Annotated in this window: 94 protein-coding genes and 4 pseudogenes (2 of these 98 cut by a window edge); 44 read left to right on the top strand and 54 right to left on the bottom strand. The window is 72.6% G+C overall.

Annotated elements, in window-relative coordinates; genetic code table 11:
- On the bottom strand, positions 1-1,525 hold the 5' portion of the coding sequence (gene tkt, locus OHA30_RS06285; protein ID WP_328912793.1) for a transketolase. Its footprint begins 563 nt before the window's first position; the window shows 1,525 of its 2,088 coding nt (coding positions 1-1,525); its start codon is at positions 1,523-1,525; its stop codon lies off the left edge, out of view.
- 458 nt (positions 1,526-1,983) lie between these two features.
- On the opposite strand from tkt, the gene OHA30_RS06280 reads away from it, so the two are divergent.
- Both OHA30_RS06280 and OHA30_RS06275 read left to right on the top strand, forming a co-directional pair.
- Complete coding sequence (locus OHA30_RS06280; protein ID WP_328917759.1) at positions 1,984-2,934, top strand: heme o synthase; 951 nt, start codon at positions 1,984-1,986, stop codon at positions 2,932-2,934.
- 308 nt (positions 2,935-3,242) lie between these two features.
- Positions 3,243-4,634: an IS4 family transposase gene (locus OHA30_RS06275; RefSeq protein ID WP_328912530.1), complete on the top strand. Its 1,392-nt coding sequence runs from the start codon at positions 3,243-3,245 to the stop codon at positions 4,632-4,634.
- 447 nt (positions 4,635-5,081) lie between these two features.
- Here the strand turns inward: OHA30_RS06275 and treY are convergent, their stop codons facing one another.
- The gene (gene treY / locus OHA30_RS06270; protein ID WP_328912792.1) at positions 5,082-7,544 is read right to left on the bottom strand and encodes a malto-oligosyltrehalose synthase; all 2,463 of its coding nucleotides are present in this window, start codon (positions 7,542-7,544) and stop codon (positions 5,082-5,084) included.
- A gap of 64 nt (positions 7,545-7,608) precedes the next feature.
- Complete coding sequence (gene glgX, locus OHA30_RS06265; RefSeq protein ID WP_328912791.1) at positions 7,609-9,747, bottom strand: glycogen debranching protein GlgX; 2,139 nt, start codon at positions 9,745-9,747, stop codon at positions 7,609-7,611.
- Between the two features lie 293 nt (positions 9,748-10,040).
- On the opposite strand from glgX, the gene OHA30_RS06260 reads away from it, so the two are divergent.
- Both OHA30_RS06260 and OHA30_RS06255 read left to right on the top strand, forming a co-directional pair.
- Complete coding sequence (locus tag OHA30_RS06260) at positions 10,041-11,261, top strand: SAV2148 family HEPN domain-containing protein (protein WP_328917758.1); 1,221 nt, start codon at positions 10,041-10,043, stop codon at positions 11,259-11,261.
- 192 nt (positions 11,262-11,453) lie between these two features.
- Complete coding sequence (locus OHA30_RS06255) at positions 11,454-12,152, top strand: 3'-5' exonuclease (protein WP_328912790.1); 699 nt, start codon at positions 11,454-11,456, stop codon at positions 12,150-12,152.
- Positions 12,153-12,387: 235 nt separating this feature from the next.
- Here the strand turns inward: OHA30_RS06255 and OHA30_RS06250 are convergent, their stop codons facing one another.
- Positions 12,388-13,284 (bottom strand): aminoglycoside phosphotransferase family protein, encoded by an 897-nt coding sequence (locus OHA30_RS06250; RefSeq protein WP_328912789.1) that lies wholly within the window; start codon positions 13,282-13,284, stop codon positions 12,388-12,390.
- A 203-nt stretch (positions 13,285-13,487) separates the two neighbouring features.
- On the opposite strand from OHA30_RS06250, the gene OHA30_RS06245 reads away from it, so the two are divergent.
- Complete coding sequence (locus tag OHA30_RS06245) at positions 13,488-13,754, top strand: STAS domain-containing protein (protein ID WP_328912788.1); 267 nt, start codon at positions 13,488-13,490, stop codon at positions 13,752-13,754.
- On the opposite strand, the gene OHA30_RS06240 is transcribed toward OHA30_RS06245, so the two are convergent.
- The 16 genes from OHA30_RS06240 to OHA30_RS06165 form a co-directional block, all read right to left on the bottom strand.
- On the bottom strand, positions 13,638-14,693 hold the full coding sequence (locus tag OHA30_RS06240) for a sigma-70 family RNA polymerase sigma factor (protein ID WP_328912787.1): 1,056 nt from the start codon (positions 14,691-14,693) through the stop codon (positions 13,638-13,640). The two genes, OHA30_RS06245 and OHA30_RS06240, sit on opposite strands and share 117 nt — an antisense overlap.
- A 79-nt stretch (positions 14,694-14,772) precedes the next feature.
- Complete coding sequence (locus OHA30_RS06235) at positions 14,773-17,013, bottom strand: MMPL family transporter (protein ID WP_328917757.1); 2,241 nt, start codon at positions 17,011-17,013, stop codon at positions 14,773-14,775.
- A gap of 222 nt (positions 17,014-17,235) precedes the next feature.
- The gene (locus OHA30_RS06230; RefSeq protein WP_328917756.1) at positions 17,236-18,015 is read right to left on the bottom strand and encodes a sirohydrochlorin chelatase; all 780 of its coding nucleotides are present in this window, start codon (positions 18,013-18,015) and stop codon (positions 17,236-17,238) included.
- Positions 18,016-18,020: 5 nt separating this feature from the next.
- The gene (locus OHA30_RS06225) at positions 18,021-18,974 is read right to left on the bottom strand and encodes an ABC transporter permease (RefSeq protein WP_328912786.1); all 954 of its coding nucleotides are present in this window, start codon (positions 18,972-18,974) and stop codon (positions 18,021-18,023) included.
- Positions 18,961-19,755: an ABC transporter ATP-binding protein gene (locus tag OHA30_RS06220; RefSeq protein ID WP_328912785.1), complete on the bottom strand. Its 795-nt coding sequence runs from the start codon at positions 19,753-19,755 to the stop codon at positions 18,961-18,963. The genes OHA30_RS06225 and OHA30_RS06220 overlap by 14 nt, the downstream gene beginning before the upstream one ends.
- Positions 19,756-19,839: 84 nt before the next feature.
- Positions 19,840-20,976, bottom strand: coding sequence for an aliphatic sulfonate ABC transporter substrate-binding protein (locus tag OHA30_RS06215; protein ID WP_328912784.1), 1,137 nt, complete (start codon positions 20,974-20,976; stop codon positions 19,840-19,842).
- A 246-nt stretch (positions 20,977-21,222) separates the two neighbouring features.
- A complete protein-coding gene (locus tag OHA30_RS06210; protein ID WP_328912783.1) occupies positions 21,223-22,575 on the bottom strand; it encodes a sulfate adenylyltransferase subunit 1 in 1,353 nt (450 codons plus the stop codon).
- Positions 22,576-22,577: 2 nt separating this feature from the next.
- On the bottom strand, positions 22,578-23,513 hold the full coding sequence (gene cysD, locus OHA30_RS06205; RefSeq protein ID WP_328912782.1) for a sulfate adenylyltransferase subunit CysD: 936 nt from the start codon (positions 23,511-23,513) through the stop codon (positions 22,578-22,580).
- Complete coding sequence (cysC, locus tag OHA30_RS06200) at positions 23,510-24,136, bottom strand: adenylyl-sulfate kinase (RefSeq protein ID WP_405785759.1); 627 nt, start codon at positions 24,134-24,136, stop codon at positions 23,510-23,512. The genes cysD and cysC overlap by 4 nt, the downstream gene beginning before the upstream one ends.
- Positions 24,118-24,822: a phosphoadenylyl-sulfate reductase gene (locus OHA30_RS06195; RefSeq protein ID WP_328912780.1), complete on the bottom strand. Its 705-nt coding sequence runs from the start codon at positions 24,820-24,822 to the stop codon at positions 24,118-24,120. The genes cysC and OHA30_RS06195 overlap by 19 nt, the downstream gene beginning before the upstream one ends.
- On the bottom strand, positions 24,819-24,998 hold the full coding sequence (locus OHA30_RS06190; RefSeq protein WP_328912779.1) for a hypothetical protein: 180 nt from the start codon (positions 24,996-24,998) through the stop codon (positions 24,819-24,821). Before OHA30_RS06190 ends, OHA30_RS06195 begins: the two co-directional genes overlap by 4 nt.
- Positions 24,995-26,719 carry a nitrite/sulfite reductase gene (locus OHA30_RS06185; protein WP_328912778.1) on the bottom strand — a complete coding sequence of 575 codons (1,725 nt, stop codon included), beginning with the start codon at positions 26,717-26,719 and terminating at the stop codon, positions 24,995-24,997. The genes OHA30_RS06190 and OHA30_RS06185 overlap by 4 nt, the downstream gene beginning before the upstream one ends.
- 157 nt (positions 26,720-26,876) lie before the next feature.
- The gene (locus OHA30_RS06180) at positions 26,877-26,960 is read right to left on the bottom strand and encodes a putative leader peptide (RefSeq protein WP_328917755.1); all 84 of its coding nucleotides are present in this window, start codon (positions 26,958-26,960) and stop codon (positions 26,877-26,879) included.
- Positions 26,961-27,099: 139 nt separating this feature from the next.
- Positions 27,100-27,660 carry a GNAT family N-acetyltransferase gene (locus OHA30_RS06175; protein ID WP_328912777.1) on the bottom strand — a complete coding sequence of 187 codons (561 nt, stop codon included), beginning with the start codon at positions 27,658-27,660 and terminating at the stop codon, positions 27,100-27,102.
- A gap of 54 nt (positions 27,661-27,714) precedes the next feature.
- Positions 27,715-28,989, bottom strand: coding sequence for a GAF domain-containing protein (locus OHA30_RS06170; protein ID WP_328912776.1), 1,275 nt, complete (start codon positions 28,987-28,989; stop codon positions 27,715-27,717).
- A gap of 511 nt (positions 28,990-29,500) precedes the next feature.
- Positions 29,501-31,150: an acyl-CoA dehydrogenase family protein gene (locus tag OHA30_RS06165; protein ID WP_328912775.1), complete on the bottom strand. Its 1,650-nt coding sequence runs from the start codon at positions 31,148-31,150 to the stop codon at positions 29,501-29,503.
- Positions 31,151-31,168: 18 nt separating this feature from the next.
- Between OHA30_RS06165 and OHA30_RS06160 the strand changes: the two genes are divergently transcribed.
- Together OHA30_RS06160 and OHA30_RS06155 are read left to right on the top strand one after the other, a co-directional pair.
- Complete coding sequence (locus OHA30_RS06160) at positions 31,169-32,434, top strand: YihY/virulence factor BrkB family protein (RefSeq protein WP_328912774.1); 1,266 nt, start codon at positions 31,169-31,171, stop codon at positions 32,432-32,434.
- 185 nt (positions 32,435-32,619) lie between these two features.
- Positions 32,620-33,306, top strand: a complete 687-nt coding sequence (locus OHA30_RS06155; RefSeq protein ID WP_328912773.1) for a helix-turn-helix transcriptional regulator — start codon at positions 32,620-32,622, stop codon at positions 33,304-33,306.
- Positions 33,307-33,391: 85 nt separating this feature from the next.
- Here the strand turns inward: OHA30_RS06155 and OHA30_RS06150 are convergent, their stop codons facing one another.
- The 3 genes and pseudogenes from OHA30_RS06150 to OHA30_RS06140 form a co-directional block, all read right to left on the bottom strand.
- Positions 33,392-33,796 (bottom strand): VOC family protein, encoded by a 405-nt coding sequence (locus OHA30_RS06150; RefSeq protein WP_328912772.1) that lies wholly within the window; start codon positions 33,794-33,796, stop codon positions 33,392-33,394.
- Between the two features lie 140 nt (positions 33,797-33,936).
- Positions 33,937-34,308, bottom strand: coding sequence for a ricin-type beta-trefoil lectin domain protein (locus OHA30_RS06145; protein ID WP_328917754.1), 372 nt, complete (start codon positions 34,306-34,308; stop codon positions 33,937-33,939).
- Positions 34,309-34,374: 66 nt separating this feature from the next.
- Positions 34,375-35,649: pseudogene (locus OHA30_RS06140) on the bottom strand (alginate lyase family protein); the annotation flags it as partial.
- Positions 35,650-35,977: 328 nt separating this feature from the next.
- Here OHA30_RS06140 and OHA30_RS06135 point away from each other — a divergent pair.
- Positions 35,978-37,228 carry a ThuA domain-containing protein gene (locus OHA30_RS06135; protein WP_328912771.1) on the top strand — a complete coding sequence of 417 codons (1,251 nt, stop codon included), beginning with the start codon at positions 35,978-35,980 and terminating at the stop codon, positions 37,226-37,228.
- 164 nt (positions 37,229-37,392) lie between these two features.
- Here OHA30_RS06135 and OHA30_RS06130 read toward each other — a convergent pair whose 3' ends face one another.
- Genes OHA30_RS06130 through OHA30_RS06115 form a run of 4 tightly spaced genes read right to left on the bottom strand, consistent with a single transcriptional unit; the run spans position 37,393 to position 40,702 of the window.
- Positions 37,393-38,502, bottom strand: a complete 1,110-nt coding sequence (locus OHA30_RS06130; RefSeq protein WP_328912770.1) for an ABC transporter ATP-binding protein — start codon at positions 38,500-38,502, stop codon at positions 37,393-37,395.
- Complete coding sequence (locus tag OHA30_RS06125) at positions 38,499-39,431, bottom strand: ABC transporter permease (RefSeq protein WP_405785762.1); 933 nt, start codon at positions 39,429-39,431, stop codon at positions 38,499-38,501. The genes OHA30_RS06130 and OHA30_RS06125 overlap by 4 nt, the downstream gene beginning before the upstream one ends.
- Before the next feature lie 16 nt (positions 39,432-39,447).
- Positions 39,448-40,275, bottom strand: a complete 828-nt coding sequence (gene modA / locus OHA30_RS06120) for a molybdate ABC transporter substrate-binding protein (protein ID WP_328912769.1) — start codon at positions 40,273-40,275, stop codon at positions 39,448-39,450.
- Positions 40,276-40,315: 40 nt separating this feature from the next.
- Positions 40,316-40,702 (bottom strand): TOBE domain-containing protein, encoded by a 387-nt coding sequence (locus OHA30_RS06115; protein ID WP_328912768.1) that lies wholly within the window; start codon positions 40,700-40,702, stop codon positions 40,316-40,318.
- Positions 40,703-40,983: 281 nt separating this feature from the next.
- Here OHA30_RS06115 and OHA30_RS06110 point away from each other — a divergent pair, with 281 nt between their 5' ends.
- Complete coding sequence (locus tag OHA30_RS06110; protein WP_328912767.1) at positions 40,984-41,805, top strand: alpha/beta fold hydrolase; 822 nt, start codon at positions 40,984-40,986, stop codon at positions 41,803-41,805.
- Here OHA30_RS06110 and OHA30_RS06105 read toward each other — a convergent pair.
- Positions 41,792-42,304, bottom strand: a complete 513-nt coding sequence (locus tag OHA30_RS06105) for a GNAT family N-acetyltransferase (protein ID WP_328912766.1) — start codon at positions 42,302-42,304, stop codon at positions 41,792-41,794. The two genes, OHA30_RS06110 and OHA30_RS06105, sit on opposite strands and share 14 nt — an antisense overlap.
- A 296-nt stretch (positions 42,305-42,600) precedes the next feature.
- On the opposite strand from OHA30_RS06105, the gene OHA30_RS06100 reads away from it, so the two are divergent.
- The 3 genes from OHA30_RS06100 (at position 42,601) to rsgA (ending at position 45,558) form a co-directional block, all read left to right on the top strand.
- Positions 42,601-42,798, top strand: coding sequence for a hypothetical protein (locus OHA30_RS06100; RefSeq protein ID WP_328912765.1), 198 nt, complete (start codon positions 42,601-42,603; stop codon positions 42,796-42,798).
- Positions 42,799-43,001: 203 nt separating this feature from the next.
- Positions 43,002-44,111 (top strand): PP2C family protein-serine/threonine phosphatase, encoded by a 1,110-nt coding sequence (locus OHA30_RS06095; RefSeq protein ID WP_328912764.1) that lies wholly within the window; start codon positions 43,002-43,004, stop codon positions 44,109-44,111.
- A gap of 322 nt (positions 44,112-44,433) precedes the next feature.
- Positions 44,434-45,558 carry a ribosome small subunit-dependent GTPase A gene (gene rsgA / locus OHA30_RS06090; protein WP_328912763.1) on the top strand — a complete coding sequence of 375 codons (1,125 nt, stop codon included), beginning with the start codon at positions 44,434-44,436 and terminating at the stop codon, positions 45,556-45,558.
- An 87-nt stretch (positions 45,559-45,645) separates the two neighbouring features.
- On the opposite strand, the gene OHA30_RS06085 is transcribed toward rsgA, so the two are convergent.
- Positions 45,646-45,777, bottom strand: a complete 132-nt coding sequence (locus tag OHA30_RS06085) for a hypothetical protein (protein WP_328912762.1) — start codon at positions 45,775-45,777, stop codon at positions 45,646-45,648.
- 302 nt (positions 45,778-46,079) lie between these two features.
- On the bottom strand, positions 46,080-47,114 hold the full coding sequence (locus OHA30_RS06080; protein WP_328912761.1) for a LacI family DNA-binding transcriptional regulator: 1,035 nt from the start codon (positions 47,112-47,114) through the stop codon (positions 46,080-46,082).
- A 234-nt stretch (positions 47,115-47,348) separates the two neighbouring features.
- On the opposite strand from OHA30_RS06080, the gene OHA30_RS06075 reads away from it, so the two are divergent.
- The gene (locus tag OHA30_RS06075) at positions 47,349-47,735 is read left to right on the top strand and encodes a PPOX class F420-dependent oxidoreductase (RefSeq protein WP_328912760.1); all 387 of its coding nucleotides are present in this window, start codon (positions 47,349-47,351) and stop codon (positions 47,733-47,735) included.
- 123 nt (positions 47,736-47,858) lie between these two features.
- Here OHA30_RS06075 and OHA30_RS06070 read toward each other — a convergent pair whose 3' ends face one another.
- Together OHA30_RS06070 and OHA30_RS06065 are read right to left on the bottom strand one after the other, a co-directional pair.
- The gene (locus tag OHA30_RS06070) at positions 47,859-48,344 is read right to left on the bottom strand and encodes a DUF456 domain-containing protein (protein ID WP_328912759.1); all 486 of its coding nucleotides are present in this window, start codon (positions 48,342-48,344) and stop codon (positions 47,859-47,861) included.
- Positions 48,345-48,550: 206 nt separating this feature from the next.
- Complete coding sequence (locus tag OHA30_RS06065) at positions 48,551-49,390, bottom strand: hypothetical protein (protein WP_328912758.1); 840 nt, start codon at positions 49,388-49,390, stop codon at positions 48,551-48,553.
- Positions 49,391-50,762: 1,372 nt separating this feature from the next.
- Here OHA30_RS06065 and OHA30_RS06060 point away from each other — a divergent pair.
- Together OHA30_RS06060 and OHA30_RS06055 are read left to right on the top strand one after the other, a co-directional pair.
- A complete protein-coding gene (locus tag OHA30_RS06060) occupies positions 50,763-51,665 on the top strand; it encodes a protein phosphatase 2C domain-containing protein (RefSeq protein WP_328912757.1) in 903 nt (300 codons plus the stop codon).
- A gap of 79 nt (positions 51,666-51,744) precedes the next feature.
- Positions 51,745-53,487, top strand: a complete 1,743-nt coding sequence (locus tag OHA30_RS06055) for a pyruvate dehydrogenase (protein ID WP_328912756.1) — start codon at positions 51,745-51,747, stop codon at positions 53,485-53,487.
- Positions 53,488-53,609: 122 nt separating this feature from the next.
- On the opposite strand, the gene OHA30_RS06050 is transcribed toward OHA30_RS06055, so the two are convergent.
- Complete coding sequence (locus tag OHA30_RS06050) at positions 53,610-56,435, bottom strand: fascin domain-containing protein (protein ID WP_328912755.1); 2,826 nt, start codon at positions 56,433-56,435, stop codon at positions 53,610-53,612.
- 241 nt (positions 56,436-56,676) lie between these two features.
- Between OHA30_RS06050 and OHA30_RS06045 the strand changes: the two genes are divergently transcribed.
- Positions 56,677-57,114, top strand: coding sequence for an ATP-binding protein (locus OHA30_RS06045; protein ID WP_328912754.1), 438 nt, complete (start codon positions 56,677-56,679; stop codon positions 57,112-57,114).
- A 118-nt stretch (positions 57,115-57,232) separates the two neighbouring features.
- On the opposite strand, the gene OHA30_RS06040 is transcribed toward OHA30_RS06045, so the two are convergent.
- Both OHA30_RS06040 and OHA30_RS06035 read right to left on the bottom strand, forming a co-directional pair.
- A complete protein-coding gene (locus OHA30_RS06040) occupies positions 57,233-58,333 on the bottom strand; it encodes a DUF2637 domain-containing protein (RefSeq protein ID WP_328912753.1) in 1,101 nt (366 codons plus the stop codon).
- 177 nt (positions 58,334-58,510) lie between these two features.
- Positions 58,511-59,323, bottom strand: a complete 813-nt coding sequence (locus OHA30_RS06035) for a (2Fe-2S)-binding protein (RefSeq protein ID WP_328912752.1) — start codon at positions 59,321-59,323, stop codon at positions 58,511-58,513.
- Between the two features lie 94 nt (positions 59,324-59,417).
- On the opposite strand from OHA30_RS06035, the gene OHA30_RS06030 reads away from it, so the two are divergent.
- Positions 59,418-60,074, top strand: a complete 657-nt coding sequence (locus OHA30_RS06030; protein ID WP_328912751.1) for a GntR family transcriptional regulator — start codon at positions 59,418-59,420, stop codon at positions 60,072-60,074.
- A gap of 816 nt (positions 60,075-60,890) precedes the next feature.
- On the opposite strand, the gene OHA30_RS06025 is transcribed toward OHA30_RS06030, so the two are convergent.
- The 3 genes and pseudogenes from OHA30_RS06025 to OHA30_RS06015 all read right to left on the bottom strand — a co-directional run bounded on the left by OHA30_RS06025 (position 60,891) and on the right by OHA30_RS06015 (position 64,853).
- Positions 60,891-61,640: a hypothetical protein gene (locus OHA30_RS06025; protein WP_328912750.1), complete on the bottom strand. Its 750-nt coding sequence runs from the start codon at positions 61,638-61,640 to the stop codon at positions 60,891-60,893.
- A gap of 247 nt (positions 61,641-61,887) precedes the next feature.
- Positions 61,888-62,328: pseudogene (locus tag OHA30_RS06020) on the bottom strand (aminotransferase class V-fold PLP-dependent enzyme); the annotation flags it as partial.
- 839 nt (positions 62,329-63,167) lie between these two features.
- Complete coding sequence (locus tag OHA30_RS06015; protein ID WP_328912749.1) at positions 63,168-64,853, bottom strand: PucR family transcriptional regulator ligand-binding domain-containing protein; 1,686 nt, start codon at positions 64,851-64,853, stop codon at positions 63,168-63,170.
- A 285-nt stretch (positions 64,854-65,138) separates the two neighbouring features.
- Here OHA30_RS06015 and OHA30_RS06010 point away from each other — a divergent pair, with 285 nt between their 5' ends.
- The 5 genes from OHA30_RS06010 (at position 65,139) to OHA30_RS05990 (ending at position 71,408) form a co-directional block, all read left to right on the top strand.
- Positions 65,139-66,026 carry an FAD binding domain-containing protein gene (locus OHA30_RS06010; RefSeq protein WP_328912748.1) on the top strand — a complete coding sequence of 296 codons (888 nt, stop codon included), beginning with the start codon at positions 65,139-65,141 and terminating at the stop codon, positions 66,024-66,026.
- The gene (locus OHA30_RS06005; RefSeq protein ID WP_328912747.1) at positions 66,017-66,493 is read left to right on the top strand and encodes a (2Fe-2S)-binding protein; all 477 of its coding nucleotides are present in this window, start codon (positions 66,017-66,019) and stop codon (positions 66,491-66,493) included. Before OHA30_RS06010 ends, OHA30_RS06005 begins: the two co-directional genes overlap by 10 nt.
- Positions 66,494-66,495: 2 nt before the next feature.
- Positions 66,496-68,898 (top strand): xanthine dehydrogenase family protein molybdopterin-binding subunit, encoded by a 2,403-nt coding sequence (locus tag OHA30_RS06000; protein ID WP_328912746.1) that lies wholly within the window; start codon positions 66,496-66,498, stop codon positions 68,896-68,898.
- A gap of 54 nt (positions 68,899-68,952) precedes the next feature.
- Positions 68,953-70,149, top strand: a complete 1,197-nt coding sequence (locus OHA30_RS05995) for an XdhC family protein (RefSeq protein WP_328912745.1) — start codon at positions 68,953-68,955, stop codon at positions 70,147-70,149.
- A 119-nt stretch (positions 70,150-70,268) separates the two neighbouring features.
- Entirely contained in the window at positions 70,269-71,408 is a 1,140-nt protein-coding gene (locus OHA30_RS05990; protein WP_328912744.1) for a winged helix DNA-binding domain-containing protein, read from the top strand.
- A gap of 57 nt (positions 71,409-71,465) precedes the next feature.
- Here the strand turns inward: OHA30_RS05990 and OHA30_RS05985 are convergent, their stop codons facing one another.
- The 3 genes from OHA30_RS05985 to OHA30_RS05975 form a co-directional block, all read right to left on the bottom strand.
- The gene (locus OHA30_RS05985) at positions 71,466-73,424 is read right to left on the bottom strand and encodes a sigma-70 family RNA polymerase sigma factor (RefSeq protein WP_328912743.1); all 1,959 of its coding nucleotides are present in this window, start codon (positions 73,422-73,424) and stop codon (positions 71,466-71,468) included.
- A 223-nt stretch (positions 73,425-73,647) separates the two neighbouring features.
- Entirely contained in the window at positions 73,648-74,106 is a 459-nt protein-coding gene (locus tag OHA30_RS05980; RefSeq protein ID WP_328912742.1) for an SAV_915 family protein, read from the bottom strand.
- Between the two features lie 214 nt (positions 74,107-74,320).
- Complete coding sequence (locus OHA30_RS05975; protein WP_328912741.1) at positions 74,321-74,998, bottom strand: PASTA domain-containing protein; 678 nt, start codon at positions 74,996-74,998, stop codon at positions 74,321-74,323.
- A 321-nt stretch (positions 74,999-75,319) separates the two neighbouring features.
- Between OHA30_RS05975 and OHA30_RS05970 the strand changes: the two genes are divergently transcribed.
- Complete coding sequence (locus OHA30_RS05970; RefSeq protein ID WP_328912740.1) at positions 75,320-76,087, top strand: DUF4365 domain-containing protein; 768 nt, start codon at positions 75,320-75,322, stop codon at positions 76,085-76,087.
- Between the two features lie 276 nt (positions 76,088-76,363).
- Here OHA30_RS05970 and OHA30_RS05965 read toward each other — a convergent pair whose 3' ends face one another.
- The 3 genes from OHA30_RS05965 to OHA30_RS05955 all read right to left on the bottom strand — a co-directional run bounded on the left by OHA30_RS05965 (position 76,364) and on the right by OHA30_RS05955 (position 79,746).
- On the bottom strand, positions 76,364-77,077 hold the full coding sequence (locus OHA30_RS05965) for a hypothetical protein (protein ID WP_328912739.1): 714 nt from the start codon (positions 77,075-77,077) through the stop codon (positions 76,364-76,366).
- A 63-nt stretch (positions 77,078-77,140) separates the two neighbouring features.
- Positions 77,141-79,231, bottom strand: a complete 2,091-nt coding sequence (locus tag OHA30_RS05960) for a hypothetical protein (RefSeq protein ID WP_328912738.1) — start codon at positions 79,229-79,231, stop codon at positions 77,141-77,143.
- A complete protein-coding gene (locus OHA30_RS05955) occupies positions 79,228-79,746 on the bottom strand; it encodes a hypothetical protein (protein WP_328912737.1) in 519 nt (172 codons plus the stop codon). Before OHA30_RS05955 ends, OHA30_RS05960 begins: the two co-directional genes overlap by 4 nt.
- 570 nt (positions 79,747-80,316) lie before the next feature.
- Here OHA30_RS05955 and OHA30_RS05950 point away from each other — a divergent pair.
- The 3 genes from OHA30_RS05950 to OHA30_RS05940 are packed head-to-tail and all read left to right on the top strand — an operon-like array spanning position 80,317 to position 81,196.
- The gene (locus tag OHA30_RS05950; protein ID WP_328912736.1) at positions 80,317-80,817 is read left to right on the top strand and encodes a hypothetical protein; all 501 of its coding nucleotides are present in this window, start codon (positions 80,317-80,319) and stop codon (positions 80,815-80,817) included.
- Positions 80,814-81,002 carry a hypothetical protein gene (locus OHA30_RS05945; protein ID WP_328912735.1) on the top strand — a complete coding sequence of 63 codons (189 nt, stop codon included), beginning with the start codon at positions 80,814-80,816 and terminating at the stop codon, positions 81,000-81,002. The genes OHA30_RS05950 and OHA30_RS05945 overlap by 4 nt, the downstream gene beginning before the upstream one ends.
- Positions 81,003-81,004: 2 nt before the next feature.
- Complete coding sequence (locus tag OHA30_RS05940; protein ID WP_328912734.1) at positions 81,005-81,196, top strand: hypothetical protein; 192 nt, start codon at positions 81,005-81,007, stop codon at positions 81,194-81,196.
- 321 nt (positions 81,197-81,517) lie between these two features.
- On the opposite strand, the gene OHA30_RS05935 is transcribed toward OHA30_RS05940, so the two are convergent.
- On the bottom strand, positions 81,518-82,231 hold the full coding sequence (locus OHA30_RS05935; protein WP_328917752.1) for a creatininase family protein: 714 nt from the start codon (positions 82,229-82,231) through the stop codon (positions 81,518-81,520).
- A 191-nt stretch (positions 82,232-82,422) separates the two neighbouring features.
- Here OHA30_RS05935 and OHA30_RS05930 point away from each other — a divergent pair, with 191 nt between their 5' ends.
- The gene (locus OHA30_RS05930) at positions 82,423-82,956 is read left to right on the top strand and encodes an NUDIX domain-containing protein (RefSeq protein ID WP_328917751.1); all 534 of its coding nucleotides are present in this window, start codon (positions 82,423-82,425) and stop codon (positions 82,954-82,956) included.
- Between the two features lie 23 nt (positions 82,957-82,979).
- On the opposite strand, the gene OHA30_RS05925 is transcribed toward OHA30_RS05930, so the two are convergent.
- The 3 genes from OHA30_RS05925 to OHA30_RS05915 form a co-directional block, all read right to left on the bottom strand.
- Entirely contained in the window at positions 82,980-84,167 is a 1,188-nt protein-coding gene (locus OHA30_RS05925; protein WP_328912733.1) for a hypothetical protein, read from the bottom strand.
- Between the two features lie 18 nt (positions 84,168-84,185).
- Entirely contained in the window at positions 84,186-84,695 is a 510-nt protein-coding gene (locus OHA30_RS05920; protein WP_328912732.1) for an NUDIX hydrolase, read from the bottom strand.
- A gap of 81 nt (positions 84,696-84,776) precedes the next feature.
- A complete protein-coding gene (locus tag OHA30_RS05915) occupies positions 84,777-85,775 on the bottom strand; it encodes a transcriptional regulator (RefSeq protein ID WP_328912731.1) in 999 nt (332 codons plus the stop codon).
- A gap of 768 nt (positions 85,776-86,543) precedes the next feature.
- On the opposite strand from OHA30_RS05915, the gene OHA30_RS05910 reads away from it, so the two are divergent.
- The 5 genes from OHA30_RS05910 to OHA30_RS05890 all read left to right on the top strand — a co-directional run bounded on the left by OHA30_RS05910 (position 86,544) and on the right by OHA30_RS05890 (position 90,617).
- On the top strand, positions 86,544-87,011 hold the full coding sequence (locus OHA30_RS05910; protein WP_328912730.1) for a hypothetical protein: 468 nt from the start codon (positions 86,544-86,546) through the stop codon (positions 87,009-87,011).
- Between the two features lie 23 nt (positions 87,012-87,034).
- Positions 87,035-87,514 (top strand): DUF6907 domain-containing protein, encoded by a 480-nt coding sequence (locus tag OHA30_RS05905; protein WP_328912729.1) that lies wholly within the window; start codon positions 87,035-87,037, stop codon positions 87,512-87,514.
- 342 nt (positions 87,515-87,856) lie between these two features.
- Positions 87,857-88,027: a hypothetical protein gene (locus OHA30_RS05900; RefSeq protein ID WP_328912728.1), complete on the top strand. Its 171-nt coding sequence runs from the start codon at positions 87,857-87,859 to the stop codon at positions 88,025-88,027.
- Positions 88,024-89,076, top strand: a complete 1,053-nt coding sequence (locus tag OHA30_RS05895) for a serine hydrolase domain-containing protein (protein ID WP_328912727.1) — start codon at positions 88,024-88,026, stop codon at positions 89,074-89,076. Before OHA30_RS05900 ends, OHA30_RS05895 begins: the two co-directional genes overlap by 4 nt.
- Before the next feature lie 374 nt (positions 89,077-89,450).
- The gene (locus OHA30_RS05890) at positions 89,451-90,617 is read left to right on the top strand and encodes a damage-control phosphatase ARMT1 family protein (RefSeq protein WP_328912726.1); all 1,167 of its coding nucleotides are present in this window, start codon (positions 89,451-89,453) and stop codon (positions 90,615-90,617) included.
- An 83-nt stretch (positions 90,618-90,700) separates the two neighbouring features.
- Here the strand turns inward: OHA30_RS05890 and OHA30_RS05885 are convergent, their stop codons facing one another.
- From OHA30_RS05885 to OHA30_RS05865, 5 genes are all read right to left on the bottom strand, one after another.
- On the bottom strand, positions 90,701-91,123 hold the full coding sequence (locus OHA30_RS05885) for a PIN domain nuclease (RefSeq protein WP_328912725.1): 423 nt from the start codon (positions 91,121-91,123) through the stop codon (positions 90,701-90,703).
- The gene (locus tag OHA30_RS05880; protein ID WP_328912724.1) at positions 91,120-91,335 is read right to left on the bottom strand and encodes a type II toxin-antitoxin system VapB family antitoxin; all 216 of its coding nucleotides are present in this window, start codon (positions 91,333-91,335) and stop codon (positions 91,120-91,122) included. Before OHA30_RS05880 ends, OHA30_RS05885 begins: the two co-directional genes overlap by 4 nt.
- 286 nt (positions 91,336-91,621) lie before the next feature.
- Positions 91,622-93,157 (bottom strand): MFS transporter, encoded by a 1,536-nt coding sequence (locus tag OHA30_RS05875; protein ID WP_328912723.1) that lies wholly within the window; start codon positions 93,155-93,157, stop codon positions 91,622-91,624.
- A 314-nt stretch (positions 93,158-93,471) separates the two neighbouring features.
- Entirely contained in the window at positions 93,472-94,128 is a 657-nt protein-coding gene (locus OHA30_RS05870; protein ID WP_328912722.1) for a LysE family translocator, read from the bottom strand.
- A 168-nt stretch (positions 94,129-94,296) separates the two neighbouring features.
- Complete coding sequence (locus tag OHA30_RS05865; protein ID WP_328917750.1) at positions 94,297-95,115, bottom strand: LuxR C-terminal-related transcriptional regulator; 819 nt, start codon at positions 95,113-95,115, stop codon at positions 94,297-94,299.
- A 137-nt stretch (positions 95,116-95,252) separates the two neighbouring features.
- On the opposite strand from OHA30_RS05865, the gene OHA30_RS05860 reads away from it, so the two are divergent.
- Positions 95,253-96,926, top strand: a complete 1,674-nt coding sequence (locus tag OHA30_RS05860; protein WP_328912721.1) for an AMP-binding protein — start codon at positions 95,253-95,255, stop codon at positions 96,924-96,926.
- A gap of 50 nt (positions 96,927-96,976) precedes the next feature.
- Complete coding sequence (locus OHA30_RS05855; protein ID WP_328917749.1) at positions 96,977-98,686, top strand: AMP-binding protein; 1,710 nt, start codon at positions 96,977-96,979, stop codon at positions 98,684-98,686.
- Here OHA30_RS05855 and OHA30_RS05850 read toward each other — a convergent pair.
- Positions 98,589-99,413 carry a hypothetical protein gene (locus tag OHA30_RS05850; RefSeq protein ID WP_328912720.1) on the bottom strand — a complete coding sequence of 275 codons (825 nt, stop codon included), beginning with the start codon at positions 99,411-99,413 and terminating at the stop codon, positions 98,589-98,591. The two genes, OHA30_RS05855 and OHA30_RS05850, sit on opposite strands and share 98 nt — an antisense overlap.
- A 636-nt stretch (positions 99,414-100,049) precedes the next feature.
- Here OHA30_RS05850 and OHA30_RS05845 point away from each other — a divergent pair.
- The 10 genes and pseudogenes from OHA30_RS05845 to OHA30_RS05800 all read left to right on the top strand — a co-directional run.
- Positions 100,050-101,225, top strand: a complete 1,176-nt coding sequence (locus OHA30_RS05845; RefSeq protein ID WP_405785777.1) for an AfsR/SARP family transcriptional regulator — start codon at positions 100,050-100,052, stop codon at positions 101,223-101,225.
- A gap of 5 nt (positions 101,226-101,230) precedes the next feature.
- On the top strand, positions 101,231-103,585 hold the full coding sequence (locus OHA30_RS05840) for a TOMM precursor leader peptide-binding protein (RefSeq protein ID WP_328917748.1): 2,355 nt from the start codon (positions 101,231-101,233) through the stop codon (positions 103,583-103,585).
- Positions 103,575-103,982 (top strand): annotated as a pseudogene (locus tag OHA30_RS05835) (TOMM precursor leader peptide-binding protein); the annotation flags it as partial. The gene OHA30_RS05840 and the pseudogene OHA30_RS05835, both read left to right, overlap by 11 nt.
- An 801-nt stretch (positions 103,983-104,783) precedes the next feature.
- A pseudogene (locus OHA30_RS05830) lies at positions 104,784-106,361 on the top strand (TOMM precursor leader peptide-binding protein); the annotation flags it as partial.
- Positions 106,362-106,505: 144 nt separating this feature from the next.
- On the top strand, positions 106,506-108,173 hold the full coding sequence (locus OHA30_RS05825; RefSeq protein WP_328912719.1) for a nitroreductase family protein: 1,668 nt from the start codon (positions 106,506-106,508) through the stop codon (positions 108,171-108,173).
- A gap of 15 nt (positions 108,174-108,188) precedes the next feature.
- The gene (locus OHA30_RS05820) at positions 108,189-111,068 is read left to right on the top strand and encodes a lantibiotic dehydratase (protein WP_328912718.1); all 2,880 of its coding nucleotides are present in this window, start codon (positions 108,189-108,191) and stop codon (positions 111,066-111,068) included.
- Positions 111,065-112,129, top strand: coding sequence for a lantibiotic dehydratase C-terminal domain-containing protein (locus tag OHA30_RS05815; RefSeq protein ID WP_328912717.1), 1,065 nt, complete (start codon positions 111,065-111,067; stop codon positions 112,127-112,129). The genes OHA30_RS05820 and OHA30_RS05815 overlap by 4 nt, the downstream gene beginning before the upstream one ends.
- A gap of 1,367 nt (positions 112,130-113,496) precedes the next feature.
- Entirely contained in the window at positions 113,497-114,420 is a 924-nt protein-coding gene (locus tag OHA30_RS05810) for an ABC transporter ATP-binding protein (RefSeq protein ID WP_328917747.1), read from the top strand.
- Positions 114,417-115,172 carry an ABC transporter permease gene (locus OHA30_RS05805; RefSeq protein WP_328912716.1) on the top strand — a complete coding sequence of 252 codons (756 nt, stop codon included), beginning with the start codon at positions 114,417-114,419 and terminating at the stop codon, positions 115,170-115,172. The genes OHA30_RS05810 and OHA30_RS05805 overlap by 4 nt, the downstream gene beginning before the upstream one ends.
- Positions 115,169-115,343 carry the 5' portion of a TOMM precursor leader peptide-binding protein gene (locus OHA30_RS05800; protein ID WP_328912715.1) on the top strand. Its footprint extends 1,757 nt past the window's final position, so only the first 175 of its 1,932 coding nucleotides appear in the window; its start codon is at positions 115,169-115,171; the stop codon falls past the right edge of the window. The genes OHA30_RS05805 and OHA30_RS05800 overlap by 4 nt, the downstream gene beginning before the upstream one ends.

Genomic DNA, 115,343 nt, shown 5'->3' with positions numbered 1-115,343 from the left:
TCGCCCGCAGCGACGCCAGGTGCTCGACCGGCTGGTGGGTCGGACCGTCCTCACCCAGGCCGATCGAGTCGTGCGTCCACACGTACGTCACCGGCAGGTGCATCAGCGCGGACAGCCGTACCGCGTTGCGCATGTAGTCGGAGAAGACCAGGAAAGTGCCGCCGTACGCACGGGTGTTGCCGTGCAGCGTGATGCCGTTCAGCTCCGCGGCCATCGAGTGCTCGCGGATGCCGAAGTGCACGGTCCGGCCGTAACGCCTGGCCTCCGGCAGCGGGTTGCCGTCCGGGAGGAAGGAGGAGTTCTTGTCGATCGTGGTGTTGTTGGACCCGGCCAGGTCCGCCGAGCCGCCCCACAGCTCGGGCACGACCGCGCCCACCGCTTCGAGGAACTTGCCCGACGCGGCCCGGGTGGCGATCGAGGTGCCCGGCTCGAAGGACGGTACGTGCTGCTCCCAGCCCTCGGGCAGCTCGGCGGCCTCGATCCGGTCGAAGGTCGCGGCCCGCTCGGGGCTGGACGTGCGCCACGCGGCGAAGGACTTCTCCCACTCCACCCGCGCCTCGCGCCCGCGCTCGCCCACCGCGCGGGTGTGCGCCAGCACCTCGTCGGACACCTGGAAGGACTTCTCCGGGTCGAAGCCGAGCACCCGCTTGGTGGCGGCGACCTCGTCCACGCCGAGCGCCGAGCCGTGCGCGGCCTCGGTGTTCTGCGCGTGCGGGGCCGGCCAGGCGATGATCGAGCGGGCCGCGATGAAGGACGGGCGCTCGGTCTCGGCCTGCGCGGCCCGCAGCGCCGCGTACAGGGCGTGCGGGTCGAGGTCGCCGTCGGCCTGCTGCTCGACGCGCTGCACGTGCCAGCCGTACGCCTCGTAACGCTTGAGGGTGTCCTCGGAGACCGCGGTCTCGGTGTCGCCCTCGATGGAGATGTGGTTGTCGTCCCACAGCAGGACCAGGTTGCCGAGCTTCTGGTGCCCGGCCAGCGAGGACGCCTCGGCGGAGATGCCCTCCTGGAGGCAGCCGTCACCGGCGATCACCCAGATGGTGTGGTCGAACGGGGAGGTGCCCGGCGCCGCGTCCGGGTCGAAGAGTCCGCGCTCGTAACGGGCGGCCATCGCCATGCCGACCGCGTTGGCGATGCCCTGGCCGAGCGGTCCCGTGGTGGTCTCGACACCGGTCGTGTGACCGTACTCCGGGTGGCCGGGAGTCTTCGAGCCCCAGGTGCGGAACGCCTCCAGGTCGCTCAGCTCCAGGCCGTAACCCGCGAGGAACAGCTGGGTGTAGAGGGTCAGGCTGGTGTGCCCGGCCGACAGCACGAAACGGTCGCGGCCGGTCCAGTCGGCGTTCGCGGGGTCGTGCCGCATGACTTTCTGGAACAGCAGGTAGGCGGCCGGGGCCAGGCTCATCGCCGTGCCGGGATGGCCGTTGCCGACCTTCTGCACGGAATCCATGGCCAGGACGCGGGCGGTGTCCACGGCCCGCTTGTCCAGATCGGTCCACTCAAGGTCTGTGGTGGTCGGCTGCTTGCTCACCCTGGGTCAGGGCTCCTCTCCACATGTTGAAAAGCGCCGGTGACTGGTGCCTATCCGACGTGGTCGAGCCTACCCGCCGCAGGGGCGCTCACCTTTTCGATCCTGCCCCGGTGAGGGCGGGTACGCCTCTCGAAATCGGTCAACGGCGTGGGGCGCGTGGCGCACCGGTGAGGGCGCGCGGGGCGCGCGGGTGAGGGGGCGGGCCCGGTCCGGGCGGCGGACGCGGGTCGCCGGGGCGGTGGGCGCGGGTGGCCCGGGTGGCGGGTGCGGGTGGCGCGGGCGACGGACGCGGGTCGTCCGGGTGGTGGGGCGGGGGTCGCCGGGCCGTGGGCCAACACGGTCCACCCCCCGCGCAAGCCGGGTATTCCGTCCGTCTAGAGTGGCGTGGTACGCGCAAGCCTCACTGGGCCCCGCTGTTCAGCAGGCGGCCGGTGCTTGCAGAACTCATCTCTCTTGGGGTGTTCGTGACGGCCGTCGAAGCCCGACCCGCAGGGGTCCTCGGGACAGGCTCAGGTCACCGGCCGTTCGGGGCCCGTGTCATGGGGTTCGTGGCGCTGACCAAACCACGCATCATCGAACTGCTGCTCATCACGACGGTTCCGGTGATGTTCCTGGCGCAGGGCGGCGTTCCCGACCTCTGGCTGGTGCTGGCGACGGTCACCGGCGGCTATCTGTCCGCAGGCGGCGCGAACGCGCTCAACATGTACATCGACCGGGACATCGACGCGCTGATGCACCGCACGGAGCAGCGTCCGCTGGTCACCGGGCTGGTCTCGCCGCGCGAGGGCCTGGTCTTCGGCGTCACGCTCTCGGTGGTCTCGACCGTCTGGTTCGCGCTGCTGGTCAATCCGCTGTCGGCGGCGCTGTCCCTGACGGCCATCCTCTACTACGTCTTCGTCTACACGCTGGGGCTGAAGCGGCGTACCGCGCAGAACATCGTGTGGGGCGGGGTGGCCGGGTGCCTCCAGGTCTTCATCGGCTGGTCCGCGGTGCGCAACGAGCTGGCGTGGGCGCCGTTCGTGCTCTTCCTCGTCCTCTTCTTCTGGACGCCGCCGCACTACTGGCCGCTGTCGATGAAGGTCAAGGACGACTACGCGCGGGTCGGCGTGCCGATGCTGCCGGTCGTGGCCGGCAATCAGGTGGTGGCCCGGCAGATCGTCCTCTACAGCTGGGTCATGGTGCTGACGTCGATGGCGCTGTGGTGGCCGCTCGGGGTGACCTCGTGGTTCTACCCGGTGGTGGCCGCGGTGCTCGGCGCGTTCTGGCTCAAGGAGGCCCACGGGTTGCACGCGCGGGCGAAGGCGGGGGTCACGGGGGCGAAGCTCAAGGAGATGCGGCTCTTCCACTGGTCGATCACGTACGCCACGCTGCTGTTCGTCGCGGTGGCGATCGACCCCTTCCTCCACTGAACGCCTGCCGCTGCGGCCTTCGCCCCCCATACTTGCGGGTCCCCACACTTGCGGGGGGCCCCGCCCGCCAGGCTTCGCCCGGGGGTGCTCCCAGCGCCCCTGCGGGGTGGCCCTTGCGTCCGGTGGGTGCGGTGGGCCGCCGTTGTGGCTGGTCGCGCAGTTCCGCCCCCAGGCTTCGCCCGGGGGTGCCCCCAATGCCGTCAAGTTTGGGGGTTGGGTTGTTGGGGTTGGGGTGTTTGTGGGACAGCGGGGGCAGGGCCCCGCTACGGATATGGGTGTCGAGTCCGGATCCGTGGAGGGGCCCTGCTGTGTCTGAGTCTGTCATTACTCGTTCGGTGGCCGCAGGTGCCGGGTGTTTCGCGCCGGGGCATCTGGGGCCGTTGACGTGGCTGCTGCCGTTCTCCGTGGTCGATGAGGTTTTGGCGCGGACGGGCCGGGTGCAGCGGCGGGTGCGTGATCTGCCGGCCCGGGTGGTGGTCTATCTGCTGGTCGCGCAGGGGTTGTGCGGGTCGGTGTCCCTGGGGGCGGTGTACCGGATGGCGGGTGCCGCGCTCGGTGGCGCGGGGTTGCCGGACCCGACCCGGCAGGGCCTGCACGCGGCGCGGGTGCGGCTGGGGTCGCGTCCGCTGCAGTTGCTGTTGCGCGAGTTGTGCCGTCACCCGGCCGCGGTGCCGCAGCCGTGGCGGGGCCTTGAGGTCTGCGCGGTCGACGGCACGGTCCTGGCCGTCCCGGACAGTGCGGCCACCCGGGCCTGGCTGGGCAAGCACAAGCACCGCTACGGCACGGCGGGCTATCCGCTGGTGCAGGTGATCGCCTTGGTCTACTGCTCCACCCGCACCCTGGCCGATGCGGTCTTCGGCCCGGTCTCAGGCCGGGAGTTCGTTCCGGCCCGGCGGCTGCTGCGCAGCCTGCACACGGGAATGCTGGTCCTGCTCGACGCGGGGTTCGACGCGGCCGGGTTCCTGTCGGATCTGGTCGCCACCGGGGCCGACTTCACGGTGCGGCTGCCCCGCACCGCCCGCCTGCCGGCCCTTCAGCGCTACCCCGACGGCTCATGGCTGACGCTGCGGGCCGGCCGCGAAGTCCGCGCGATCGCCGTCACCGTCCAGGTCACCACCGACCAGGGCACCCGCACCAGCACATGGCTGCTGGCCACCAGCCTGCTCAACTGGCGCACCCATCCCGCCGACGCGATCGCCGCCTGTTACCACGACCGGTGGGAAGTCGAGGAGACGTTCTGCTCGGTCAAGTCCACGATGCTCGGCGGCCGGGTCCTGCACTGCACTACCCCAGCCGGCCTGGCCCAGGAGATCCATGCCCTGCTGATCAGCTACCAGCTCCTGCGCCTGGTCATGGCCCGCGCCGGGACCGCCGCAGGGCTGCCCTGCACCGCGATGGGCTTCGCCCTGGCCCTGCGTGAAACCGTCAACGGCATCACCACCGCCACCGAGATCGACGGTCCCCCAGACGCCCGACTGCTCGGCGCGGTCGGCACCTACCTCCGCGACCACCCACTACCCCCACGCCGCCTGCGGATATACAACCGCCTCGTCAAACGATCCCTGTCCAAATACGCCGCCGGCAAGATCGGCAACGGCAAGAAACGCCAGACCGTCCCCACCGGCACCGCCCACATCACCGCAACCATCAACCACAACAGCCCAAACTCCCACCCCCACCAGCCCAAACGCCAAACTTGACGGCATTGGGGGTACCCCCATCTCGCTTCGCTCGCCCGTGCGGGTGCGTCTTCGTCTGCGGGTGCAACCCGTGGGCGGTTCCGGGGCCAGTCCGGAGGTGACTCTCCCCCAGCTACCGCTGGGAGGTGCCCCCACGAACTGCGAACGTTTCCGTTTCGTTTTCGGCTTCACCGCCGGTGTTGCGTTCGCAGTTCTGCGGGGACACCTCCTCCCCGTCCCCTCCGACCGGTTGGCGGCGAACGGTCGCGGGGTGGTGGGGGAAAGACAGGGTCCGGCTGGGTGACCGTCTACGGGTCCGCAGACGCCGGTGGTGGGGCGGCCCCACAAGAAGGCACGCAGACGGAGTCGATGGTGCACGGGTGGTGCGGGTGGGAAACACCCCCATCACGGGCGTGGACGTTGTGGGGGGCGTCGGGGTAGGTGGACGTGGGCGCGCGCCGCAGGGGGTCAGCGGGGGGTCAGGAGGGCGACCGGGGAGGACGCCAGGAGGACCGACAGTGGGACGCGGCCTGAGTGGACGTTGGCGCCGAGCGAGTCGACCCAGTGGCCGGGCGGCAGCGTCAGCGACGTCTCGCGCCAGCCTCCCGCTTCCTCCAGGCGCCGGGAGAGCCGGGTGACGACGGTGAGGGCCCCGCCCCCGCGGAGGAAGGCGACACAGTGTTCGGCGGCAGGCCCCGAAGCGGGCAGTGGCTCGTAACGGCCGTTGGGCCCGTACCACTCGGGGTGGGCACGCCGCAGCCGCAGCGCCACCGCGGTGACCCGGAGCTTCGCCTCGTCGAGGTCGGCCGGCGGGACGCCGCCCAGCAGGCCGCGCAGTGTCCGCCCGACGCCGAAGCGGACCGTACCGGGCTCCGGCGCGTTCATCGTGCCGCGGTTGTCCGGGTCGACCAGGGTCCGCACCGGGAACTCCGTGCCCTGGTAGACGTCCGGCACGCCCGGCATCGTCAGGTGCAGCAGCGCCGCGCCCAGCGTGTTCACCGCGGCGTACGGCTCCAGCCGCGCGGAGAACTCGTCGATGTCGTGGACCTGCGCCCCGCAGGGCCCCTCGTCCGCGAAGTCGGCCACCGCCTCCTCGTACGCCTCGTCCTGTTCGGTCCAGGTCGTGTGCAGGCCGGCCTCGCGGACCGCCTTGAGAGTGGCCGGTATCAGCCGGTCGGGGTGGCAGAAGCCGAGGCCGACGGCGGTCTGGAAGACGGTGTACGCGGTGTGCTTGTCGGGCGCGGGCGGGGCGCCGAGGCGTTCGGCGCGCTCCGGGCGGGCGCCCATCCACTCCCGCCAGGCGTCCGGCATCTCGGAGAGCACGGCCAGCCGCAGCCGCAGGTCGGCGCTGTGCTTGGTGTCGTGGGTGGACAGCACCGTGCCGGTGGACGGCCGCTCGCCCAGGACGCGGGCGCAGTGCGCGTGGAACTCCTCCGGCGTGGTCGCCGGACACGCCGGGTCGCGGCCGACCTCGCACAGCGACAGCAGGGGGCCGTAGCGGTAGAAGGACATGTCCTCGACGGACTTGGCGTGCAGCGCGGAGGCGACCTGCGCGAACCGTACGGCGAAGTCGGCCGCGTCCTGCCCGGCCGCCCGGCCGAGCGCCAGGTCCCGTACGAAGTCCAGGACCGGGCCCAGCTCCGGCGGGCACGCGCGGCCGGCCTCCTCGGCGGCCTGGGACAGCAGCGCGGTGTCGGTGGCCGTGGCCGGGGCGCCCGGGCGTACATAGGGGCGGTAGACCGGGACGCGGACCAGGAGTTCGCGGATCGCGTCCTCCAGGAGGTCCGCGCGCACGGCGGAATCGGGCTCGTAAGGAGTGTCCTCCGGGAGGGCGGCCCTTACCCGGCGGGCGCCGCGGGCCAGCCGGGAGACCTCCGCGGCCAGGTCGTGGGTGACCACGCGGTACGCCGCCCGCCGGACGGTCGGCGCCCACCGGCCGCCGCGGTCGTCGGGAACACCGGTGAACTCCCGGTAGAAGTCGGCCAGCTCCGCGGCCCCGGCCGGGTCGGTGAACAGGCCGTCGATCCGGTCCAGCGAGTCGTACCCGGTGGTCCCCGCGCACGCCCAGTCCGCCGGCAGCGGCTCGTCGCGCTGGAGGATCTTCTCCACCACCGTCCAGCGCCCGCCGCTCGCCTCCGCCAGCCGCCGCAGATAGCCCGCCGGGTCCGCGAGGCCGTCCGGGTGGTCGATCCGCAGACCGTCCGCGACGCCCTCGCGCAGCAGCCGCAGCACCGTGGCGTGGGTGGCCTCGAAGACCTCGGGCCGCTCCACCCGGACCGCGATCAGCTCGGAGATGGTGAAGAAGCGGCGGTAGTTCAGCTCGGTGCGCGCCTGCCGCCAGTAGGCCGGCCGGTACCACTGCGCCGCCAGCAGCTCCGGCAGCGGCAGCTCCTCGGTGCCCGCCCGCAGCGGGAACCGGTGCTCGTAGTAGCGCAGCACCTTCCCGCCGGCCCGCTTGTCGTCGACGACCGCCAGCTCGCCCAGCGCGTCGGGCAGCGGCTCGCCGAGCACCGGCAGCAGCACCTTCCCGTCCGCCGCCGTCCAGTCGATGTCGAACCAGCCCGCGTACTCCGACGAGGGGCCGTCCCGCAGCACCGCCCACAGGGGGCCGTTCAGATACTCAGGGCAGGGCACCGCCATGTGGTTCGGCACGAAGTCCAGGATCAGCCCGAGGCCGTGCTCCCGGGCCGTACGGGACAGCTCGCGCAGCCCCTCCTCGCCGCCCAGCTCCGCGCGGACCCGGGTGTGGTCCACCACGTCGTACCCGTGGGTGGACCCCGGGACCGACTCCAGCACCGGCGACAGATGCAGATGGGTGACGCCCAGCTCGGCCAGGTACGGCACCGCCGCGGCCGTGTCGGCGAAGGTGAAGGCGGGCTGCACCTGCACCCGGTAGGTCGAGCCCGGCGGCGTCGAGGCGTCTTCGGTCATGGGGTCTTCTCTACCCCGCATCGGGCCTCCGGGCGCGCGGAAGGGGTCCGAACGGGCGCCGCCGTCAGTCCGCCGGCCGCTGGAGCACCACCATGCTGCGGTCGGCGAGCAGCAGCCGGTCGCCGGCCCGTACCCGCTCGCCCGTGCCCGGCGGCACCCCGTCGGGCCGCTCGGTGTCCACCACCAGCCGCCACTCCTTGCCGTGGTGCACCGGCACCACGAACTCCTGGGCGCGCTGAGCGGCGTTGAACATCAGCAGGAAGGAGTCGTCGGTGACCGGCTCGCCGCGCGGGCCCGGCTCGGAGATCGCGTTGCCGTTGAGGAAGACCACCAGCGACCGGGCGGACGCCGCCTGCCAGTCGCGCTGCGTCATCGCCTGGCCCTCTGAGGTGAACCAGGCGATGTCCGACAGCTCGTCGTGGGTGCCCTCCACCGGGCGGCCGTGGAAGAAGCGGCGGCGCCGGAAGACCGCGTGGTCGCGCCGCAGCCACACCATCGTCCGGACGAACTCGTGCAGCCGGTGCGCCTCGTCGTCCTCGGCGCCGGTGCCCGGCTTGCCCGGCCAGGACACCCACGCCACCTCGTTGTCCTGGCAGTAGGCGTTGTTGTTGCCGCCCTGGGTGCGGCCGAACTCGTCACCGTGGCTGAGCATCGGCACGCCCTGCGAGAGCATCAGGGTGGCCAGGAAGTTCCGCATCTGCCGCAGCCGCAGCGCCCGTACCTGCGGGTCCTCCGTCGGCCCCTCGGCCCCGCAGTTCCACGACCGGTTGAAGCTCTCGCCGTCCCGGTTGTTCTCGCCGTTGGCCTCGTTGTGCTTCTCGTTGTACGACACCAGGTCGCGCAGTGTGAAGCCGTCGTGGCAGGTGACGAAGTTGATGGACGCCAGCGGGCGCCGGCCGTCGTCCTGGTACAGGTCCGAGGAGCCGGTCAGCCGCGAGCCGAACTCCGCGAGCGTGGCGCTCTCCCCGCGCCACAGGTCCCGCACGGTGTCGCGGAACTTGCCGTTCCACTCCGTCCACAGCGGCGGGAAGTTGCCCACCTGGTAGCCGCCCTCGCCGACGTCCCAGGGCTCCGCGATCAGCTTCACCTGCGAGACCACCGGGTCCTGCTGCACCAGGTCGAAGAAGGACGACAGCCGGTCCACCTCGTGGAACTGCCGGGCCAAGGTGGCCGCCAGGTCGAAGCGGAAGCCGTCCACATGCATCTCGGTCACCCAGTAGCGCAGACTGTCCATGATCATCTGAAGGACGTGCGGGCTGCGCATCAGCAGCGAGTTGCCGGTGCCGGTGGTGTCCGTGTAGTAGCGCCTGTCACCGCCGAGCCGGTAGTACGAGGCGTTGTCCAGGCCGCGCAGCGACAGCGTCGGGCCCAGATGGCTGCCCTCGGCCGTGTGGTTGTAGACCACGTCGAGGATCACCTCGATACCGGCCCGGTGCAGCGCCCGTACCGCCGTCTTGAACTCCAGCACCTGCTGGCCCCGGTCGCCCAGCGAGCAGTAGTCGTGGTGCGGCGCGAAGAATCCGATCGTGTTGTAACCCCAGTAGTTCGCCAGCCCCGCGTCCGCCAGCCGGTGGTCCTGGATGAACTGGTGCACCGGCATCAGCTCCAGGGTGGTGACCCCGAGTTCCACCAGATGGCTGATCACGGACGGGTGGGCCAGGGCCGCGTAGGTGCCGCGGATCTCCTCGGGCAGCCCCGGATGGGTCATCGTCAGACCCTTCACATGGGCCTCGTAGATGACCGTCCGGTGGTAGTCGATCCGCGGCGCGCGGTCGTCCGCCCAGTCGAAGTACGGGTTGACCACCACCGAGGTCATCGTGTGCGGGGCGGAGTCCAGGTCGTTGCGCGAGTCGGGCTGGCCGAACCGGTAGCCGTAGACCGCCTCGTCCCAGTCGATGCCGCCGCTCATCGCCTTGGCGTAGGGGTCGAGCAGTAACTTGGCCGCGTTGCAGCGGTGGCCGCGGGCCGGTTCGTACGGTCCGTGCACCCGGAATCCGTACCGCTGGCCCGGCATCACCCCGGGCAGATAGGCATGGCGGACGAAGGCGTCCGCCTCGCGCAGCTCCACGGCCGTCTCCGAGCCGTCGTCGTGCAGCAGACACAGCTCGATCCGCGACGCCACCTCGGAGAAGACGGCGAAGTTGGTGCCCGCGCCGTCGAAGGTGGCGCCCAGGGGATAGGAATGACCCGGCCAGACTTGCATGTAGTGACTCTTCCCGTTCCGGACCGGTGTGTGCGGCGTGTGCCGCGTGTTCCGGCCAGATTCATTGCCGACGCTGCGTCAAATATGGATCAAAGGTGTAGCAATGGTGCATCCTCCCATCTGCCCACCCCTGGGTGACGTAGCCACAACAGACGGCTGTCGCAGGGGTGATGAGCTGATCCGTTAGTAGTCAAGTAAGGTCAACAGGGCTGCGACGCCCCCCGCACCGCAGTACCCTTCCTTGATCGTGGACGGGGGTGGGAGGCGGTGACGTGGAGACGTCCGGAGGTCTGATGCTCCCGGGTGGCGGTGAGCAGCGCGACCCGCACGAACCCACGCCCGAAGGGCTGCCCGGCGCGGTCACCCTCGCGGCCCCGCTGGAGATCGGCGCGGAGCTGGACTGGGGCGCCGAGGAATGGGCCGAGGTGCGCACCCGCGCCACCCGGGCCGGACGCGCCTATGTCTGGCTGAACCTTGTCGAGCAGCGGCTGCGCGCGGTCGTCAACGCCGTACTGCGCCCGATCTACGGGCCCGTGCACGGCGAGGAGTGGGTGGTCGCCGCCGCCGGCCCGGCCGGACACGAATGGGTGCAGCGGGCCGTCGCCGTACGGGAGGTCAGCCGCCGCAAGGGCTTTCTGCTCGACCCCGCCGACGACAATGTGCTCAGCTTTCTGACCCTGCCCCAGCTGCGGGAACTCGTCGTCCAGCACTGGCCCTGCTTCGAGCCCTACTTCGACGACCGGCGCGACCTCGAACTCGCCCTGGACGAGCTGGAGGTGGCCCGGCATGTCGTCTCCCGCAACCGGGCGCTGTCCAGGACCGTGCTGGACCAGGCCGAGCGGGCCTGCGCGAAGCTGCTCGAACTCCTCGGCTCGGGCCCGTCCCGTACGGTCGCGCAGCGGCTGCCGGTGGACGCCGTCGAGGAACTGGTCGCCGATCGCTACGCCGATGTGATCGGCGTGTACCCCGATCGGGTGAGGTTGCAGCGCCAACTGCCCGTCGAGGACCTCTTCTCCGACGCCCGCAGGCTCGACGCCATAGGCATCGGCCTCAATCTGCTGGTGCAGAACTTCTCCGGGCGCAGGCTGGTCCGGCTGGCCGAGTCCGGCTGCCGGGTGCGGCTGCTCTTCCTCAACCCCGCGAGCAGCGCGGTACGCCGCCGGGAGCGCGAACTCGGCCTCGGCCGCGGTGAGCTGAGCCGGTCGGTGGAGATGAACATCATGCACATGCGCCGGGTACGGGCGCGGCTGCGCGACCCGGGCGCCTTCGAGATCCAGGTCTACGACGAGACCCCCCGGTTCACCGGCTACCTCGTCGACGGCGACAGCGGCGACGGACTCGGGGTCGTCCAGACGTATCTGCGCCGGGCCCGCGGCATGGAGGTGCCGGTGATCCTGCTGCGCGGCGGCTCCCGCCGGGTGGTGGAGAGCGACAGGCCCGCGGAGAGCGGCCTGTTCGAGGTCTACCGCGAGGAGTTCGACGGCATCTGGGCGGATTCGCGGCCGGTGTCCTGAACGTCCGCCGGCCGGACACCCCGGACACCCCGGACACCCCGGACACCCCGGACACCCCGGACACCCCGGACACCCCGGACACCCCGGCCGGCGCCCCGGGCCCGGCCGCCGCTGCCGGCTGCCCGTGGACTGTCAGTGGGGCACGCGATGATGACAGGGCACACAGGGGGAATCGGGTGGGAAGGACTCGCCATGGCATGGCACGAGGATCTGCTGGTCGGCTTCGATCTGGAGACCACGGGGACGGACCCGCGTGAGGCGCGGATCGTGACGGCGGCGGTCACCGAGGTGAAGGGCGGCGAGCCGGTGCGGCACCGGGCGTGGCTCGCCGATCCGGGGGTGCCGATTCCCGCGGAGACCACGGCGATACACGGGGTCAGCACCGAGCGGGCCGCCGCGCAGGGGCGCCCGGCGCCGGAGGTTGTCGCCGAGGTCGGCGACGCGCTGCGGGAGTACTGGGCGGCCGGGGTGCCGGTCGTCGTCTACAACGCGCCCTTCGACCTCACCCTCCTGGACGAGGAGTTGCGGCGGTACGCGCTGCCCCCGCTGTCCCTGGGCGGAGCCCGGACAGGGCCCGTGATCGACCCGCTGGTCATCGACCGGGCGCTGGACAAGTACCGGCGCGGCAAGCGCACCCTGGAGGCGGCCTGCGGGGTGTACGGGGTGGTGCTGGACGGGGCGCACGAGGCGGGGGCGGACGCGCTGGCGGCGGTACGGGTCGCCCGGGCGCTGGCGGCGCGGTTCCCCGCGGCGGGGGAGGTCGGGGCGTGGGAGCTGCACGCGGCGCAGCGTGACTGGTACGCGGCGTGGGCGGCGGATTTCCAGGCGTGGCTGCGGAAGAAGGGGTCGGCCGACGCCGGGATAGACGGCGGGTGGCCCCTGCGGGGCTGACGCGGGGTGCACCCTGCCCGCGCCGGCAGGCGCGGGCAACGCCCCCCAGGGGGTTGGCTAGAAGCTCAGGGGGCTAGTGCCGTGACCGGAAAGGTTCACCGCTTCGCGACGCCCTGCACGGCACCTCGCTGCGTTGTCGAAGTCGCCCGAGTACGCCCAGTACGAGGGCGATTCTCCGCCTTGCGATGCACCGCACCGGACGCCGCGAACCAGGCAAACCTTTCCGGCCACGGCACTAGAAGGAGTACCAGCGGACCGTGGGGTCCGCCGCGCGCAGCGACGCGACACGGCGGCGGAACTCCGTACGGGCCGCCGGATTGGCGGGCGCGTGCTGCGCGACCCACGCGCAACTCGCCGTCTCCCGCGCCCCCCGCAGGACTTCGTGCCCGTCCCACGCCGTCACATCCCACCCGTACGCCGCGGTGAACGCGTCGTACGCCGCCGGATCGACCCCGTACCGGTCCCGGCTCAGCGCCTGCACGACCAGATCGTGCTCCCGCAGGTCCGAGGAGAAGGTCTCCAGGTCGACCAGGACCGGCCCGTCCGGCCCGATGTGCACATTGCGCGGCAGCGCGTCCCCGTGGATCGGCCCCCGCGGCAGCTGCGGCACCAACTCGGCCGCCGACTGCGCGAATCCGTCCCTGCGCCGGCGCAGGAACGCCGCGTCGGACGGGTCGATCGCGTCGCCCGCGATCCGCAGCCAGCGCTCCACCCCGCCGAGCAGGTCACGCGGCGGCAGCCCGAAGTCCGGCTCGGGCAGGGCGTGCACGAGCCGCAGCAGCGGTGCCACGTCGGCCGGCTCGGCGGGCCGCAGCGACTCGGGCAGCCGCTGCCAGTAGGTGATCGGGTGTCCGTCCACCAGCCGCACCTCGGACTCCGCCGAACGCACCGCGGGCACATCGTGCTTGGCCAGCCAGTCCGCGGTACGCACTTCACGGCGGGCGCGGTCGAGCAGATCGGCGCCGCGGCCCACCTTGATCACCAGCCGGCCGGCGGCGAAGACCGCGTTCTCCCCGAAGGAGAGCAGATCGGCCTCCGGATGCCCGGCGGCCTCCAGCACCGCCCGCGCCCGCTCCTGCGTGAACACCGCGTCCGCCATGCCCAGCCTCTCGATTCGCCGCCTGCCTGCCATGAGTCCCACCCGCATATGCCCGTGTCAACGGCCGTTCGGTCGGACATGGCAAGTCTCGCATCCACGGCTCCCGGAATCGCTCCGGGTTTCCTGGTAATCCGCCGAAATCCGTTGCGCATACGTACCCGTGCGGACGATGAGTTACGACCCTACGGCCGGTCGGTATCCCTGTGGGCCCTCTTGGCGGGACCTGAGAGCCGGAGATGGAGGCAACAGTGACGGCGACGGCCTCCAGGTCGTACGAAGGCGCGGGGCGGCCCGTGGTGGTCGTGGACGCGGGCGGCCTCGAAGGACTCGGCGCGGTCGCCGCGCTGGCCAGGCTGCGGCTGGCCGCGCGCAGGAACGGCCGCCGGCTACGGCTGCGCGGCGCCTCGCCCGGGCTGCGCGCCCTCCTCGAACTGACCGGCCTCGCCGGGGAGTTCGAGTGGGAGCCCGAAGAGGGGACAGAGCCGCTCGACGTCGAGGAATGAATTGAGCCCGGTGATCCGGCCGTCGCTGATCTCCAGCACCTGGAGCGCCCAGGCCCGGTGCCCGCCGTCGGGCCCGCCGGGGCGGTACTGGGCGAAGCCGGGACAGCCGTTGGCCGACACCGGCAGCAGCCGCGAGCCCCGGCAGCCGATGCCGGGACCCAGCAACCACGCGCGTATGTCCTCGTGCCCGCGCAGCCACATGGGGAAGGGCGGCATGGAGAGGGTCGCGTCCTCGTGCAGCAGACTGGTGAGCGCGTCCAGGTCGTACCGCTCGAAGGCGTCGACATAGCGGTCGAGCAGCGCCTGCCGCTCCTCGTCCATCTCCTGCGCGGATGCGTCCGCGGAGGAACCGACCCCCGCCGCGGCCAGGGTGGCGCGGGCCCGCTGGAGGGCGCTGTTGACCGAGGCGACCGTGGTGTCCAGCAGCTCCGCGGTCTCGGCGGCCTTCCAGGCCAGCACCTCGCGCAGTATCAGCACCGCCCGCTGCCGGGGCGGCAGATGCTGGAGGGCGGCGACGAAGGCCAGCCGGACGCTCTCGCGCGAGACCACCACGTCGGCCGGGTCGCCGGAGGACGGCAGCACCCGTACGTCCGGCACCGGCTCGATCCAGACCGACTCCGCGGTCATGGCGGGCAGCGTCGCGTCCGCGTGCGAGGCGGGGGACAGGTCCATCGGCCGGGCCCGCCGCTTGCCCGCGTGCAGGCTGTCCAGGCAGACGTTCGTCGCGATCCGGTACAGCCACGACCGCAGGCTGGCGCGGCCCTCGAACCGGTCCGCGGCCCGCCAGGCCCGGATCAGCGTCTCCTGCACCGCGTCCTCGGCCTCGAAGGCGGAGCCGAGCATCCGGTAGCAGTACCCGGTCAGCTCGGCCCGGTGCTCCTCCAGACGCGGCTCGATCCCGTCGGCCGCAGTGCCGCTGGTGCTCTCCCGTACGGTCATGGTTTCACCGTACCCGGGGCCACTGACAGTGCCCCCGCACCGGACGGCGCGGGGGCACTGCTGAGGAAGTAAGGCCAGGTCAGACATGCTGCCCGGCCGGTTGGGCGGTGTCGGGGACCGCGGCCGGGGGCTGCGGCAGGGCCGACTCGTCGTGCGTGAGGTCCGGCATCCGCCGCAGCCAGCGCGGCAGGTACCAGTTGCGCTCGCCGAGCAGGGTCATGACCGCCGGGAGGAGCACCCCGCGGATGATCGTGGCGTCGATCAGCACCGCGAAGGCCAGGCCGACACCCATCTGCTTCATGCTCTGCATCGACAGCGTCCCGAAGATCGCGAAGACCGCGACCATGATGACGGCGGCGCTGGTGACCACGCCCGCGGTGGTGGTGATGCCGTGCTCGATGGCGCCGCGGGTGGTCAGCCCCCGTTGGCGGGCCTCACGGATCCGGGAGACCACGAACACGTGGTAGTCCATGCTCAGCCCGAACAGGATCACGAAGAGGAACAGCGGCAGCCAGGCCACCACCGTGCCGGTGCCGCTCGCGCCGACCAGCGAGGCGCCCCAGCCGTGCTGGAAGACCATGGTCAGCACACCGTAGGCCGCGCCCACCGACAGCAGGTTGAGCGCGATCGAGGTCAGCGCGATGGTCAGCGACCGGAAGGACAGCAGCATCAGCAGGAAGGCGAAGACCGTCACGAAGGCGAACACCGGCGGCACACTGCTGGTGATCTTGTGGGTGAAGTCCATCGACCCGGCTGTCTCACCGGTGATCGGCGCCCGGAGCCCGGCGACCTTGCCGAGCGTGTCGGGCCGTACGTGGTCGCGCAGCAGGTGGACGTCGGCCTCGGCCTTGGTGTGGTCGGTGCCGCCGGCCAGCGGTACGTCGATCACCGCGACGTTCTCCCGGGCGTGCACGGTCACGGTCACCGGGCCCTTGCTGGCGCCGGAGGAGACCGCCCGGTCGCGGAAGCCGGCGATGGCCTTCCTGACCTCGGGCGCGTCGATCGCGTCGGCCTTGACCACCACATGGGCCGGGTCGGGCCCGCCGGGGAAGGCGGTGTTGATGTGGTCGTACGTCTTGATGATCGGCAGACTGTCGCCCAGTTCCTGGTCCATGGACAGGTTCGCGGTGTGCATACCGAAGGCGGGCAGGGCGATGGCCACCAGGGCGCCGCCCGCGACCAGCACCGCGATCTTCGGGCTGCGCAGCACCGGGCGCAGCACGGTCCGCCAGAAGCGGCTGCTGCCGGTGCCCCCGGTACGGCGGCCGCGGGACCTGCCGATCCGGCCCAGGAACGGGATACGGCCCTTCTCGACCCTCGCGCCGAGCAGTGAGAGCAGCGCGGGCAGCACCGTCACCGAACCGAACATCGCGATGGCGACGACGATCATCGTGGCCACGCCCATCGCCTTGAAGTCCCCGATGCCGGTGAAGAGCATGCCGGCCATGGCCACGATCACGGTGATGCCGGAGATCAGGATCGCCCGCCCCGAGGTCGCGGCGGCGATCCGCAGCGCGGTCTCGGCGTCGTGCCCGGCCGCCCGCTCCTCGCGTTCGCGGCGCAGGTAGAACAGGCAGTAGTCGACGCCGACGGCCAGACCCACCAGCAGCATCACCGAGTTGGCGGTGTCGCTCATCGGCACGGCGTGGCTGACCATCGCCACCACGCCGCCCGCGGCCAGGAAGGCCGTCAGCGCCAGCGCCACCGGCAGCAGCGCGGCGACCAGCGCCCCGAAGGCGACCAGCAGGATGGCCAGCGCCACCGGCACCGCGGAGTACTCGGCGGTCTTGAAGTCGTCACCGAAGGCGTTGTTGAGCGCCTTGTCGGCGCTGGCGTCGCCGAACTCCTCGATCCGCAGGTCCGGATGGCGTCCCTGGACCTTCTCCACCGCGTCCAGCACCGGCTGCACGCGGTCGGCCGCGGTGTCCGGGTCGCCCCGCAGATCGAACCGCACCAGGGCGGAACGCTGATCGGCCGAGATCGACTTGGTGGTGTACGGCGAGGTCACCGCCGTGACCAGCCCGGTGCCCCGGACCGTGTCGACCACGTCGCCGACGGCGGTGCGGAAGGCCGGGTCGGTGGCCTTTCCGGCCTTGGACTGCACGAGGACCATCTCGCCCGCCGCGGACTTGAGCCCGGCGTCGTCCTGGATCGTGGCGGCCTGGGAGACCTCGCCGGGCATCGACCGGTCCTGGTCGAGGTCGACCCGGCCGGCCGACTGGCCGATGAACATCGCGAGCATGACGAAGAGCAGCCATCCGCCCACCGCCGCCCAGCGGTGGCGGGCGCTCCAACTGGCCATCGCCGCCGCGATTCCCATCCTGCTGCCGTGTGCGCGTACGCGACTCACGGGAATGCCCCCTTGAAGGTTCGTCCTGGGTGGCGGCCGGACGCCGCTCTTTCCACCCATGACGCTATGGGGCCCGGGGGCATCCACCCATCCGGCCAACCGGTGACTTCAGGGAGGGCGTTCTCCCCCTCAGGGGTGGGGACAACCCCACCTCTGACCTGGGAGATGGCCCCTACACGTATCCCGTCCGGCTCAGGCCGCGACGGCCTGCCGGGCGGGCAGCAGCGCCTGGTCGTAGCGCCGCAGCAGCAGCCTGGCCACCTCGGGGGCGGCGCCCAGCACCGGCGCCAGCAGATCGGCCCCGGCCTCCCGGGCGCCGCGCGCGATCCGGTCCGGCAGGAAGCCGGGCGCGATGACGTACGGCGCCACCGCGATCCGGCGGACGCCCTCGGCGCGCAGGGCGCGTACCGCGTCCTCGGTGCGCGGCAGGGACGCGGAGGCGAACGCGGGCCGCACGGCGCACCAACCGGTACGCCGCCACTCCCGCGCGATTTCAGCGATCACCGCGCTCGCCTCCGGATCGGTGGAGCCCGCCGAGGCCAGCACGACGCCGGTCGACGGGCGGTCGCCGGGCCGCAGCCCGGCCTCGTACAGCCGCCGTTCCAGGGCGGCCGTCAGCAGCGGGGACGGGCCGAGCACATCGGCGGTACGCAGCCGCAGTCCCGGCAGACCCGCCGTGGACTCCCGCAGGACGGCCGGGATGTCGGTCTTGGCGTGGAAGGCCCGGGTCAGCAGCAGCGGCAGCGCCACCGCGTCCCGTACGCCGTCGGCCGCCAGCCGGCGCACGGCCAGCGGCACCGAGGGCGCGCGGAAGTCCAGGAACGCGGTCTCCACGCGCAGGCCCGGCCGGGCCGCCCCGACCCGCTCCGTCAGCGCGCGTACGGTCGCGGCGTGCCGCGGGTCGCGGGAGCCGTGCGCGATGACGAGCAGCGGGGGAAGGGCGCCCTGGCCGGGCCGGTGGTACAGGTGCACGGTGGTCACTGGCTCCTGGCGGACAGTCCGCGGGTGCGCAGGACCCAGCGCTCCAGCGGGCTGAAGATGATCTGGTCGATGGCGATACCGACGAAGAGGATCAGCAGGATGCCCAGGAAGACGCCCGCCATGTCGGAGCCCTCGCGCATGTTCTCCAGATAACGGCCCAGGCCCACGCCCAGGTCGGGCGAGGAGGCGATCAGCTCGGCGGCCATCAGCGACCGCCAGGAGAACGCCCAGCCCTGCTTGAGGCCCGCCACGTACCCCGGCAGCGCGGCCGGCAGCAGGATGTACCAGGCGCCGCGCAGCCCGGTCGCGCCGATGGTCCGGCCGGCCCGCAGATACAGCGGCGGGACCTGGTCGATGCCGGAGACCAGGCCGTTGGCGATCGAGGGCACCGCGCCCAGCAGGATCACCGCGTACATCGACGAGTCGTTGATGCCCAGCCAGATCACCGCGGCCGGCACCCACGCCACCGACGGCAGCGACTGGAGTCCGGACAGGATCGGACCGATCGCGGCCCGGACGAACGACACCCGGGCCACCAGCAGACCCAGCGGGGTGCCGATCACCAGCGCGGCGAGGAAGCCCAGCAGGCCGCGCTCCACGCTGGTCCAGATGATGGTGAGCAGGTCGCCCGAGTTCCAGCGGTCGCTGAGCGCCTGGCCCACCGCGGAGGGGCTGGGCAGCTTGGTCGGGTCGGCGACCTTGCCCCAGGAGGCCAGCTGCCACACCACCAGGACCAGCGCGATCGCGCTGAGCGGCGGCAGTACCTTCTTCAGCAGCAGCTGCCCGACCGGGGCCCGGCCGACCGTGACGGTCTCCAGCGCGTCCAGGCCCGCCTCCAGGCCGGACAGATCCCGTTCGCCCGCCGCCTTCTCCAGGGCGACGGCCTCTTCCGCGGCGGCGGGGGCGGAACCGCCGCCCGCCTCTTCCGTGCCCGTCTCAGTGCTGGCCATGGCGGCGGATCTCCCCACGCAGTTCTTCGGTGATCTCGACGGACAGATCCGCCACGGCCGCGTCCTCGATCCGGCGCGGCTGCGGGATGCCGATCGTCCACTCACGGGCGATCCGCCCCGGCCGGGAGGACAGCAGCACGACCCGCTGGGCGAGCCGTACCGCCTCCCGGACGTTGTGCGTCACGAACAGCACCGACAGGTCGGTCTCCGACCAGATCCGGGTCAGCTCGTCGTGCAGCACATCCCTGGTGATCGCGTCCAGAGCCGCGAACGGCTCGTCCATCAGCAGCAGCTGGCTGTCCTGCGCCAGCGCCCTGGCCAGCGCCACCCGCTGCCGCATCCCGCCGGACAGCTCGTGCACCCGCTTGCCGTACGCACCCGTGAGCCGGACCAGTTCGAGCAGCCGCTCGGCCTCCGGGCGGCGCTCCTCGCGCGGCACCCCGCGCAGCCGCAGGGTCAGTTCGATGTTCTTGCCCGCGGTCAGCCACGGGAAAAGGGCGTGCTCCTGGAACATCAGGGCCGGCCGGCCGCCGGGGGTGGCGATGGTCCCGACGGACGGCTTGTCCAGGCCCGCCACCAGATTGAGCAGCGTCGACTTTCCGCACCCCGAGGCCCCCAGCAGGCAGACGAACTCACCGGGTCGTACGTCGAGCGTGATGTCGTCCAGCACGAGCTGCTGGGCGCCGGGCCTGCCGAATGCCTTCGACACATGGTCCAGCCGTGCCGCGTGGGCGGTCGGCTCCGCGGTGGGCGCGGCGGCACTGGTCAGAGTGTCGGCCATGGGTGTCACCTCCTGGGGTCCTCGGGTGCGGATGCGGATGCGGACTGCTACGGACTGCTATGGACTGTTACGGATGTCCGGCCGTCACTGCTTGCCGAGCCCCGCGGCGTCGACGGTGGGCTGTCCCGCTTCCTTGAGGACCTTGTTGAGCAGCGTGAGGTCGTACAGGCCGTTCAGGTTCGGCGACTTGAGCAGACCGGCCGACACCGCGTGCGCGGCCTCCTCCTGGGCGGTCTTGGCCAGCGGGTCGTCGGTCACCTCGATGGACTGCCAGGCCGGGTCCAGGACGTCCGCCGGCAGCGCCTTCTGCGTCAGCTGCTCCAGTTCGGCGTTCGCGTCCGCCTTGGCCTGGTCGGAGTTGGCCTTGATCCACGCGTTGGTCTTCACCGAACCGCGCAGCACCGCCTCCACCACGTCCGGGTGCGCGTTCAGGAACTTCTGGGACACGATCACATTGGTGATCACGAACTTGTTGTCCGGCCACAGCGTGCTCTCGTCCAGCAGCACCTTCGCGCCCTCGGCCACCAGCTTGGACGCGGTCGGCTCCGGCACCCACGCGCCGTCGATCGAGCCGCTCTTGTACGCGTCCGGGGTGATCTTGTTGTCGGTGCGGACGACCGAGACATCGCCCTTGCCGCTCTGCGCGTCGACCTTCCAGCCCTTGGAGGCGATCCAGTTCAGCAGCGCCACGTCCTGGGTGTTGCCGAGCTGGGGGGTGGCGATCTTCTTGCCCTTGATGTCGTCCAGGGTCTTGATCTTCTTGGGGTTGACAACGAGCTTGACGCCGCCGGAGGCCGAGCCGGAGATGATCCGCAGGTTGGTCCCGTTGGACTTGGTGAAGCCGTTGATCGACGGGGAGGGGCCGATCCAGCCGATGTCGATCGAACCGGCGTTCAGCGCCTCGATCTCGGCCGGGCCCGCGTTGAAGGTCAGTTCCTTGATGGACGTGCCGCCCAGTTCCTTCTGGAAGATGCCTTCCTTCAGGCCCACCAGCGCGGTGGCGTGGGTCAGGTTCGGGAAGTAGCCGATCTTCACCTCGTCGGCGGAGAGCTTCTTGGTACCGGCGGTGGTCGGGGCGACCGTCGGGTCGCTCTCGGCCTTGTCGGAGCCGTAGCCGCAGGCGGCCAGTGCGCCGACGAGTATCGGCAGGGTGGCGGCCGCGGCGACAAGTCTGCGGCGGCGGGCGGAGGAGCGGGACGCGGAGCGGTCAAGGGCAGACACGGAGGTGTCCTCTCGTAAGGCCCGGCGTGTCGCGCGCTGGATCAGAGCCAGCGCACGGCCGGAAGTTCGTCAGGTCTTCGGAAGCGGTGCGACAGGGGTACGGCGGCGGGCACGGTCGGACCGTGTCCCGCGGCCGGGGGAGTCAGCGCGCACATCGCGCGACCCCGCCCGTACCCGAGCCGAGCGAGCCGCTGCCGACGCGCCCGCCCTCCTTCGCGAAACCGGAGAAGGCTTCCTGAGCCATCGTCAGAAGTCCCATCCTTCGTCGTCGGCCGCGGCGTCCGCGGCCGGAATCTTTTCGGCGAACGCCTCGCCCGCCATCCCGGCGGTCAGCGTGGTGCCGTCCGCGGGGTCGATCAGCAGGAAGGACCCGGTCAGCCGGGAGTCGGCGTAGGCGTCCATCGGCAGCGGCTCCGCGGTCCGCAGCACCACCGCGCCGATGTCGTTGACCTCAAGCGCGGCCGGGGCGTTCTCGTGCGCGAGGCCGGCCGACAGGTCGATCCGGTACGGCAGCGCCTTGACGATCGCCTTCACCGTCCGCGTCGCGTGCTTGAGCAGCACCCGCTCGCCGACCCGCAGCGGCCGCTCGTGCAGGTGGCACACCGTGGCCGTGACGTCCTGGGTGACGGCCGGGGCGGTCGCGGTCGGCGCGATCAGGTCGCCGCGCGAGACATCCAGGTCGTCGGCGAGCAGCACGGTCACCGACTGCGGCGCCCACGCGGTGTCCACACTCTGCCCGAGCAGGTCGATCCCGGAGATCGTGGTGGTACGGCCGGACGGCAGTACGGTCACCGGCTCGCCGACCCGCAGCAGCCCGGAGGCGATCTGGCCCGCGTAGCCGCGGTAGTCGGGGTGCTCGGCGGTCTGCGGGCGGATCACGTACTGCACGGGGAAGCGCGGCGGGCAGCCGGCCAGGTCGTGGCTGACCGGGACCGTCTCCAGGTGTTCGAGCACGGTCGGGCCGCCGTACCAGTCCATGTTGGCGGACGGCTCGACCACGTTGTCCCCGGCCAGCGCGGAGATCGGGATCGCCGTGATGTCGGGCACGCCCAGCGAGGCCGCGTAGGCGGTGAACTCCTCGGCGATGGCGGCGAAGACCGGCTCCGCGTAGTCGACCAGGTCCATCTTGTTGACGGCCAGCACCACGTGCGGGACGCGCAGCAGCGCGGCGACGGCGGCGTGCCTGCGGGTCTGCTCGACCACGCCGTTGCGCGCGTCGACCAGCACCACGGCCAGTTCTGCGGTCGAGGCGCCGGTCACCATGTTGCGGGTGTACTGCACATGGCCGGGCGTGTCGGCCAGGATGAACCGGCGGCGCGCGGTGGCGAAGTAGCGGTAGGCGACGTCGATGGTGATGCCCTGCTCGCGCTCGGCCCGCAGGCCGTCGGTGAGCAGCGCGAGGTCGGGCGCCTCCTGGCCGCGGCCCAGGGAGGCCCGCTCGACGGCTTCGAGCTGGTCGGTGAGGACCGACTTGGAGTCGTGCAGCAGCCGGCCCACCAGGGTGGACTTGCCGTCGTCCACGGAACCGGCGGTGGCGAAACGCAGCAGGGTGGTCGCCGACAGCTGCTCGGCGGTGAGCGGACTCGTGGTGCTCGTCATGGCTAGAAGTACCCCTCGCGCTTGCGGTCTTCCATCGCGGCCTCGGACAGCTTGTCGTCCGCGCGGGTCGCTCCCCGCTCGGTCAGCCGGGACGCGGCGATCTCGGTGATCACCGCTTCGAGCGTGGTGGCGTCGGAGTCGACCGCGCCCGTGCAGGACATGTCGCCGACCGTGCGGTAGCGGACCGTCCGGGTCTCCACCGGCTCACCGTCCTTCGGGCCGCCCCACTCGCCGGGGGTCAGCCACATGCCGGACCGGCTGAACACCTCGCGCTCGTGGGCGAAGTAGATGTCCGGCAGCGCGATCCGCTCCCGGGCGATGTACTGCCACACGTCCAGCTCGGTCCAGTTGGACAGCGGGAAGACCCGGACGTGCTCGCCGGGCGCGTGCCGGCCGTTGTAGAGCTGCCACAGCTCGGGGCGCTGGCGGCGCGGGTCCCACTGGGAGAACTCGTCGCGCAGCGAGAAGACCCGCTCCTTGGCCCTGGCCTTCTCCTCGTCGCGACGCCCGCCGCCGAAGACCGCGTCGAAGCGCAGCTGCTGGATCGCGTCGGTCAGCGGCACGGTCTGGAGCGGGTTGCGGGTGCCGTCCGGGCGCTCGCGCAGCCGGCCGTCGTCGATGTAGTCCTGCACATGCGCCACGTGCAGCCGCAAGCTGTGCTCGGCGACCGTACGGTCCCGGAACTCCAGCACCTCGGGGAAGTTGTGCCCGGTGTCCACGTGCAGCAGCGAGAACGGCACGGCGGCGGGCGCGAACGCCTTCAGCGCGAGGTGCAGCATCAGGATCGAGTCCTTGCCGCCGGAGAAGAGGATCACCGGCCGCTCGAACTCGCCCGCGACCTCGCGGAAGATGTGCACGGCCTCCGACTCCAGCGCGTCCAGGTGGGAGAGCGCGTACGGGCTGTCCGTCGTACCGCTGTGCGCGACGGTCCTCGTCATTTGGCAGTCTCGCCTTCGCTCGCCGCTTCGGATCCCGCATCAGATCCGCTGACCAGTCCCCGTTCCACCAGCAGCCCGTGCACGGCCGCCGCCGACTGCGCCACCGTGCTGTCCTGCGTGTGAATGCGCAGGTCCGGCGTCTCGGGGGCCTCGTACGGGTCGTCCACGCCGGTCAGGCCGGTGAGTTCGCCCGCGGCCTGCTTGGCGTACAGCCCCTTGACGTCCCGCTCGGAGCAGACGTCGACGGGGGTGGCCACGTGCACCTCGACATAGCCGGTGCCCTGCGTCTGGTGGCGCTTGCGCACCGCCTCGCGGCTGTCGGCGTAGGGCGCGATCACCGGGACCAGCACCAGCACGCCGTGGGAGGCCAGGAGTTCGGCGACGAAGCCGATCCGCTGCACATTGGTGTGCCGGTCCTCGCGGGTGAAGCCCAGCCCCGCGGACAGGAACTCACGGATCTCGTCGCCGTCGAGCACCTCGACCCGGTGTCCCTCGCCGCGCAGCCGCTCCGCCAGCGCGTACGCGATGGTGGTCTTGCCGGCACTCGGCAGACCGGTGAGCCAGACGGTGGCCCCGGTGCTCATCTCGAACTCCTGACGTGTCGTCACAGGTGTATCCCGCACTCGGTCTTGCCGAGCCCGGCCCAGCGTCCGGCGCGGACGTCCTCGCCCTCCAGCACCCGGCGGGTGCAGGGCGCGCAGCCGACCGAGGCGTAGCCGTCCATCAGCAGCGGGTTGGTCAGCACGCCGTGCTCGGCGACGTAACGCTCCACGTCGTCCTGGGTCCAGCGCGCGATCGGGGCGATCTTGACCTTCTGCCGCTTGGCGTCCCAGCCCACCACCGGGGTGCCGGCCCGGGTCGGGGACTCGTCGCGGCGCAGCCCGGTGGCCCAGGCGTCGTAGCCGCTCAGGCCCTCTTCGAGCGGGGCGACCTTGCGCAGCGCGCAGCACAGGTCGGGGTCGCGGTCGTGCAGCTCCGGGCCGTACTGGGCGTCCTGCTCGGCGACGGTCTGCTTCGGGGTGATGGTCAGCACGTTGACGTCCATGACGGCGGCGACCGCGTCCCGGGTGCCGATGGTCTCCGGGAAGTGGTAGCCGGTGTCGAGGAAGACGACGTCCACGCCGGGCAGCGCGCGCGAGGCGAGGTGCGAGACGACCGCGTCCTCCATCGACGAGGTCACGCAGAAGCGGCGGCCGAAGGTGTCGGCGGCCCAGCGCAGCACGTCGAGCGCGGGGGCGTCCTCAAGATCGCGCCCGGCGCGCTCGGCGAGCTGCCGAAGGTCGTCGGCCGTGTGCTGTGCGGTGGTCACGAAGCGCCTCCATGGGGGGAGTCGGCCTTGTGCTCCCTGGACAGCAGGCCCAGGAACTTCAGCTGGAACGCCCGGCTGCACGCCCGGCACTCCCAGGAACCGTGGCCCTCCTCCGACGGCCGGAGGTCCTCGTCCCCGCAGTACGGGCAGTAGAACGGCGCCGCCCTCTCGCTCACGACAGAGCCTCGTCCGGGGCGTGCGCGGCCCACTGGGAGAAGCTCTCGCCCTCGGCGCGGTCGGACTGGTAGCGGCGCAGGACGCGCTCGACGTAGTCCTCCACGCCCTCGGAGGTGACCTTGAGGCCGCGGACTTTGCGGCCGAAGGCGGAGCCGAGGCCGAGCGTGCCGCCCAGGTGCACCTGGTAGCCGCCGACCTGCCGGCCGTCGTCGTCCACGATCAGCTGGCCCTTGAGGCCGATGTCGGCGGTCTGGATGCGGGCGCAGGCGTTCGGGCAGCCGTTGATGTTGATGGTGATCGGCTCGTCGAAGTCCGGCAGGCGCCGCTCCAGTTCGTCGATCAGTACGCTGCCGCGCGCCTTGGTCTCCACGATGGCGAGCTTGCAGAACTCGATACCGGTGCAGGCCATGGTGCCGCGGCGGAAGGGAGAGGGGTTGACCCGCAGGTCCATCGACTCCAGGCCGGACACCAGGGACGCCACCCGGTCCTCGGGCACGTCCAGGACGATCATCTTCTGCTCGACCGTGGTCGACACCCGGCCGGAGCCGTGCGACTCGGCGAGTTCGGCGATCTTGGTCAGCTGGGAGCCGTCCAGCCGGCCGACCCGGGGGGCGAAGCCGACGTAGAAGCGGCCGTCCTTCTGCCGGTGCACCCCGATGTGGTCGCGCCACTTCTGGGCGGGCTGCTCGGGCGCCGGGCCGTCGGTCAGCTCGCGCTTGAGGTACTCCTGCTCCAGCACCTCGCGGAAGCGCTCGGCGCCCCAGTCGGCGACCAGGAACTTCAAACGGGCGCGGTGCCGCAGCCGGCGGTAGCCGTAGTCGCGGAAGATCGAGGTGACCCCGGCCCAGACGTCGGGCACGTCCTCGATCGGCACCCAGGCGCCCAGCCGGACGCCGAACATCGGGTTGGTGGACAGACCGCCGCCGACCCACAGGTCGAAGCCCGGGCCGTGCTCGGGGTGGACCACGCCGACGAACGAGATGTCGTTGATCTCGTGCGCGGTGTCCAGCAGCGGCGAACCCGACACCGACGTCTTGAACTTGCGCGGCAGGTTGGAGAACTCGGGGTTGTCGATGTACCGGCGGACGATCTCGTCCAGCGCGGGGGTGCCGTCGATGATCTCGTCCTCGGCGACCCCGGCCACCGGCGAACCGAGCATGCCGCGCGGGCAGTCGCCGCACGCCTCGGTCGTGCTCAGACCGACGGCCTCCAGCTTCTCCCAGATGTCCTTGACGTCCTCGATACGGACCCAGTGCAGCTGGATGTTCTGCCGGTCGGTGATGTCCGCGGTGCCCCGGGCGTAGGTCTGCGAGACCTCGCCGATGACCCTCAGCTGCTCGGTGGTGAGCCGGCCGCCGGTGACCCGGATCCGGAGCATGAAGAACTTGTCCTCCAGCTCCTCCGGCTCCAGCGAGCCGGTGCGCCCGCCTTCGATCCCGGGGCGGCGCTGGGTGTACAGACCCCACCAACGGAAGCGCCCGCGCAGGTCGTTGGGGTCGATCGCGTCGAAGCCGCCGTGGTGGTAGATCGTCTCGATGCGCGCCCGCACATTGAGGCCGTCGTCGTCCCGCTTGAACTGCTCGGCGCCGTTGAGCGGGGTGAAGTGGCCCTTGGCCCACTGGCCCTCACCGCGGTGCCGCGTGTTCTTGCGGCGGTTCGCGGCGGCTGCCGGGCGGGCACCTCCGGCCGGAGGCTGGGGGCGGTCAGGGCTGGAACCCATGGCGATGCGTCCTTCGGGCAGGCTCGAATACGGTCGGTACGGCGCGGGAGAGGCCCATGGCCTGGGCGGGCGCAGGCTGCGATACGCGGCCGGGCGGGCGGCTGATCCCGCGCATCCACGACGACGGGGATGGCGGAGCGGTGGTGCCGGAGTGCGGTCAGCCCGCCGGACAGATGGCGCTGGACACGCGGCAGAAGTCGACGTGCGGCCGACCTACCAAGGTGATTCCAGTGCGTGACATGACGAAAGCGTGGCATGCGGGTCTCCGGGGAGTCCACCGACGTCCGCTATGTGGACCAGATAATCTCATCAATCGAGACGGTGTGGTGTGTGTCACGTCAGCCGTCACACAGGTCACGGCCCGGCGGGCCGCCACCGGTTCAGACGCCGAGCCCGGCGGCCGCCTGTTCGGCGGCCGGGGCCGTCACCGTGTCGAACACCCGGAAGCCGCGCCGCCGGTAGTTCTCCAGCGCGTAGGGCCCGTCCAGCGAGCAGGTGTGCACCCACACCCGGCCGGTGGCCGGCCGCCCGGGCCACCGGCCGGCCAGGTCCCAGGCCCGCGCGGTCCCGTACGACAGCAGATGGCCGCCGAGACCGCGGCCGCGGAAGGCGGGCAGCAGCCCGAAGTACGCGATCTCCACGACGCCGCCGTCCTGCGCGTCCAGCTCCACATAGCCGGCCGGGGTGCCGCGCTCGTAGGCCACCCACACCTCGCAGCCGGGCCGTTCCAGATGTGTCCGCCACCGCTCGGGCGGCCACGGCAGCCGGTCGGTCCACTGGCAGTCGCCGCCCACCGCCGTATACAGGAAGCGCCCGAATTCCGCTGAGGGGACTTCGGCCCGCGCGATCCGGACGTCGGTCTCCGCCGCGGGCGCGGCCGCCGGGCGCAGCTCGCCCGGCGCGGTCAGTTCGAGGGACCAGGTGGTCACGGCGGTGCTCATGCGGTCACCCTAAACGGCGCTCGTACGGTCGCCCTAAACGGCCGAACGCCGTGGTCAGCGCCGGGCCGCGAGCACCGCAGGCGCCACCGAGTGCGGCAGCGGGTCCAACGGAGGGCGCGGGCGGACGACTTCGACCTCGACCCCGTCGGCGAACCGGTACGGGCGGTGCGCCAGCACCCCGGACAGGGTGCGCCGCAGCCGGGACATCTCCGCCCGTACCGTCACCGCGCGGCTCGGGTCGCCGAAGAGGTCGGCGGCCAGCTCGGCCGCCGTGCGGCCGGCCCGGCGCACCGCCAGCACGAACAGCACCTCGGCGTGCCGGGGGCTGAGCCGCTGCGTCCAGCTGCCCGCGGCGCCGGAGACGGTCACCGACGCGCCGGACGCGCGGCTCACGTCGAGCAGCACCGAGGTGGCCGCGGGCGGGCGTTCGCGGCCGTCCACCCGGATCAGCCAGCCGCCGGGCAGCGGTTCGAACGCGCACATCCCGAGCGCGGGCACCCACACCTGACCGGCCCCGACGGCGGTGGGCAGGGCGATCCGGCCGGTGGGCGCCATGCCGGTCACGGCCGCCGTCCAGCCGTTGCGGTCCACGGCCAGCGCCTGGCCCCCGATCCCGGCCAGCAGTGGCGCCGCGACCGACCGCAGCCGCTCCACCGCCGCCCAGTGCCGGGTCCGCAGCTCGCCCTCGGCCACCCGCGCCACCGCCGAGACCAGCGAGAGCGTGGCGGGGTGCACGGTGGCGGCCGGCCCGCTGACGTTCACCACGCCCAGCAGCCGGCCGTCGCGCGGGTCGTGCAGCGGCGCCGCCGCGCAGGTCCAGCCGTGGTGGGTACGGACGAAGTGCTCGGCCGAGTGCACCTGGAGCGGGGTGCGGAGGATCAGCGCGGTGCCGATCGCGTTGGTGCCGACCGAGTCCTCGGCCCAGGAGGCGCCCTCGGCGAAGCCCAGCCGGTCGGCGCTCCTGCGGACCGCGAGGCTGCCGTCGCGCCACAGCACCCGGCCCTCGGTGTCGGTGACCACCATGATGTGCCCGGCCGCGTCCGCCGCCGGGACCAGCCCCTCGCGCAGCGCCGGCAGCATCTCGGCGAGCGCGGTGGACCGCCTGCGGTGCTCGATCTCGTCGGTGCCCAGGACGCCGTGCCGCCGGCCGACGTCCGGGTCGACGCCCAGCCGCAGCGCCCGGGTCCACGACTCGCCGATCACGGCGCGTGGCGGCTGCGGCGGTGTGCGGCCCGCGAGCGCGGCCTCGCGGACCGAGGCCAGCAGCTGCCGTGACGCGCGTAGGTCACGGGCGTAGGGTCGTCCCGGCCTGATCGGTAGGTGTGCCACGCCGCCCCCGCTTCGGATGCCGTCCGGTGCCGCCGACCTCGGTGCGGCCGCGCGTGACCGGCTCGTCCGGGGTCGCCGGAGACCGCGCACAAACGGGCTGCAACGGGCTGCAACGGTTGCGAGCCTACGCGACTTCGACGGACAGTGACCGCGCGTCACCGCGCCCGCGGGTCGGGGGGTCCGACGGGTCGTCGGGTACGGCGCGCGGGGCCGGGGGTGGTGCCGAGTCGGCGCGGCGCCACCCCCTGACGGCGCGGCGGCGGAAACGTTTCTCCCGCCTCGAAGGGGCGGGTGCTCGCCGCCGCGTCGTCCCTGGGACGGCCTGCGGCCGCGCTCCCTGGGGCCCACGGCCCGGCGCCGCGCGAGGTGGGGGGCTTCGCGGCCCGGCGCCACGCGCGGTGGGGGCTTTCGCGGCCCGGCGCCGCGCGCCCGGGCGGGCGGGAGCGCGGGCCTTGGTCCGGGCCTTGCGGTCCTTCTGCCGGCGCCGCGCGCCCCGGGGCGGGAGCGGGGGTCAGGGCGCGACCGGCCGGGCCCGCTCCACGATCGCCGCCGGATCCGCCGCGGTCGGCAGCGTCCCGAAGGTGGCACCCCAGTCCCCGCCCAGCCGTGAGGCGCAGAAGGCGTCCGCGACCGGGGACGGCGCGAACCGCACCAGCAGCGAGCCCTGGAAGACCAGTGCCATCCGCTCGACGATCCGCCGGGCCCGGGTCTCCACGCCCTCCTGATCGGCGAGTTCGGCCCGCAGATCCTTGACCGCCGCGTCCAGCCGGTGGTCGGCGCCCCGCGCGAGCCCGACCTCGGCGAGGAAGGCGTCCACCGCCTGCGGCTCGCGCCGGAGCACCCGCAGCACATCGAGCGCCTGGACGTTGCCCGACCCCTCCCACACCGAGTTGAGCGGCGACTCACGGAAGATCCGCGGCATCCCGGACTCCTCCACGTACCCGTTGCCGCCCAGGCACTCCAGCGCCTCGGCCGCCACCACCGGGCAGCGCTTGGTCACCCAGAACTTGGTGACCGCCACGGCCAGCCGGCGCAGCGCCCGCTCCTGCTCGGTGTCCGCGTCGTAGGCGGCGGCCAGCCGCAGCGCGGCCGTCGTCGCCGCCTCGGACTCCAGGGCCAGGTCCGCCAGCACATTGCGCATCAGCGGCTTGTCGATCAGCGGCCCGCCGAAGGCGTCGCGGTACGCGGCGTGGTGGATCGCCTGCGCCACCGCCTGCCGCATCAGCGCCGCCGACCCCAGCGCGCAGTCCAGCCGGGTGGCCGCCACCATCTCGATGATGGTCGCCACCCCGCGGCCCTCCTCGCCGACCCGCCGCGCCCACGTACCGCTGAACTCCACCTCGGCCGAGGCGTTCGAGCGGTTGCCGAGCTTGTCCTTGAGGCGCTGGATCGCGAAGACGTTCCGGGTGCCGTCCGCGAGCACCCGCGGCAGCAGGAAACAGGTCAGCGCGTCCTTGCCGGAGGGGGATGCTTGGGCGAGCACCAGGAACCCGTCCGACATCGGCGCCGAGCAGAACCACTTGTGGCCGGTCAGCGCGTACGTCCCCGGCTCCGCCAGCGGTTCGGCCCGCGTGGTGTTGGCCCGTACGTCCGAGCCGCCCTGCTTCTCCGTCATGCCCATCCCGAACAGCGCCCCCGGCTTGCCGCCCGGCGCCGTCAGCTGCCGCTCGTACGCCCGCGATCCCAGCCGGGGCTCCCACTCGGCCGCCAGCGCCGGGTCGGTGCGCAGCGCGGGGACGGCCGCGTGCGTCATCGACACCGGACAGCCGTGGCCCGCCTCGACCTGCGACCACACCACGAAGCCCGCGGCGCGCCGCAGATGCCCGTCCGGGCGGGACCAGGCGTCGGTCAGCCCGGAGGAGACCGCGTGGCCGAGCAGCCGGTGCCAGGACGGGTGGAAGTCGACCTCGTCGATCCTGTTGCCGTAGCGGTCGTGGGTGCGCAGCACCGGGGTGTACGTGTTCGCCTCCTCCGCCCACCGCTGCGCCTGGGCGGAACCCGCGGCCCGGCCGAGCCCGGTCAGCTCGTCGGTGATCTCCGCCAGCAGGCCGGGGTCCGCGTGCCGGGCCACCGCCTCCGTGAGCGCGGCGTCCGTGCCGTAGACGTCATGGCCCACCAGCGGTGGAGGCTGGTTCGTGACGGTGTGAGTGAGGGCTGTCATGCCAGCTAACGTAAGGGGGTGCAAGCAGCAGAAGGAAGAAGCCACCGGCGGCCGAACCGGTGGCGCAGGGCCCGCGCTCTGTACCGGAACGTCTCGAAGCGCAAGGTCGGCTGGCTGCTGCTGAAGGACACCGTCAACTCCTGCGTGGAGTACCGGGTCACCGGTCTGGCCGCGGAGGCGGCCTTCTTCGTCCTGCTGTCCCTGCCGCCGCTGCTGCTCGGCCTGGTCGGCGCGCTCGGCTACGTGGACACCGTCGTCGGTCTCGACACCATCGACCACATCCGTACCAACATCCTCACGGCGTCCTCCACGGTGCTCTCCGACAACGGCGTCAACCAGCTGGTCAAACCCCTGGTGGACGACGTCTTCCACGGACGCCGGCCGGACCTGATATCCCTGGGCTTCCTCATCGCCCTGTGGTCCGGCTCCCGCGCGGTGAACGTCTTCGTGGACACCATCACCATCATGTACGGCCTCGAAGGCCGCCGAGGCATCGTCAAGACCCGGCTGATGTCCCTGATGCTCTACGTGATCGCGCTCGTCCTCGGCGCGGCCGTGCTCCCGCTGGTGGTGGCGGGCCCCGGCGCGGTCACCGATGTCCTGCCCGGCAGCACCGGCACCGTCCACGTCCTGTACTGGCCCGGCGTGCTGCTCGCCTCGGTCGCCTTCCTCACCACGCTCTACCACGTCTCGGTGCCGGTGCGGTCGGCCTGGTACGAGGACGTGCCCGGCGCGCTGATCGCGCTGCTGATGTGGGTGGTCGGCAGCTTCGTCCTGCGGATCTACCTCACCCACACCGTCGAGGGCCCGACGATCTACGGCTCGCTGGCCGCACCCGTGGCCGTACTGCTGTGGATCGGCGTGTCCGCCTTCGCGGTGCTGGTCGGCGCCGCCGTCAACGCGGCCACCGACCGGGTCTGGCCGTCGCTGGCCACCGCCGCCGCCCGCGAGGAGAACGCGCGGCGCCGGGAGGCCGTGGCCGCGGAGGTGGTCGCCGCGGCCGTCGCCCGCCGGGCGGCCCGCGCCGACGAGGAGGACGAGTACGGCGCCGACCCGCCCGCCGAGTACCCCGAGCGCTGGGCCGACTTCATCCCGCACCGCGATGTCCGCGCCCGGCTGCGCCCGCGCCGCCCCGGGGCACCTATACCCGCGCCTCCGCCTCCACCGCCCACTCCGCCTCCGCCACATGCGGCGCCCCCACATGCGGCGCCCCCGCCCTTCCCCCGGCAGCCCCCGCACCTGCCGATGCCCTCGCCCCGGCGCGGCGACGACTTCGACCGCTGAGGAGCGCTGAGGAGCGCTGAGGAGCGCTGAGGAGCGCGGAAGGGTGCTGAGGGCGACCGCTGAGGACGGCTGAGGGCGACCGTCGGGGGCCTTGCCCCGCCCGCGCGCGTGTCACGGCGTCCGACCCGGCGTATACATCCGCCCCCTGTCCCGTGCCCGCGCGCGCCGCACGGCACCATGGAGGGGTGGACGGCGACTACCGGGAACGGGCCGCCCGGGTGCCGGGCGTCACCGTGTGGACCCGCCGCGACGGCGGCGGGGTGTACCGCGTGCTGCCCGACGGCTGTATGGACCTGATCTGGTACGAGGGCACGCTGCTGGTCGCCGGGCCCGACACGGTGGCCCACCTCGCCGAGGACCGGCCGGGCACCGACTACGCGGGGCTGCGCTTCGCCCCGGGCGCCGGACCCGCGCTGCTGGGCGCGCCCGCCCGGGAGGTACGGGACCTGCGGGTGCCGCTGGACGCGCTGTGGCCCGGCGCGGACGCCCGGCGGCTCGCCGAACGAGTGGCGGCGGGGCCCGCGGCGGGCCTGGAGGGCTGGGCGGTGGACCGGGTCCGCGCGACGGGGGCCGCCGATCCGCTGCCGGGCGCGGTCGCCGGGGCGCTCGCGCGTGGCCGCCCGGTCGCCGAGGTCGCCGCCGGGACCGGCCTGGGGGAGCGGCAGTTGCGCCGCCGCTGCGAGGCCGCCTTCGGATACGGCCCCAAGACGCTGGCTCGGGTGCTGCGGTTGCAGCGCGCCCTGGCGCTGGCCCGCCGCGGCACGTCCTTCGCCGAGGTGGCCGTCGCGGCGGGCTACGCGGACCAGCCGCACCTGGCCCGCGAGGTCAGGGCTCTGACGGGGGTGCCGCTCGGCCGGCTGCTGGGCCCGTAGCGGCCGGTGAGGGGTTCGCCTCCGCGCGGCCGCACGGGGTCTGGCGACGCCGTACGGCCGCCGGCGCCCTGTGCCTGACGACCGGTCAGGACGCCGCCGGAGCGAAGAGGTCCACGGCGTTGCCGTCCGGGTCGTGCACGACCGCGTACCGCTGGCCCCAGAAGGCGTCCCAGGGCTGGAGCCTGCCCACGTAACCGGCCTCCGTCAGCTCCGCGTACACCGTGTCCACGCCCTGCGGGCTGCCGCAGTCGAAGGCCAGCGAGACCCGGGAGCCGGTGGCCGGAATCCACGCGGGGTCGAAGGAGCGGACGGTCTCGACGGTGTCCCAGGCGATCCGCAGCCCGCCGGGCAGGGTGGCCTCGGCGTGCGGCTGGGTGTCCGCCTCGGCGGGCAGGTCGATGCCCAGCCGGCGGTAGAAGGCGAGCGAGACGGCGATGTCGCTGACGACGAGGCCGATCATGTCGATACGGGGAGTGATACGTGCTGTCATGGCGCCCACGCTAGGCGCGCCGGACGTCCGGAGTCTTGAACGAATCGGACGTCCGGCGCGCCGTACCCCTGCCCGGGGGTGGGCGCCGCCGCGCAGGCGCACCCTTTCGCGGCGGCGCCGTCCATGGGGGCCCGCCGGGGTCAGCCGGGCAGGGCCCAGTTCTGGTTGGCGGAGCCGGTGCAGGACCAGATCTGGAGCCGGGTGCCGTTGGCGGAGCTGTTGCCCGTGGCGTCCAGGCACTTGCCGGACTGCGGGTTGACCAGCGAGCCGCCGGCGCCGGGCTGCCAGACCTGGGAGCCGGTGCCGTTGCAGTCGTAGAGCTGCACGGTTGTGCCGTTGGCGGTGCCGGCGGAGGTGACGTCCATGCACTTGCCGAGCGCCTGGAGCGAGCCGTTGGACGCGACCGTCCAGGACTGGGCCGCCGTGCCGTTGCAGTCGTAGAGCTGCACCGCCGTGCCGTTGGCCGAACTCGCCGCCGCGATGTCCACGCACTTGCCGCCGTACCCGACGATCGGGCCGGTGCGGTTGCCGGGCGGCGGGGTGGTGGGCGGCGGGGTGGTGCTGCCGCCCGGGACGACATTCGGATTGTTGGCGTTGGTCAGCGTCTCCCAGGCCACGAAGAGATCGTTGGTGCCCGCCGGGCGGCGCGACTCGGTGAGCGTCTGGGTGTTGGTCATCGCGTAGCCGAGCCGGTTGTGCAGCGCGTTGAAGCCGACCTCGGTGACCGGACCGAGGCCCTTGGTCAGCGAACCGCCGCACAGCCAGGACGGCACGGCCGCGCCCAGCTCGTACGTCGACTGGAAGCCGAGCGCCTGCCGCAGCCGCTCGCCGACCTGCGGATAGAGGTCCTGGCCCTGGATCGCGGCGGTCTCGGCGATGTCGGAGATCGACGCGATGCCGTAGCCGGTGTGGGTGAAGTCGCGGCAGGTCTCCTGGGTCAGGCCGTCGACGAAGGTGGACTGCCCCTGCCAGTAGCCGATGATCTGCGACGAGCTGGTCAGCCCGCTGCCCGCCACGGTCTTGGGCAGGGCGCCGTCCGAGGTCAGGTAGATGTAGGCCGGGACCCGGTTGAGGTAGCGGGTGATGGCCTTGTCGTAGTCGGAGGTGTCGTTGAGGAAGACGGAGATGCCGACGGCGGCCTCCATCATCGACAGCTCCCAGTTGCCGTTGCTGTTGGAGCCGTTGATCACCTCGGGCAGATACACGTTGCGCAGCATGGTCGAGAAGCGGGTGATGTCCGCGGCCGCCCAGCCGGAGTAGGTGTAGCGGATGATCTCGGCGGCGCGCGGCCACACCGAGCCCGCCCAGCCGGTCTGGAGCGGGGCGTTGCTGTTGGTGTGCGTGGTGATCACGCCGGCCCAGGCGTTCATCAGCTGGATCGACTTCTGCGCGTAGGCGCTGTTGCCGGTGATGTACCAGGCCAGCGCGTCGGTGTACGCGGCGATGGCGTCCTGGCGCTCGTCCGTACAGCCGTTGTTGGGGTTGGAGTACGAGCCGCACTCGACATTGGCGCGCGGCGCCGCGACGCGGGACAGCGAGGCGTACGAACTGCCGATCATCTGGTTGTACGCGCTCTTCCACGGCTCGGCGTTCGCCTGCACCTTGGAACGGATGAAGTCGAGCTGCGACTGGCTGACGAGCACGCCGGGGTGGGCGAACGAGGTCGGGGCGGCGGCCGCGGTGGCCTGGACGGAGACGGGTGCCGCGGCCGGGATGGCGGCGGTCGCGGCACCCGTACCGGACACAAGAGCGACGACGGTGCCGAGCGCGGCGGCGACGGCGACCACTACGGGGGCCCGCCGGAAGCGTTTCCGGACGGCCGAGGGGGGTCTGCTGCGGAGGAAGCTGCGCATGTGGGGGCTCCTGGGAAAGCGGGGGGCGCGGGGGAGAAGCGCGGGGTGCGCCCATGGGGCACACCGGAGTACGGGGGAGAACGGGGGAGTACGGGGGGACAAGGGAGTACAGGAAACCTTCCTGTCCGTGGTTGGGAGGATCGCGGCGCCACCGCCGCGCAGTCAAGTGGGTGAACGGAGATCAATTACCTGACCGGCACGCGCTGTTGACCGGTCATGGACCTGACCTGGGATCATTGACATGAACATCGTCTAGACCTTTGAATCCTGGCACAGGCGCACCTCCCCCCACCTCCCCCACCCGTCGCGCACAGGAGGTCCCCCACCCATGAGCAGATCCCGCACCGCGCCATCCCTGTCCCGCACCCTGCTACGGCTGTTCGCCCTCCTCGCCGTGGTGCTCGGGGTGCAGACGGCACCCGCGCACAGCGCCCAGGCGGCGCCCGCCTTCAAGGTGCTCGCCTTCTACGACGGCACCTACGACGCCGCCCACATCAGCTTCGTCCACGAGGCCAACGCCTGGTTCCCGCAGCAGGCGGCGGCGAACGGCTTCTCGTACACCGCCACCACCGACTGGAACCAGCTCAACACCGCGAACCTGGCCAACTACCAGGTCGTGCTCTTCCTCGACGACTACCCGCAGACCGCCGCCCAGCAGAGCGCGTTCAAGACCTACATGGACAACGGCGGCGGCTGGCTGGGCTTCCATGTCTCGGCGTACAACGACGCCGTGCCCAGCGACTGGTCCTGGTACCACAACACCTTCCTGGGCACCGGCACGTTCCGCAGCAACAGCTGGGGGCCGACCTCCGAGACGCTGAAGATCGAGGACCGGGGCCACCCGGCGACCGCCGGCCTGCCCTCGACCATCACGTCCTCGGTCAGCGAGTGGTACAGCTGGCAGAACGACCTGCGGCAGAACCCGAACATCGACATCCTGGCCTCGATCGACCCGTCCAGCTTCCCGGTCGGCACCGACCCGAACCAGACCTGGTACAGCGGCTACTACCCGATCGTCTGGACCAACCGCAACTACAAGATGCTCTACGCCAACTTCGGCCACAACGCGATGGACTACGCGACCAACACCACCCTGTCGTCCACCTTCGCCAGCGCCCAGCAGAACCAACTGCTCCTCAACGGCCTGCGCTGGCTCGGCGGGGCCTCCGGCCCGGTCACCCCGCCGCCCGGGAACCACACGGGTCCGATCGTCGGGTACGGCGGCAAGTGCGTGGACATCGCGGCGGCGAGTTCGGCCAACGGCGCGGCGGTGCAGCTCTACGACTGCAACGGCACGTCGGCCCAGTCGTGGACGGTCGCGTCCAACGGCTCGCTCCAGGCGCTCGGCAAGTGCATGGACGTCACGTCGGCCGGCACGGCGAACGGCACCAAGGTGCAGCTGTACGACTGCAACGGCACCGGCTCGCAGGTCTGGCAGCCCGGTGCCAACGGCTCGCTGGTCAATCCGCAGTCCGGGAAGTGCCTGGACGCGACCGGACCGAGTTCGGCCAACGGCACCCGGCTCCAGATCTGGTCCTGCACCGGCTCGGCGAACCAGAGCTGGACCCTGCCGAGCTGATCCCCGAACGAGCCCGGGACCGGGGCCTGTTCGGCCCGGTCCGGGGCATTCGGACCGCGTCGCCGCGAAGTCCGGGGTGCGCCTTCGCGGCGGCGCGCGTCCGGAGGGGGCTCAGGCCCGCCCCCGTACGGGACGTGGCGGACGTCAGGCCGGATACGCGGCCGTCAGGCCGGATACGCGTGCGTCTGGGCGGCCTTCACCGACGCCCACACCTCCGAGCCGGTACGCAGATCGAGTTCCGCGACGGCCACCGTCGTCAGATCGGCCGCCAGCGGCAGCCCGTCGGCCGACCCGGTCAGGGCGACCCGGATCTGGTCGCCGTGCGACTCCATGCCGCTGATCCGGGCCCGCCAGGCGTTGCGCGCGCTGGACTCGGGCCGGTCCCGGTGCAGGGCGACCGCGCTCGGCGGGAAGGCGACGAACACCGGGCCGTACAGCTTCTCCGTGGTGGTCAGGGCGAGTTCGGGCCCGAGCCGCACGGTGTGACCGTCGGCCGCGCCCTGGTAGAGGTTGAGGCCGACCAGCCGGGCGATGTAGTCGGTACGGGGGCGGCGGGCGATCTCCGCCGGGGTGCCCTCCTGGACGACCTCGCCGTGCTCGACGACGACCAGCCGGTCGGCGAGCACCATCGCGTCCAGCGGATCGTGGGTGACCAGCACCGCCACCGCCTCGAACTCGGCCAGATGGCGGCGCAGTTCGGCCCGTACGTCCAGCCGGGCCCGGGCGTCCAGCGCGGCCAGCGGCTCGTCGAGCAGCAGCAGCCGCGGCCCGGTGGCCAACGCCCGCGCCAAAGCGACCCGTTGGGCCTGCCCACCGGACAACCGCCGCGGTTTGACGGCCGCGTGGTCGGTCAGGCCCATCCGCTCCAGCAGATCCGCGGCCAGCGCCCGCGCCTCGCCCCTGGGCATCCCCTGGCAGCGCGGCCCGAAGGCCACGTTCTCCAGGGCGGTCAAGTGCGGGAAGAGCAGATAGTCCTGGAAGATCACGCCGACCGGCCGCCGCTCGGGCGCGGTCCGCAGCCGCCGCGCGGGGTCCTCCAGGGCGACGCCGTCGAGCCGCAGCCGGCCGCCGGTCAGCGGGGCCAGCCCGGCCAGGGCGCGCAGCGCGGTGGTCTTCCCCGCGCCGTTCGGCCCGAGCAGCGCCAGCACCTCGCCGGGCGCGGCCGTCAGTCGCACGTCGAGGCGGAACGTACCGCGGTCCAGCACGAGATGGGCGTCGAGTCCGTCGGCCGTCGGTTCCGGCGTCCCGTCCGCGGGCTTTCCCTCGGCGCTCACACCGCCCCCGTCCAGCGGTCGCGCAGCCCCGCCAGCACCGCGACGGACACCGCGAGCAGCACCAGACTCAGCGCGATCGCGGCCTCCGGGTCGTCCTGGAGCGCGAGATAGACGGCCAGCGGCATCGTCTGCGTACGGCCGGGGAAATTGCCCGCGAAGGTGATCGTGGCCCCGAACTCGCCGAGCGCCCGCGCCCAGGCCAGCACCGCGCCGGCCGCCACGCCCGGCGCGATCATCGGCAGCGTCACCCGACGGAAGGCCGTGAACCGCGAGGCGCCCAGCGTCGCGGCGGCCTCCTCGTACCGCACATCGGCGGCCCGCAGTGTCCCCTCCACGCTGATCACCAGGAAGGGCATCGCCACGAACGCCTCGGCGACCACCACCCCCGCGGTGGTGAACGGCAGGGTGACGCCGAACGCCGAGTCGAGCCACCGGCCGACGATCCCGTTGCGGCCGAGCGCGAGCAGCAGCGCCACGCCGCCCACCACCGGCGGCAGCACCAGCGGCAGCGTCACCAGGGCCCGTACGATCCGCCGCCCGGGGAAGGCGGTCCTGGCCAGTAGCCAGGCCAGCGGCACACCGAGCACCAGCGTCACGGCGGTCGCCGAGGTCGCGGTCTCCAGCGAGAGCCGCAGCGCCTGCCAGACCTCCGTACTGGTCAGCTGGTGCGGAAGGCCGCGCCAGGGCGCCCGTACCAGCAGGGCCAGCAGCGGCAGCAGCAGGAACACCAGGCCGAACAGGGCGGGCACCAGCAGGGGCAGCGGCACCCCGCCGCCTCTGCTCCGGAAGCCACCGGTACGGGGGGCGCGGGGTCCGCGGGGTCCGCTTGGACCGCTCGGGCGACGGGGGACGCGCGGGCCGCTCAGGACGCGCGGGCGCCACCGCCGGTCGTCGACGACCGGCGGTTCGGCGCCCGCGCGCTTCCCCATGGGACTCACGGGTGGCTCACGGGTTGAGGAAGCCCGCCTGGCTGAGCACCTTCTGGCCCTCGGCGGACTTCACCAGGGCGATGAAGGCCTGCGCCGCGTTCGGGTTCGGGGCCTTGGTGAGCTGGACGATCGGGTAGTCGTTGATGGCGTTCGCCGACTCCGGGAAGTCCACGCCGGTCACCTTGCCGCCCGCCGCCTTCACATCGGTCTTGTAGACGACGGAGGCGTCGACCTCCTTCAACTCCACCTTCGTCAGCGCCGACTTGACGTCCTGCTCGTACGACACCGGGGTCAGCTTGATACCGCTCCCGGTCAGCGCGGTCTCGGCCGCGGAGCCGCACGGCACGGTCTTCGCGCAGAGCGCCACCTTCAGACCGGACTTCGTCAGGTCCTTGAGCGACGCGATGTGCTTCGGGTTGCCCGGAAGCGTCGCGATCTCCAGCTGGTTGCGGACGAAGGTGGTGGGCGTGCCCTGCCCGTCACCGGCGTCCGTGACGATCTTCATCGTCTTGGGGCTCGCCGCGGCGAAGACGTCGGCCGGGGCGCCGTTGGTCAGGCTCGCCGCCAGCGCGTCGCTGCCGGCGAAGCTGAACACCACGTTGGTGCCGGGGTACGCGGCCTTGAACTGGTCGCCCAGGGTCGTGAAGCTCTCCTTCAGCGAAGCCGCCGCGAAGACGACAAGCGTCCCCGACACCTCCTTCGACGCCGAGTCGGAACTCGACCCGGATGTCGCAGTGGCGTCGGACGACTTGTCCGAGGAGGAGCAGGCGGTGAGCGCCAGCAGCAAAGCGGTGCCGCCGGCGGCCAGACACAGGGTGCCGCGCCGTATGGAACGGACTGTCACAGGAATCTCCCTCTCTGCCGCGCTGTGGGGTTGCGCGGGGTCACGGTCTTTCCACCACCACGTTGGTCGACTTGATCACGGCGGTCGCCGGAACACCTGGCTCCAGCTGCAATTCCTCCGCCGACTCCCGGCTGATCATCGACACCACCCGGAACGGCCCGGCCTGGATCTCGACCTGGGCCGAGACGTCCCCGAGAATCACGTCGGTGACGATCCCGGCGAACCGATTGCGCGCGGACGAGCCCGAGCGGGCCTTCTCCTCCCGCTTGAGCTCCCGCGCGAAGGACGCGAGCGCGGGGCCGGGGATGATCCGACGGCCCTGTTCGTCACGCTCGGCCTGCAACCGCCCGCCGTCGACCCACCGACGCAGGGTGTCGGGACTGACACCCATCAGGGCCGCGGCCTCACCGATCCGGTACGTGTGCATGCGCCGATTCTAGTGGCGCAAGTGCGAGCGAGAAGGCACTTGGCACATTGCAGAACACCGACATTTCGCGGCTTTGCCATCGCTTGTGCGAACCCGGTGTTACGTGCTCCGCACCGCGCCGAGGGGCGCACCGTGAGGTCGGCCGATCATGTGGTCCATCCCGGCGAAGGGACGTTCACCTGTGAGTGTTCACACCGTGCACACGACAGGCGCGGGCTAGCGTCCGTGGCGAGTACATCGGGAAACGCCCCAGCGGGGCAAGCAAGGCAAGGGAGTCCGCAATGCCCTTCATCACGGCCCAGGACGGCACGAAGATCTTCCACAAGGACTGGGGAAGCGGGCAGCCGGTCGTCTTCAGTCACGGCTGGCCGCTGAGCGCCGACATCTGGGACGAGCAGGCCGCCCTCGTCGCCACCCACGGTTTCCGGGCCGTCGCGCACGACCGCCGCGGCCATGGACGCTCCGACCAGCCGTGGGACGGCAACGACATGGACACGTACGCCGACGACCTCGCCGAGCTGATCGAGCAGCTCGACCTGCGGGACGTGGTCCTGGTCGGGCACTCGACCGGCGGCGGCGAGGTGGCGCGCTACATCGGCCGGCACGGTACCGGGCGGGTCGCCAAGGCGGTGCTGATCGGCGCCGTCCCGCCGGTCATGGTGAAGAGCGGGACCAATCCCGAGGGCACCCCGCTGGAGGCGTTCGACGCCATCCGGGAGGGGGTGCGGGCCGACCGCTCACAGTTCTACTGGGACCTGAGCGAGAGCTTCTACGGCTTCAACCGCCCCGGCGCCGAGACCTCCGAGGGGGTCCGGCGCGCTTTCTGGCGGCTGAGTATGCAGGTCGGCTACCGGGGCGCGTACGAGTGCGTCCGGCAGTTCTCGGAGACCGATTTCACGGCCGACCTGGGGAAGTTCGACGTTCCCACGCTGGTCGTCCACGGCGAGGACGACCAGATCGTGCCCTTCCGCGCGGCCGGACCGAAGTCCGCGGAACTCATCGACGGTGCCGTACTCAAGGCGCACCCCGGCGCCCCGCACGGGCTGGTCGGCGGGTACCGGGCGGCCGTCGAGGCGGATCTGCTGGAGTTCATCCGGCACTGAGGCGGCTCCCGGGCGCGCATGGGCGCCCGGAAGCGGTCGGCGGGCGGGTCATGAGGACGTCGATCGGGTCCTGGGCCTCGACGGTGAAACCGTGGCGCGCGTACAGCCGCTGTGCGGCGCTGCCCTGGAGGACCTTCAGCCGGACGGTCGCGCCCTGCGCGTCGGCCCGCGCCAGCACCGTACGCAGCACCGCGGAGCCGAGTCCGCGGCCCTGGTGGTGCGGGGCGAGATAGAAGTGTTCGAGCAGCAGGCCGTCGTCCACCGGCCGGAGGGTGACGCAGCCGGCGAATTCGCCGCCGACCGTGACGATCGAGGTGTGGCGGGTGGAGAAGGAGTCGCGCAGCCGCTGGCGCACCCGGTGGTCGTCGTAGCGGCCGAGCCGTTCCAGGTCCGCGCGCATCACGGCGGCACGCAGCTCCGCGACGGCCTCCACGTCGGCGGTCCGCCCGGCCCGCAGCTCCCAGGGCGCGACGGCCCCCGCCCTCACCTCGGTGTCCATCCGGACATCCTCCCAAACCCCTCCACCTGCCCCCTCCGCCCCCCTTGGTTCCCCGCCGCCAAGGCCCCGCGGCCGCACCCTCCCGTCGCCCCCCGGACTCGTCGTCGCCCCGGTGCGGGTGGGCGGTGAGGTGGGGTGCATGGCCTACGCCGGCCGGGTGTGCCGGGCCGCGGCGGGCAACTCCGCGGTGGAGAGCGTCACTTCGGCACTGAGCGGGCAGACCGGCGGGGAGGGGCTGTCCGATGAGCGCCGAGAACGAACCGCGGGGCGCGGAGCCCGTGCCCGACCCTCTTCCCATGGGTGATTACAGCCCTGTCGCCTGGGTGTGGGGGAGGAGCTTCCTCATCGGCGCCGTGCTGTTCCTCGTCGTCTTCGAATCCCTTGTGGTCTGGCTCGTGCCGGACGCCTGGTGCATCGTCGTCGAGCCGCTCGCCGTCGTCCCGGTGTTCGGGTTCGCGCAGCGGATGAACGCCAGGAGAAGGCGCGCGAAGTGAGAGCCCGCGTCCGGCGTCCGGGCTCGGCCCTGTAGAGGCCGGCCCGGACGCGGAGTGCGGCGCGGGAGCCGGACCCCGGCGCGGCGAGCTGATCGTGGGGGCGGTGGGCGGTCGTCGGTCGGCCGCCGAGGGGACCCTGTAGGGAAGGGAACACGCCGTCGCGCCGCGTCGTATGAGCGGATTGTGCGGATACGCTCGCTTATATGACGACGGATCACCGGCCCTGGCACCGGCGGCTGCGGCCCCGGCGGTGGAATTCCGTGCAGGCGGCGCCGCTGCTGCTGACCCTGGTGATCGGCGCGCTGGCCGCGTCCACGCCGAAGAACTTCGCCGTCAGCCGGCTGCTGCCCGCCGCGCCCGCGCTGGCCGCGTCCATGTGGTCGGTGGCGGCCACCATCGGCCTGGGCGCGGTCACGGTGGTCCTGGTGATCGCCATCGAACTCATTCTCAAGCAACAGGCCCCCGTCTTCACGCTGGGCGCCATCGCCGCGGTCACCGCCGCGGCCGCCTACGCCTCCCATGTACGGCTCCAGCGCGAACGCACCCTCTCCCAGGTCCGCTCGGTCGCCGACGCCGCCCAGGCCGTCGTACTGCATCCGCTGCCGCACTCCCTGCCGAACATCCGGATCGAGTCGCTCTACCTCGCCGCCGCCGAGGAAGCCCGCATCGGCGGGGACTTCTTCGAGGTCATCGAGACCCGGCACGGGGTCCGGATGCTCATCGGCGACGTCCGCGGGAAGGGCCTGTCCGCCGTGGGGGTGGCCAGCGCCATCATGCACTCCTTCCGCGAGGCGGCGTACGACGAGCCGGATCTCGAACGGCTGGCCCGCCGGCTGGACACCAGCCTGGCCCGCTACAGCGACACCCTGCCCTCGCCTGATGCCGGGGAACGGTTCGCCACCGCCGTACTCGCCGAGATCCCGCACCAGGGCGGGTCCGCCGTGTTCGTCAACTGCGGGCACCCGCCACCGCTGCTGCTGTGCGCCACGGGAGACGTCAGGTCGGTGGATCCGACCGAACCCTCGCCGCCCATCAACATGGCCAGGCTGATCGGCGCCGAGTACACCATGGACACGGTCCCGCTCTCCCCCGGCGACCAGCTGCTGCTGTACACCGACGGCGTCACCGAGACCAGGAACCGCGCCGGGGTGTTCTTCCCGCTGCTCCAGTGGGCCCGCCAGCAGGGACCGATGCCGTCCCGCACACTGCTCGACCTGCTCCACCAGCGGCTGCTGCGCTACAGCGGCGCCGGACTCGACGACGACATCGCCGTCCTCCTGGTGCGCTACGACGGCCCGCCGTCCGGCCGGTGACGGCCGGGAGCGGTCGGCGCGCGGCTGTGGCCGGCCCCCGCGCGGGTGGTCTCCGAGCCGGTGGCCCCGGGGTGGGGATCGCGGAAATCGGTCGCCGATAAAACAAGTGGCGGGGCGCCAATGCCGGGCGCTACGGTGCTCGGGTTCGTCGCGGAGCCGCAAGAAGCTCCGCGTCAGCCGTGAGCGTTGACCGGGAGGTGTGAACGATGGCTGTTTTTGCGATGGGCCGTGCCCAGAACCAGAAGCTCATCAATTCCACCTTCGTGGTCGCCGGCTGACCTCTCTCCTTCCGCGCGCCAGGCGCGCCGCCGGGGCCACCCTTGTGAAGGGTTTCCCGTTGTCTTTCTCTTTCTCCTCTGCTTCTTCGCATGCTCTCGTCCCCTTCGGGTGGGATGACGTGTGGGAGGCGGAGTTCGTCCCGTATGCCGCGCTGGGGCTGCTGCCCGGGCGGGTCGTACGGGTGGACCGGAACATGTGCGACGTGTTCACCGCGGACGGCATCGTCCGCGCGGACACCTCGCCGGTCACGCCGGCCGACCCGATGCGCATCGTGTGCACGGGTGACTGGGCGGCCCTCGACGCGCAGGGCGATCCGCGGGTCGTACGCAAGCTGCTGCCGCGGCGCACCGCGTTCGTACGGTCGACGTCGTCCAAGCGGTCGGAGGGTCAGGTGCTCGCCACCAACCTCGATCATGTGGTCATCTGCATGTCGCTCGCGGCCGAACTGGACCTCGGGCGGCTGGAACGGTTCCTTTCACTGGCGTGGGAGTCCGGGGCGCAGCCGGTGGTCGTACTGACCAAGGCCGACCTCGTGCCCGACACCACGCATCTGCTGGCGGACGCGGAGGCCGCGGCCCCCGGGGTGCTGGTGGTCGCCGCGAGCGCCGCGACCGGGGACGGCCTTGATGTGCTCACGGCGGCGCTGGGCGGCGGGACCGCCGTGCTGCTCGGGCAGTCGGGCGCGGGCAAGTCCACGCTGACCAACGCGCTGTTGGGCAGCGAGGTGCAGGAGGTCCAGGCCACCCGGGACGCGGACGGGAAGGGGCGGCACACCACGACCACCCGCGACCTGCTGCCGCTGCCCGGCGGCGGAGTGCTGATCGACACCCCGGGACTGCGCGGGGTCGGCCTGTGGGACGTACAGACCGGCCTCACCCAGGTGTTCTCTGAGATCGAACGACTCGCCGAGGACTGCCGCTTCCAGGACTGCTCCCACCTGTCGGAACCCGGCTGCGCGGTGCTCGCCGCCCTGGAGGACGGCACGCTGCCGCACCGCAGGCTGGACAGCTACCGCAAGCTGCTGCGCGAGAACGCCTGGATCGCCTCACGCACCGACCAGCGGCTGCGCTCCGAGATGCGGCGCGAGTGGAAGCAACGCTCGGCCGCCGGACGGGAGATGTACGAGCGCAAGCGCGGGGGAGGCGGGGGCCACCGCCGGGTCTACTGACCCGGGTGACGGCGGGTCAGCCCCGGACGACGGGCCGCTGACCCGCCCGACCGCCCACGACAGCACGGCCTGTTCGGCTCATCCGGCTCATCCGGCGCCGCCGTCACGCCCGTGGCGGCGCCGGACCGCTATCGGACTGCCCGCGCTCCAGAAGGACCCGATGACACAGACGACCACAAGTGCGACGATCACGATCCCAAGGATCACGCTGTACGCCATGCCGAGACCTCCCTCACTTGCGCGCGGCCTTCACCGCACCATCACGTTCGCTGCCTGATCGTTATATTCCCGTCGTCGAACCTCCCAACCCACGGTTCACCGATACGTGTTCGACCGCCCGCGCCGCACGGGTCCGCGCCCTCGCGCCAGGCCGTCACCGCGCCGGGGCATGCCTAAGCCGGCCCACGCGGGGCCGGTTCACGTCGGGTCAGGCCGGGTACGCCGGTCCGCGCCCACGCCACATCAGGCCGTACGCATGCCGTACGCCCGCCCTTGATCAGGCCGTACGCCCCGCGCCGCGCTCACGCCGACCCGCGGACCACCAGATGAGTCGGCGTCACTATCGACGACAGCGCCGGAACTCCCGGCGCCACCGCCGAGGGCTCGATCCTGCGCAGCAGCAGCCGGGCCATCATGCGGCCCATTTCCTCGATGTCCTGACGGATCGTCGTCAACGGCGGGTCCGCCCACTGCGCGAACGAGACGATGTCGTCGAAGCCGACCACCGCCACGTCCTCCGGCACCCGGCGGCCCCGCGTCCGCAGCACCCGCAGGGCGCCCGACGCCATGGCGTCGGAGGCGGCGAACACCGCGTCGACCTCCGGGCAGCGGTCGAGCAGTTCGGTCATCGCCCGGGCGCCGCCGTCCGGGGTGAAGTCGCCCTCGGCGATCAGGCGCGGGTCGGTGTCGGGGAGCACGTCGCGGAAGCCGTCGAGCCGGTCGACGGACGCGGTCTGGTCCAGCGGCCCCGCGATATGGGCGATCTGCCGACGGCCCAGGCCCAGCAGATGGTGCACGGCGTCGCGCGCGCCGCCCCGGTTGTCGCAGTCGACGTACAGCGTCTCGCCGTCCGACCAGCCGGGACGTCCGCCGATCACGGTCGGTACCCCGGCCTTGCGGGCGAGTACGGGCAGCGTGTCGTCGTCGTGCAGCGAGAAGAGCAGCGCGCCGTCCACATGGCCGCCCGCGAGATAGCGGCCCACCCGGGCGTAGTCGGCCGCGCCCTCGGTGAGCAGCAGCACCAACTGGTTGTCGTACGCGGTGAGTTCCTTGCTGATGCCGCGGATCTGCTGGGCGAAGAAGGGGTCGGCGAAGAAACGTGTCTCCGGCTCGGCGACGACCACCGCGATGGCGTCGTTGCGCCGGGTGACCAGGGTGCGGGCGGCCTGGTTGGGCACGTAGCCCAGCTCCTCGACGGCCTCCCTGACCCGTTCCGCCAGCGGGGCGCGTACGCCGTTGCTGCCGTTGACGACCCGCGAGGCGGTCGCCCGTGACACTCCGGCCCGCGCCGCGACGGCCTCCAGCGTGGGACGGGGCGCGAAGCTCGGGTCGGACAACGGAGGGCTCCTTCACGCGCGGATAACAGAAATTCGGCGACCAATATGTTTCAGGACAGCGTATCTGTTCCAAGGGCATGGTGAGAGCGCTCTCCGACTCGGATTCGCCCCGCGCCGCGCGGCCGTACGCGCCCGGGTCCGTGGACCTACGTCCGGCGGCCCGGTCCCCGGGACGCGGCCCCTTCGGCCCAACGCCCGATGCCGGGTCGGCGCCCATGGTGTGAGGCTGGTCCCATGACGACAAGCGACGCACGGACCCAACTGAACGACGTCGAGCTGGCCTATCTGCGCACCCAGCGGCTCGGCCGCCTGGCCACGGTCGACGGCCGGGGCCGCCCGCAGGCCAACCCGGTGGGCTTCTTCCTCCGTGAGGACGGCACGGTCGACATCGGGGGATGGACGATGGCCAAGACCAAGAAATGGCGCAATGTCGCCGACAACGCGTTCGTCTCCCTGGTCGTGGACGACGTGGCGAGCGTGAATCCGTGGAAGGTGCGCGGGGTGGAGATCCGCGGGGTCGCCGAGCAGGTCGTGGGGCCGCACGAACACGGCGACTTCCTCAGCGAAGAGCTGATCAGGATTCGACCGTACAAGATCATCGCGTGGGGGCTGGAGGACTGAGCGGGCCGGTCGTACGGGGGTCGCGGGCCGCTCGGGCGGCTCGGCCCCGGCCCGGTCGGCGCGGGCGTACGGCTCGGCGTCGGCGTACGGCTCGGCTCCCTCGTACGGCTCGGATCGTTCGGCTCAGCCCGCGACCACCGCGCCGATCCACGCGCCCGTCACCATCAGGCAGGCCAGCAGTTCGACCAGCACCGAGCCGCCTACCGTACGCATCGCCCGCCGGGTCGCCGTCCACGCCGTACGGTGGCCGCCGCCCAGCCGCACCCGCTCGCGCACATAGATCGTGCCGATGAAACCGAGCACCGAGCCCAGCACCGGCAGGACGAAGAAACAGCCGATCGCCACGCCGGTGGCGGTCAGCACGGTCCGCCAGGTCACCCCCGAGTCGCGGATCCGCCGGGACGGCATCAGCCACACCAGGACCTGCGCCACGGCCAGCAGACCGGTCGCCGCGGCCAGCACGCCCCAGGTCAGGCTGGTGTGCTCCAGCGTCGCCCACCACAGCACGGCCGCCCAGCACAGCAGCGTCCCCGGTACGCCGGGGGCCGCCACGCCGACGAGTCCGAGCAGTATCACCGCGCCGATCAGGCACACCTGTGCGGTCCCCATGAGGCCCACCCTGCCCGAAACCGGCGGCGTCCGCTGCCCGACCGGGCGGTTCGGTGCGCTTCGTCGCGGTGCGGGCGCGCGGAACGGGGTATACGGCCGGCTTGGCGCCGCGTGGGGCCCGCGGTCGTCCCCGGCGATTCGCGTTTCCCGGCGGCCCGGGCGGTGGACAATAAGGGCATGAGCCAGCAGGGCGACGCGCACCCCGGTCAAGAGGACGACTGGTGGGGGCAGTTGTACGGGGGAGATGCCTCGGCCGGGTCGGACGCGGGTGCGCGGCCGCGGGGCGGGGGCGGGGGTGCCGCCGGGCCGGACACGGGTGGGGGCGCCGCGCCCCGGGCCGACGGTGGGGCCGGCGCGGGGCCGGGTGGTGCCGGGTCGAGTGCTGCCGGTGGGCGGGCGGAGGCCGATTCGATCGACGCGCACTTCGACTCGGCGCTCAGCGCGATGTCGCCGCCGCCTCCGCCGCGTGCGGAGACGATGCGGTTGCGGCGGCCGACGCCGCCTCCCGCGCCCGCCTCCTGGTCAGGGCCGGCGCGGGCCGTCCCGGGGGAGCCCGCGCGTACGGTGCCGGCGCGGGCGGCCGAGCCTGTCGTATCCGAGAAGGCGCCTCTGACGGGGGCCTGGTCGCGGTCGGGGGCCGCCGGTCCGGGGGTGGCGGAGGAGCCGGAGGGGGCGCCTGAATCCGAGGCCGAATCCGAGGCCCAGGCCGTCTGGGACCCGTGGTCGGCGCCGCCCACCTTCGCTGCTCCTCGTACCCCGCCGGACGCGGCTGTCACGTCGCCGAGCCCGATCCCGCAGCAGGGCGTACGCCCTGAGGCCGCGGACCCCGTGGAGGAGGCGGCCGCACCGGACGTACCGGCGGAGGACGCGGAGGAGGAGTCTCCGCAGGACGCCGTGCCGGGGTTCGGGTCCGCGACGTGGGACGCCTGGGCGGCGGAGCCGACCTTCCCGTCGGGCGTACCGGGTGAGCCGCCTCCGGCGCGGTCCTGGGACGACTGGGTGGCGCCACGGGTCGCCGCGCCCGCCGCGCCCGGGGCGGCCCCCACGGCGCCGTCCTCCGCGGAGGAGTGGGGCACGCCGCCCCCGGCCCCGGCCCCGGAGCGGTCCGACCCCCGTCTCACGCCCGACCCGGCCCCAGGCCGCGCGTCGGCCTCCGCGCCCGTACCCGACGTCGATCGCACCCAGGACGCGACTGCCGGCGGAACATCTGACGGTGCCGCCGAGTTCGGCGTCGGCCGCGTCCGGGACGTGACTGTGGACGGTACGTCTGACCGCGCCCCCGAGGCGGGCGTCGACCCTGCTCAGGACGCGGCTGCGGACGGTACGTCCGGCTTGGCCTCCGACCGTGCGTCCGATCCGGCCGCCGGCCGAGCGTCGGCCTTCGCCTCCGAGCCAGCCGTTGACCGGGCTGCCGAGCCTGGCGTCGATGCTGCTCGGGAAGTGGCCGCTGACCGGACGTCTGATGGTGCTTCTGATCTGGCCGCCGGATTTGCGCCTGAGCATGTTGAGTCCGCTGCCGGCGGTGTGCCCGGCTTCGTCTCCGGCCGTGCGCCCGATTCGCGCGCTGAGCGTACGCCGGGTAGCGCCCCCGAGCCCGGCGCCGATCGCGCCCAGGAGGCGGCCTCCGGACGTGCGCCTGACGGCGCGTCCGATCCGGCCGCCGGATCTGCGTCTGACCGTGCCGAGTCCGCCTCCGGTGGTGTGCCCGGCTTGGCCTCCGACCGTGCGTCCGATCCCGCCTCCGGCCGTACGTCGGGCTTGGCCTTCGAGTCGGCGGTTGACCGTGCCGCCGAGCCCGGCGTCGATGCTGCTCAGGGCGCGGCCGCTGACCGTACGTCTGACGGTGCTTCCAATCCCGCTGCCGGTTATGCGCCTGACCGCGCCGAGTCCGCCGTCGGCGGTGTGCCCGGCTTCGCACCCGACCGTGCGTCCGATCCGGCCGCCGGATCTGCGCCTGAGCGTGCTGAGTCCGCCGCCGACGGTGTGCCCGGCTTCGTTTCTGGCCGGGTGTCCGATTCGGGCGCTGACCGTATGCCGGGCAGCGACCCCGAGCCCGGCGCCGATCGCGCTCAGGACCTGGTTGTCGGCCGTGTGCCTGGCCCTGACTCCGAGTCCGCCGGTGACCGTACGTCCGCCGTTGCGCCTGAGTCGGCCGGTGACCGGGCCCAGTACCCGGCCGCTGACCCTGAGCCCGGCCTCGCGCCCGCGCGCGTTTCCGATCGCGTCGAGGACGCCGCCGCCGACCGTACGCCGGGCAGTGTCCCCGAGCCCGGTGCCAACCGCCCGTCCGATCGGGCGCCCGGGCCCGCGTCCCGCGCTGGGATCGACGCTGGGCGCGGCCGGAGTCGGTCCGTGGATCCGCGGGTCGGGGGTGGGGGCCTGGGGGTGCCGGGGGAGACTGTGTTCGGGGAGGGGGACGTGCGGTGGGCGCCGGAGTTGCCGCCCGGGTGGATCGCCGCGGGCGAGGACGTGGGGGAGCCCGGGGTGGTGGGCGGAGGGCCGCCGACGTACGGGGCCGAGCCGACCGCCTGGCCCGAGGCCGACCCCGACGGGCTGGACGGCCTCGTACCGGACACCGTGCTGGACGGCGCGGCGTACGGTCCGCTGACGCTGCGGGCAGCCGCCGTACGCGGCGACTCCGCCCGCTACCGCGGCCAGCCCCGCAGGGACGCGCTGCTCACGGCCCGTTTCGGCACGGGTGACGACGCCCTGCTGCTCGTGGCCATGGCGAGCGGCGCCCGCGCCGCCGACGACGCGCACAAGGCCGCGCAGGACGCCGTGGGGTGGATCGCCGGGGCCGTCGGCCGCAGCCGGGCCCGGCTCGCCGACGATCTGCGCCACGCCCGCCGCGGCTCGTTGAAGTCCGGGCTGCACCGGCTGACCGACCGCTGCTACGGCAGGCTCCGCGCCCGAGGCGAGGACCTGGGCCTCGACGAGGGTTCGTACACCGCCTCCCTGCGCTGCCTGCTGCTGCCCGTCGACCCCGAATGCCGTATCCGGCTCTTCTTCGGTGTCGGCGACGGCGGGCTCTTCCGGATCAGGGACGGCGAGTGGCAGGACCTGGACCTGGGCATCGCGGCGGAGGAGGCGACCGTGCCGTTCCGTTTCCGGGCCACCGTCGCTCAACCGGGTGACGCCCTGCTGATGTGCAGCGCGGGCCTGGCCGAGCCGCTGCGCGGCGAACCGGCGCTGGCCGCGCACCTGGCCGGGCGTTGGGGCGGCGGCAGAGTCCCGGGCCTGGCCGCCTACCTCGCCGACGCCCAGACCCGCGTCAAGGGCTACGCCGACGACCGTACGGCGGTGACCGTCTGGGACGCGTGACGGCCCCGCGCCACTCGCGGGCCCCACGGCCCGCCCCCACCGGGATGCGGGACCGCGGCCGCCGTGGCGAGATGGACTCATGGCGAAGCAGACCGTGGCCGAGCAGTTCATCGACGTCCTCGTGCGCGCGGGCGTCCAGCGCGTGTACGGAGTGGTGGGCGACAGCCTCAACCCCGTCGTGGACGCCGTGCGCCGCAATCCTTCCGTCGAATGGGTGCACGTACGGCACGAGGAGACCGCCGCCTTCGCGGCCGGCGCCGAGGCCCAGCTCACCGGGCGGCTCGCCGCCTGCGCGGGCTCGTGCGGCCCCGGAAATCTGCACCTGATCAACGGTCTGTACGACGCCCACCGCTCGATGGCCCCGGTGCTCGCGCTGGCCTCGCACATCCCCAGCAGCGAGATCGGCACGACGTACTTCCAGGAGACACACCCCGACCGGCTCTTCCAGGAGTGCAGCCACTACAGCGAGCTGATCTCCAACGCCCAGCAGATGCCCCGGGTGCTCCAGACCGCGATCCAGCACGCGGTCGGCCGCGGCGGTGTGTCCGTGATCAGCCTGCCCGGCGACATCGCCGCCCAGCCCGCGCCGCAGCGCAGCATCGAGCACGCGCTGGTCACCCGCCGTCCGGCCGTACGCCCGGGTGACGCCGAGATCGCCGAACTGGCCCGGCTGGTGGACGGGGCCGAGCGCGTCACCCTGTTCTGCGGCAGCGGCACCGCGGGCTCGCACGAAGAGGTGATGACCTTCGCCGAACGCGTCAAGTCCCCGGTCGGGCACGCGCTGCGCGGCAAGGAATGGATTCAGTTCGACAACCCGTTCGACGTCGGCATGAGCGGACTGCTCGGCTACGGCGCCGCCTACGAGGCCATGCACGAGTGCGATCTGCTGATCCTGCTGGGCACCGACTTCCCGTACAACGCCTTCCTGCCGGACGACGTGACGATCGTTCAGGTCGATGTGCGGCCCGAACACCTCGGGCGGCGCTCGAAGTTGGACCTCGCGGTGTGGGGCGACGTGGGCGAGACACTGCGCAGCCTGACGCCGAAGGTGCGGGTCAAGTCCGACCGGCGGTTCCTCGACCGGATGCTGCGCAAGCACAGCGACGCGCTGGAGGGCGTCGTGAAGGCGTACACCCGCAAGGTCGACAAGCACGTGCCGATCCACCCGGAGTACGTGGCCGCGGTGCTGGACGACATTGCCGACGACGACGCCGTGTTCACGGTCGACACCGGGATGTGCAATGTGTGGGCGGCGCGCTATCTGACGCCGAACGGCAAGCGCCGGGTGATCGGTTCCTTCTCGCACGGCTCGATGGCCAACGCGCTGCCGCAGGCGATCGGCGCCCAGTTCCTCGACCGGCGGCGGCAGGTCGTGGCGATGGCCGGCGACGGCGGCTTCACCATGCTGATGGGCGACTTCCTCACCCTTGTGCAGTACGAACTCCCGGTGAAAATCGTGCTGTTCAACAACTCCTCGCTCGGCATGGTCGAGCTGGAGATGATGGTCGAGGGCCTGCCCGCCCACGGCACGACGCTGCGCAACCCGGACTTCGCCGCCGTCGCCACCGCGGCGGGCGCCTACGGCGTACGGGTGGAGAAGCCCAAACACCTGGCGGGCGCGCTGCGGGACGCCTTCCGGCACAAGGGCCCGGCGCTGGTCGACGTGGTGACCGACCCGCACGCCCTGTCCATCCCGCCGAAGATCACCGGTGAGCAGATCGGCGGGTTCGCGCTGTCGATGGGCAAGATGGTGCTGGACGGCGGTGTCGGCAAGATGGTGCAGCTGGCCCGCTCCAATCTGCGCAACGTGCCGCGCCCGTGAAGGAGTTCACCGGCGCGGCACCCTGCTCGCGGACGGACGACCGGGTCGTCGCTCGCCGGTCGGTCATGACCGGGCGCTGCCCGGTCGGTCGTCGACCGGACCGCTCGTCGGTCAGTCGTCGGTCAGTCGTTGATCAGGTCGAACTCCTCCCAGGGGCCGATCGCGGTCCGGTTGGCGATCAGGGCGGCCGCGCCCGCGTTCTCGGCGGTCACATAGTCGCCGTTGATCCGGGACTTGAAGCTGACGCTGCCGTCGCCGTTGTGGATCAGCTGGAACTGCTCCCAGGTGCCCACCGCGTCCACCTTGGCGAGCAGCGGTGAGGCGCCGGCGTCGTCGGCGGTGACGTACTTGTTGTTGGCGTGCGCCTTGAGGGCGATGTAGCCGCCGCCCTGGTCGATCAGGTCGAACTGCTCCCACTGCCCGATGGCCGTGCGGTTGGCGATCAGCGGCGCTGCGCCCGCGTTCTCGGCCGTCACGTAGTCGCCGTTGGCGTGGGCCCTGAGCGAGATCACCGAGCCGCCGGCGGGCGGGGTGCCGCCGCCGCCGTCGAGGCCGATCTGCACATTGCCCAGGTGCCGCGCGGCGGTCGCCGGGGAGCCGGAGACCTGTGCGTACGGCAGCGAGGTGGTGAGCGCGTTGACCGGCTCTACCAGGTACGAAGTGCCCGAGACGACGGGTACGTTGAGGGTGCCGGCGGTGGTCGGCGAGACCACGACCGCGTTGCTCGACCCGTTCACCACCTGCACCGACTGGCCGGGCCAGGGGTTGCGGACCTTCATGGTGCGCGACGACCCGGCCTGGATGGCGACCGTGACCGGGGTGCCGTTCTGCACCTGGACGTCGACCTTGGTGTTGCCCTGCACCGAGACCGTGCCGCTGACGTCCCAGCCGCTCGGCCAGGCCGGGGCGATCCGCAGCAGGCCGTCGTAGTCCTGCACCAGCGCCTCGTTCAGCGCGGTGGCGACGCCGGAGATCTGCTCGATGTAGCCCTCGGTGCCGACCGTGTTGCCCAGGTCGGCCAGGCCGTTGATGTAGACCTGATGGCTCTGGGTGATGGACACCAGCTTGGCCGCGACCTGGTCGGCGAGCCCGAGCCTGGCCGCGTCGATCGCGTCCATGCTCCAGTCGTTCCCGCCGGTCACCGCGCGGTGGTTGTACGTGCGCACGGCCAGGTCCTTGAGCGCCCCGGGGTCATCGGTGATCAGGTTGTACGGCCACACCGGCTCCAGGTCGATGTTCTCGCTGTTCCTGATCGTCGCGGTCGGCTGGTAGGAGTAGGCGATGATGTCGTTGTTGGAGGCGTCCGCGGACGGCGCGAGCACCTGGGTGCGGTTGTAGTCGGTACGCGCCCACGGCGGTATCTGGCCCAGCGCGGTGGTCAGTTGGGACTGGAGGGCGCTGTCGGTGCCCAGCAGCTGCGCGGCGCTGATCACGGCCGGGAAGAGCGCGGAGTCGGCGGCCAGGTCGGTCGTCGGGTCCTGGACGGCCCACTGCGTCTCGTGCGCGTTGGCGACGGCGTGCAACTTACCGTCCGAGCCGACCTTCTGATAGGCCAGCAGGAAGACCGCCGAGTCCTTCATCAGCGGGTAGTAGGTGCGCAGGAAGTTGAGATCGCCGGTGTCCTGGTACTGCTGCCAGATGTAGAGGCTGATCTCGGCGCCCGAAGTGATGTTCAGGGCGTTCCAGTTGGGGCTGCCGGGCTGGCTGCACGCGGCGTTGGCGCCGTTGCCCGGGTCACCGCCGTTGCCGTTGAAGCGCATCACCTCGGGGACACAGGCCCCGGGCAGGCCGCCCATCTGCTGTTTGGTCCACGCCTCGATGCCCGACAGACTGTTCTGGTAGAGGTTGAAGATCGGGATGTTGAGGGCGAAGTTGCCGGTGCTCATATTGGCCGAGATCTGGGTGCGCAGATTCCACAGCCAGGTCGCCGACGGCGTCCACGCCTGCTTGTCCTGGCCGAAGTTGAACATGTCGGCGACCCCGGCCTGACTGCCCGGGATGGTGCCGCGCATCGAGGCGGCCTCCATGAACAGGTAGATCGTGCGCAGCGTCTCCATGTACTGCGCCGTGCCGTCGGAGGAATTGGCCTCCAGCACACCGGTGTTGGCCCAGTAGTTGGCCCACCAGGACTGCTGCGAGGACAGCAGCGAGGACTCCGCGGCGCTCGCGTCGGAGCCCAGCAGGTTGGACGCGGTGGTGGCCGCGTTGCCGCCGGTCCAGGTGGGGGCGCCGACGACCACCCGGTAGGAGCCGTCGGTGTTCGGGGTGAAGTTCACCTTCACCTGGGTGGAGTTGACCACCTGGGCGGACACATTGCGGCCGCCCGCCGAGAGCGCGGCCAGCGAGCCGAAGGTACGGCCGGACCAGCCCGCCTCCTGGTTGTCCACCCAGGTCTCGGCGAGGGTGCCGACCGAACCGGAGGCGGCCGCCTGCGGGTTGCGGCCGGACCACAGGCTGACGGTCGCCGACTGCTGGGCGTTGGGGTCCGCCCCGGTGACATCCACGACCAACTCGTCCTTGGTCGCGGACACCCACGCCTTGAGCGTCATACCGCCGCCGGACTCGGTGAGCACCCCGGTGTAGAGGTCCAGGGTGCCCTTGAAGTCGGCGGCGTTGGTGAGCGTGGACAGGCCCGGGATCTGCACCTGTCCGGGGGACTTGCGGCCGGGCAGCGTGTCGGCCCGGTTGAGCTGCGCGGTGAATCCGCCCGCGGCCCAGGCGGCCACGCCCAGCGAACCGTTGCCGAGCGGCAGCGACTGGGCGGCGGCGGTGTTCGCCTTGCCGAGCACGATGTCGGAGCGGCGGATCACATTGGGGGTGTCCACCGCGAAACTCCCGTTGTGCCAGGCGGTGGTGGCGGTGGCCGCGGCGGCGGGCGGTGCCGCGGCGGGTACGAGGAGGCCGGCTGCCAGAACTGCGGTGGCAACCAGGGCTGGTGGTCGGATCATTCGTCGAAGTGCGAATGTGCGGTGCTGTGAGTACACGGCCCCTCCCGAGGCGACGGGATGTACGTAACAGGCGACGTAACACCCGAGAAACACGGGGATGAACGCGCCACAGAGTGGCTGCCGGGACCGTTCATGTCAAGAGATCCATCCGCGATACATCGGACGTATAAAGAGTTTAAGTAGGTAGTTCGGCCAGTCATGACTGGACGCATCGCGGCTGGGAATGCCTACTCGCAGAGGTGTGTACTGGACCGAACGGGGGATTGACACGAACATCACGGGGAATCGATTACGGCAGGCGATACGTCCGGCCGACCTCGCCGCGGTGGCCGAAACGCGCAGGCTGCTGCGCGACCGACTGCGGCTGTGGGGCGCTCCCGCGCTGGTGGATCCGGCGGCCCTGCTGGCCACCGAACTCCTCACCAACGCGCTGCAGCACACCTGCGGCGGCGCCGTACTCACCGCGACGCTCACCCCGGGGCCGGTGTCCCGGCTGCGGGTCGAGGTGCAGGACTCGCTGGCCCGGCGGCCGCGGCCGCGCCCGCGGGAGGCCGACGGCGAGCACGGCACGTCGGGGCGGGGGCTGCTGCTGGTGGAGGCGCTGGCCGACGCGTGGGGCGCGTCCGCCCGGGAGCCCGGGAAGGTGGTGTGGTTCGAGCTGGACGCGCGAACGGCGTGACCGCCGGGGGACACGGATCGTCCCCCGGCGGCCACGCCGCCAAGTCCGCCCCGAGGGGCGGGATCGAGCTGCTGTGCTGGGGCCCGCTCAGCCGGTACGAACCCGGCTCGGCGTCCGCTCAGCCGTACTGCCGCTCCAGGTCCTCCAACTTGCGCTCCAGGGAGTCCAGTCGGGGGAGCGTGAGCGTGTCGTCCTCGGCCGTCAGGTCGATGGGCTTCGACGCCGAAGCCGACGCCTGCGCGGAGGCCGAGCCGGAGACCGGGATGTCCTCGCGCACCGGCTGGAGCGCCGGGCGCGAGCGTACCGGCAGTTCACCGGACGGCAGTTCGGCCATAGGTCCTATAGCAGGCTCCGATGCGGGCTGGCCGCCGCCGGCGGCGCTCGCCGCCGGCAGCTCCACCTGACGTCCGCCCCGGCCGCCGCCACGCGGCCAGTTGCGGTGCGAACGGTTGATCGCCTTCACCTTGGCGCGTTCCAGACGGTCGTGCTCGCGGCGGCGCATCGAGTTGGCCTCGCGCTGCCGCTTGTCCTCACGGACCTCCTCGACCGCCTCGTCCAGCGAACGCACGCCCTCAAGGAGCATCATCGACCAGGCGCCGTACGTCTCGCGCGGCGCCCGCAGCCAGCGGACCATACGGATCTGCGGCAGCGGACGCGGCACGAGACCCTGCTCGCGCAGCGCGGCCCGGCGGGTCTGCTTCAGCGCGCGGTCGAAGAGCACCGCGGCGGACAGCGACATGCCGGCGAAGAACTGCGGGGCGCCCGCGTGGTCCACGCCGCGCGGGGCGTGCACCCAGTTGAACCAGGCCGCCGCGCCCGCGAACAGCCACACCAGCAGGCGCGAGCCGAGCGCCGCGTCGCCGTGGCTGGCCTCACGCACGGCCAGCACGGAGCAGAACATGGCCGCGCCGTCCAGGCCGAACGGGACCAGGTACTCCCAGCCGTTGGTCAGTCCCAGGTTCTCCCGGCCGAAGCCGACCAGACCGTGGAACGACAGCGCGGCGGCCACCGCGGCGCAGCAGAACAGCAGAACGTACGAGGCGCTTCCGTAGATCGCCTCCTTCTTGCGGCGGCGATCCTCGCTGCGCTCCCATGAATCGGCCTGCCCGTTGCTCGCGGCCGCACGGCGGTTGCGAACGACGAAGACGCAAGCCACGAGGACGACCAGGCCGACGGCGCCCGAGATCGTCCAGTCCAGCGATATGTCGGTAAGTCTCATGTACGAATCCTCGTGTCGCTTCCGTCGCGCTCGTGCCGCGGGGCGGCCCACGACCGACATCATCGCGAAGAGCGCGGATAGGTGCAGACGTTACGGTACAAGAGCACGCGTACGGTTCCCGGTGCTCGAACTCTCGTGCCAGAGCATTTGAGTTGACGGCGATCGTAGCGCGATCCGTCAAGCCGCAGACGCCCGGCGGCCGATTCGGTCAGTATCGCAGGTGCGCGGACACGTACCGCAGGCGTCTGTGGGGCTGATGGTATAGAACAGACAGCAGGTGAGACGATTCCGTGACGCCTCGACGGGTACTGACGGATCGTCGGTCCTGATCCCCGCGCGGAAATGCGCGCCGGCCGCGAACGGCGCGGTGCCGCCCGGCAGCAGCGCGGTCAGCTCCGCGATCGCGCGGTCCTCCTCGCCGAGCAACTCCCCGATGTACCAGAGCCCTTCGATGATCTCGTCGGTCGCCATGCCCCACAGTGCCCGCGGTCCGCGCCGCAGCAGTGGCCTGAACCCGTCGAGCACCGGGCCGAGATGCTCCGCGAGCGCGGCCCGCAGCTCGTCGCGCAGCGCGGCCTGCGTCGGTACGGGCCTGGCGCCCGGCCGGCGGGCCGCCGGATCGCCCGGCAGGCAGGCGAACGACGTGCCGCGTACGGTCATCCGGCCGTCCGCGCGGTGGAAGGACACATCGCCGACGGGCAGCCGCGGCACCCTGCGGTGCAGGAACCACGGCACCGTGAAGAGCAGACAGGCCGGCCACAGATAGCGGTGCAGCGCCAGTGTCGCGGCCACGTCCGGGCGGGGCGGGCGGCCGTGATCCCGGGTCACCTGCGCGGTGTCCTCGGCCACGAAGGCGTCCAGGGCGGCGCCGCCGGCCAGCAGTTCGCTGACGGTCACCCAGCCCGCGCCTGAGCGCGGCGGTTCGGCGGTCACCCGCAGGCCGGGGAAAACGGCGTGCAGGCGGGCGTAGGAGGCGGCGGTTTCTGGCATGGTAAGGCTTACCTTACCGGTTCGGAGTGGGGTTTAACCTAACGGCAGTGCGCCACCCGGGTGACGGGCGGCCGAGGTGTCGGGGGGACAGGGGGTGGAGGCGGTGGAACCGCTGGGACCGAACGGGCCATTACGGCTGCCCGAGCGGCTGTCCGTACGGGATCAGGTGCTGGCCGCGCTGCGGGGCGCGATCGCCGGTGGGGAGCTGGCGCCGGGGTCGGTCCACTCGGCGCCCGCGCTGGCCGCCCGGCACGGGGTGTCGGCGACGCCGGTGCGCGAGGCCATGCAGGTGCTCGCGCGCGAGGGCGCGGTCGAGGTGCTGCCCAACCGCGGGTTCCGGATCGCCGAGCGCAGCGCGCGGGATCTCGCGGAGCTGGCGGAGATACGGGCGCTGCTCGAAGTGCCGGTGCTGCTGGCCTCGGCGCGGGCGGTGCCGGCGCAGCGCTGGGAGGCGCTGCGGCCGCTGGCCGAGGCGACCGTCGCGGCGGCGGCGCTCGGGGACGGCGGGGCGTACGCGGAGGCGGACCGGGCGTTCCACCGGGCGCTGCTGGAGCTGTCGGGGAACCTTCAACTGGTCGCTGTCGCGGACGATTTGCTGCGACGGGCGCAGGTGCCGCGTTCTCGTTCCGCGGCCAGGCCAGCGGAGTTGGCCGCGGACGCGGCGGAACACGGCGCGCTGCTCGACGCGGTGGCCGCAGGCGAACTCGCCGCGGTCGAGTCCCTCGCCCGCGGCCACCTCACCCACCCCTGACGCCACCGATCACACAACCCGCGTGCCGGTACCCGACCCCTTGCGTCCACGTCGCCGCCGCGCCTCGGCGCGGCGGGAAAGCTCCGGCCCCGCGCCTCGGCGCACCCGCGTGCCGCGAAGCCCATCGCACACGCGCGGTCGGCCGCACGCGTACGCGCCGGGGCCGCCCGGGGCTCGCGGAATCCCTTACCCGCTGGCGCCGGGCCCGCGCGGCCCTGTACCCGTATGCGTCGGGTCTCTGGGTCCGCCACCTCGTCGCCGCCGCGCCGAAATGTTCGGCCCGGCGGCCTCAGTCCGTCCGCGTGTTGCCAAGCCCACCACGCACGCGCGGTCGGCCGCACGCGAAGCGCCGTGCCGGGGCTGTTGGGGCTCGCCGAAGCCCGTCCCGCTGGCGCCGGGCCCACGCCGCCCCGCGCCGGGTCTCTGGGTCCGCTGCTTCGCAGCCGCCGCGCCTCCGTGAGGCCGGAAAGGTTCGGCCCGCGCCTCGGCGCACCCGCGTGCCGCTGAGCCCATCGCGCACGCACTGCCGCGCCCGGCCGACGGCAGCGCCCACCGCTGAGCGCGCTGCTCTCAGCGGTGGGAGGTGTGATCCTCCGGCGGCCGGTGCCGGACGTCCCTTCCGGCGGGCCGGCCCCCGGGTGGGGGCGGACCTGCCGGGGCTGCGGGAACTCCAGAGGGCGGGTCGGCCCCCGGGTAGGGGCGGGCTCGCCGGGGCTGCGGGAACCTCGCGGAGTGGCTGTCGCGGCCCACCGGCGGCCGGTGACGGAGACAGGCCGCCCGGCGCGCAGCCGGGGTGCGGGGGCCTCCGCGGAGCGGTTATGTCGGGAAGGCCGGGGCCAGCCAGCGGGGGACGCGGTCGAGGAGTTCGTAGAGCCGCGCGGCCTCTTCCCGCAGGCGCTCCGCCTCCGGGTCCGGCTCGACGTCCGCGAGAGCGAGCAGCGCCGGCGCCGTCCCCACGAGATGCCCGAGCGAGACCCGGATCCGCAGCGACTCCGCGAACCCGTGCCGCGCCTCCGCCAGATCCCCGTCCGCCGCCGCGAGCCCGGCCAGGTGCCGCCAGGTGAACGACGTGAGGAAGGTGTCCCCGTGCGCCACGGCCCCCGCGTGCGCCCGCCGGTACGCCGCCCGCGCGGCCGTCGGATTCCGCGCGATGTTCTCCGCGACCAGCCCCCGCCGGAAGTCCAGCAGGGGCCGCCCCGGCGACCCCGGGGCCAGCAGCGCGGCGCTGCGCCCGAACGCGGACCGCGCCTCGTCCGCCCGGTCCCGTACGGAGAACAGCGTCGCCCCGTACGCGAGATACCCCCGCTCCGAGGCCGCGGCCCCGCGCTCCTCGTCGGTGGCGGCCAGCGCCTCCGCCGTACGCAGCGCGTCCTCCGCCTCCGCCCACCCGGCGACGTGGTAGAAACACCCCTCGACCAGCAACTCCGCCCTGCGCAGCGCGGCACCGGCGTCGTCGTCGCAGAAGGGCGCGAGCAGTGCCGCCGCCTCTGCCCAACAGCCGCGTGCGCGCAGCCGCCAGACGTCCGGTACCCCCACCACAGATTCCGACAGGGCGGTGTCCGCCACAGCATCTCCCCCAAGCGCGTCGTCGAGCCAGTGCGAGCAAGTGCATGCGTATGCAGTTGTGTGCCAGTGGCGGAAGTCCAGCACGTGCGGGGGCCCCTCGCCAAGGGGTTGGAGATCACTTCTTGTGAACGGAATCACTAATGGCCGTTCCGGTCACCCCCGTGGTGCGGTCCACAGGCCCGCCGACCAGCGGCGGAGCCCCGCGGCGGCGCCACGGCCGCGGGTACGGCCCGCGCGGTTGCGGCGTTCACGGCGTGTCGTCCTCCGGTGTGGAGTAGCGGCGCGTGTACCGGCCCGCGCCGATCGACTCGGCGACCGCCGCGGCGACCTGGTCCACCTCCTCGGCGGTGTTGTAGTAGTGCGGCGACAGCCGCAGGCACCAGTCGACGCCCTTGTCGCCGAAGTCGAACTGCGCGAACTCCCGATAGCTGAGCGCCGAGTTGATGCCCCACGCGTCCATGTCCGCCTTGAACGGCAGCGGTTCCCGGCCCTCGACCGCGAAGGTCACCAGCGCGCCGAGCCGTTCCCCGCGGTCGAGCACCCGTATGCCGGGAATCGTCCGCAGCGCGTCGCGCAGATGGGCGGCGAGCGCGCCCGAGCGCCGGGCGGCGGCGTGCGTACCGACCCGGCGGGCGTACCGCGCGGCCTCCGCGCAGCCCAGCACCGTGGCGTACGGGAACTCCCACTCCTCGAACCTGGCCTGCGCGTCGCCTTAGCGGCGGTGGCCGACCGCGCCGAACTGATCGAAGGAGCCCGCCGCCTCGCCGCCGCGGGAACATGACCGCCGGACTTGTCCGGTCCGACGGGCCCAGTGCGGGTGCGCACGGCCGCGCGTGGGGCCCGAGGCCCCGCCGGACCGCGACCCGGATCTGCCGTGTCGCCCCGGGCTGTTCGTACGGCCGGGCCCCGCGGGCGCGGGTCGGCGTGCGGTCCGGGCGCGGGAGTCGGCTCCAGCCCCTGCCAGGACCTGCGCGTGGGGCTGTTCGTACGGCCGGGCCCCACGGGCGCACGTCGGTGGGCGGCCCGGGTGCCGGGGTCGGCCTCCAGCCACTGTCGGGACGTGCGCGTGCGCGCCGGGCTGTTCGCACGGGCCGGGCCCCACGGGCGCACGTCGGCGGGCGGCCCGGGTGCGGGAGTCGGCCTCCAGCCCCTGCCCTGATCTGCCGGGTCGCGCCGGGCTGTTCGGTACGGCCGACCCGCGCGGGCGCATGCCGCCGGGCGCGAGGGGCGCCCGGCCCCGGCCCGGCGGTGACCCGGATCTGCGCGCGGTACGCGGGGGAGGACAGGCCCGTACGGTTCTGCCCGCGCCTGGGGACGGCGTACGCCGGGCGGCCTGCCCGCGCCTGCCCGCGCCTGCCCGCGCCTGGGGTGCCGGGCCGGGCAACGGGCGGCCCGGGCGCCGAGGTGGCGCCCTCGGCGCGGGTGCGCGGGTGCGCGGGTGCGCGGCCGTCGCGGTGACCGTTCGGGGGGCCGCGTGCCCGGAACGCGGGTGCGCGCGGCGGCGGGTCGGGGGACCCGCCCGGAGGGTCAGGTCAGGCGGAGGGCCAGGAAGAAGTCGAGTTTGTCCTCCAGCCGGGACAGATCCCGCGCGGTGAGCTGCTCGATCCGCCCGATCCGGTAGCGCAGCGTATTGACGTGCAGATGGAGCCGGGACGCGCACCGCGTCCAGGAGCCGTCGCACTCCAGGAACGCCTCAAGCGTCGGGATCAGCTCCGCCCGGTGCTTGCGGTCGTACGCCCGCAGCGGGTCGAGCAGCCGCGCGGTGAAGGCCCGACGTACGTCGTCGGGCACGAACGGCAGCAGCAGGACGTGCGAGGCCAGCTCCTCGTGCCCGGCCGCGCACACCCGCCCCTGGCGGGCCGCCGCCACCCGCCGGGCGTGCCGCGCCTCCTCCAGCGCCCCGCGCAGCGCCTCCGGCGAGTGCACGGCCGCGCTGACGCCGATCGTCAGCCGCCCGTCCTCGCCCAGCCCTCGCGCCAACGGCCCCCGCAGCGCCCCCAGCAGCCGCTGAGCGGCCAGCGGCTCCGGCCCGCCACTCTCGCCGCCCTCACCGTCCCCGCCGCCTTCGCCGTTCCCCGTGCCGACCACCGGCACCAGCGCGAGCGCCCGCCCCTCCGCGTGCGCGACCGCCACCCGGTCCGCCGCGTCGGGCCCCTGCTCGGACGGATCGGCCAGCGCCTCCTCAAGGACCGCCTGCGCGACCGGCCCCGAAGGCGGCTCGCCGCCCGCCCAGTCCACCCGGGCCACCACGATCTGCCACCGCGGCGCCCCCTCCGCGCCCGGGACCAGCACCGGCGCCGCCGCCCGCAGCCGCGCCCCGACCTCGGCCGGCGCGGCCCCGCTCCGCACCAGCTCGAAGACCTCCGTGGCCAGCCGCCGCCGTACCGCGCGGGCGGCGTCCCTGCGGTCGCGTTCGACCGCGACCAACTGGGTGACGCCGTGCAGCAGGTCCAGGCGTTCGGCCGGCCACTCCCCGGCGTCGGCCTCCACCGCGAGGAACCAGTCGGAGAGCACCCCGGCCCGTACCTCCGCCCCCGGCTGGCCCGCGCGGACCGGGAAGAGCGAGTACGTACGGCCGCCGGGCACCGCCACCCGGTAGGGCGCGGGCCGCCCGGTGCGGCGCGCGGCCTGCTCCGCGCCCGCCAGCTCCGCGCGGACCGCCGCGGGCAGCGGGTGCCCGGCGGCGCCGCCGATCTCCCGCCCGGTCGCGGACAGCACCCACGCCCGCAGGTCCAGATCGCTGCCGAGCAGATCGAGCACCGCCTCGGGGCCGCCGCCGCCGGGACCGGGCGAGATCAGCCGCCGGTGCCGGTCCACGACCGCCGCCAGGTCGCCGGCCCGCTCGCCGGAGACCTGCCGGGACACGTACTCGGTGATCGTCGCGAAGGCGACCCGCACATCGACCGCGAGGAGCGGCAGCCGGTGGCGCAGGCACGCGGCCGTCAGATCGTCGGGCACCGCGCCCAGCTCCGCCTCGCCCACCGCGAGCCCGGCCACCCCCGCGCCGGCCAGGATGCGGACGAACGGCTCGGAGTCCGCCGGCCCGTGCCGCCACGCCAGCCCGGTCAGCACCAGCTCGCCGCCGGTCAGATAGCGGCCGGGGTCGCGCAGGTCCGTGGTCATGACCCCGCGCACGGTACGGTCCAGCTCCGCCTCGCCGCCCAGCAGCCGCAGGCCGAGAGCTTCGGTGTCCAGCAGTGCGCGCAGCCGCATCGTCGTCGCCCTGTTCGGTGTCGGAGTCGTCCCCGGGTGCCCCTTCGGAGGAATCTACAAGACCCGCGAGCCGGCCGGTCGGACGCTTCATGGTTTCGGTGACTGCACCCGGACGGCCGTACAGCCGTGTACTGGGCGGACAACGCGTGTTCTGCTCATCAGGAGCAGCTTTTCCTCCCCCTCGCCCCCCTCCTCCCCTCCTCCCCTCCTCCCCTCCTCCCCTTCGTCCCCCTCCTCACCCTCGAAGCGATCATCGGCACCGGGAATTCGAGAAGAGGACCCCGCATGGAGTTCCTGCGCCCGGCCGACTGGCAGGAGGCGCTGGCCGCCAAGGCCGCGCACCCCACCGCCGTGCCCCTGGCGGGCGGCACGGACGTGATGGTCGAGATCAACTTCGACCACCGCAGGCCGGACCATCTGCTGGACCTCAACCGCGTCGCCGAACTCCAGGAGTGGGAGGCCGGCCCGGACACCGTACGGCTCGGCGCGGGCGTCCCGTACACCCGGATCATGGCCGAGCTGGGAGACCAGCTGCCGGCCCTCGCGCTCGCCGCCCGTACGGTCGCCTCTCCGCAGATCCGCAACCGCGGCGGCGTCGGCGGCAACCTGGGCACCGCCTCCCCGGCCGGGGACGCCCACCCGGCGCTGCTCGCGGGCGGCGGCGAGGTCGAGGCGGTGTCGGTGCGCGGCACCCGGATGATCCCCGTCGACGACTTCTACACCGGTGTGAAGCGCAACGCGCTGGCGCCCGACGAGCTGATCCGGGCGGTGCACCTGAAGAAGGCCACCGGGCCGCAGCAGTTCTCCAAGGTCGGCACCCGCAACGCGATGGTCATCGCGGTGTGCGCCTTCGCCGTCGCCCTGCACCCCGACACCCGTACGGTCCGCACCGGCATCGGCTCGGCCGCGCCGACCCCGATCCGGGCCACGGCCGCCGAGGAGTTCCTGACGGCGGCGCTGGACGAGGCCGGTCTGTGGGAGGGCGGCGGACCCGTACCGCCGTCGGTGGCACGGCAGTTCGCGCTCCTGGTAGCCGCGTCCGCCCGCCCGATCGACGACGTGCGCGGCACCGCCGCGTACCGCAGACACGCACTCGGCGTGATGGCCCGCCGCACCCTGGACTGGGCCTGGGAGCAGTACCGGGGCCAGGGAAGGACGGCGTCATGCGCGTGAACTTCACCGTCAACGGCCGCCCGCAGCACGCCGATGACGTGTGGGAGGGCGAGAGCCTGCTGTACGTGCTGCGTGAGCGGATGGGCCTGCCGGGCTCCAAGAACGCCTGCGAGCAGGGCGAATGCGGCTCCTGTACGGTCCGGCTCGACGGTGTGCCGGTCTGCTCGTGCCTGGTGGCCGCCGGACAGGCCGAGGGCCGCGAGGTCGTCACCGTCGAGGGCCTGGCCGGGCCCGACGGCGAACTGTCCACCGTCCAGCAGGCGTTCGTCGAGGCCGGCGCCGTGCAGTGCGGCTTCTGCACCCCCGGACTGCTGGTCACCGCCGACGAGTTGCTGGAACGCAACCCCGAACCGACCGACGGCGACATCCGCGAGGCGCTGTCCGGCAACCTCTGCCGCTGCACCGGCTACGAGAAGATCCTCGACGCCGTACGCCTGGCCGCGGCCCGCACCGGACGGGAGATGTGACCATGGCCGTACCGACACCCGGCGTCCCCGGCCGCCTTCCCACCGGACTGACCCAGAACCCGGCCACCGGCGGCGGCATCGGCGAGTCCACCGCCCGCCCGGACGGCATCCTCAAGGTGACCGGCGAGTTCGCGTACGCCTCCGACCTGTGGCACGAGGACATGCTGTGGGGCCACACCCTGCGCAGCACCCTCGCGCACGCCCGGATCGTGTCGGTCGACACCGCCGAGGCGCTGGCCGTCCCCGGGGTGCGCGCCGTGCTCACCTACGACGACCTGCCCACCCCCGTACGCACCTACGGCCTGGAGATCCAGGACACCCCCGTCCTCGCCCACGGCAAGGTGCGCCACCACGGCGAGCCGGTCGCGCTGGTCGCCGCCGACCACCCGGAGACCGCCCGCCGGGCCGCCGCCAAGATCCGCGTCACGTATGAGGAGTTGCCCGTCGTCACCGACGAGGCGTCCGCCACCGGCCCCGGCGCGGTGCTGGTGCACGAGGGCCGCGAGGACGAGTACAGCCGGCACGTCCCGCACCCCAACGTCGTGCACCGGCAGCCGATTCGGCGCGGCGACGCCGGCGCGGCCGCCCGGCGCGCGGACGTGATCGTCACCGGCGACTATGTCTTCGGCATGCAGGACCAGGCGTTCCTCGGCCCCGAGTCCGGGCTCGCGGTCCCGGCCGAGGACGGCGGCGTCGACCTGTACGTGGCCACCCAGTGGCTCCACAACGACCTGCGGCAGATGGCGCCCGTGCTCGGCCTGCCCGAGAAGAAGATCCGGATGACGCTCTCCGGCGTCGGCGGCGCGTTCGGCGGCCGCGAGGATCTTTCGATGCAGATCCACGGCTGTCTGCTCGCGCTGCGCACCGGCCGGCCCGTGAAGATGGTCTACAACCGCTTCGAGTCCTTCTTCGGCCATGTCCACCGCCACCCCGCCAGACTCCGGTACGAGCACGGCGCCACCCGCGACGGCAGGCTCACCCACGTCAAGTGCCGCATCGTGCTGGACGGCGGCGCCTACGCCTCCTCCTCCCCGGCCGTCGTCGGCAACGCCGCCTCCCTGTCGGTGGGCCCGTACGTCGTGGAGGACGTCGACATCGAGGCGCTCGCCCTTTACACCAACAACCCGCCCTGCGGCGCGATGCGCGGCTTCGGCGCGGTCCAGGCGTGCTTCGCCTACGAGGCCCAGATGGACCAGGTCGCCGCCGAACTCGGCCTGGACCCGGTGGAGTTCCGGCAGATCAACGCCATGGAACAGGGCTCGCTCATGCCCACGGGCCAGCGCGTGGACTCCCCGGCGCCGGTCGCCGAACTGCTGCGCCGGGTCAAGTCCCGCCCGCTGCCGCCGGAACGGCAGTGGGAGGTCGCCGGCGGCCCCGCCGACGTACGGGCCCTGCCCGGCGGCCTGTCCAACACCACGCACGGCGAAGGCGTGGTCCGGGGGGTCGGCTACGCGGTCGGCATCAAGAACGTCGGCTTCTCCGAGGGCTTCGACGACTACTCCACCGCCCGGGTCCGGCTGGAGGCCGTGGGCGGCGAGCCCGTGGCCACCGTGCACACCGCGATGGCCGAGGTCGGGCAGGGCGGCGTCACCGTGCACGCGCAGATCGCCCGCTCCGAACTCGGCGTCACCCAGGTCACGATCCTGCCCGCCGACACCCGGGTCGGCTCGGCCGGCTCCACCTCGGCCTCCCGGCAGACGTACATGACCGGCGGCGCGGTCAAGCAGGCCTGCGAGGCCGTACGGGCGAAGGTGCTCGAACTCGGCCGCCGCCGGTTCGGCAGCTACCACCCGGCCTGGGCGACGGCCGAACTCCTGCTGGAGAGCGGCAGGGTGGTCACCGACGGCGGCGAGGCGCTGGCCGGCATCGCCGACGTGCTGGAGGACGAAGTCGTCGAGCTGGAGATGGAGTTCAGACACCGGCCGACCCAGGCGTTCGACCGGCGCACCGGGCAGGGCAACGGCCATGTGCAGTACTCCTTCGCCGCGCACCGGGCCGTGGTCGAGGTCGACACCGAACTCGGCCTGGTCAAGGTGGTGGAGCTGGCCTGCGCGCAGGACGTCGGCCGGGCGCTCAATCCGCTGTCGGTCGCCGGGCAGATCCAGGGCGGCAGCACACAGGGCCTCGGCGTGGCCGTGATGGAGGAGATCCTGGTGGACCCGAAGACCGCGAAGGTGCGCAACCCGTCCTTCACCGACTACCTCATCCCGACCATCCTCGACACCCCGGCCATTCCGATCGACGTGCTCGAACTCGCCGACGACCACGCCCCGTACGGGCTGCGCGGCGTGGGCGAGGCGCCCACTTTGTCGTCCACCCCGGCCGTGCTCGCCGCCATCCGGCAGGCGACCGGACTCGCGCTCCACCGGACGCCGATCCGGCCCGAGCATCTGACGGGGGCCTGAGCGGGGCCCGCTGTCTCGCGTACCGGAGTCCGCGGCCCGAGGAGGTGAGCGACCGTGCTGGAGATCGCCGAGCAGCTGTACGGCTGGTGCGGGCGCGGGCTGCCGTTCGCCGTAGCGACGGTGGCCGCGACCGGCGGGAGCGCGCCGCGGCAGCCGGGGGCGGCGCTCGCCGTGGACGGCTCGGGGCAGGCGGTCGGCAGCGTGTCGGGCGGGTGCGTCGAGGGGGCGGTGTACGAGCTGTGCCGGGAGGCGCTGGCGGGGGAGGGGCCGGGTGCGCGGGTCGAGCGCTTCGGCAGTTCTGACGGCTTCGGTGGCTTCGGCGGCTCGGGCGGCTCGGGCGGCGGCTTTGACGGTGACCTCTTCGCGGTCGGGCTGACCTGCGGCGGCGAGATCGACGTCCTGGTCCAGCGGATCGACCCCACTGAGCGGCCCGAGGTCGTCCGCGCGCTGGCCGCCGCCGTCGCGGGGGAGCCGGTGGCGCTGGCCCGGGTGACGGCGGGGCCCGCCGACCTGCTCGGCCGCGCGCTGCTGGTCGACACCGGCGGCATCGCGGCGGGCTCGCTGGGCGACGGACGGCGGGACCGTACGGCCGCGGCCGCCGCGCGGTCCGCCCTGGCGGCCGGGCGGACCGGCACGGTGGTGATCGGCGCGGACGGCAGCTGCTGCGGGGAGCCGCTGACGCTGCTGGTCGAGTCCCGGGTGCCGCCGCCCCGGCTGCTGGTCTTCGGCGCCGTCGACTTCGCGGCCGCGCTGGTACAGGCGGGCCGGTTCCTCGGCTACCGGGTGACGGTCTGCGACGCGCGGCCGGTGTTCGCGACCACCGCGCGCTTCCCCGACGCCGCGGAGGTCGTCGTGGACTGGCCGCACCGCTATCTCGACGCCGAGGCGCGGGCCGGACGGCTGGACGGGCGTACGGCGGTGTGTGTGCTCACCCACGACCCGAAGTTCGATCTCCCCTTGCTGGAACGGGCGTTGCGGCTTCCGGTCGGCTATGTCGGCGCGATGGGCTCACGCCGTACCCACGTCGAACGGCTCGACCGGCTGCGGGCGGCGGGGGTCACCGGGCCCGAACTGGCCCGGCTGCACTCGCCGATCGGCCTCGACCTGGGCGCGCGCACTCCGGAGGAGACGGCGCTGTCCATCGCCGCGGAGATCGTCGCCGCCCGCCACGGCGGCACCGGCGACCCCCTGACCACCACCCGCACGCCGATCCACCACGACGCCCCCCACCTCGGCACGCCCACTCCGTGACGCCCGGGCGGCCGCCGTGACGCGGGCGCGGCCCGGCGTCACCTGTCCGGACGCGTGCCGTCCCCATGGGCGGGCATCGCGGAACGGAACTGTCCGCGATCCGGCCTACCGTGGACACCATGCACGTCACGCCGTCACCGCGCCGCACACCCGTACCGTTGGACCGCCGGACGCTCAACCGGACCCTGCTGGCCCGCCAACTCCTGCTGGAGCGGACCGGCATGGGCGCCGAGAAGGTCGTCGCCCACCTGCTGGGGCTTCAGTCGCAGGTGCCCACCTCGCCGTATCCGGGGCTGTGGAGCCGGCTGGACCGGTTCGACTTCGCGGAGCTGGGCGCGCTGCTCACCGAACGCCGGGTGGTCCGGCTGACGCTGATGCGCGGCACCGTCCATCTCGTGACGGCCGAGGACGCGCTGCTGCTGCGGCCGTGGATGCGGCCGATGTTCGAGCGGACGCTGGCCGTCTCGCAGTGGGCGGCCGGGATCAAGGGCGTCGACCGGGCCGAGGCCGTCGCCCACGGGCGCGCGCTGCTGACCGAACAGCCCCTGACTCCGGCCGAGTTGCGGACCGCGCTCGGCCGGCGCTTCCCGGCCGCCGACCCGGCCTCGCTCGTCAACGCGCTGCGGATGTGGACCCCGCTGGTCCAACTGCCGCCGCGCGGAGTGTGGGGAGCGGGCGGCGGCCCCCGGTACGCGCTCCTGGACGACTGGCTGGGCGCGCCGCCCGAGCCTGCCGCCCTGCCCGGCCCCTCGCCGACGCCCGCCTCCCTCGTCCGCCGCTATCTCGCCGCCTTCGGCCCGGCCACGCCCGCCGACATGCAGAAGTGGAGCGGACTGACCGGCCTGAAACCCGCCTTCACCGCCCTGGACCTGCGCACGTACACCGACGGCGAGGGCCGGGTGCTCTACGACCTGCCGGAGGCCGAACTCACCGACCCCGATGTGCCCGTCCCCGCCCGCCTGGTCGCCGACTTCGACAACCTCGTGCTCTCCCACGCCGACCGCACCCGGGTACTGGCGACCGAGCACAAGACCCGGGTGATCTCCGTCAACGGCCTGGTCCGCGGCATGATCCTGGTCGACGGATTCGTGGGCGGCACCTGGGTGTTCGCGCGGACGAAGGGCACGGCGGCGGTCGTCGTGACGCCCTTCGCGCCCCTGTCGCCCGCCGACCGCGACACCCTCGCCGAGGAGGGCGCGCGGCTGCTGGCGGCCGCGGACCCGGGCGTGGCGCACGACGTACGCTTCATGGCGCCGTGAACGCGCGCCCCGGGACCGGCAGGTGAGCGCTCCGGGACCGGCCGGTGAACCCACCGCTCAGCGAGCCGCCTCGAACGCCCGTCCCGCCGCCGTCTCCACCGGCCCGTCGTGGAAGAGCCCGCTGCTGGCCTCGCCGTCCTTCGCGGGCAGCCCGAACCAGGCGTACCGCTGCAACCACGGCAGCCCGTCCAGCATCTTCGTCGCCGACGTGACGAACGCGGCCTGCTGCGCGTCGGTCGGGAAGCGCGTACCGTTCGAGAAGTCGATCAGCGCGAACTCGGTGAGCCAGATCGGCTTGTGGTAGCGGTTGTACACCGCCTGGAGATACGACTTGAGCTGCGCGACGGCGTTCGGCGTCGTGAAGTCGCCGCCGTACCAGTGCAGGGCGATGAAGTCGACGCGGTAGCCCTTCTGCTGGGCGCCGCTCATGAAGCGGTCCAGCCAACCGCCCGCCGTGTCACCGCCGTACGCCACCGCCGGACTGCCCAGCACCTTCCCCGTCGTCATCAACTTCGGCCACAGCGACAGCGCCTGATCGACAGTCATGTTCGACTGCCCCGCCATGTCCGGCTCGTTGAAGCCCAGCAGATACGGTCCGGCCTGCGCGGCCCGCGCCAGCGACGACGCGTCCGCGCTGTCGGCGCCCCAGATCATCGGCACGAACCCGGGCCCGCTGATGCCGTCGTGGGTCGGCGCCCAGGTGTAGTACCAGCCCGCGCCCGACCGTTCCAGGGCCGTGTTCACACCGGGGAACGACCAGACGCCCACGCCCTTGCGGACCGAGGACACGGCCGGCGCGGGCGGCGGCGCCTTCGGCGGCGGCACGGCCTTGGTGGTGTGCGGGCTCGCGGTGCGGGCCGGGGTCTTCTTCGGCGTGGCCGAGGGCGTCGCGGTGGTCGGGGGCGTCGTGGTCGGGACCGCCGCCGTGGTCGTGGCCGTCGCGGTGACGGCCGGGCGCGGCGAGACCCGCGCCGCGGCGGGCGCCGACGGGTCCGCCGTCAGATGGACGGCGAACAGCGCGCCGGCCGCGACCGCCGCGACGGCGGCCACGGCGGCGGCCGGGATCGCGAACGGCCCGTGCGGCAGCCTGGGCCTGGCGTGGCTCCCCCGAGGCGCACCGCTCCGCTGCCGTGGGGGGCGGGGGTGCGGAGCGGTGCGCGGGGCCGCGGTGGGGGAAGCGGCCTGGGTGGGGGGTGTGTGGGCGGGCGCCGAGGCGAGGCCCGCGTGCGGAACGACGAAGGGCAGCGGCGCGGGCAGCAGCGGCAGCCCGCTGAGCAGGCGGTCCATCGGCAGCAGAACGGCGCCGCGCCGCCCGCACTCCTCGCAGCCGCGGATGTGCCGGGCGAAGCGCTTGCGCCACAGCGGGTTCGGCACGCCGTCCCAGCCGGCCGTCAGCGCGCGCAGCTCGGCGCACCCGTCGGCGGCCCCGAGCGCCCGCACCACGGTCCGCGAGGTCTCCAGCTGCTCCTTCATCCGCTGGACCTTCACCGCGGCGTGCTGCCGGGTCAGCCCCAGCGCCCCGGCCAGTTCGGAGCGGCCGATGTCGCCGGTCTCCTCCAGCCACCACAGCGCCAGCAGCGTACGGTCGTCCGGGTCCAGCCAGCGGGTCGCCTCCGCGATCTCCCGGCGCTGGTCGGTCAGTCCGAGCCGCAGGATGGTCAGCGCGGCGAAGTCGGAGGCGGGGTCGGGGATCAGCTCGGCCGCGTCCAGCGCGGTGCGGTGGTGCCAGGACGCCTTGCGGGCCTCCTCCCGGTCACGGACCTGCCGTACGGCGATCGCGACCAGCCAGGACCGGAAGGCCTCCGGGTCGCGCAGCTCGCCGAGGCCGCGGACGACCCGCAGCAGCGTCTCCTGCACGACGTCGTCCACATCGTCGTGGCCGTCCAGGGCGCGCCCGACGATGTTGTAGACCAGCGGCAGGCACTCCGCGATCAGCAGGTCGAGGGCCCGCTGATCGCCCGCCCGCGCCGCGACGACCATGGCGGGGTCGGGACCGACCCGATCGCCTGCACGCATGTACCGCTCCGCTCTCCGCTCCGGACCTCTGCCCCCGAACAGGAGACGGTGCCACGCGGGGGCGATAACAGAAACCCGCGGTCGTGAGATTTTCTTTTCGCGCGGGCGGTTCGTGGCGGGCGGGGGCGTATGGGTGGACCGGCGTGCGGGCGTGCGGAAGCGTGTGGGCGTGCGGAAGCGTACGGGCGGGCGGGGGCGTGTGGCTGGGGGCGGTGGCCCGGCGTCAGGGGGTCGTGCCGGCGGCCTGCGGCTTCGCGGGCTTCGGGGATTTCGCGGCCTGCGGGGGCTTGGGGGGCTTCGGGGCCTGCGGGGGCTTCACGGTCTGGGGCGCCTGCGGCGGGCGGAACTCGCACGGTTCGGCCGGCGCCGGGTCCGACCAGGCGGCGGGCGGCCGGGCGGTCAGCACGGGGTCGATGGTGAGGCGCGTCGCGCCCAGCGGTTCGGCCATCCGGCGCAGCGCGTGCTCCGAGAGGCGGATCCACGGCTGGCAGGGCCCGAGCACGGACCGCAGCCGCCGGTCGCTGGTGAACGCCACGGCGGTGCGGGTGCCGAACGGGGTGCGCCACAGTCGGACCACCGCGCCCGCGGGCCCCTGCTTGACCGGTACGTACAGCGAGCGCTGTCCGCCGCCGGCCGGCCCGGGCGCGGGGTCGCCGGGCGGCTGCTCCTCGCTTACGTGCATGCCACAACCGTAACCCGCCCGCTCCGCCCCGTATGCGCCGAGGTCCCCCCGGCGGCCCTCGCCCCCGCGATCCGGCACCCGTCGGGCCCCCTCCGGGGACCGCTCCCAGGTCGGGCGGCCCCCTCGCCCCCCGTTCGAGTGAGTCACCCTCACCCGATGGACACCCCTCACCCCCGCGGGCCGAACGGGGACGAGGCCGGGGGCGTACGTCCCTTCAGGGGCAGGTCTCGCCGAACTTCACTGCCGTGAACGTCACCGGCTGCCCGGACAGCGCTGCCCCCGCGGACGGCTCCTGGGCGCACACCTTCCAGTTCGATTCCACGAGGATGAAGCGGTCCTGGCCACTGGCGTCCGTCGACGTGATCGACGTGTCGGACGGCAGCGCTTCCCTGGCGGTGTTGAGCGCCTTGCCCACGAAGCCCGGCATCGTGTGGCCCGCCTTGGCGGGCGGCTTCTGGTCGGTTTCGGGACAGCTCTCGGTGAGTTTCACCGCGCCCAGGTCGATCTTCGTGTCCGTGGACACCGTGGCGCCTGCCTTCGGGGTCTGGGAGCAGACCTTCCAGTCGCGGTCGAGGATCTGCATACGGTCCCGCCCGGCGGAGTCATGGCTGGTCAGTCTGTAGAACCCGTCGGCCTGGGCGGCGTCCTGGGCGGCTTGGAGGCCCTTGCCGACAAGGTCGGGCACGGGCTTGCCCTCCGTGGTGGTGGCCGTCGCGGCCGTCCCTGCGGGGGTGCTCGCGGACGCGGTGGCCGTGGCGGTCGACGCGACCGCCGTCGTCGTGGAGGCCGGGTCCCCAGGTGCGGGGGCCGAGGTCGGGTCGTCGTTGCAGCCGGCGAGCAACAGAGCGGCGGCGGCTAAACCTATGGCGGCCGTTGTGGCGCGGTTGTGCATGGTTCCCCCAAGTGCGGTTGTGCCAAGGAGCGTTCCCGCCCAGCCCACGACAACCCGTCACCGTAACCCACCTGCAACCACCCCCACCCGCCCCGGCCATGGGCCCACCGCACCTGATGCGGTGCGAATGCGGCCAGATGATGCGCCGCTACGGGCGGAGCGCAGCTTTGCAGCGCAACAAGTGCCGATTCGCTTCAACCTGCGGTCGCCACTGCCGCGACCGTGACCTCGCGACGCCGAGGAAACGCAGGCACCGTTCGACCGCGCGGCGCCGAGCGACTGGTCGTAATCTGGTCCCCGCACATCGTGAGGGGGGCTTGGATGCCGAAGGTACCCGAAAGCCGGCGCATCGGACGTACGGCGGTGAATGAGGTACGTGCGCTGCTTGAGCGGCACGGCCATATTGTGCAGGAGATCGACGGCGGTAACGATCACGGTGAGGATCTGCACGTCACCTTCGTCCATGATGGGCAGCGGACGGAGGATTCCGTGTTCATGCAGGTGAAGGGCGGGATCTCGACCCGGACCAGACGCGGGCACCGGGTAAAGGTCGGTGATCACGGGGACAACTGGCGCGATGGCAGCCTACCCGTCCTCTGCGTGGTCCATGATCCGGAGCGTGGTGGCCTTTTCTGGGCGAATGCCACCCGTCAACTCCGGCGGGCCAGAGCATTGCGCAAGGCGGTGAGGTCGATCGTCGTCTCGCGTGAGTCGGTGTTGGACGACGCGAGTCTTGACTCATTCGTGCAGGGCATGCGGCGCTACCTGGCCCGCGAACGCGAGGGAGTCGGCAGGTGGGCGGACATGGCGGACGTCGAGTTCGCCCCGGACGACATCGTCAAACCCTTCGAGAACGAGGTCTTCGAACCCATGGTCTTCTGGCAGCGCCGCGCCGAGCCGTACGCGGTCCTGCTCCATCACGACCTGGACTGGGAGCCCGTGCACATCCAGGAACGGATGCTCCGCTTCGAGCCGATCCCGTCTGTCGGCCACATCATCCTCGACGTGGCGGAAGCCCACTGGCTGATGGGCTGCTTCAAATCCACCGAGTGGTGGCGGCGGCCGATCGAGCAGCCTGACCCTGCCTGACCCTGACGGGCACACAGAGGTCAGCTCCAGGGCAAACGGTCCTTGTCGTCCGGGGTGTTTGTTGCCACGTGGCCGTGGTACCGGTAGGGCATTTCGTCGGGGTGCAGGTCGATCCGGATACGCCGCCAAGCTGTGTCGAACGAAAAGTCTCCTTCGCCGGAACGTATGAGGCGCCAGGCGCGCCAGCTTGTGCGCGGGGCGAGAAGCCACCGCAATGCCGCAGTGCTCATCTGCGGCTCGGGTTCTTGGTCGGCGGACGTATGTCCCCTTTTTCGCTCACTCGTCACCCACCGGATGCGTGAGCGTGAGCCTGCGGAGCAGAGCGTGTGCCTTCTCGGCGTGCTGTGGACGCTTGGCGCCGTCCATACCGGCAGCAAAGAGCGTGTAGAGCATCCGTTTTTGGGCGGGGTCCGGGAAGCTGCTCAGGAACTCCCGCAGGATTTCCAGGGCCTCGTGCTCGATTGTCCGCTGGTGTTCGGGTCGATATTGGGCAAACCGTTGTGCGATCTGCTCCGCTTGGCCGAAAGCCACGGAAAATGTGGACCAGTCGGCGTTCTCGCGCTCGACCCAACGCACCAACAGAGCATCGGGATTCGCCAGTTCCGCAGCGACCGCGTCGGCATTCTGGCGTCGCAGGATGTCGGCCATGGCCTGCTCGCGCTGCGCGGCGAGCAGGGCGTCCACCGCTGCCCGATCGTCCAGCAGGAGATCGAGGGTGACCTCGGCCCGGAAGTCGACCGGTGGCTCGGTGGGCAAAGCGCGCGGACGCCGGAGGTGCTGCCCGACACCGTCGCGTGCCGAGGCCAGGTCTGCCGGATGACACGTTGCGGAGACATCGGCCGCCGCTTTTCTCAGCACGCCTCGAACAGCTCCGACAATCTCGTCGTCCGTGCCCGGATAAGGCGGCCCGGTGAGCACAGTGGCCGTGATCCGGGCAGTGAAAGCGATGCCCGGGCAGGTGCTGGGCAAACGGGCCTCGAAACGGGACAAGCCGCGTCGGACCGTTCTGCGCGTGCGGCGGAGGGTGGGCGACCACAGGGGGAGAGCCACGGATCAGGACTCCGCCGGCACGGGCGCGTGGCCGGGGCGGACCGCCGACAACGCTGGAGGCAGCCTCAGGTTCCTGCGCAGTTCAATGATGGCCGCGTCGTTGGCCACCCCCGGCTCACCGAAGATGAGGGCCGAGATCGGTGTGGAGTACAGATGCTGCCTGACGACGTCGTCGAGGATCTCCGTCACGACTTCCTTCGGTACCTGTCCCGATTGCCGCGCCCGCGCCCAGGCGGAGAGGAGATCCCGGCATTCGGCGTCCACGCGCGTGTCCGCCAGGGCCACGTTCCAGCCCTCCACAAGAGCCTCTTTGACGTCCGGCTTCTGTTCGGCGGCGGTCAGCATGACCTGTAGAACGTAGGGATCGACGCGAGGGTCGAGGAGCGAGAGGAATGCCCGGTGACCTGCCAGGTGCTTCTTCTCGGTCGCCCACTTGATGACGGTGCTCCACACCCGCGGCAACTGTCCCTCACGGGAGGCGATCTCCCGGAGCGCTTCCTGAGCCGTACGCACGGCCTCGTCGGGCTCGGGCCGATCCAGGATGTGCCGCAGACGCACAAGGACCTGGCGCGGATAGTGCTCCGCGAAGGCGCCTTGGCAGACCAGAGCGACGACGGTTGCCACGGTCTCCGAAGGAGCCTGCGCCGAGTCCAGCAGGAGGGCGCGGACCTTCGAGCCCAGCGTCTCCGACTCGGCCGCGATCGTGAGGACCCGTGCGATCAGCTTGCGGTGGCCGACACTGTCATCGCCGTTGTCGATCCAGGCGTGGATCTGTTCGATGACTCGGATGTCGTCTTCCGCGACGGCCAGTTCGACCAAGAGGTCGCTGATTGAGGCCAGCCGGTCGGCACCGGGCTGCTTGGGCGAGGTGATGGTGTCGAGCCAGCTCAGGAGCAGCGGATGGATATCGGGGCGCTGCCGCCAGAGGTGCAGCAGTACCGCGCCCGCGTATCCGGGCTTGTGGTCGAGTGTCACAGTGCGCCCGGTGACGTGCGCGCCCAGGTCCGTGAGCCTGGTGGTGAGATCCGGTCCGGTGAGGATCTTCCGTACGCTCGTCGGGTGGGACTCTCCCAGCAGGGTCCGGGCCGCTTCCTTGACGGTCGGCGCGTCCTTGCCGTTGAGGAACAGCGCCGAGACGAGCAGTGCGCGGTCGTCCGGGTTGTCCTCTGTGGCTTTGAAAACCCCCTGAACGTCCGAGCGCCACTGTTGGAATGCGCCAAGGGCGGTCTTCAGGCTCTGGGCGGAGCCGTCGACTTGGGCAAGGGCTGTGGCCAGCCGTGCCGCGTCCGCGGGGCTGCTGCTGTCGGTCAGTAGATGCGCCGCCTCGCCCGCGCTTTCCGTTTCCGAGGAAGCTGTGCTCAGCCAGCGAACACGCTCCGGCCGGCGGTGTACGTACTGAAGGTGTGCCTTCGCCACTCGGTGGGCGGAGGGCCGCGTGGTGGCGTGGAAGACGACTTTGGCCAAGGTCCCGGAGGCGGCATCGGGCCACCCGTGCTCGTCGGCGATCAGAACGAGATACGACCCCACGTAGAGCAGGGCTTCGGAGTAGCTCAACAACTGCTCCGCTACGTTGCCGGAGTTGCGCCATGAGCTGATCTCCGCGGCCACATCCAGCAGGTATCCGGTACCGGGCTCGTCGGGCAGCACGGTGATGTCGGGGAAACCAGGCTTCTCCCAGTCGGGTTTGATTTCCTGAAGCGCCAGCGGCCTGCCGTGATCGGCCTGTGCCTTCTGGGAGATCTCCCACAGAGCCCTGATCCCGGCAGTGCGCTTGCCGTACCCGGCGGGTCCGCTGACGACCGCCAGACGGGGACCGCCCCCAGTGAGACGATCAACGATCTCGGCCGAGGTGCGTACCGTCTCGTTGCGCGCGCTCAGGTCCACCCATGCGAGATGCACGACATCGAGGTCGGCCTGAGGAATGTCGGCCACGGGAAGTTGTGGCTTGCTCGTCATGGTGACGTTGCCAGCGGCCACGACAACCTTCGAGTTGTGGTTGCCGGTCACCTCCACCCGCAGACCGGACGTCGACACCGTGGCGGGAGGGGCAGACGGTTGAGGCGGTACGGCGCCGGGAGGGGTCAGCTCGTTCACTGACCGTTCTCCGTCCTGCCGTAGTGGAAGCCCCCAGAGTTACTGATGGGACCATTGGCAATGACGACCTGACTGTTGACGTTGTGGTGCACGTTCGCCCGTGCGCCGGAACCCTCTCCCGCCTTTTGGAACCGGGCCGCCAACTCCCGCAGCTCATCGGCCGCGTCCGGATGCTTCTGCAGAAACGCCGCCAACTGGATCACCAACTCGGTCCGCAACCGGGCCTCGACCGCCTCCCGCTCGCTTTCGGCGCTGCCGATGAGCCGCTGCCGAGCCGCGTCGAGCACGCGCAGGTCTTGCTCGGCGCTCTCCTCGCCACCTCGCCGGAACAACCTGCTCACCTTGTCGCGTACGGATTCCCAGGTGTTCTTGACCATCTCGCTGACGAGGGTGGCGGCTCCCGCTTCAGCAACCTGCATGGCGTTCAAGGTGTCCCCAAGGCTTTCCCGGGCTCGCAGGGCGTGCGAAGCCATCGGCATATTCAGCACATCACGGTGGAGGACGCTACTGATCATGGCAATCGAACGCATTTACTGCATACGGGAATCAGCCCTTGTTAAGCTGTCAGAATCTGACATTCCATGACGTGATTTGGCTCTTGAGGAGCGGTCGATACAGAACTCGCATACGGACCCATGGCGACGGTGTCTGATCACAAGCGAGCCGTCCAGGATGAGGACTTGGGGAAGTGTCCGAAACCGGGCGTGACGCGGACAGGGGACGCCGACTTTCCGCTAGAGCAGACCAGGACGTCGGACGGTCGGGTGTGGTCTGCCGATCGGCACGGCCTGACTCCGCTGTTTTGGTCACACCGTGAGCGCTCGGTCGGGTCTCGTTGATGCGGATGCCGGCGGGGGCGGGCCTTGGCAGAATCGGCCGGATGTTCGAGATGGGGGGAGTCGGCCCCGGGGTCGGGGCGGTTCATACGCGCGCGGCTGCTGCCGCCGCTGCTGGTCGTGGGGGCGGTCGCGGGGGCCGCCTGGTTCGCCGTGGTTGGGGTGTCGCCCGAGGAACGGCGGGCTCAGGAGTGGCGGGCGGCCTCGCCGTGCCCGGCCGCGGCACCGGTCGACGTACGTGCCGACTGCGTGACCATGCTGCCCGCGGTGATCGAGCGCACCAAGGCCAGGCTGAACAGGAGCGGCAGCGACGACTGGCTGTACTTCCGGGACGGCGATCCCGCGAACCGACTGAACCTCTCGTACGACACAGCCGTCGCCTTCGGGCCCGGTGACCACGTCACTTTGACGTGGTGGCGCGGCGACCTGATGAAGGTCGCAGGCAAGGAGCACACCGCGAACAAGGGCGTGCCGCATCCCGGCCGGATCGCCGGCGGCGTCGTCTTCTGTGTTCTCGCGGTCGGCTCCCTCGCCGTCTTCACACTGGTACGCCACCCCCGCGACGGGCTCCCCGTCACCGCGGGCGAACCGAGGCAGCCGAGCGTGTTCGCGTTCCTGATCCCCCTGGCCGTCGCACCCTGTGGGCGCTGCCACTTGCCGGAAGCCGCCCGGACCGGGCCGTCGCGGTGCCGGTGGCGAGCGCGGGCGTGCTCGTGGTGCTCGTCCTCCTGGCACGGGCCTGGCGGGTGAGTGGCCGGTCGCCGCCGGTCGAGCCGCGCTCGCTGCCCGAGGGCGAGGACGTCTTCCTGCCGGCCCGCTTCCTGCGGGACACGCCGGACGACACGGATCTCCAGGGCACCCACATCCTCCTCGGCGCCGGGCCGATGGAGGTGCTCGCCCACGGCGGGCTGGGCCGCTTCGGGGCAAGAAGATAGCCGTGGGGCCTTTCACCGTACGAGGGCTGCGGCGACCGGCCCGAGCCAAGGAGCGGAGCGCGTCGGCGAACTGGTACGTCGCAGAACTCCTCGACTCCGGAACCCACGTCCGCCTCGCCGCCGCCCCCGCCGACCTGCTCCTGCTCGTAAAGGAGTTGGAGCGCACGGGGCCGCCGCCGGACCGCACGGCGTGACTTGGCGCGGGGCTCTCTCCGCGCCGCACCCTGCCCGAACGCCCGTATCCACGTACCGGACCTTGCCGCGTTCGCGGCGCTACGCGGCCAGGGCGGTGATGCGTTCGGACGCTTCCCTGACGCGGGGTTCGGTGCGGTGGGGAGCGAAACCGCGACGGACTTCCTGGAGACGTTCCACGCCGCGTCGAGTGTGGATGCCCTGGTCGATGAGGTCGGCGGCGTGCTGTGGGTCACTGGTCCGTTCTCCCCGATCAGCCGGCGTCGTACGCCTCGTCGGTCACCCACCAGGGAGACAGGTCGAGTTGAGCGATGCGGGCACGTCTACTGCTCGCCGAGGGCGTGGAGGTGGGCGGCGAAGTCGGCGGTCAGGCTGGCCAATACGGCCTTGCCCTTCGCTGCCGTGGCGTACGACGGGAAGCCGATGACGCCAGTGTTGGTGTAGGCGCGTATGCCGTGGGTGAGGAGGAAGGGGCGGTCGGAGGCAGCGTGGTCGGCGGTGGCATAGCCGGGGCCGACAAGGTCGGGTTCGGCGTGCAGAAGGATGGACGTCTCGATCTCGCCCGCGTGCATGTCGTCGTGTGAGTCGGTGGCCAGGCCGGCGCGTTCGCGGGCCCTGGTCCACTCCGCGCCCAGCGGAAACAGGCTCATGCGTGGCTCGGTGACGTTGGCCTCCTGAACGACGTTGGACAGCACGTAGTTGCCGCCGTGGGCGTTGACCAGGACGAGTTTGCGGATGCCGGAGGTCTCCAGGGACTGGGCGATGTCGGTGATGAGGGCGTGGAGGGTCCGGGCGCTGATGCTGACGGTGCCGGGCCAGGTGCCGTGTTCGTGGCTGCACGCGATGGCCAGCGGCGGCAGGGGCAGGATGGGGTGCGCGGCGGCGAGTTCGCGGACGATGACGCAGGCGACGGCGGTGTCGGTGATGAGCGGCAGATGGCTGCCGTGCTGCTCGTAGGAGCCGACGGGCAGCACGGCGACGCGTGGCGCCCGTTGCTGGACGTCGGTGGTCGTGAGGGTGGGAAGCAGGTTCACGATTCTCCTCGAGTGCGGCTCAACTGCCTTTCATACTGCCCAACAGGCGGTTGAGTGCGGCGATCTCCACCAACTTGCTCCCGCCGGTGAAGGGCCACGGCCGCTGTATTCGTCAATTTGACGTGAAACAGTGTGAACAGGCAGATCACCGGCCGTGGTCCGGCGTGCTGAGGCCATAGAGAGGGGCCGTGGCGATGCGGTGGAAGGTCCACGGGGAACGTCCGATCTACGAGAACCCCTGGGTGAACGTGTGGTTGGTGGATGTCGAGCAGCCGGACGGGCAGCGGTGGGAGCACCATGTGCTCAAGCTGCGACATCTCGCGGTGGCGGCTGTGATGAACAGCGAGAAGCAGGTGCTGATGATGTGGCGGCACCGTTTCATCACGGACTCCTGGGCGTGGGAGCTGCCGATGGGGCTGATCGAGCCGGGTGAGACGGCGGCAGAGGCCGCTGCCCGTGAGGTGCTGGAGGAGACCGGCTGGCGTACGGGCGAGATGACGCCGATGATCTACGCCCAGCCGGCCAATGGGGCCACGGACTCCGAGCACTTCGTCTTCCGCGCCGACGCGATGGAGTGCGCCGGTCCGCCGACCGAACTCAACGAGTCCGATCGCCTGGAGTGGATTCCGCTGTCCGCACTGCGCGGCATGATCGACCGCCGCGAGATCGTCAGCAGCGGTTCGCTCGTCGGCGTGCTCTACCTTCTGCTGGACGAGGCGGGCCTGTAGGTCAGCCTGCCGCGTTCCTCGTCCTAGGCCGCTATTCCCTTGCGGGTCGCGACCTCCCGTGCGCGCTGTTCGAGGGTGCGGACCGTGGGGGATTTGCGGTGGGTGCGGATGCGTGTGCGCATGGTGTCGAAGTGCTCGTCTCCGCGTGAGGACGAGACCTGTTCGTAGTCGTCCAGGAAGCGGTCCCAGGTCGCGCAGGCGGCGTCGAGGTGGCCGAGTTCGAGCTGACGTTGGGCCAGGAGGCCGTTGGCGTGGACGCGGCCCTGGCGTTCCTGCGGGGGCTGGGTGCGGAGGCAGTCCTGCATGGCCTTGACCGAGCCGGGGAGATCGCCGAGGTGGTAGAGGACGGCGCTGGTGTGGAAGAGGAAGGCGGAGGTGTCGTAGCCGCCGACGGCGTCTTTGCGGGAGTCGGCCTTCGACAGGGCCGCTTCGGTCTCCGTGAGGCGGGAGAACGCCTGGGTCCGGTCGCCGGTCATGGCCGCTGCGGCGGCCTGCTGGCCGGCGAGGAAGGCATGGAGCCGGGGCCCCGCCTGGGGTGAGGCTTCGGCTGCGGCGTCGGCGAGTTGGAGCGCTTTGGCGCCGTAGCCGAGGTTGCCCGCTTGCAGGCTCATTCCCCGCAGGGTCCGGCAGTACGTGAGGTGGTCGTCGGCGGCCCCGGCGAGTTTCAACGCCTTGACGTAGTAGCGCTGTCCGAGGCCGTGTTCCCGCTCGTACATCGCCATCCAGCCGGTGAGGTAGACGAGGTCGGAGGCGGCGGACAGCATCGCGGCACGGTGGGCTTCGCTTGCGTCGGCGCGCAGGTACGGGGAGACGGTGTTCACCAGGAAGGCCGCTGCCATGGGCCGGGCGTGGCCGCCGCCGAAGGTGTCAAGAATGTCCGCGATGCGCTCGGTCATGGACCGTACGGTCTCGACCTCCCCGTCCCCGATCCGCGAGGTCGGCCGCGCGGACGCGCCCCGGTCCGTACCGGCGAGGTCCGGGAAGCCGGGGACGGCAAGTGCCGCTGAGTAGAGGGCCGTGGTGAGAACGCCCCTGCGGGAAGGATCCATGTCCGCCTTTCCGAGTTCGAGGAGATCATCAACAGTCTCCCCGGGCTCGGCGGCGGTGACAGCGTCGGTACGCGCCAATCCCGCTTCCTCAAGGGTCACCGGGCGCTTCAGCCGCCGCGCGAACACCTCGGCGACAACCGGCCGTACCCGCGCCCGCGGCATCGTCCCGCTCAGCCGCTGTCAGTTGGTGCTGTTGCGCATGTACACGGGGAAGCCGTCTTCCAGTGATCCCAGCGCGGCGTGAAGTCGGTGGCGCAGGCGTTCGCCGAGTTTGGGCAGGGCCTGGTCGCTGGGCATGAAGGCGAGTTCGGTGAGTTCGTGGTGGTCGGGGTGCAGCGACGCGGTTTGCTCCGGGTCGAGGGTGCCGCCGTTGAAGATGAAGGCGAGTTGGTCGTCCCAGGGGCCGTGGGGTGGGACCCAGTCGATGACGAGGAGGCCGTGGAGAACGGTGTCGAGGCCGAGTTCTTCGCGCAGTTCGCGGCGGGCGGCGTCGTCGGGGGCTTCGTTGGCTTCGGCCATGCCGCCGGGCAGATCCCAGCCCGGCTTGTAGGTGGGCTTCACCAGCAGCACGCGCCCGGCCTCATCGCGCAGGAGCACATCGGCGGAGACGCGTTTGCGGGCCTGGGTGGCGTTGCCTTCGGCGAGGTAGGCGTTCCACGCCTCAGGATCATCAGGAGAAGGCGGTCCCACGCAACATCTCCCCTCTGCCCGGAAGGCTATTGTCCCCACACCCAATGCCTGTGTCCTCAAGACCTTGCCGCGTTCGCGGCGCTACGCGGCCAGGGCGGTGATGCGTTCGGACGCTTCCCTGACGCGGGGTTCGGTGCGGTGGGGACCGAAGCCGCGGCGGACTTCCTGGAGACGTTCGACGCCGCGTCGGGTGTGGATGCCCCGGTCGATGAGGTCGGCGGCTTTGTGGGTGGCGTCGAGTGCGCCGTCGAGGTTGCCGGTCTGCTGGTGGGCGAGGGCGAGGGTGCCGTAGCGGACGGCCCGGTCGCGCGGGGCGGCTTCGGTCACGGAGCGTTCGAGTGCGTCGGTGGCCTTGGCGGCCTGGCCGGTGATCAGCAGGAAACGGCCTTCGGTGGAACGGAGTTGGGCCTCACCGAACCACTGGAGGTAGGCGGGGGCGTTGTCGGCTCGGCCGCCGCGTTCCAGGGCGGCGAAGGCCCGGTTGAGGGCCCCGGCGGCCCGCCGCCTGTCACCGGTCTTGCTGTGCACGGTGGCCTGATGGGCGGCAAGGGACGCGCGCATGATGGCCGGGACCCGGCTGCGGACGGCGTCGGCGGCGTCCATCAGGCTCAGCGCGGCCCGCTGTTCGCGCTGGTTGACGGCCTGGGTGGCCATGAAGCAGAGGGTGTGCGCGCCGAGCGTGTTGTCGCCCGCGGTCTTGGCCGCGCGAAGCGCCGCTGTGTAGTGCTGCTGGGCGGCGGTGTGCAGTCCGGCGTCGTAACTCATCCAGCCCAGCAGGCAGCAGACCTCGGCGGCCAGGGTGTAGAGCCGTTGGGCGGTCTGCTCGGTGTAACGGCCGTTGTCGAGCAGCCGGGTGACCAGACGCAGGTCGGCGCGGGCGGAGTCCAGGAAGTCGACGCCTCCGGTCTCCTGCTCCAACGCGCGCAGCGACTCCACGCGTTCGGCCATACGGTCGACCGTGGCCGGAGTGACGACATCACCTGTCGCGGCTGCGGCGATGGCCGGATCGGCGGCGGCCCACTGGGCGGCGACACCCATGAGCGCCGCGCCGCCGACTCCGAGGAACCCTCTGCGATCCATTGGTTCACTCCCCGAAAGTGAGGTCAGGACTTCCAGCGTAGCCTTCTGATTCCACGGCCCGCCGAGCGGTGAAGGGTCCCAGGCAGGGAGCCAGCGCGGCCACGGCACCGCACGCCGGGCGGATTCCGGCACCTGGAACAAGTGAGCGAGAACCGCCTGGGTGGCCTCGTCGGGCGCGTGGTCACCGCGTTCCCACTTGAAGACGGTGCTACGGGTCGTCCCTAGGTTGTAGCCCAACTCCCGTCCGCTGACCCGGATTGCTTCCGCGAGCTTCGCCTTGCCCAGACCGCGAGCGACTCGGGCGTACGTCAACGGGTGGAGCAGCAACGGTTCCGTCGGCTGAGTGGTCATCAGGTTCCCCCTGGGTTCGCCGCCTGCTCGCTCACAGTAGCGCGACAGATACGCCTTGCGCCGAGCGGCCCGCCGGGGTTGAAACCCGGGTGAAACCTTCCCCAGCCGGTGAGTTCGGATGGATGGTCGTCTCCCGGACCGGGTGCCGGCCGTTGCGGGAAGCCGGGCCATCAGCCTTCTCGCGCCCGCACTTCGGGCCACGTTCTACAAGGGAGCGACGACGCCATGACGAAAAGGGACGTACGGACTCCGGACCACGGACGCAGGGCGGCAGGGTCTGCCGACCGGCGGGACCTCGTGCCGTTTGTTGTGCGGTGGAGTGGGGAGCGGGATGCGCCTATGCCGATGGTGGTGCGGAGGGGCGGGCGGGGGATCGGATACGCCGATGAGCGGTCGTTTGACCGGGATGGGGAGGGGGTGTTGTGGACGCGGGTGCCGTCGCAGCCGGGGAAGGGGACCCCGGAGTTCGGGAAGGTGCACACGCTGCGGCAGCGGTTGTGCATGGCCGAGTTGCGGTGCCAGATCTGCGGCGGGCCCGCCGACCGCACCACCGACGGCGTGCTGTGGCTCATCGACGCCGACCCCAGTGAGCTGCGGCCCGGAGACGAGCGGACCGCTCACCCGCCGGTGTGCCGGCCGTGCGCGATCCGGTCCACCACCGCGTGTCCGCATCTGCGGCCGGCGTTCACGGCCCTGCGGGTAAGGGCCTTCACCCGCTACGGCGTCACCGGCGCCCTCTACGTACCCGGCCGTCCCGCACCCCTTGCGGTCGACGCCTCGAAGTTCCGCCTCGGCGACCCCTACCTGCCCTGGGTCCGCGCCACCCAACTCCTCATGACTCTCACTGACTTCACCGTCATCGACCTCAACAACCCCACCGCGTAACACCCCGAGAAGGAGACACCACCATGACCGACACCGCCACGCACACCACCGCGCCCCCGGCCCCCGTACCGGCCGCCCGGACCTGGACCCTGACCACCACCGGCGGCCACACCCTCACCGGCCACCTCCCGGCCTGGGCCGACGACGACCCCAGCGAGAGCGGCATCCCCCTGGAACTCCTCGGCACCCGCCTCGCCGACATCAGCCACCGCACCACCTTCCCCGGCCAGACCACCCACGTCGTCCTCGGCTCCGCCCCCGCCCAGGAAGCCAAAATCTTGTGGGCCACCATCGACTGCCACCCCTACGCCGACGACCCCGACCCCCGCACCCCCGTCGCCAGCATCGCCCTCGTCGACGACTACTGGCTCACCCACCTCACCCCCGACGACCTCACCCACATCGCCACCCAACTCCGCACCCAAGCCGACCGCCTCGACCACGACGTAAAGCCCCGCCTCATCGCCGCACGCGAAGACTGGGCCGCACACCACGCCGGGTGAGCTGCCCCGGCACTTGGACAGCCGCCGTCGGCCAGGCTCGTGTGGTTTCCGACGGCGGCCTTGGCTTCGGACCCGGCCCAGCCCGGCAGCCGTTGCGGTTGCACGGCAGCGACCGGATGTGGCCGCGTGCGACCAGGCCCTCGTCGTGTTCGACGATGCGGGCGGCCAGTTCTCGGTCTCGGCCGTCGGAAAGGTCGACGTCGTGCGGGGTTGAGGGGCAGCCAGGGTGCTCGTGGGCGGTCGTCTCGCCGTGGCGGGGTGCCATGGGGTCACGGGCGGATCAGGCGGCTGGTGAAGCCGGCCTGGGCGAGGGCCGTGTAGGCGCCGCTGACCGCCGCCCGCGTGGCGGGCGACGACATCCGGGCCGTCACCGCGCTGCTGATCGCCGCCCTCGCGGCCGAAGGCACCTCTACGATCCGGGGCATGTACCACCTGCGGCGCGGCTACAGCGGTCTGCCGGCCAAACTCGCGTCCTTGGGTGCCCGGCTGACGATCGACCAGGAGACGCCTTGACCACCACCGCTTCCGCCCCCGCGTGGGACGCCGCCGCGCTCGATCGACTGCGCGATACCTTGGACCTGCTCACCGCCGACGGCACTGTGCCCGGCGGCGTCATCGCCTGCGGTGACCTCGACGGCCAGCCCTCCTACCTGGCTTCCGGCATCGTCGCCTCCGAGTGCGGCACTGCTCGACCCGGCCCGCACACGCGCTACGACGTGGCGTCGTTGAGCAAGGTCGTCGGCACGTGGCCGTTGGTCGGCACCGCCCTGACCGACCGCCTCGCACTGGACGCCCCGGTCGGTGACCTGCTGCCCACCGTGCCGGAGGGTGCTCCTGGCGGGCAGGTCACCGTACGGCAGATCCTCGCTCACACGTCCGGCCTGCGCGCGGACACCCGCCTGGACCAGTACCGCAACACGGGCATTGACCTCGCCGAGCTGATCTGCGGTGAGGAACTGATCAGCGAGCCCGGCGCCCGACACCGTTACATCAACCGCGGCTTCATCCTGCTCGGCCTCCTCCTGGCGGCCGCCACCGGTCGGCGTCTGGACGAACTGGCCGCCGACCTGTGGCACGGACTGGGCATGACTGCCACCACGTACGGACCGCTGGCCCGGGCAGCCGACGTGGCGCCCACCGAACAGCGCTTCCCTGGCGCCCCGAGGCTGTGGGGGATGCCGCACGACGACAACGCCGCCCTGCTCGGCGGCGTCGCCGGACACGCCGGGGTCTTCTCCACTCCCGCCGACCTCGCCGCCTACGCCGCCGCTCTGCTACGCGCGCATCGGGACGGTACGCCGCTGGGCCACTGGCTGGCCGACAGCATGGCGCCGCAGGCCGAGATCGAGCCCGGCCTGCACCGGGGCCTGGCCTGGATTCTCGCGGACGGCGGCCGGATCGCCTACCACCACGGCTTCACCGGCACCAGCCTCTACCTCGCCCCGCACACCGGCCGTTACCTCGTCCTGTGCACCAACGCCGTCTACCACCACCAGGACAACCGCACCCGTCTCACACCGCTGCGCACCCTGGCGCTCAAGACGATCACCGACGCACCCTAGGAGGAGCGTTCCGTGGCTTCACGCACGCTGGCCTCGCTGACCACACCCTGCGGCCCAGCCGATAGCGTCATCCCGGTCTCCGACCCGGCCGCATGGCCGGAGACCGTGAACGCCCTCACGTCGCGAGGAGAGCAGGTCCCGGTCGTCCTCGGCCACGGCAGCAACGCCATCGCCGCCGACGCCGGACGCCCGCCCTCCACAGGACGAGGTGATGAACGCCGTCCTCGCCGACCGCGACAGCAGGGGTCTCCTGCTGGACCGCCACGGCCCCGACGCCCGGCCGGTCGGCTCCATGGTGGCTTTGTCCGGGGATCTCGATCACCTAGTCTCGGCAGCGGCAGCAGCAGCCGACGAGGAGAAGGACGAGTCCGGACGTGCCGACCGCAGCCACGATTCTGAGCGGTACCCCCGGGTCCTTCGCCTGGGGTGTCTTCCACGAGCGGCACCCGAAGCTGGTTCAGCAGGTGCTCGACGCTCTGCCGTACGGGCCGGCCGAGCGGGCGGCGGTCGAGGAGCTGCTCGCGGAGAGCACCGGCGGCGTCATGAAGCCGCTCGGCGAGAGCGCCCACGATCACCGGCAGTGGCTGGCGTGGGGTGAGGGCTTGTTCGGGCGGCCGTGGGGTGAGGCGCCGTTCCTGTGGGCCGAGAGCTACTTCTACCGCAGGCTGCTCGAAGCCACCGGCTACTTCCGGCCCGGGACATGGCAGGGCATCGACCCGTTCGCACCGTTCAAGAGCGCCGAGCTGGCCGGCCCGGCCGTCGACGAGGAGCTGGCGGCTCTCCGTGAGCTGCCGTCCCTGTCGGCGGAGAAGCGAGCCGAGGTGCTGCTCTCGTCCGCGCTGTGGGGCAACCGCGCGGACCTCAGCTTCCACCTCACCGCCTCGGCCGGGGACGCCCGGCGCACCGCCCTGATCGCGGACGACAGCCCGCTCCTGTGGTCCACGCTCGCCGCCGCGAGCAATCCGAGGGTCGGCCTCATCGCGGACAACGCCGGGCGGGAGCTGCTGCCCGACCTCGTCCTGATCGACCACCTCCTCACCGGCGGGTCGGCCGCCGAGGCCGTCCTGTACGTCAAGCCCGCCCCCTACTACGTGTCGGACGCGACCACCGCCGATGTCCTCGCGAGCATCGACCGGCTTCGCGCCGGGCCGTGGCAGGAGGCGCAACTGATCGGCCGTCGGCTCTGGCGGGCGATGAACAGCGGCACTCTCACCGTCCGCACGCACCCGTTCTTCTGCGCGCCGCTGCCGTTCCACGACATGCCCGACGACCTCAGGTCCGAGCTCTCCGGCCTCACGGTGGCGATCATCAAGGGCGATCTCAACTACCGCCGCCTCGTCGGGGACCGACTCTGGGACGCCACGGCCTCGTTCGCCGAGAGGGTCGACCACTTCCCGTCCCCGGTCGCGGCCCTGCGTACGTTGAAGTCGGACGTCGTCGTCGGCCTCGACGGAGCGGTGGTCGCCGGGCTGGACGCCACGGAGGAGCCCTGGCGTACCAACGGCAAGTACGGCCTCATCCAGGTCAACGCCGGCTCGTAGCACCGGATACGGAACCGCGGGGACCGCCATCGGTACGCACCGTCCCGCGATACGTGCTTCCGGGGCTCCGGCGGGCCGCCGACCTATTTTCCGGCGTCAGGGCCGTACCACTGAAGGGGCTGTCCCGTGACGGCGGCGATGCATGCGAAGTCCCGGTCACGGTGCAGGAGAGTCAGTCCTTGGAGTTCCGCGGTCGCCGCGACCACCAGGTCCACGGCACCCGCGCTGCGGTGCTGCCCCTTCCGGGTGAGCAGTTCCTGCACCTGCCAGGCCCGGTCGTAGGCACGGTCGTCCACCGGTACCCAGCCGAAGAGCAGCCGAATGTCCGCGATGCCCAGGGCCCGGTCCTCGGCGGAACGTGCGCTGTAGAAGAATTCCAGTTCCGTGATGGGACAGGTCGCGATGAGTCCTGCCGACGCCGCCCGGTCCCAGCCGTACTGCTCGGCGTCGCCCCGCAGAAAGCGGGCCAGGGCGCTCGTGTCGATCAGGAATTGCGCCGCGCTCACCGACGGTAGTTCCGTTTGTCCTCGAAGAGGTCCAGGTCGAAGCCGCCCTCGTCCGCCGAGGCGCGCAGCCGGGTCAGGGCCAGGGCGCGCCGCCGGGTGTCCAGCACCTCGCGCAGGGCGGTGTTGACCGTGTCCTTCTTGGTGCTCGTCCCCAGGGCCTGGGCCACGTCGGCCAGCAACGCGTCGTCGAGGTCGATCACGGTTCGGCTCATGGGACCACCTCCTTTGATATCAATGATGGAACTCATGATACATCGAGGAATACACGGCGGGTCCGTGACGTCGGACCTTCTCCGTACGATCAGAAACAGCGGGACGGCCGGGCCGGCGGTGCGTGCCCGAGGGGCGTGCATCGCCGGCCCGGCCGTCACGAGGGGGCCGGTGGCGGCCGGGTGTCCCGTCCCCACGATGACCCGGCGCCCGGCCCCCCGACCCCGGTCGCTCTCCGCTCGTACGCGGCCGGGGAGTTGAAGGGGAGGGGGACTTGGCTGCGGCGGCTCACATGTGGACGGCCGCCGCCTGGACCCCGTCCGCGGCCGGCTGTGAGCGGCCGGGCCGGTACATCACCAGGGCCAGTACCGCGCCGACCGCGAACAGCCCGGCCGACCACCAGTACGCGGTCGAGTAGCTGTGCAGCTGTGCCTGCGCGGTGGCCGCCGCGGTCTTCCCGTGGCTCGCCACGTACGTGGCGGCGGCGCTCGCGGCCAGTGTGTTCAGCAGCGCGGTGCCGATCGAACCGCCCACCTGCTGCATGGTGTTGACGGCCGCCGAGGCGACGCCCGCGTCGTTCGCGCCCACCCGTTCGGTGGCCACGCTCATCGCGCTCGGCATGACCAGACCGAGGCCGAAGCCCATCACCAGCAGCGGCGGCAGCACATTGGCCGCGTAGGTGCTGTGCAGGTCCAGGGTGGTCAGCCAGGCCATGCCGATGCCCGCGAGAGCCATGCCGAGCGGCACGATGGGCTTCGGGCCGAGACGCGGCAGCAGGTTGTTCGTGGCCAGCTGCGCGGAGACCATCAGCGCGCCGATCATCGGCAGGAAGCCAAGACCGGTCTTGACGGGGTCGTAGTGCAGCGACAGCTGGAGGTAGTAGGTCAGGAAGAGGAAGACGCCGAACATGCCCGCGCCGGAGATCGCCAGCACCACGAAGGAGGCGCCGCGGTTGCGGTCGAGCAGCACCCGCAGGGGGAGCAGCGGGTGCTCGGCCCGGGTCTGCCACCAGCTGAACGCGGCGAGCAGCAGACCGCCGGCCAGCAGGAAGCCCCAGGTCAGCGGGGAGCCCCAGTCGTGCGTCTCGGCGTTCGAGAAGCCGTAGACCAGGCCGAAGAGACCGGTGGTGACCAGGATCGTGCCGGGGATGTCCAGCTTCGGCCGGTCGGCGGCGAGACCCTTGCGGAGGAAGGCCATACCGCCGACGAAGGCGATCACGGCGAAGACCAGGTTGACGTAGAGCGTCCAGCGCCAGCTGAGGTGCTCGGTGAGCAGACCGCCGAGCAGCAGGCCGATGCCGCCGCCCGCGCCCGCGATGGCGCCGTAGATACCGAACGCCTTGGCGCGTTCCTTGGCGTCGGTGAAGGTCGTGTTGAGCAGGGAGAGCGCGGCCGGGGCGAGCAGCGCGCCGAACACGCCCTGCAGGGCGCGGCCGGTGACCAGCACGTCGAAGTTCTGCGCGGCGCCGGCCAGCGCGGAGGCGCCGGCGAAGCCCACGACGCCTATCAGGAAGACGATCTTGCGGCCGATCAGGTCGGCGAGCCGGCCGCCGAGCAGCAGCAGGCTGCCGAAGGCCAGCGAGTAGGCGGTGACGATCCACTGCCGGTTGCCGTCGCTGAAACCGAGGTCGTGCTGCGCGGAGGGGAGCGCGATGTTCACCACGGTCGCGTCGAGTACGACCATGAGCTGGGCGAGGGCGATGACGCCCAGCACCCACCAGCGGTGACCGGGCCGCTCGGCGCGGGGGGCCGGTCCGGCCTTCCGCGCCGGGGCGCCCGGTACGGGTTCGCCGACGTGCGCGTCGGCGGTGGACTGAGTCGACATGGGACGGACTCCTGGGGTGGGACGGAGTGCGGAGGACCGCAGGAAGAACGAAACGGTTTCGTACTCCAACGACGGTACGACCCGACCTATCGAAACGCAAACGTTTCGCTCCCCGCCGGTGTGTGCGCCTCCTCACACCGCCCGGGCGCCCCTCGTGACCTGGGCCGACGCGCTCCCGGCCCGCTCCGGCACGCGTCCCCGTACGCCGCCGCGAGCCCATGGCCGGTTCGCGTCCACCGCCGCGAATCCGCGCGGCCGGTGCGCTCCCGTACGCCGCCGCGAGTCCGCGCGGCTACTCCGTGACCCGTCCGCCCCTACGAGTCCGCGCGCCCGGTGACCGCGACCGTCACCCCGAGCCCGATCATCGCCAGCCCGCCCGTCCCGCCGATCGCCCGCAGGCGCCGCGGCGACTTCGCGAACCACGTACGGGCCGCCGACGCCGTGAGCGCCCACACGCTGTCGCAGATCAGCGCGATGACCGTGAACACCAGCCCCAGCAGCAGCATCTGCTCGTGCACCCGGCCCGCGTTCCGGTCGACGAACTGCGGCAGCACCGCCGCGAAGAACACACACGTCTTCGGATTCGTCACCCCCACCACGAACCCCTCCCACAGCGACCGCACGTCACCGCGGGCCGGCCGGGCCTCGCCGCCCTCGCCGGAGGTCCCGGTGACCGTCAGCGCGCCCCGGTGCCGCCACGCCTTCACGCCCAGGAACACCAGATACGCCGCCCCCGCCAGCTTCAGCGCGACGAACACCGCCACCGACCGCGCGACCACCTCGCCGAGGCCCACGGAGACCGCGGAGGCCAGCAGACACGCGCCCACCGCGTTCCCCAGTACGCTGCCCAGCGCGGTCCGCCGCCCGTGCGCCAGCGCCCGCCCGAGCACGAACAGCACGCTCGGGCCGGGAATCAGCACCAGCACCAGCGACATCGCCGCGAACCCCAGCAACCGGTCGACCGACATCACGCCCTCCTCCGCACCGCCGAATCCAGCGAGCGTAGACCGGCGGCCCCGCCCACCGCCGCCCAAATACCGGCCACGGCCGCCGCCCAATTACCGGCCACGGCCGCCGCCGCCCGAATACCGGCCACGGCCGCTGAGCCGGACCGCGAGCCGGCCCCACCGGGCAAGCGTTCAGGGCAGCAGCCCCGCCCGCCGCGCCGCGACCACCGCCTCCAGCCGCGTATGCGCCCCCAACTTCCGCATCGCCGACCGCAGATAGCTCTTCACCGTCTCCGGCCGCAGCCGCAGCCGGGTCGCCGCCGCCGAGTTGGTCGCCCCCGACGCGATCGCGGACAGCACGTCCAGCTCCCGCGGGGTCAGATACGTCGGCGGCGCGGGCCGGGCCGGTGCCGCGGGCGCGGTCGCCGAGGCCAGCCGGGCGCAGGCGGTCAGCAACTCCTGCCGCACATGGGCGTCGGGGATACGGGCCGCCATCGCCCGCAGCTCCGCGTGGGCCGCCCGCACCTCCTCCCACGCCCGCGGATCGGCGGTGATCGGCGCCTGCGCGAAGGACAGCAGCCGCTGCGCCTCGTCCCGTACGGCCAGGGCCTGTTCCAGCTCCCGGGCGGCGTCCAGCGCCACGTTCAGCGGCCGGTCGCCGAGCGCGTACGGCTGCCGCAGCGCGCCGTAGAGCACCCCGCGCACCCGGCGGTGCACCACGATCGGCACCGCGAGCACCGACCGCAGCCCCTCGGAGGCGACCGCCGCGTCGTACTCGTGGCTGATCACCCGCGAGGAGCGGTAGTCGGTCACCGCGTAGGGGCGGCCCATGGCGAGCGTCTTGCCGCCGAGGCCGTTGCCCGTACTGATGGCCAGGCCCCGCAGGGTCTCCCCGGTCGTCCCCGCCAGCTCGCTGATCCGGAACTGGCGTGCCGCGTAGCCCGCGGGCTGGCCCGACGCACTCTGCATCAGGCCGCCGAAGGCGACCGGCAGCAGCCCGGATCTGCGCATCCGCAGCAGCGCCGCCCGTACCTCGACGGCCTCCCCGCGCCCGTCCACCGCTCCACCTCCTCACCCCCTTCCGGGGGTAGTGAGACCCAGGTCACTACCGGACGATGTTACTCAGGGTCCATCGACGAGGAGGACGCATGGCGGTATCGGACGCGACCGGGGAGTTCCGGGCCGCCCGCGACTTCCTGCTGCGGCACCGGGAGGACTACGCGGCCGCCTACGACGGCTTCCGCTGGCCCCGGCCCGAACACTTCAACTGGGCGCTCGACTGGTTCGACGTCATCGCCGAGGACAACGCCCGCCCGGCCCTGTGGATCGTCGAGGAGGACGGCACCGAGACCCGGATCTCCTTCCGCGAGATGGCCGAGCGCTCCTCCCGGGTGGCCGGCTGGCTGCGCGCGCGGGGCGTACGGGCCGGGGACCGGGTGCTGGTGATGCTCGGCAACCAGGCCGAGCAGTGGGAGACCGCGCTCGCCCTGATGAAGCTGCGGGCCGTCGTCATCCCCGCCACCCCGCTGCTCGGCCCCGCCGACCTGCGCGACCGGATCGAGCGCGGCGGCGCCCGGCACGCCGTGGTCCGGGCCGCCGACACCGCGAAGTTCGCCGACGTGCCCGGTGACTACACCCGGATCGCGGTCGGCGGCGCCACCGGCGACTGGCTGCCCTACGAGGAGGCGTACGCCGCCCCCGCGGACTTCGAGCCCGACGGCCTCACCCGTTCGGTGGAACCGCTGATGCTGTACTTCACCTCGGGCACCACCGCCAAGCCCAAGCTGGTCGAGCACACCCATGTCTCGTATCCGATCGGTCACCTGGCCACGATGTACTGGATCGGGCTGCGGCCGGGCGACGTGCATCTGAACATCTCCTCACCGGGGTGGGCCAAGCACGCCTGGTCGAGCCTGTTCGCGCCCTGGAACGCCGAGGCGACCGTCTTCGTGCACAACTACACCCGCTTCGACGCGGGCCGGCTGATGGCCGAGATGGACCGGGCCGGGGTGACGAGCTTCTGCGCGCCGCCGACGGTCTGGCGGATGCTGATCCAGGCCGATCTGACCGCGCTGCGCACCCCGCCGCGCGAGGTGGTGGCCGCGGGCGAACCGCTCAACCCCGAGGTCATCGAGCACGTCAGACGGCTGTGGGGAGTGCTGATCCGGGACGGCTTCGGGCAGACCGAGACCGCCGTGCAGGTCGCCAACTCGCCCTCCCAGCTGGTGAAGGCCGGCTCCATGGGCCGGCCCACCCCCGGCTACACGATCGCCCTGCTCGACCCGGTGACCGGCGAGCCCGGCGACGAGGGCGAGATCTGTCTCGATCTGAGCGAGCGCCCGGTGGGCCTGATGACCGGGTACGCGGGCGATCCCGAGCGCACCCAGGAGGCGATGGGCGGCGGCTACTACCGCACCGGCGACATCGGCCGCCGGGACGCCGACGGGTACGTGACCTACATCGGCCGGTCCGATGATGTATTCAAATCCTCGGACTACAAGATCTCGCCGTTCGAGCTGGAGAGCGCGCTGCTGGAGCACGAGGCCGTCGCCGAGGCCGCGGTCGTGCCCGCGCCGGACGAGCTGCGGCTGTCGGTGCCCAAGGCGTACGTGGTGCTCGCGGAGGGCTGGAAGCCCGACGGGGAGACGGCCAGGGCGATCTTCGCGCACTCGCGGTCCGTGCTGGCGCCGTACAAGCGGCTGCGGCGGCTGGAGTTCGCCGACCTGCCCAAGACCGTCTCCGGCAAGATCCGCCGGATCGAGCTGCGCGAGGCGACCATGCACGACGGCAGCCAGGAATTCCACGAGGAGGACTACCGGTGACGTCCGCGTCCGCCACCGGGCCCGCGTCCGCCACCGGGCCCGGGTCCGTCATCAGCCCCGCGTCCGCCACCGAGCTCTCGTACGCGCACGGCGCCGGGGGCACCCCGCTGCTCGGCGACACCATCGGCCGCAACCTCGACCGGGCCGTCGCCGCCCACCCCGACCGGGAGGCGCTGGTCGACCTGCCCAGCGGACGGCGCTGGACGTACGCCGAGTTCGGCCGGGCGGTGGACGACGTGGCGCTCGGACTGGCCGCGCACGGCGTGGGCAAGGGCGACCGGGTGGGCATCTGGGCGGTCAACTGCCCGGAGTGGGTGCTCGTCCAGTACGCCACCGCCCGGCTCGGCGCGATCATGGTGAACATCAACCCCGCGTACCGGCTGCACGAGTTGGCGTTCGTGCTCAAGCAGTCCGGTGTCGAGGTGCTGATCGCCACCGGCCAGTACCGCGACAGTGACTACCGGGCGATGACCGCCGAAGTACGCCCCGACTGCCCGCGGTTACGCGAGGTGATCCACATAGGCGACCCCGAGTGGGACGCGCTGACCACCGCGGGCGCCGCCCTGGCGCCGGGCTATCTGGCCGCGCGCGAGGCCGAGTTGAGCTGCGACGAGCCGGTCAACATCCAGTACACCTCCGGCACCACCGGCTTCCCCAAGGGCGCCACCCTCTCCCACCACAGCATCCTCAACAACGGCTATTTCGTGGGCGGTACGGTCGGCTACACCGAACAGGACCGGATCTGCCTGCCGGTGCCCTTCTACCACTGCTTCGGCATGGTCATGGGAAATCTCGGCGCCACCTCGCACAGCGCCTGCATCGTCATCCCCGCGCCCTCCTTCGACGCCGCCGCGACCCTGCGGGCCGTCCAGCAGGAGCGCTGCACCTCGCTCTACGGCGTGCCGACGATGTTCATCGCCGAGCTGGCCCTGCCGGACTTCGCCTCGTACGACCTGACCTCGCTGCGGACCGGCATCATGGCCGGATCGCCGTGCCCGGTCGAGGTGATGAAGCGGGTGATGTCCGAGATGCACATGGCCGAGGTGTCCATCTGCTACGGGATGACCGAGACCTCCCCGGTCTCCACCCAGACCCGGCGGGACGACGACCTGGAGCACCGCACCGAGACCGTCGGCCGGGTGCTGCCGCACATCGAGGTGAAGGTCGTGGACCCCACGACCGGAGTGACCGTGCGGCGCGGCTCACCGGGTGAACTGTGCACGCGGGGCTACTCGGTGATGCTCGGCTACTGGGACGAGCCCGAGCGCACCGCCGAGGCCGTGGACGCCGGGCGGTGGATGCACACCGGGGACCTCGCGGTGATGCGGGACGACGGCTATCTCGCGGTCGTCGGCCGGATCAAGGACGTGATCATCCGCGGCGGCGAGAACGTGTATCCGCGCGAGATCGAGGAGTTCCTGTACGCGCACCCCAAGATCGCCGATGTGCAGGTGGTCGGGGTGCCTGACGCCCGTTACGGCGAGGAGATCCTGGCCTGCGTCATCGCCCGCGACCCCGCCGACCCGCCCAGCCTCGCCGACGTGACGGGCTTCTGCGCGGGCCGGCTCGCCCACTACAAGGTCCCGCGCCATCTGCGCGTCCTCGACGCCTTCCCGATGACGGTCAGCGGGAAGGTGCGCAAGGTCCAGCTGCGCGAGGAGTTCACACCCCAGGACCCGCGGGACCCCCGGGATTCGGCGGCCCGGCCGGACCCGGAGGCTGCGCCGGACGCGCGGGTCCCGAAGGCTCGGGAGGCGTGACCGCGGCCGGGCCCGTCCTGATCAGCGCGTCGGCGGCGTCGTTGACCGGCTGCGGGGTGCCGGTCAGGTCCATCACGAACAGCGGCACCCCGAGCTGGTCGGCCCGCAGCCGCGCCTCCTGGGCGTACCCGGCCAGCGAGAAGAAGGCGCCCTCGGCGTCCTCGTGGGCGCGGTTGAGCCACAGGCACTCGACATCGCGCAGCGCGGTCGGCTGCGTCGTCGGGTCCACCTGGGCGACCAGCCGGTCCCCGCGCAGATCGATACCGTTGGCCGTACGGTCCCCGGCCAGCCGTACGCCCGCGAAGCCCAGCCACTTCAGATACTGCGCCGCCGCGGTCAGCGCGTCCCGCGCGGTGCGGATGGTGACCGGGCGGAAAGGCGGCCGGTCGGCCGGCGGGGGCGGTACGGGACCGGTCGGGTCCGGCGCCGACAGATGCGGTACGGGCAGCGCGCCGCCCTGCGTGGCCTCACCGTCCACCGGCAGCCGGACGAGGGCGCCGCACGAGCAGTCGAACTCCGGCTGCGGCCACTGGTCGGCGCGCCCGCAGTCCGGACAGCGCAGCCGTAACCATGAGCCGTCCCACGACGGGTGCCGCACCTCCACCGGGCGGCCGCCGTAGAGCACCGGAGGTGCCAGCGGGGCACCGCAGGCACAAGGAAAGGTCGGGGCGGTGTAGTTGTGCTCCCGTCCGCAGGACGGACAGCGCACCGGCACGCTCTCTGCCATGGATCGAACTCCCGGTCGGCCGCGGCGGTTTGAGCCTTGTCTGCACCCATAGTGCAGGAAGTTCGCGTCGGTGTGACGGTACCTGGACACTCGGTCACCCGGGGCGTCCGGCGGGCCGGCCCGGACGGGCGGGGGAGTGCTCGGGGGTCTTCGTCGGCCTTGCGCCGGTCCGCGCGCAGGTCAGGCGTGCTCCGGCCGTTCGGGGCCGCCGTACGGGCAAGCATGCCCCCGTTCGGATCGTCGGCAATTCGGCCCGGCTCCCGGCGCTAAACCCGATCAATTACCCCCGGATGTCCGGGAAAAGTCCAATCAAGGTCGGCTGACGGAAAATCGCCATTCACATCGCCGTAATAGTGCGAAGAATGTCCGTTTGCTTGCCTTCGGGGTGGAACCGTACCGTCCGTAGTGTCCTGATTGTGCATCGTGATTGGGTCCGCCATTCCTCTGGACAAGATAAAGCGGCCTGTCGTACTGTCGTTCGCGATCGCCGATAGTCGAGGCCACACCCGGCCTTTGTCTCTGCTCGGTGCACTCTCGCCGGGCCGTCGGCAGTCATACGGGGCTACGGGGACGGTGGAGTGTGTGGTCTGGTCCGATGCGCTCGCAACTCGTACAGATACGACCGACAATGCCCGGATGACCTCGGCGGATGCCGTGGGGACGGCCCCGGGCGACCGGCGGACCCGATTCACCGTGCTGGGCATGCTGACCGTCACCGACGGCCGGGAATCCGCCGTACTCCAGCCGTCACGGCCCGCCGCGCTGCTCGCCGCATTGCTCCTCCACGCGAATTCCGTGGTCTCCGCGGATTTACTCCAGCGCGTTATCTGGGGTGAGGAGACACCTGCTCAGGCGAAGTCCGCATTGCACAGCTGCGTCTTGCGCCTTCGCCGGTTGTTCAGCAAATACGGGGTGGCCGGCAACGCGATCGAGGCTGTTCCCGGCGGATACCGCCTGACCGCGGACGCGGAGACACTCGATCTGGTCGAGTTCCGTGAACTGCTCCGCCGGGCATATTCCACCGAGCAGCCGGAAAACGAACTCGGGCTGCTCCGGGCGGCCCTCGCGCTCTGGCAGTCGCCGGTGCTCGCCAATGTCCACTCCGATCTGCTGCACCGGGACGAGGTGCCCCGGCTCGAAGAGGAGTGGCTGCGCGCCATTGAGCGGGTGTTCGACCTCGAACTCGCCCGTGGGCGGCACCGCGAGGCGCTGGCCGAGATCTGGCCGACCGCCCGCGCCCACCCGCTGCACGAACGCTTCACCGAACAGCTCATGGAGGCGCTGCACCGCGCGGGCCGCCGCGCCGAGGCGCTGGCCGAGTACCGCAAGGCCAAGGCGCATCTCGCGCAGCAGCTCGGCGTCGATCCCGGGCCCGCGCTCCAGCGGATGGAGCTGGCCATCCTGCGCGGTGAGCCGGAGGCCGGACCGCCGCGCGCGGCCGCCGGGCCGGCCGGAACGACGGACCGCGCCGCCGCCGGAGCCGAGGACGGTGTCCCCACCGGATTCGCGGACGGCGGGCTGATCAGCGGCGACCGTGTACTCGACCGGCTGGTCGGGGCCGGGCTGCTGGAGGAAGGGCCGCGCGGGCACTACCGGATGCACGAACTGCTGCGGGCCTTCACGAGGGCCGCGGCCGCCGAAGGCGTCGGGGGCCGGACCGCCGCCGGTCGAGCCGCCGGTTCTGCCGCTGGTTCTGCCGCGGACCGCGGTCCCGACCGTGGCGTCGACCGGGCCGCCGGGCGCGCCCCTGGACGTACCCCCCACCCATCACCCCGGCCCGGCGCCGCGGAACTGCACCCGACGGAGGCGTGACTGACATGGTGTCACCGTACGAGGAGATCGCCGCGACCCGGCCGCGCATCCGCCGGGACGTGCTCTACACGCAGACGCCGACCGGAGTGCACTTCCACAACGCGCGCGGCGGGTTCAGCGTCGTGATGCCCTCCGCCTACCGCTTCGCGTCGCTGATCGTGCCGCACCTCACCGGGGAGCACACGGTCGAGGCGCTGTGCCAGGGCCTCGGCGACAAGCAGCGCGCGATGATCACCCAGCTGGTAGGCACGCTCTACGCGCGTGGTTTCGCCCGCGACGCGGTGCCGTCCGCGCCCGGAGCGCCCGAGCCCGCGCCCGAGGTGGCCCGGCGGTTCGGCGCGCAGATCGACTACGTCGACCACTACACCGACGACGCGGCGGCCCGCTTTCTGCGCTTCCGCGACACCCGGGTGGCCGTACTCGGCGACGACGAACTCGCCCGCTGGGCCGCCCTGTCGCTGATCCGCAACGGGTGCGCGGCCGTCGCCGTACCCGCCGCGATCGAGGTGCCGCCGGGCAACCGCTTCGGCGAAGTCACCGAGGAGGCGGAGCAGTTGCGGGCGGAGGGCTGTCCGGTCGCGCTCGACGTCCTCGAATCCGGCCCGGCGCTGGGGGAGTTCGGCTGGGACGACCTCACGGGCCACGACGTCGTCCTCGTCACGGGGGAGCGGGGGCCGTGGCAGATCGCGGCGCTCGCGGACGGCATCCCGGCCGGTCGGCGGCTGGTGCCCGCCTGGACGTTCGGCGGGTCGGTGGTCGTGGGGCCGCTGATGACGCGGGACTCCACCGGCTGCTGGACCTGCGCGGCGCTGCGGCTCGGGGCGAACGGGGAGGCGGGGGACGCGGCCGACCTGTGGGGGGCGCTGGCGGTCGGGGGAGCGGGGGCCCCGGCCGGAGCCGGAGCCGGTACGGGTGCGGTCGGTGGGCCGCTCGCGGCCATGGTCGGCAACCTGCTCGGGTACGAGGTCTTCCGGCTCACCACGGGCGCGCTGCCCGCCGAGACCGAGAACCAGCTGATCATCCAGGACATGGACTCGCTGGACACGGTGGCCGAGCCGCTGCTGCCGCACCCCCGCTGTCCCGCCTGCGGCGCGCGGGCCGGGGACGTGCCGGACGCCGGGGCGGCGGGGCTCGATGTGGCGGGGCTCGGGGTCGCCGAGGTCTCAGGGGCGGCCACGTCCGCCGCGGCCGCCGACGGGGAGGCCGCGCCCGGCGAGGGGGACGCGGCGCCCGGCGAGGGGGACGCCGCGGAGGCGGCGCTCGCCGAGATCAACGACCGGGCCGTTCTCGTCCAGCCCGCCGCCGGGGTCTTCCAGCGGTACGCCGACGAGACCTGGGCGCAGACGCCGCTCAAGGTCAGTACGGTCACCTTGAGCACCAGGCACGGTGTCCGGCGCGACATCACCGCCTTCGACGTCCACCATGTCGCCGGGGCCCGGCTGCGCGCGCTCTACCGGGCCGCCGAGGTCTACGCCGAGCATGTCGTACCGCTGCCGGAACCCCTCACGGGCGGGGCGCTGGCCGCCGCGCGCGAGAAGTGGGCGGCGGTCGTACCGGCCGCGCTGAGCATCGCGAGCGGGCTCGCGCCGGGCGCGGACGAGGTCGGCGCCTGGTGTGCCACGACCTCGCTGCTCGGCGGCGCGACCGTGCTGGTGCCCGCAGGCGCGCTGCGGACCTTCGGGCCGTACAACCGTGAGCGGGTCGCCGAGCCCACCTCGGCCGGTACGGGGGCGGGCGGTTCCGCCCGCGAGGCCGCCGCGCGCGGGCTGCTGACCGCGCTCGGCCACGAGGCGCTGCGCGGCGCGCTGCACGGCACGGTCGCGGTGTCCGCCGTCGACCCGGCCGCGCTGGCGGACGCCGGGGACCCCGAACTCACCTTCCTCGTACGGTCCGCCGCCAATCTCGGCGTCGCGCTGGAGATCCTCGACCTCGGGTCGGACGGGGAGCGGCACGTGCCCACCGTGCTGGCCCGCGCGGTCGACCCCGGGACGGGGGAGTGGGCCTGGGCGCCGGGTACGGCGCCGCGGTGGGGGGACGCGGCGCGGGAAGCGGTACGGGATCTGCTGGGCGCGGTCCAGGCCGGCGGGGACGTAGGTGCGTCGGCCGGCGGGTCCGGGACGGTGGACACGGGTGATCCGTTGATCAGGGATCTGGCCGTGGGGACGCTCGCGGTCGGCGGGCCTCTGTCCGGGCGGCCGGACCTCGACGGGGGTCGGGACTGGCCCGAACTCGCCGCCGGGCTGCGGGAGTCCGGGCGCGATGTGCTGGTCGCGCCGGTCGTCGCACCCGATCTCGCGGCCGGGCGGGTGCACGCGGCCCGGGTGCTGCTGACGTACGGCGGGGCGCCCGATGCTCGCTGACCTCCGGTCCGGGCCCGGGTCCGCGGCGGGGCCGGCCCCGTCGGCCGTGCCCGGGCTGGAGGTGGTGGCCGCGGGGCTCTCGGGGGCGGCGGTCGTGGTGCCGCTCGGGGTGCGTGATGAACTCGCCGTCGCCGAGGGCGATCCGGCGCCGGGCGTGGCGACCGTCCACGTCTACGGTCACCACGCCCTCGTCGGGCCCTTCGCCCCGGACGGCGCGCCGGGCTGCGCCCGCTGTCTCGCCCGTCGCTGGCAGTCCGTCCGCACGCGGGGTCTGCGCGAAGCGCTCGAACTCGGCTCCACGACAAGCCCTGCGGGCCGCACACCATGGACCCTCCCCTTCACCACGGACGCCCTCAAGGCCACCCTCGCCTTCCACACCGACGCCGCCCGCGCGGCGTCCGCTGCCCCGGTGAAGGGTTCCGCCCCGGCGGGTGGACCGGCGCGGCCGGAGGGCGGTGCGCTGCTGAGCGCCGGTGTGCGGCCGGGCCCCGCCGCCCCGATCCCCCCGACCCCCGCCACGCGGGCGGCGGACGCTGGGCCGCGTGCCGCGGCTCCGGCCGCTCTCGCGGGGTCGAACTCCGGCGATCGGCCGACTGTCTCCGCCGCGTCCGCCGTTCCGGCGGCGAAGCCTGTCCGGCCGGAGGCCGGTGTTGCGGCGCGGGCGGGCGTTGTCGCCCCGATTCCCCCGGCTTCCGCCGGACCACTTGCCCCTGCGGGGGCGGGCAGAGGGCCACATGCTCCTGCGGGCGGGCCGGTGCAGCCGGAGGCTGATGCGCTGCTGAGCGCCGGTGTGCGACCGGGCGTCGCCGCCCCAATCGCCTCGGCGGTCCGGAACCCCGGTGGGGTGGCACTGCCCACTGTCTCGGCTGCTCCCGCAGGGTCGGACTCCGGTGATCGGCTGACGGGTTGGGACCCGTCCGCCCTTCCCGTGGCGGACCGTGCCGCGCTGGCGGCGGGTGTTGGTTCGGCCGGGTCGGCGATCCCCGCTTCCGCGGGGGGGAACTCGGCCCGGCGGGAGGGGGTTTCCGGTGGCGCCGCCCCGGTGAAGGGTTCCGCCCCGGCGGGTGGACCGGCGCGGCCGGAGGGCGGTGCGCTGCTGAGCGCCGGTGTGCGGCCGGGCCCCGCCGCCCCGATCCCCCCGACCCCGGCCACGCGGGCGGCGGACGCTCCCGCAGGGGCGAACTCCGGCGGTCGGCCGACCGTCTTCGCCGCCGACGGGCGGGCGGGCGCGGGCGGCACTGCGGGGGACCACGCCACGGGGGCCGGTGCCGCAGGGCGGGTTGCCTATCTCGTGGATGTGGAGACGCTGCGCGTGACGCGATTCGCGGTCGTGGCCGACGCCGAGTGTCCCGTGTGCGGGGAGCCGCAGGCGGATACCGCGGACAACGCGCGGGTGGAGCTGGCGAGTTCGCCCAAGTTCGCGCCGGACGAGTTCCGGGTGCGGCCGGCGGACGCGTACGACGTGCCGTTGGAGGCGTACGTCAATCCGGCCGCCGGCATGCTCGGCCCCTCCGTCGTACCGGACCTGGTGTCGACGTCGACCTCCTCCACCGTGGGCTCGTTCTTCCTGCGCTCGGGCGACTATCTGCGCGAGTGCTTCTGGGGCGGCCACACCCCGCGCTACCGGTCGAGCGTCCGGGTCGGCCTGCTCGAAGGGCTGGAACGCTTCGCCGGGATGCGCCCCCGCGGCAAGCGGACCGGGCTCGTCGCCGCGTACGACGACCTCGGCGGCGCGCGGACCCCCGCCCTCGACCCCCGCACCTGCGGCCTGTACTCCGACGACTTCCACCGCGCCGAGCCGGCCGTACACCCCTTCGACCCGGCCCGCCCGATCCCGTGGGTGTGGGGGTACTCGCTGCGCGACCACCGGCCCGTGCTGGTCCCGGAGATCCTGGCGTACTACCACGCCCCCGGCGGCCTCACCCACCGCTTCGTGCAGGAGAGCTCCAACGGCTGTGCGTCCGGCGGCAGTCAGGCCGAAGCCGTGTACTTCGGCCTGATGGAGGTCATCGAACGCGACGCGTTCCTGCTCGCGTGGTTCGGCCGCGCGCCGCTGACCGAGATCGACGCCTCCGCCAGCCGCGACCCGCGGACCCGGGCCATGATCGACCGGCTGGCGATGTACGGCTACCGGGCCCGCTTCTTCGACACCCGCGTCACCTTCCCCGTACCCGTCGTCACCGCGGTCGCCGAGCGGATCGACGGCGGCCTCGGCCGCCTCTGCTTCGGCGCGGGCGCGAGCCTCGACCCGGAGGCCGCGCTCGCCGCCGGGCTGTGCGAGATCGCCACCGACGCGGTGAATCTGCGCAGCCGGACCCTGCGCGAGGAGTCACGGCTGCGCGCGATGGCCGCCGACTTCCGCGAGGTCCGGGTGCTGCACGACCACCCGCTGCTCTACGGCCTGCCGGAGATGGCCCGTTACGCGGACTTCCTGCTGCGCGACGGCCGCCGCCCGCTGGTCACGCCCGACGCGCTCGCCCGCGACTCGATCACCCCGGGCGACGACATGCGGGACGACGTCGAGCGCTGCGTGGCGGCCGTCGCGAGGGCCGGGTTCGACGTGATCGTGGTCGACCAGACCATGCCCGAGCAGCGCGGGCTCGGCTTCCACACCGCCGGGGTGATCGTGCCGGGGCTGCTGCCGATCGACTTCGGCTGGAGCCGCCAACGCGCGCCGCACATGCCCAGAATGCGTACCGCCCTGCGTGAAGGCAGCCTGATGCCAAGCGACTTGGGCCCCGACGACCTCAACCCGGCACCGCACCCGTTCCCCTGAGCCGCGCCGGCCGCGCGGCAACCCGTACCGCCCGGCCGCCACCCGCCCGCACCGCACCGAGCGCGACCGCACCGAGCGAGAGCGCACCGAGCGCCGACCGAGCCCGACCGAGTGAGACCCGAGCGAGAAGGAGAGGACCCGCCCGTGGGATACGCCCATGAGTACGCGACCGCGATCGTCCGGCGGGGCCGGTACCCCATGGAGCCCGCCGACTGGGTGCCGGACTGGGCGGACCGGCCGCGCAAGGGGAAGCACTTCGCGGGCGCCGACTCCTTCCCGCTGCCCCGGCAACTGCCCCGCGAACTGCCGCGAGACGCCGCCGGGGCCCTCCCCACCGTCGAACGCGGGCTGCACGGCCCGCGCGGCACGGGCGCGTTCACGCTCCCGCTGCTGGCCGGGATGCTCCAGGACTCCTACGGGCTGGTCGGCCGCAGGCTGGCCGTCCAGGCCAACTCCGACCTCGGCACGCTCCCGATGTACACACAGGCCAACTGGTCGCGCGGCTCCGCGTCCGGCGGCGGGCTCTACCCGGTGGGCGTGCACTGGATCTCCGGGCCCGGCGGCCCGCTCACCCCGGGCGTGCACTACTACGACACCCGCCACCACGCGATGCGCCGCCTGCTCACCGGGGACGTGACGCCCGAGGTACGGGCGGCCGTCGGTGAACCGGCCGAAGGCCACGGCCAGTTCCTCGTCCTCGGCGTGCGCTTCTGGCAGAACGCCTTCAAGTACAACAGCTTCAGCTACCACGTCGTCACGATGGACACCGGCGCGCTGCTCCAGACCTGGCGGATCTGGGCCAGGGCGCACGGGCTGCACATCGGGCCCGCGTTCTGGTTCGACGAGCCCCGGCTCGGGCGGCTGCTCGGGGTGACGCCCGACGAGGAGGGAGTGTTCGCGGTCGTCCCGCTGGCCTGGGACGGCGACCCCGCCCCCGGGAGCACGGTCGCGGCGGGCCCGGCCACCGGCACCCCGGCGCCTCGCGTCCCGTACGCCGACGCCTCGGCCACCGACACCCCGGCGCCCCGCGTCCCCTACGCCGACGAGGAGCGCTCCCACCGCGTCACCACCTTCGAGACCGTACGGCTCATGCACACCGCGACCCTGACGGGCGCCGCCGACCGCCCGGCCCCCGGCACGCTGGACGCCGCGCTCGCCGAGCCCGTACCGCCCGGCGGGGAGCGGGTCGCGCTGCCCGCGCCCGCACCGCTGGACACCGGGGTGCGCGAGGCGCTGCGGGCCCGGCGCAGCAGCTTCGGCCGCTTCCAGGCCGTCCTGCCGCTGGCCGGCGCCGCGCTGTCGACCGTCCTCGCGGCCGCCGACGCGGCCGGCACCCTCGACAGCGACGCCGAGCCGCCCGACGGCCCGCCGCTGACCCGGCTCTACGTCTTCGTCAACCATGTCGCCGGGGTGAACCAGGGCGTGTACGCCTACGACCGTACGGACCGCTCGCTGCGGCTGGTACGGGCGGGCGCCCCGGGCGAGTTCCTCCAGCGCAACTACTTCCTGGCCAACTACAACCTGGAGCAGGCCGCGGCCGTCATCGTGCCCGCCGCCCGCACCCGGGCCGTGCTCGACGCGGTCGGCGACCGGGGCTACCGCCTGGTCAACGCCGTGGTCGGCGGGATCTCGCAGGCCGTCTACACCGCGTCCGCGGCGGCCGGGCTCTCCTGCGGCGTCGCGCTCGGCTTCGACGCGATCTCCTTCACCGAGGAACTGGACCTCGACACGACCGGGGAGATCCCGCTGCTGATCATGATGATCGGCCACGAGCGGCCGCGCCCGGCCGACTTCCGCTACGAGATCGCCTGAGCCGGGGCCGCCGCGATGACCGAGACCACGGGCCAGGCCCGCGCCCATGTGACGACTGCCAGGACCGGTACGAGCACCGCGACCCAGCCGCCCGAGGGGAGCCGTATGACCGCCGTCGCCGCCGCGCCCGGCACCGGCAGCACCGGACCCGGACCCGGCCCCGGCGGCACCGCGCCCGACCGGCCGGACTGGCTGCTGCACGACCGGTTCGTCCTGCGCGTGGCGGGCCTGCCGGCCGAGGCCGTGCACCGGCTGCGCGCCCCCGACGCCCGCGCCTGGGCGGACCGCGTACTCGCCGCGCGGGAACAAGTCGACCTGCTCGCGGAGGAGTTGACCGACCCGCTGACCGCCCTGGTCAAGGCCACCGAGGACGACCGCGAGCGGCGCCGTGTACTGGCCTTGCGCCGCGCGGTGTTCAACGGCCGGATGCCGCCCGGCGACCTGACGGAACTGGCGGACGCGGCCGGCCGGAGCACCGGCGAGCTGCTGATCCACTGGCGCGCCGCACGCCTGACCCTGGCCGAACTCCAGGACGAGGGCGGCCCGTTGCTGGACCGCGCGCTGGCGGCGACCCGGGCGGAGCTGAAGGCGCTGGCCGGGGAGGAGCGGCTGCGCCTCGGCCTCGCGCTGGCCTCGCCCACGCTCGACGGGCAGGTCGACGCCTTCGTCGCCGACCGCGCGCCCGTCCCGGACAAGCGGGCCCGCAAGAAGGAGCGCTCGCTGCTGGCGTACCTCTACCGCACGGCGTGCAAGACCAGCCCGTTCAGCACCTTCACGGCGGTCGCCGAGGGGCGGTTCGCCGCGGGTGCGGGCGAGGTGGTCACCGGCGGCCGCTGGACCGGCCACCCCCGGCTGAACATCGTGGTGCTGGCCAGGCTCGCCGAGCTGATCGCCGCCGACCCCGGGCGCCGCGGCGACCTGCCGGTGGTGCTGTCGGCGGGCTGGGAACTGGACGACGACCGGCTGCGCTACGTACGGCGCTCGGTGACCGCGGGCGACGACAGCGCCGCGGTGAGCTTCGACGCGGCCCACGACCGGCTGTTCTTCCTGCGCCGCAGCGGCGTCCTGGAACGGATGCTCGGCCTCTTCGCCGACGGCGCCGCCCCGCGCTACGCCGCACTCGAAGCCTGGCTCGCCGCCGAGACCGGCGGGTCCGCCGCGGAGGCCGCCCGCTACCCCGCGACCCTGCTCGACCTGGGCGTCCTCCAGATGACCGGCCTGGACACCGATGTCCACGCGGCCGACCCGCTGCGCTCCTTCCAGGCGTCGCTGCGCGCCCTCGGCCGCCCCTGGGCCGACGCCACCGCCGCCCGGCTGGAGACCACCGCCTCCTGTGTCGAGCAATGGGCCCGCACGGACACCGCCGCCGGCCGCCGCGCCCTGCTGGGCACGCTCAGAAGCGAACTGCTGTCCTTGCAGAGGGAGTTGGGCGCCGAATCGCCGTCGCTGCCGCAGACGCTGCTGTACGAGGACGTCAGCGAGGAACCCGTCGGCGCCGACCCGGAGCGCTGGACCCGGCTGGCCGCCGAGCCCCTGCACGCGCTGACCCGCGTCCTGCCCGCCTTCGACGTGGCGCTGCCGCAGCGCCTGACCCTCAAGGGCTTCTTCCTCGCCCGCTACGGCCGCGGCGGCCGCTGCGAGGACGTCCTGCGCCTGGTGCACGACTTCAGCGAGGACATCTTCACCCAGTACCTCCAGTTCACCGCCACCAAGTCGCCCTGGGCGCCGGACGGTTCGCACGCGCCCGAGGAGAACTGGCTGGGCCTGCCGGAGGTCACCGCCCTGGACCGGGCCCGCGCCGAGTTCACCCGGCGGATGCGCGAGCTGTGGCGGGCCCACCCCAGCGGCGGCGAGGAACTGCGGCTGGACGAGGCCGCCATCGACGCGGTGGCCGCCGAACTCACCCCGCTGGGCGAGCCGTTCGCCCCGCACAGCCACTTCGTCCAGCTCGCCGACCGCGAGGACGACCCGCTGGTCGTCCTCAACAACTCCTACGGCGGCCTGAGCTTCCCCTTCACCCGCTTCACCCACTGCTTCGACGCCGGCTCCGCGGAGCCCGGGGGCCTGAGCGCCGGGCTGCGCGACACCCTGCGCCAATGGGCGCCGCCCGGCGCGGTCTTCGCCGAGATCACCGCCGGTTCGGCCACGACCAACCTCAACCTGCACGGCCGGCTCACCGACTTCGAGATCGTCTGCCCCGGCGAGACCAGCACCGTGCCCGCCGAGGGCCGGATCGACCTCGACGACCTCTACGCCGAGCACGACGAGACCGAAGACCGCCTGCTGCTGCGCTCACGCCGCCTCGGCCGCGAGGTCGTCCCGCTCTACCTCGGCTATCTCGTCCCCATGGTGCTGCCCGAAGTGCCGCGCACCCTCCTGCTGTTCTCGCCCACCTCCCGGGCCAGGCCCGACCTGTGGCGCGGGGTGCCCGAGGCCCCGGCCGACGGCGGAGTGACCGTGCGGCCCCGGGTGCGCTACCGCAGCCTCGTCCTGCACCGCCGCAACTGGACCGCGGAGCCCGGCGCGCTGCCGGTGCGCGAACCCGGCGCCGACGAGGCCGCGTACTACCTCGCGTGGCAGCGCTGGCGGCGTCGGCACCGGCTGCCCGACCGGGTGTTCGCCACCGTGCGCGAGGACGGCCCCGGCGGCGGGACCGTCTTCGGCGGCGGCGCCAAACCGGCCTATGTCGACTTCGACAGCCCGCTGTCGCTGCTCGCCCTCGAAGCGCTCACCGGCGGCGGCCGGACCCGCACGGTCTTCGAGGAGATGCTGCCGGACGAGAACGAACTGCACGTCCGCTCCCCGCGCGGCCGGCACGTCGCCGAACTGGCCGTGGAGATCGTCCCGCGCGCGACCGGCTCCGCACCGCACGGAAGGCAGGACCCCCGCCCATGACCACCCGGACCCCGACCCCGTACGGCGACTGGCAGGCGTACCACGTCTTCTACGCCGCGAGCACCCGCCCGTTCCTCCTCCAGTGCGCCCGGCCGCTGATCGCGGACCTCACCCGGGACGGCCTGCTCGGCGGCCACTTCTTCATCAACTACTGGCTGGAGGGCCCGCACATCCGGCTGCGGCTGCGGCCCTCCTCCCCGCGGGCCGCACCCGAGGTCGCCGCCCGCGCGCAGGCCGCCATCACGGACTTCCTGCGCCGACGGCCCGCGCTCTACGAGGTCAAGGACGGCTTCCTCGCCGACCTCTACAACACACTCTTCGAGCTGGAGTACCCCGGCGGCGAACGGGACCGCTTCGTGGACGGCAGCGGCAGGATGCGGCTGCGCCCCAACAACTCCTTCAGCGCCGAGCCCTACGAGCCCGAGTACGGCAAGTACGGCGGCCCGGCCGGGGTGGAGCTGGCCGAGTGGCACTTCCAGCGGTCCAGCGACCTGGTCGTCGAGGCGGCCGCCACGATGAACCTGCATGTGCGGACCGTACTGCTGGGCGTGGCCGCGCAGTTGATGATGACCATGTCGGGCTGTCTGATCCCCGACGAGGCCGCGCTGCTGCACTTCCTCGACCGCTACCACGAGTTCTGGAACTCGGCCTTCGCGGGCACCAACTTCACCGCCCAGGACGGCTACGACCGGGCCTACGGCTCGATGGACGCCTCACTGACCCGCCGTTTCCAGGAGATCCGCCGGGTCGTCGCCGAACCCGCGCCGCGGCACCTGCCGGGCTTTCTGCGCGGCTGGGCCGAGCACTGCCTCGAACTGCGCGGCCGCGTGGAGGAGTTGGCCCGTGCGGGCGAGCTGGTCTTCCGCTCGTGGGACGGCACCAGGGATCTCCCGGTGAGCGACCCCGATCAGGCGCTGCCGATGCTCGCCTCGCCGTACATGCACATGACCAACAACCGGCTGTCGGTGAGCGTCCGCGACGAGGCGTATCTGTCGTACGTGCTCGGGCGGGCCCTGCGCGCCCCGCGCGAGGCCGCCCCCGAGCCCTCGGCGGCGCCGTGACCACCGGGGGGCTGCTCGAACTGCGGCCGGCCGTACGGCCCGACATCCTCGTCGGTCCCGCGCTGACCCGCGGCCCGGCCCGGGTGCACCTGGTCAAGGACCCGGTCGGCGGGGCCCGGCTGGAGGTCGGCCCGAAGGAACACTTCCTGATCGTCCGGCTGGACGGCACCCGCTCACTGGCCGAGGTCGGGGCGGAGTACGCGGCCGCGTTCGGCGCGCGGCTGGGGGAGGCGCAGTGGACGCAACTGCTGCGGCTGCTGTCGGTACGGGGGCTGCTGGCGGGGGCGGGACCGGCACCCGCCACGCCGGAAGCGCGGGAGTCGCGGCCGTCCGAGGGGACGCTGCTGGCCGGGCGGACCCGGATGGTCGCCGACGCGCCCGCGCTCATGGACCGGCTGCACACCGCCACCGCCTTCGCCCGGCGGCGGGCCGTGCTCGTCCCGCTGCTCGCGCTGTGCGCGGCCCTGCTCGTCGCGGAGGCCGTACGGTTCGGGGAGCTGGCCGACGCCACCTCCCGGCTCTACCGGCAGCCCGTCGCCCTCTTCGCGGTCGGCGTCGTGCTGTGGTTCAGCCTCGCGCTGCACGAACTCGCGCACGGCGTGGTCGCCCGGGCCTTCGGGCTGCGGGTCACCGAGATCGGGCTGCGCCGGCGGGCGGGCTTCATGACGTATCTCTACTGCGAGGTCGAGGACGTGCAGTTCCTCGGCAGGCGCGGGCCGCAGATCGCAGTCGCCGGGGCCGGGGCGGTGATGAACCTGGTCTTCCTGCTGCCCGTCTGGCCGGTGTGGGCGCTGCTGCCCGGCTCCGCGCAGGCCGTCCCCTTCGTCGGCGGCCTGCTGCTGCTCGGCACGGCGATGGCCCTGCTCAACCTGATCCCGCTGCCGCCGCTCGACGGCTACAAGGCGCTCGGCTACGGGCTCGGCACACTGCGGCTCGCCTCGGAGAGCCGGACCTTCCTGCGGGCCGCGGTCCTGGCCGCCCTGCGCCGCCCCGGCGCCGGGCTCACGCCGTACTCCCGGCGGCTGCGGCTGATCCACGGCGGCTACGCGGCGCTCTGCGGACTGCTGGCCGCCGCCGCGCTCGCCGGTACCGGGCTGCTGTGCCGCGCGGCCCTCCCCGCGGCCTGGTCCCCCTGGACCGCCGCCCTGCCCCTCGCGCTGATCGCCCTCGCCCTGCCCCTGCGGCTGCTCGGCCTGCGGATCGCCGCGCGCCGCGCCGAGGCGCACGCCCTCACGCGGGACGGTTCCGTAGGCTCAACCCCCGTTGTACGCAAGGACGTTGGGCACTCCGGTGCCGGGTCCGCCGCTCCACCCGTCAGCACAGCAGCAGCCGACGCCGCGCCCGCGGCACGGCAGGAGAAAGGCCGTATGAAAACCACCCACCACCCGTCGGAGAACGCCGTACTCATCGACGCGGTGAGCAAGACCTACGGCGAGGTGCGCGCGCTCGACGGGGTGTCGCTGACCGTGGCGGCGGGCGAGTTCTTCGGGATACTCGGGCCCAACGGCGCCGGCAAGACCACCCTCGTCGAGATCATCGAGGGCATGCGCAGGCCCGACTCCGGCACGGTCGAGGTCTTCGGCCGGTCGCCCTGGCCGCGCAACATCGCGCTGCTGCGCCGGATGGGCGTGCAGACCCAGGCGTCGGCGTTCTTCACCCGGCTCACCGCGTGGGAGCACCTGGAGACCGTGGCCGCCCTGCACGGCCTCGACAAGGCGGCGGCCCGCCGGGCCATGGACATCGTCGGCCTCGGCGCCAAGGACAGCAGCCGGGTGGACGACCTGTCCGGCGGCCAGCGCCAGCGGCTCGCCCTGGCCACCGCGCTGGTCCACGAGCCCGACCTGATCTTCCTGGACGAACCGACCGCCGCCCTCGACCCCGAGGCCCGCCGGTCGCTGTGGAGCGTGCTGCGCGAACTGCGCAGCGAGGGCCGCACGATCGTCTACACCACGCACTACCTGGACGAGGCCGAGGCGCTGTGCGACCGGGTCGCGATCATCGCGGCCGGCCGGGTGGCCGCCCTCGACACGCCGGGCGCGCTGATCCGTTCGATGGCCGCGCCCGCCCGGCTGCTGGTGCCCGCCGACCGGATCACCCCCGAACAGGCCCGCGGCATCGAGGGCGTGGACCGGGTGCTGGTGGAGGGCGGCGAGGTCGTCATCGAGACCCGCCAGGCCAACCGGGTGCTGGTCGCGGTCGGCGAGTTCGTCGACATGGACGCCATCCAGACCCGTACCGCGACCCTCGAGGACGCCTATCTGCGGCTGACCGGAACGGAGCACGGCCGATGACGACCGCCTACACCGCGCTGACCAGGGCCGCGTATCTCGCCTCCGTGCGCGACCGGACCACCGTCTTCTTCACCTTCGCCTTCCCGCTGGTCTTCCTGCTGGTCTTCGGGCTGCTCTTCCGCGGCCAGTCGGTCGACGGCGGTCTGCCGTACATCAACTACGTGGCGCCCGGTGTGCTGTCCTGGGGGGTGGGCAACGCCGCGCTCTTCGGCCCGGCGTTCGCGCTCATGCACTGGCGGCGCGACGACATCCTGCGGCTGGTGTGGCGGACCCCGACACCGCTGCCGACCGTGCTCGGCTCGCGGTTCGCGGTCGCGGTCGTGGTGGGCCTGGCGCAGGCGGTGCTCTTCACCGCGGTCGCGCTGCTGCCGATGTTCGGCCTGCACCTGTCGGGCGACTGGCCGCTGGCGCTGCCGCTGCTGGTGCTCGGCGTGGCGGCCTTCCTCGCGATGGGCCTGGTGGTCGGCAGCCTCGCCAACACCCCCGAGGCGGTCGCCGCCATCGCCAACTGCGTGATGGTGCCGATGGCGTTCCTGTCCGGGGCGTTCTACCCGGCCGACCTGCTGCCGGGCTGGATCCGCACGCTGTCCTGGATCCTGCCGCTGCGCTACCTCGACCACGGCCTGACCGATGTGCTGGCCGGGCGCGGCAGCCTCGGCTCGCTCGGCGTGGACTGCGCGGGTCTGGCCGCCTTCACCGTCCTGTTCGGGCTGATCGCGGCCCGCATCTTCCGCTGGAGCAACCGGACATGACCCTGGACACCGCAGGACCCGCCACCGTCGTGCCGCTGGAGGACGCCGGGCGGGCACTGGAGGAACGGCTCGCCGTACGGGCGGCGCGGGCCGGGCTGCCCGCGCCCGCGGTGGCCGTCGCCGGCGGGTACGACGTGCTGCGGCCCGAACCCGACGAGCGCGCGCGGCGGC

The organism is Streptomyces sp. NBC_00223, from assembly GCF_036199905.1.
Lineage (GTDB): Bacteria > Actinomycetota > Actinomycetes > Streptomycetales > Streptomycetaceae > Actinacidiphila.
This window is presented reverse-complemented; position numbering and strand designations above follow the sequence as displayed.

Excerpts from the sequence above, each read along its gene's own strand:
- treY (WP_328912792.1), bottom strand. The coding sequence starts at position 7,544 with ATGACCGAAGACGCCTCGACGCCGCCGGGCTCGACCTACCGGGTGCAG.
- glgX (WP_328912791.1), bottom strand. The coding sequence starts at position 9,747 with ATGCAAGTCTGGCCGGGTCATTCCTATCCCCTGGGCGCCACCTTCGAC.
- OHA30_RS06260 (WP_328917758.1), top strand. The coding sequence starts at position 10,041 with ATGCTCCCGGGTGGCGGTGAGCAGCGCGACCCGCACGAACCCACGCCC.
- OHA30_RS06255 (WP_328912790.1), top strand. The coding sequence starts at position 11,454 with ATGGCATGGCACGAGGATCTGCTGGTCGGCTTCGATCTGGAGACCACG.
- OHA30_RS06250 (WP_328912789.1), bottom strand. The coding sequence starts at position 13,284 with ATGGCAGGCAGGCGGCGAATCGAGAGGCTGGGCATGGCGGACGCGGTG.
- OHA30_RS06245 (WP_328912788.1), top strand. The coding sequence starts at position 13,488 with ATGGAGGCAACAGTGACGGCGACGGCCTCCAGGTCGTACGAAGGCGCG.
- OHA30_RS06240 (WP_328912787.1), bottom strand. The coding sequence starts at position 14,693 with ATGACCGTACGGGAGAGCACCAGCGGCACTGCGGCCGACGGGATCGAG.
- OHA30_RS06235 (WP_328917757.1), bottom strand. The coding sequence starts at position 17,013 with ATGGGAATCGCGGCGGCGATGGCCAGTTGGAGCGCCCGCCACCGCTGG.
- OHA30_RS06225 (WP_328912786.1), bottom strand. The coding sequence starts at position 18,974 with ATGGCCAGCACTGAGACGGGCACGGAAGAGGCGGGCGGCGGTTCCGCC.
- OHA30_RS06220 (WP_328912785.1), bottom strand. The coding sequence starts at position 19,755 with ATGGCCGACACTCTGACCAGTGCCGCCGCGCCCACCGCGGAGCCGACC.
- OHA30_RS06210 (WP_328912783.1), bottom strand. The coding sequence starts at position 22,575 with ATGACGAGCACCACGAGTCCGCTCACCGCCGAGCAGCTGTCGGCGACC.
- cysD (WP_328912782.1), bottom strand. The coding sequence starts at position 23,513 with ATGACGAGGACCGTCGCGCACAGCGGTACGACGGACAGCCCGTACGCG.
- OHA30_RS06185 (WP_328912778.1), bottom strand. The coding sequence starts at position 26,719 with ATGGGTTCCAGCCCTGACCGCCCCCAGCCTCCGGCCGGAGGTGCCCGC.
- OHA30_RS06180 (WP_328917755.1), bottom strand. The coding sequence starts at position 26,960 with ATGTCACGCACTGGAATCACCTTGGTAGGTCGGCCGCACGTCGACTTC.
- OHA30_RS06175 (WP_328912777.1), bottom strand. The coding sequence starts at position 27,660 with ATGAGCACCGCCGTGACCACCTGGTCCCTCGAACTGACCGCGCCGGGC.
- OHA30_RS06165 (WP_328912775.1), bottom strand. The coding sequence starts at position 31,150 with ATGACAGCCCTCACTCACACCGTCACGAACCAGCCTCCACCGCTGGTG.
- OHA30_RS06150 (WP_328912772.1), bottom strand. The coding sequence starts at position 33,796 with ATGACAGCACGTATCACTCCCCGTATCGACATGATCGGCCTCGTCGTC.
- OHA30_RS06135 (WP_328912771.1), top strand. The coding sequence starts at position 35,978 with ATGAGCAGATCCCGCACCGCGCCATCCCTGTCCCGCACCCTGCTACGG.
- OHA30_RS06125 (WP_405785762.1), bottom strand. The coding sequence starts at position 39,431 with ATGGGGAAGCGCGCGGGCGCCGAACCGCCGGTCGTCGACGACCGGCGG.
- OHA30_RS06115 (WP_328912768.1), bottom strand. The coding sequence starts at position 40,702 with ATGCACACGTACCGGATCGGTGAGGCCGCGGCCCTGATGGGTGTCAGT.
- OHA30_RS06110 (WP_328912767.1), top strand. The coding sequence starts at position 40,984 with ATGCCCTTCATCACGGCCCAGGACGGCACGAAGATCTTCCACAAGGAC.
- OHA30_RS06105 (WP_328912766.1), bottom strand. The coding sequence starts at position 42,304 with ATGGACACCGAGGTGAGGGCGGGGGCCGTCGCGCCCTGGGAGCTGCGG.
- OHA30_RS06100 (WP_328912765.1), top strand. The coding sequence starts at position 42,601 with ATGGGTGATTACAGCCCTGTCGCCTGGGTGTGGGGGAGGAGCTTCCTC.
- OHA30_RS06095 (WP_328912764.1), top strand. The coding sequence starts at position 43,002 with ATGACGACGGATCACCGGCCCTGGCACCGGCGGCTGCGGCCCCGGCGG.
- OHA30_RS06085 (WP_328912762.1), bottom strand. The coding sequence starts at position 45,777 with ATGGCGTACAGCGTGATCCTTGGGATCGTGATCGTCGCACTTGTGGTC.
- OHA30_RS06075 (WP_328912760.1), top strand. The coding sequence starts at position 47,349 with ATGACGACAAGCGACGCACGGACCCAACTGAACGACGTCGAGCTGGCC.
- OHA30_RS06070 (WP_328912759.1), bottom strand. The coding sequence starts at position 48,344 with ATGGGGACCGCACAGGTGTGCCTGATCGGCGCGGTGATACTGCTCGGA.
- OHA30_RS06055 (WP_328912756.1), top strand. The coding sequence starts at position 51,745 with ATGGCGAAGCAGACCGTGGCCGAGCAGTTCATCGACGTCCTCGTGCGC.
- OHA30_RS06050 (WP_328912755.1), bottom strand. The coding sequence starts at position 56,435 with ATGATCCGACCACCAGCCCTGGTTGCCACCGCAGTTCTGGCAGCCGGC.
- OHA30_RS06040 (WP_328912753.1), bottom strand. The coding sequence starts at position 58,333 with ATGAGACTTACCGACATATCGCTGGACTGGACGATCTCGGGCGCCGTC.
- OHA30_RS06035 (WP_328912752.1), bottom strand. The coding sequence starts at position 59,323 with ATGCCAGAAACCGCCGCCTCCTACGCCCGCCTGCACGCCGTTTTCCCC.
- OHA30_RS06015 (WP_328912749.1), bottom strand. The coding sequence starts at position 64,853 with ATGCGGCTGCGCGCACTGCTGGACACCGAAGCTCTCGGCCTGCGGCTG.
- OHA30_RS06010 (WP_328912748.1), top strand. The coding sequence starts at position 65,139 with ATGGAGTTCCTGCGCCCGGCCGACTGGCAGGAGGCGCTGGCCGCCAAG.
- OHA30_RS06005 (WP_328912747.1), top strand. The coding sequence starts at position 66,017 with ATGCGCGTGAACTTCACCGTCAACGGCCGCCCGCAGCACGCCGATGAC.
- OHA30_RS06000 (WP_328912746.1), top strand. The coding sequence starts at position 66,496 with ATGGCCGTACCGACACCCGGCGTCCCCGGCCGCCTTCCCACCGGACTG.
- OHA30_RS05990 (WP_328912744.1), top strand. The coding sequence starts at position 70,269 with ATGCACGTCACGCCGTCACCGCGCCGCACACCCGTACCGTTGGACCGC.
- OHA30_RS05985 (WP_328912743.1), bottom strand. The coding sequence starts at position 73,424 with ATGCGTGCAGGCGATCGGGTCGGTCCCGACCCCGCCATGGTCGTCGCG.
- OHA30_RS05980 (WP_328912742.1), bottom strand. The coding sequence starts at position 74,106 with ATGCACGTAAGCGAGGAGCAGCCGCCCGGCGACCCCGCGCCCGGGCCG.
- OHA30_RS05975 (WP_328912741.1), bottom strand. The coding sequence starts at position 74,998 with ATGCACAACCGCGCCACAACGGCCGCCATAGGTTTAGCCGCCGCCGCT.
- OHA30_RS05970 (WP_328912740.1), top strand. The coding sequence starts at position 75,320 with ATGCCGAAGGTACCCGAAAGCCGGCGCATCGGACGTACGGCGGTGAAT.
- OHA30_RS05955 (WP_328912737.1), bottom strand. The coding sequence starts at position 79,746 with ATGATCAGTAGCGTCCTCCACCGTGATGTGCTGAATATGCCGATGGCT.
- OHA30_RS05930 (WP_328917751.1), top strand. The coding sequence starts at position 82,423 with ATGCGGTGGAAGGTCCACGGGGAACGTCCGATCTACGAGAACCCCTGG.
- OHA30_RS05925 (WP_328912733.1), bottom strand. The coding sequence starts at position 84,167 with ATGCCGCGGGCGCGGGTACGGCCGGTTGTCGCCGAGGTGTTCGCGCGG.
- OHA30_RS05915 (WP_328912731.1), bottom strand. The coding sequence starts at position 85,775 with ATGGATCGCAGAGGGTTCCTCGGAGTCGGCGGCGCGGCGCTCATGGGT.
- OHA30_RS05905 (WP_328912729.1), top strand. The coding sequence starts at position 87,035 with ATGACCGACACCGCCACGCACACCACCGCGCCCCCGGCCCCCGTACCG.
- OHA30_RS05880 (WP_328912724.1), bottom strand. The coding sequence starts at position 91,335 with ATGAGCCGAACCGTGATCGACCTCGACGACGCGTTGCTGGCCGACGTG.
- OHA30_RS05875 (WP_328912723.1), bottom strand. The coding sequence starts at position 93,157 with ATGTCGACTCAGTCCACCGCCGACGCGCACGTCGGCGAACCCGTACCG.
- OHA30_RS05865 (WP_328917750.1), bottom strand. The coding sequence starts at position 95,115 with ATGCGCAGATCCGGGCTGCTGCCGGTCGCCTTCGGCGGCCTGATGCAG.
- OHA30_RS05860 (WP_328912721.1), top strand. The coding sequence starts at position 95,253 with ATGGCGGTATCGGACGCGACCGGGGAGTTCCGGGCCGCCCGCGACTTC.
- OHA30_RS05850 (WP_328912720.1), bottom strand. The coding sequence starts at position 99,413 with ATGGCAGAGAGCGTGCCGGTGCGCTGTCCGTCCTGCGGACGGGAGCAC.
- OHA30_RS05845 (WP_405785777.1), top strand. The coding sequence starts at position 100,050 with ATGACCTCGGCGGATGCCGTGGGGACGGCCCCGGGCGACCGGCGGACC.
- OHA30_RS05840 (WP_328917748.1), top strand. The coding sequence starts at position 101,231 with ATGGTGTCACCGTACGAGGAGATCGCCGCGACCCGGCCGCGCATCCGC.
- OHA30_RS05820 (WP_328912718.1), top strand. The coding sequence starts at position 108,189 with ATGACCGAGACCACGGGCCAGGCCCGCGCCCATGTGACGACTGCCAGG.
- OHA30_RS05815 (WP_328912717.1), top strand. The coding sequence starts at position 111,065 with ATGACCACCCGGACCCCGACCCCGTACGGCGACTGGCAGGCGTACCAC.
- OHA30_RS05810 (WP_328917747.1), top strand. The coding sequence starts at position 113,497 with ATGAAAACCACCCACCACCCGTCGGAGAACGCCGTACTCATCGACGCG.
- OHA30_RS05805 (WP_328912716.1), top strand. The coding sequence starts at position 114,417 with ATGACGACCGCCTACACCGCGCTGACCAGGGCCGCGTATCTCGCCTCC.